102 protein-coding genes and 1 pseudogene (1 of these 103 only partly in view) are annotated in these 111936 nt (G+C 66.7%); 57 read left to right on the top strand and 46 right to left on the bottom strand.

Annotated features, from left to right (window positions below; translation table 11 throughout):
- Both ACSQ3M_RS00515 and rpe read left to right on the top strand, forming a co-directional pair.
- Window positions 1-194 carry the final stretch of a glutathione S-transferase family protein gene (locus ACSQ3M_RS00515; RefSeq protein ID WP_436148133.1) on the top strand. It extends 484 nt beyond the left edge of the window, so 194 of the gene's 678 nt are visible here — the last part of the coding sequence; its start codon lies off the left edge, out of view; the stop codon is at window positions 192-194.
- 52 nt (window positions 195-246) lie between these two features.
- A complete protein-coding gene (gene rpe / locus ACSQ3M_RS00510) occupies window positions 247-927 on the top strand; it encodes a ribulose-phosphate 3-epimerase (RefSeq protein WP_436148132.1) in 681 nt (226 codons plus the stop codon).
- A gap of 132 nt (window positions 928-1059) precedes the next feature.
- Here the strand turns inward: rpe and ACSQ3M_RS00505 are convergent, their stop codons facing one another.
- Window positions 1060-1410, bottom strand: coding sequence for a DUF1428 domain-containing protein (locus ACSQ3M_RS00505; protein ID WP_436148131.1), 351 nt, complete (start codon window positions 1408-1410; stop codon window positions 1060-1062).
- A 179-nt stretch (window positions 1411-1589) separates the two neighbouring features.
- On the opposite strand from ACSQ3M_RS00505, the gene purB reads away from it, so the two are divergent.
- Both purB and ACSQ3M_RS00495 read left to right on the top strand, forming a co-directional pair.
- Complete coding sequence (gene purB / locus ACSQ3M_RS00500; protein ID WP_436148130.1) at window positions 1590-2897, top strand: adenylosuccinate lyase; 1308 nt, start codon at window positions 1590-1592, stop codon at window positions 2895-2897.
- Between the two features lie 43 nt (window positions 2898-2940).
- Window positions 2941-3501 carry an RBBP9/YdeN family alpha/beta hydrolase gene (locus ACSQ3M_RS00495; RefSeq protein ID WP_436148129.1) on the top strand — a complete coding sequence of 187 codons (561 nt, stop codon included), beginning with the start codon at window positions 2941-2943 and terminating at the stop codon, window positions 3499-3501.
- A gap of 63 nt (window positions 3502-3564) precedes the next feature.
- Here ACSQ3M_RS00495 and ACSQ3M_RS00490 read toward each other — a convergent pair whose 3' ends face one another.
- The 8 genes from ACSQ3M_RS00490 to ACSQ3M_RS00455 all read right to left on the bottom strand — a co-directional run bounded on the left by ACSQ3M_RS00490 (window position 3565) and on the right by ACSQ3M_RS00455 (window position 12814).
- Entirely contained in the window at window positions 3565-6057 is a 2493-nt protein-coding gene (locus ACSQ3M_RS00490) for a rhomboid family intramembrane serine protease (RefSeq protein ID WP_436148128.1), read from the bottom strand.
- Window positions 6058-6195: 138 nt separating this feature from the next.
- The gene (locus ACSQ3M_RS00485) at window positions 6196-6846 is read right to left on the bottom strand and encodes a glutathione S-transferase family protein (RefSeq protein WP_436149264.1); all 651 of its coding nucleotides are present in this window, start codon (window positions 6844-6846) and stop codon (window positions 6196-6198) included.
- Between the two features lie 187 nt (window positions 6847-7033).
- A complete protein-coding gene (locus tag ACSQ3M_RS00480; RefSeq protein WP_436148127.1) occupies window positions 7034-8149 on the bottom strand; it encodes a branched-chain amino acid ABC transporter substrate-binding protein in 1116 nt (371 codons plus the stop codon).
- A gap of 259 nt (window positions 8150-8408) precedes the next feature.
- On the bottom strand, window positions 8409-8762 hold the full coding sequence (locus tag ACSQ3M_RS00475; RefSeq protein ID WP_436148126.1) for a DUF6867 family protein: 354 nt from the start codon (window positions 8760-8762) through the stop codon (window positions 8409-8411).
- A 131-nt stretch (window positions 8763-8893) separates the two neighbouring features.
- A complete protein-coding gene (locus ACSQ3M_RS00470) occupies window positions 8894-9625 on the bottom strand; it encodes an ABC transporter ATP-binding protein (protein WP_436148125.1) in 732 nt (243 codons plus the stop codon).
- The gene (locus ACSQ3M_RS00465; RefSeq protein ID WP_436149263.1) at window positions 9622-10479 is read right to left on the bottom strand and encodes an ABC transporter ATP-binding protein; all 858 of its coding nucleotides are present in this window, start codon (window positions 10477-10479) and stop codon (window positions 9622-9624) included. Before ACSQ3M_RS00465 ends, ACSQ3M_RS00470 begins: the two co-directional genes overlap by 4 nt.
- A gap of 29 nt (window positions 10480-10508) precedes the next feature.
- Entirely contained in the window at window positions 10509-11885 is a 1377-nt protein-coding gene (gene livM, locus ACSQ3M_RS00460) for a high-affinity branched-chain amino acid ABC transporter permease LivM (protein ID WP_436149262.1), read from the bottom strand.
- 11 nt (window positions 11886-11896) lie between these two features.
- Complete coding sequence (locus ACSQ3M_RS00455) at window positions 11897-12814, bottom strand: branched-chain amino acid ABC transporter permease (protein WP_126110252.1); 918 nt, start codon at window positions 12812-12814, stop codon at window positions 11897-11899.
- A gap of 400 nt (window positions 12815-13214) precedes the next feature.
- Here ACSQ3M_RS00455 and ACSQ3M_RS00450 point away from each other — a divergent pair, with 400 nt between their 5' ends.
- The 4 genes from ACSQ3M_RS00450 (at window position 13215) to ACSQ3M_RS00435 (ending at window position 20186) form a co-directional block, all read left to right on the top strand.
- The gene (locus tag ACSQ3M_RS00450) at window positions 13215-14357 is read left to right on the top strand and encodes a dipeptidase (protein WP_436148124.1); all 1143 of its coding nucleotides are present in this window, start codon (window positions 13215-13217) and stop codon (window positions 14355-14357) included.
- A gap of 138 nt (window positions 14358-14495) precedes the next feature.
- Window positions 14496-17003, top strand: a complete 2508-nt coding sequence (locus ACSQ3M_RS00445) for a methyl-accepting chemotaxis protein (RefSeq protein WP_436148123.1) — start codon at window positions 14496-14498, stop codon at window positions 17001-17003.
- Between the two features lie 125 nt (window positions 17004-17128).
- Window positions 17129-19312, top strand: a complete 2184-nt coding sequence (locus ACSQ3M_RS00440) for a methyl-accepting chemotaxis protein (protein WP_436148122.1) — start codon at window positions 17129-17131, stop codon at window positions 19310-19312.
- A 70-nt stretch (window positions 19313-19382) separates the two neighbouring features.
- Window positions 19383-20186, top strand: a complete 804-nt coding sequence (locus ACSQ3M_RS00435) for an RNA methyltransferase (protein ID WP_436148121.1) — start codon at window positions 19383-19385, stop codon at window positions 20184-20186.
- A 15-nt stretch (window positions 20187-20201) separates the two neighbouring features.
- Here the strand turns inward: ACSQ3M_RS00435 and ACSQ3M_RS00430 are convergent, their stop codons facing one another.
- Window positions 20202-24206, bottom strand: a complete 4005-nt coding sequence (locus tag ACSQ3M_RS00430) for an autotransporter domain-containing protein (protein ID WP_436148120.1) — start codon at window positions 24204-24206, stop codon at window positions 20202-20204.
- 258 nt (window positions 24207-24464) lie between these two features.
- Window positions 24465-26744 carry a TonB-dependent hemoglobin/transferrin/lactoferrin family receptor gene (locus ACSQ3M_RS00425; RefSeq protein WP_436148119.1) on the bottom strand — a complete coding sequence of 760 codons (2280 nt, stop codon included), beginning with the start codon at window positions 26742-26744 and terminating at the stop codon, window positions 24465-24467.
- A gap of 379 nt (window positions 26745-27123) precedes the next feature.
- Here ACSQ3M_RS00425 and ACSQ3M_RS00420 point away from each other — a divergent pair, with 379 nt between their 5' ends.
- From ACSQ3M_RS00420 to ACSQ3M_RS00410, 3 genes are all read left to right on the top strand, one after another.
- Complete coding sequence (locus tag ACSQ3M_RS00420) at window positions 27124-28416, top strand: flavin monoamine oxidase family protein (protein WP_436148118.1); 1293 nt, start codon at window positions 27124-27126, stop codon at window positions 28414-28416.
- A 104-nt stretch (window positions 28417-28520) separates the two neighbouring features.
- A complete protein-coding gene (locus ACSQ3M_RS00415) occupies window positions 28521-29531 on the top strand; it encodes a hypothetical protein (RefSeq protein ID WP_436148117.1) in 1011 nt (336 codons plus the stop codon).
- 8 nt (window positions 29532-29539) lie between these two features.
- Window positions 29540-30037: a DUF805 domain-containing protein gene (locus ACSQ3M_RS00410; RefSeq protein ID WP_436148116.1), complete on the top strand. Its 498-nt coding sequence runs from the start codon at window positions 29540-29542 to the stop codon at window positions 30035-30037.
- Here ACSQ3M_RS00410 and ACSQ3M_RS00405 read toward each other — a convergent pair.
- Window positions 29961-30887, bottom strand: coding sequence for a bifunctional helix-turn-helix transcriptional regulator/GNAT family N-acetyltransferase (locus ACSQ3M_RS00405; RefSeq protein ID WP_436148115.1), 927 nt, complete (start codon window positions 30885-30887; stop codon window positions 29961-29963). The two genes, ACSQ3M_RS00410 and ACSQ3M_RS00405, sit on opposite strands and share 77 nt — an antisense overlap.
- A gap of 147 nt (window positions 30888-31034) precedes the next feature.
- On the opposite strand from ACSQ3M_RS00405, the gene murI reads away from it, so the two are divergent.
- The 3 genes from murI (at window position 31035) to rpsD (ending at window position 32987) form a co-directional block, all read left to right on the top strand.
- Window positions 31035-31898 (top strand): glutamate racemase, encoded by an 864-nt coding sequence (murI, locus tag ACSQ3M_RS00400; RefSeq protein WP_436149261.1) that lies wholly within the window; start codon window positions 31035-31037, stop codon window positions 31896-31898.
- A 66-nt stretch (window positions 31899-31964) separates the two neighbouring features.
- The gene (locus ACSQ3M_RS00395) at window positions 31965-32186 is read left to right on the top strand and encodes a hypothetical protein (protein ID WP_436148114.1); all 222 of its coding nucleotides are present in this window, start codon (window positions 31965-31967) and stop codon (window positions 32184-32186) included.
- Window positions 32187-32369: 183 nt separating this feature from the next.
- Complete coding sequence (rpsD, locus tag ACSQ3M_RS00390; RefSeq protein WP_129154899.1) at window positions 32370-32987, top strand: 30S ribosomal protein S4; 618 nt, start codon at window positions 32370-32372, stop codon at window positions 32985-32987.
- A gap of 94 nt (window positions 32988-33081) precedes the next feature.
- On the opposite strand, the gene ACSQ3M_RS00385 is transcribed toward rpsD, so the two are convergent.
- Entirely contained in the window at window positions 33082-33993 is a 912-nt protein-coding gene (locus ACSQ3M_RS00385) for a heparin lyase I family protein (protein ID WP_436148113.1), read from the bottom strand.
- A gap of 335 nt (window positions 33994-34328) precedes the next feature.
- Here ACSQ3M_RS00385 and ACSQ3M_RS00380 point away from each other — a divergent pair, with 335 nt between their 5' ends.
- On the top strand, window positions 34329-35156 hold the full coding sequence (locus tag ACSQ3M_RS00380) for a hypothetical protein (protein WP_436148112.1): 828 nt from the start codon (window positions 34329-34331) through the stop codon (window positions 35154-35156).
- A 634-nt stretch (window positions 35157-35790) separates the two neighbouring features.
- On the opposite strand, the gene ACSQ3M_RS00375 is transcribed toward ACSQ3M_RS00380, so the two are convergent.
- Window positions 35791-36102 (bottom strand): hypothetical protein, encoded by a 312-nt coding sequence (locus tag ACSQ3M_RS00375; protein WP_436148111.1) that lies wholly within the window; start codon window positions 36100-36102, stop codon window positions 35791-35793.
- 144 nt (window positions 36103-36246) lie between these two features.
- A complete protein-coding gene (locus tag ACSQ3M_RS00370; protein ID WP_436148110.1) occupies window positions 36247-36507 on the bottom strand; it encodes a DUF7336 domain-containing protein in 261 nt (86 codons plus the stop codon).
- Window positions 36508-36646: 139 nt separating this feature from the next.
- Between ACSQ3M_RS00370 and ACSQ3M_RS00365 the strand changes: the two genes are divergently transcribed.
- Entirely contained in the window at window positions 36647-37042 is a 396-nt protein-coding gene (locus ACSQ3M_RS00365) for a hypothetical protein (RefSeq protein WP_436148109.1), read from the top strand.
- 55 nt (window positions 37043-37097) lie between these two features.
- Here the strand turns inward: ACSQ3M_RS00365 and ACSQ3M_RS00360 are convergent, their stop codons facing one another.
- Both ACSQ3M_RS00360 and ACSQ3M_RS00355 read right to left on the bottom strand, forming a co-directional pair.
- Window positions 37098-37814, bottom strand: a complete 717-nt coding sequence (locus ACSQ3M_RS00360) for an MgtC/SapB family protein (RefSeq protein WP_436148108.1) — start codon at window positions 37812-37814, stop codon at window positions 37098-37100.
- Window positions 37815-37945: 131 nt separating this feature from the next.
- Entirely contained in the window at window positions 37946-38590 is a 645-nt protein-coding gene (locus tag ACSQ3M_RS00355) for a Spy/CpxP family protein refolding chaperone (RefSeq protein WP_436148107.1), read from the bottom strand.
- A gap of 242 nt (window positions 38591-38832) precedes the next feature.
- On the opposite strand from ACSQ3M_RS00355, the gene ACSQ3M_RS00350 reads away from it, so the two are divergent.
- Together ACSQ3M_RS00350 and ACSQ3M_RS00345 are read left to right on the top strand one after the other, a co-directional pair.
- On the top strand, window positions 38833-39831 hold the full coding sequence (locus ACSQ3M_RS00350) for a P1 family peptidase (protein ID WP_436148106.1): 999 nt from the start codon (window positions 38833-38835) through the stop codon (window positions 39829-39831).
- A 40-nt stretch (window positions 39832-39871) separates the two neighbouring features.
- The gene (locus tag ACSQ3M_RS00345; protein WP_436148105.1) at window positions 39872-40237 is read left to right on the top strand and encodes a VOC family protein; all 366 of its coding nucleotides are present in this window, start codon (window positions 39872-39874) and stop codon (window positions 40235-40237) included.
- An 80-nt stretch (window positions 40238-40317) separates the two neighbouring features.
- Here the strand turns inward: ACSQ3M_RS00345 and ACSQ3M_RS00340 are convergent, their stop codons facing one another.
- Window positions 40318-40575 (bottom strand): YjhX family toxin, encoded by a 258-nt coding sequence (locus ACSQ3M_RS00340; RefSeq protein WP_436148104.1) that lies wholly within the window; start codon window positions 40573-40575, stop codon window positions 40318-40320.
- 274 nt (window positions 40576-40849) lie between these two features.
- Between ACSQ3M_RS00340 and ACSQ3M_RS00335 the strand changes: the two genes are divergently transcribed.
- Window positions 40850-41638, top strand: a complete 789-nt coding sequence (locus ACSQ3M_RS00335; RefSeq protein ID WP_436148103.1) for an ATP12 family chaperone protein — start codon at window positions 40850-40852, stop codon at window positions 41636-41638.
- Between the two features lie 5 nt (window positions 41639-41643).
- Window positions 41644-42033: a DUF1801 domain-containing protein gene (locus tag ACSQ3M_RS00330; protein ID WP_436148102.1), complete on the top strand. Its 390-nt coding sequence runs from the start codon at window positions 41644-41646 to the stop codon at window positions 42031-42033.
- On the opposite strand, the gene ACSQ3M_RS00325 is transcribed toward ACSQ3M_RS00330, so the two are convergent.
- The 3 genes from ACSQ3M_RS00325 to ACSQ3M_RS00315 are packed head-to-tail and all read right to left on the bottom strand — an operon-like array spanning window position 42034 to window position 43348.
- A complete protein-coding gene (locus ACSQ3M_RS00325; RefSeq protein ID WP_436148101.1) occupies window positions 42034-42639 on the bottom strand; it encodes an ATP-dependent Clp protease proteolytic subunit in 606 nt (201 codons plus the stop codon).
- Between the two features lie 59 nt (window positions 42640-42698).
- Window positions 42699-43040 carry an SRPBCC family protein gene (locus tag ACSQ3M_RS00320; RefSeq protein WP_436148100.1) on the bottom strand — a complete coding sequence of 114 codons (342 nt, stop codon included), beginning with the start codon at window positions 43038-43040 and terminating at the stop codon, window positions 42699-42701.
- Window positions 43037-43348, bottom strand: coding sequence for an ArsR/SmtB family transcription factor (locus tag ACSQ3M_RS00315; protein ID WP_436148099.1), 312 nt, complete (start codon window positions 43346-43348; stop codon window positions 43037-43039). Before ACSQ3M_RS00315 ends, ACSQ3M_RS00320 begins: the two co-directional genes overlap by 4 nt.
- 177 nt (window positions 43349-43525) lie before the next feature.
- On the opposite strand from ACSQ3M_RS00315, the gene ACSQ3M_RS00310 reads away from it, so the two are divergent.
- Window positions 43526-45055, top strand: a complete 1530-nt coding sequence (locus ACSQ3M_RS00310) for an acyl-CoA carboxylase subunit beta (protein ID WP_436148098.1) — start codon at window positions 43526-43528, stop codon at window positions 45053-45055.
- A gap of 25 nt (window positions 45056-45080) precedes the next feature.
- Here ACSQ3M_RS00310 and ACSQ3M_RS00305 read toward each other — a convergent pair whose 3' ends face one another.
- The gene (locus ACSQ3M_RS00305; protein WP_436149260.1) at window positions 45081-45977 is read right to left on the bottom strand and encodes a LysR family transcriptional regulator; all 897 of its coding nucleotides are present in this window, start codon (window positions 45975-45977) and stop codon (window positions 45081-45083) included.
- 102 nt (window positions 45978-46079) lie between these two features.
- Here ACSQ3M_RS00305 and ACSQ3M_RS00300 point away from each other — a divergent pair, with 102 nt between their 5' ends.
- Window positions 46080-47069 (top strand): zinc-dependent alcohol dehydrogenase family protein, encoded by a 990-nt coding sequence (locus ACSQ3M_RS00300; protein WP_436148097.1) that lies wholly within the window; start codon window positions 46080-46082, stop codon window positions 47067-47069.
- 6 nt (window positions 47070-47075) lie between these two features.
- Here the strand turns inward: ACSQ3M_RS00300 and fabF are convergent, their stop codons facing one another.
- The 7 genes from fabF to ACSQ3M_RS00265 form a co-directional block, all read right to left on the bottom strand.
- Entirely contained in the window at window positions 47076-48341 is a 1266-nt protein-coding gene (gene fabF, locus ACSQ3M_RS00295) for a beta-ketoacyl-ACP synthase II (protein ID WP_436148096.1), read from the bottom strand.
- Between the two features lie 9 nt (window positions 48342-48350).
- Window positions 48351-48857: a winged helix-turn-helix transcriptional regulator gene (locus tag ACSQ3M_RS00290; RefSeq protein ID WP_436148095.1), complete on the bottom strand. Its 507-nt coding sequence runs from the start codon at window positions 48855-48857 to the stop codon at window positions 48351-48353.
- Between the two features lie 63 nt (window positions 48858-48920).
- The gene (locus tag ACSQ3M_RS00285) at window positions 48921-50720 is read right to left on the bottom strand and encodes an SPFH domain-containing protein (RefSeq protein ID WP_436148094.1); all 1800 of its coding nucleotides are present in this window, start codon (window positions 50718-50720) and stop codon (window positions 48921-48923) included.
- Window positions 50721-50832: 112 nt separating this feature from the next.
- Entirely contained in the window at window positions 50833-51984 is a 1152-nt protein-coding gene (locus ACSQ3M_RS00280; RefSeq protein WP_436148093.1) for an ABC transporter permease, read from the bottom strand.
- The gene (locus tag ACSQ3M_RS00275) at window positions 51981-52880 is read right to left on the bottom strand and encodes an ATP-binding cassette domain-containing protein (RefSeq protein ID WP_436149259.1); all 900 of its coding nucleotides are present in this window, start codon (window positions 52878-52880) and stop codon (window positions 51981-51983) included. Before ACSQ3M_RS00275 ends, ACSQ3M_RS00280 begins: the two co-directional genes overlap by 4 nt.
- 29 nt (window positions 52881-52909) lie before the next feature.
- Window positions 52910-53866: an HlyD family secretion protein gene (locus tag ACSQ3M_RS00270; protein ID WP_436148092.1), complete on the bottom strand. Its 957-nt coding sequence runs from the start codon at window positions 53864-53866 to the stop codon at window positions 52910-52912.
- On the bottom strand, window positions 53863-54534 hold the full coding sequence (locus tag ACSQ3M_RS00265) for a CerR family C-terminal domain-containing protein (protein ID WP_436148091.1): 672 nt from the start codon (window positions 54532-54534) through the stop codon (window positions 53863-53865). The genes ACSQ3M_RS00270 and ACSQ3M_RS00265 overlap by 4 nt, the downstream gene beginning before the upstream one ends.
- A 174-nt stretch (window positions 54535-54708) precedes the next feature.
- On the opposite strand from ACSQ3M_RS00265, the gene ACSQ3M_RS00260 reads away from it, so the two are divergent.
- The 4 genes from ACSQ3M_RS00260 to dksA all read left to right on the top strand — a co-directional run bounded on the left by ACSQ3M_RS00260 (window position 54709) and on the right by dksA (window position 58364).
- Window positions 54709-55305, top strand: a complete 597-nt coding sequence (locus ACSQ3M_RS00260; RefSeq protein ID WP_436148090.1) for a GNAT family N-acetyltransferase — start codon at window positions 54709-54711, stop codon at window positions 55303-55305.
- Between the two features lie 136 nt (window positions 55306-55441).
- Complete coding sequence (locus ACSQ3M_RS00255; RefSeq protein WP_436148089.1) at window positions 55442-56815, top strand: MBOAT family O-acyltransferase; 1374 nt, start codon at window positions 55442-55444, stop codon at window positions 56813-56815.
- Complete coding sequence (locus tag ACSQ3M_RS00250) at window positions 56790-57794, top strand: hypothetical protein (protein WP_436148088.1); 1005 nt, start codon at window positions 56790-56792, stop codon at window positions 57792-57794. The genes ACSQ3M_RS00255 and ACSQ3M_RS00250 overlap by 26 nt, the downstream gene beginning before the upstream one ends.
- A gap of 147 nt (window positions 57795-57941) precedes the next feature.
- On the top strand, window positions 57942-58364 hold the full coding sequence (gene dksA, locus ACSQ3M_RS00245; RefSeq protein WP_436148087.1) for an RNA polymerase-binding protein DksA: 423 nt from the start codon (window positions 57942-57944) through the stop codon (window positions 58362-58364).
- A gap of 129 nt (window positions 58365-58493) precedes the next feature.
- Here dksA and katG read toward each other — a convergent pair whose 3' ends face one another.
- Entirely contained in the window at window positions 58494-60671 is a 2178-nt protein-coding gene (katG, locus tag ACSQ3M_RS00240) for a catalase/peroxidase HPI (protein WP_436148086.1), read from the bottom strand.
- A gap of 98 nt (window positions 60672-60769) precedes the next feature.
- On the opposite strand from katG, the gene ACSQ3M_RS00235 reads away from it, so the two are divergent.
- Window positions 60770-61735 carry a LysR substrate-binding domain-containing protein gene (locus ACSQ3M_RS00235; RefSeq protein ID WP_436148085.1) on the top strand — a complete coding sequence of 322 codons (966 nt, stop codon included), beginning with the start codon at window positions 60770-60772 and terminating at the stop codon, window positions 61733-61735.
- Between the two features lie 227 nt (window positions 61736-61962).
- Here ACSQ3M_RS00235 and flgH read toward each other — a convergent pair whose 3' ends face one another.
- The 4 genes from flgH to flgF are packed head-to-tail and all read right to left on the bottom strand — an operon-like array spanning window position 61963 to window position 65336.
- Complete coding sequence (gene flgH, locus ACSQ3M_RS00230; protein ID WP_436148084.1) at window positions 61963-62703, bottom strand: flagellar basal body L-ring protein FlgH; 741 nt, start codon at window positions 62701-62703, stop codon at window positions 61963-61965.
- A gap of 35 nt (window positions 62704-62738) precedes the next feature.
- Window positions 62739-63770: a flagellar basal body P-ring formation chaperone FlgA gene (gene flgA, locus ACSQ3M_RS00225; RefSeq protein ID WP_436148083.1), complete on the bottom strand. Its 1032-nt coding sequence runs from the start codon at window positions 63768-63770 to the stop codon at window positions 62739-62741.
- Between the two features lie 14 nt (window positions 63771-63784).
- Window positions 63785-64573: a flagellar basal-body rod protein FlgG gene (gene flgG, locus ACSQ3M_RS00220; RefSeq protein ID WP_436148082.1), complete on the bottom strand. Its 789-nt coding sequence runs from the start codon at window positions 64571-64573 to the stop codon at window positions 63785-63787.
- A 19-nt stretch (window positions 64574-64592) separates the two neighbouring features.
- Window positions 64593-65336, bottom strand: a complete 744-nt coding sequence (flgF, locus tag ACSQ3M_RS00215) for a flagellar basal-body rod protein FlgF (RefSeq protein WP_436148081.1) — start codon at window positions 65334-65336, stop codon at window positions 64593-64595.
- A 288-nt stretch (window positions 65337-65624) separates the two neighbouring features.
- Here flgF and fliL point away from each other — a divergent pair, with 288 nt between their 5' ends.
- From fliL to ACSQ3M_RS00195, 4 genes are read left to right on the top strand one after another with little or no spacing between them, the layout of a single operon-like run.
- Window positions 65625-66137 carry a flagellar basal body-associated protein FliL gene (fliL, locus tag ACSQ3M_RS00210; RefSeq protein ID WP_436148080.1) on the top strand — a complete coding sequence of 171 codons (513 nt, stop codon included), beginning with the start codon at window positions 65625-65627 and terminating at the stop codon, window positions 66135-66137.
- A gap of 30 nt (window positions 66138-66167) precedes the next feature.
- Complete coding sequence (gene fliM, locus ACSQ3M_RS00205; protein WP_436148079.1) at window positions 66168-67298, top strand: flagellar motor switch protein FliM; 1131 nt, start codon at window positions 66168-66170, stop codon at window positions 67296-67298.
- Window positions 67299-67316: 18 nt separating this feature from the next.
- Complete coding sequence (locus ACSQ3M_RS00200) at window positions 67317-67763, top strand: DUF6468 domain-containing protein (RefSeq protein WP_436148078.1); 447 nt, start codon at window positions 67317-67319, stop codon at window positions 67761-67763.
- Complete coding sequence (locus ACSQ3M_RS00195; RefSeq protein WP_436148077.1) at window positions 67760-68557, top strand: MotE family protein; 798 nt, start codon at window positions 67760-67762, stop codon at window positions 68555-68557. Before ACSQ3M_RS00200 ends, ACSQ3M_RS00195 begins: the two co-directional genes overlap by 4 nt.
- A 25-nt stretch (window positions 68558-68582) precedes the next feature.
- Here ACSQ3M_RS00195 and ACSQ3M_RS00190 read toward each other — a convergent pair whose 3' ends face one another.
- Window positions 68583-69422 carry a Bug family tripartite tricarboxylate transporter substrate binding protein gene (locus ACSQ3M_RS00190; protein ID WP_436148076.1) on the bottom strand — a complete coding sequence of 280 codons (840 nt, stop codon included), beginning with the start codon at window positions 69420-69422 and terminating at the stop codon, window positions 68583-68585.
- Between the two features lie 230 nt (window positions 69423-69652).
- Entirely contained in the window at window positions 69653-70411 is a 759-nt protein-coding gene (cnbZ, locus tag ACSQ3M_RS00185; RefSeq protein WP_436148075.1) for a 2-amino-5-chloromuconate deaminase CnbZ, read from the bottom strand.
- Window positions 70412-70559: 148 nt separating this feature from the next.
- Between cnbZ and ACSQ3M_RS00180 the strand changes: the two genes are divergently transcribed.
- Together ACSQ3M_RS00180 and ACSQ3M_RS00175 are read left to right on the top strand one after the other, a co-directional pair.
- Window positions 70560-71543 (top strand): LysR family transcriptional regulator, encoded by a 984-nt coding sequence (locus ACSQ3M_RS00180; RefSeq protein WP_436148074.1) that lies wholly within the window; start codon window positions 70560-70562, stop codon window positions 71541-71543.
- Between the two features lie 70 nt (window positions 71544-71613).
- The gene (locus ACSQ3M_RS00175; protein WP_436148073.1) at window positions 71614-75018 is read left to right on the top strand and encodes a hypothetical protein; all 3405 of its coding nucleotides are present in this window, start codon (window positions 71614-71616) and stop codon (window positions 75016-75018) included.
- Between the two features lie 9 nt (window positions 75019-75027).
- Here the strand turns inward: ACSQ3M_RS00175 and fliP are convergent, their stop codons facing one another.
- Together fliP and ACSQ3M_RS00165 are read right to left on the bottom strand one after the other, a co-directional pair.
- Window positions 75028-75786, bottom strand: a complete 759-nt coding sequence (gene fliP, locus ACSQ3M_RS00170) for a flagellar type III secretion system pore protein FliP (protein WP_436148072.1) — start codon at window positions 75784-75786, stop codon at window positions 75028-75030.
- Between the two features lie 117 nt (window positions 75787-75903).
- Window positions 75904-77223: a hypothetical protein gene (locus tag ACSQ3M_RS00165; protein ID WP_436148071.1), complete on the bottom strand. Its 1320-nt coding sequence runs from the start codon at window positions 77221-77223 to the stop codon at window positions 75904-75906.
- Window positions 77224-77443: 220 nt separating this feature from the next.
- Here ACSQ3M_RS00165 and flgB point away from each other — a divergent pair, with 220 nt between their 5' ends.
- The 7 genes from flgB (at window position 77444) to cckA (ending at window position 83424) form a co-directional block, all read left to right on the top strand.
- Window positions 77444-77827, top strand: a complete 384-nt coding sequence (flgB, locus tag ACSQ3M_RS00160; RefSeq protein WP_436148070.1) for a flagellar basal body rod protein FlgB — start codon at window positions 77444-77446, stop codon at window positions 77825-77827.
- Between the two features lie 11 nt (window positions 77828-77838).
- Complete coding sequence (gene flgC, locus ACSQ3M_RS00155) at window positions 77839-78249, top strand: flagellar basal body rod protein FlgC (RefSeq protein WP_436148069.1); 411 nt, start codon at window positions 77839-77841, stop codon at window positions 78247-78249.
- A gap of 28 nt (window positions 78250-78277) precedes the next feature.
- A complete protein-coding gene (locus ACSQ3M_RS00150; RefSeq protein ID WP_436148068.1) occupies window positions 78278-78610 on the top strand; it encodes a flagellar hook-basal body complex protein FliE in 333 nt (110 codons plus the stop codon).
- 40 nt (window positions 78611-78650) lie between these two features.
- A complete protein-coding gene (gene fliQ, locus ACSQ3M_RS00145; RefSeq protein ID WP_436148067.1) occupies window positions 78651-78917 on the top strand; it encodes a flagellar biosynthesis protein FliQ in 267 nt (88 codons plus the stop codon).
- 77 nt (window positions 78918-78994) lie between these two features.
- Window positions 78995-79753: a flagellar biosynthetic protein FliR gene (fliR, locus tag ACSQ3M_RS00140; RefSeq protein WP_436148066.1), complete on the top strand. Its 759-nt coding sequence runs from the start codon at window positions 78995-78997 to the stop codon at window positions 79751-79753.
- A 12-nt stretch (window positions 79754-79765) separates the two neighbouring features.
- The gene (flhB, locus tag ACSQ3M_RS00135) at window positions 79766-80833 is read left to right on the top strand and encodes a flagellar biosynthesis protein FlhB (protein ID WP_436148065.1); all 1068 of its coding nucleotides are present in this window, start codon (window positions 79766-79768) and stop codon (window positions 80831-80833) included.
- A gap of 86 nt (window positions 80834-80919) precedes the next feature.
- Window positions 80920-83424, top strand: coding sequence for a cell cycle histidine kinase CckA (cckA, locus tag ACSQ3M_RS00130; RefSeq protein ID WP_436148064.1), 2505 nt, complete (start codon window positions 80920-80922; stop codon window positions 83422-83424).
- 192 nt (window positions 83425-83616) lie between these two features.
- On the opposite strand, the gene ACSQ3M_RS00125 is transcribed toward cckA, so the two are convergent.
- Window positions 83617-84522 carry a methyltransferase domain-containing protein gene (locus ACSQ3M_RS00125; RefSeq protein ID WP_436148063.1) on the bottom strand — a complete coding sequence of 302 codons (906 nt, stop codon included), beginning with the start codon at window positions 84520-84522 and terminating at the stop codon, window positions 83617-83619.
- 112 nt (window positions 84523-84634) lie between these two features.
- Between ACSQ3M_RS00125 and ACSQ3M_RS00120 the strand changes: the two genes are divergently transcribed.
- The 3 genes from ACSQ3M_RS00120 (at window position 84635) to ACSQ3M_RS00110 (ending at window position 89516) form a co-directional block, all read left to right on the top strand.
- Window positions 84635-85780 (top strand): efflux RND transporter periplasmic adaptor subunit, encoded by a 1146-nt coding sequence (locus ACSQ3M_RS00120; protein ID WP_436148062.1) that lies wholly within the window; start codon window positions 84635-84637, stop codon window positions 85778-85780.
- A gap of 9 nt (window positions 85781-85789) precedes the next feature.
- On the top strand, window positions 85790-88906 hold the full coding sequence (locus ACSQ3M_RS00115; protein WP_436148061.1) for an efflux RND transporter permease subunit: 3117 nt from the start codon (window positions 85790-85792) through the stop codon (window positions 88904-88906).
- Between the two features lie 136 nt (window positions 88907-89042).
- Window positions 89043-89516: an ester cyclase gene (locus ACSQ3M_RS00110; RefSeq protein WP_436148060.1), complete on the top strand. Its 474-nt coding sequence runs from the start codon at window positions 89043-89045 to the stop codon at window positions 89514-89516.
- Window positions 89517-89526: 10 nt separating this feature from the next.
- Here ACSQ3M_RS00110 and ACSQ3M_RS00105 read toward each other — a convergent pair whose 3' ends face one another.
- Both ACSQ3M_RS00105 and ACSQ3M_RS00100 read right to left on the bottom strand, forming a co-directional pair.
- Entirely contained in the window at window positions 89527-89946 is a 420-nt protein-coding gene (locus ACSQ3M_RS00105; protein ID WP_436148059.1) for a DUF1330 domain-containing protein, read from the bottom strand.
- A gap of 11 nt (window positions 89947-89957) precedes the next feature.
- Window positions 89958-90779 carry a crotonase/enoyl-CoA hydratase family protein gene (locus ACSQ3M_RS00100; protein WP_436148058.1) on the bottom strand — a complete coding sequence of 274 codons (822 nt, stop codon included), beginning with the start codon at window positions 90777-90779 and terminating at the stop codon, window positions 89958-89960.
- 85 nt (window positions 90780-90864) lie between these two features.
- On the opposite strand from ACSQ3M_RS00100, the gene ACSQ3M_RS00095 reads away from it, so the two are divergent.
- Both ACSQ3M_RS00095 and ACSQ3M_RS00090 read left to right on the top strand, forming a co-directional pair.
- Window positions 90865-91443 carry a TetR/AcrR family transcriptional regulator gene (locus ACSQ3M_RS00095; protein ID WP_436148057.1) on the top strand — a complete coding sequence of 193 codons (579 nt, stop codon included), beginning with the start codon at window positions 90865-90867 and terminating at the stop codon, window positions 91441-91443.
- 39 nt (window positions 91444-91482) lie between these two features.
- Window positions 91483-91947, top strand: a complete 465-nt coding sequence (locus tag ACSQ3M_RS00090) for a hypothetical protein (RefSeq protein WP_436148056.1) — start codon at window positions 91483-91485, stop codon at window positions 91945-91947.
- Window positions 91948-91980: 33 nt separating this feature from the next.
- Here ACSQ3M_RS00090 and ACSQ3M_RS00085 read toward each other — a convergent pair whose 3' ends face one another.
- Window positions 91981-92499, bottom strand: coding sequence for a hypothetical protein (locus ACSQ3M_RS00085; RefSeq protein WP_436148055.1), 519 nt, complete (start codon window positions 92497-92499; stop codon window positions 91981-91983).
- A 167-nt stretch (window positions 92500-92666) separates the two neighbouring features.
- Between ACSQ3M_RS00085 and recA the strand changes: the two genes are divergently transcribed.
- The 4 genes from recA to ACSQ3M_RS00065 all read left to right on the top strand — a co-directional run bounded on the left by recA (window position 92667) and on the right by ACSQ3M_RS00065 (window position 98380).
- On the top strand, window positions 92667-93752 hold the full coding sequence (gene recA / locus ACSQ3M_RS00080) for a recombinase RecA (RefSeq protein WP_436148054.1): 1086 nt from the start codon (window positions 92667-92669) through the stop codon (window positions 93750-93752).
- 185 nt (window positions 93753-93937) lie between these two features.
- A complete protein-coding gene (gene alaS / locus ACSQ3M_RS00075; RefSeq protein ID WP_436148053.1) occupies window positions 93938-96589 on the top strand; it encodes an alanine--tRNA ligase in 2652 nt (883 codons plus the stop codon).
- Between the two features lie 7 nt (window positions 96590-96596).
- Window positions 96597-97754 carry a cyclic nucleotide-gated ion channel gene (locus tag ACSQ3M_RS00070; protein WP_436148052.1) on the top strand — a complete coding sequence of 386 codons (1158 nt, stop codon included), beginning with the start codon at window positions 96597-96599 and terminating at the stop codon, window positions 97752-97754.
- A complete protein-coding gene (locus ACSQ3M_RS00065) occupies window positions 97754-98380 on the top strand; it encodes a hypothetical protein (RefSeq protein ID WP_436148051.1) in 627 nt (208 codons plus the stop codon). Before ACSQ3M_RS00070 ends, ACSQ3M_RS00065 begins: the two co-directional genes overlap by 1 nt.
- Before the next feature lie 188 nt (window positions 98381-98568).
- Here ACSQ3M_RS00065 and ACSQ3M_RS00060 read toward each other — a convergent pair whose 3' ends face one another.
- Window positions 98569-99030: a GFA family protein gene (locus tag ACSQ3M_RS00060; RefSeq protein ID WP_436148050.1), complete on the bottom strand. Its 462-nt coding sequence runs from the start codon at window positions 99028-99030 to the stop codon at window positions 98569-98571.
- A 153-nt stretch (window positions 99031-99183) separates the two neighbouring features.
- Here ACSQ3M_RS00060 and ACSQ3M_RS00055 point away from each other — a divergent pair, with 153 nt between their 5' ends.
- Entirely contained in the window at window positions 99184-103458 is a 4275-nt protein-coding gene (locus ACSQ3M_RS00055) for an autotransporter domain-containing protein (RefSeq protein WP_436148049.1), read from the top strand.
- 129 nt (window positions 103459-103587) lie between these two features.
- Here the strand turns inward: ACSQ3M_RS00055 and ACSQ3M_RS00050 are convergent, their stop codons facing one another.
- Window positions 103588-104802, bottom strand: coding sequence for an NADP-dependent isocitrate dehydrogenase (locus ACSQ3M_RS00050; protein WP_436148048.1), 1215 nt, complete (start codon window positions 104800-104802; stop codon window positions 103588-103590).
- Window positions 104803-105020: 218 nt separating this feature from the next.
- Between ACSQ3M_RS00050 and ACSQ3M_RS00045 the strand changes: the two genes are divergently transcribed.
- Both ACSQ3M_RS00045 and ACSQ3M_RS00040 read left to right on the top strand, forming a co-directional pair.
- Window positions 105021-105743 carry an SDR family NAD(P)-dependent oxidoreductase gene (locus ACSQ3M_RS00045; RefSeq protein WP_436148047.1) on the top strand — a complete coding sequence of 241 codons (723 nt, stop codon included), beginning with the start codon at window positions 105021-105023 and terminating at the stop codon, window positions 105741-105743.
- Window positions 105744-105841: 98 nt separating this feature from the next.
- Complete coding sequence (locus ACSQ3M_RS00040) at window positions 105842-106387, top strand: 2,4'-dihydroxyacetophenone dioxygenase family protein (RefSeq protein ID WP_436148046.1); 546 nt, start codon at window positions 105842-105844, stop codon at window positions 106385-106387.
- 23 nt (window positions 106388-106410) lie between these two features.
- On the opposite strand, the gene ACSQ3M_RS00035 is transcribed toward ACSQ3M_RS00040, so the two are convergent.
- Together ACSQ3M_RS00035 and ACSQ3M_RS00030 are read right to left on the bottom strand one after the other, a co-directional pair.
- The gene (locus tag ACSQ3M_RS00035) at window positions 106411-107373 is read right to left on the bottom strand and encodes a hypothetical protein (protein WP_436148045.1); all 963 of its coding nucleotides are present in this window, start codon (window positions 107371-107373) and stop codon (window positions 106411-106413) included.
- A gap of 42 nt (window positions 107374-107415) precedes the next feature.
- Window positions 107416-107823 carry a flagellar assembly protein FliX gene (locus ACSQ3M_RS00030; protein ID WP_436148044.1) on the bottom strand — a complete coding sequence of 136 codons (408 nt, stop codon included), beginning with the start codon at window positions 107821-107823 and terminating at the stop codon, window positions 107416-107418.
- Window positions 107824-108055: 232 nt separating this feature from the next.
- Here ACSQ3M_RS00030 and ACSQ3M_RS00025 point away from each other — a divergent pair, with 232 nt between their 5' ends.
- The 5 genes and pseudogenes from ACSQ3M_RS00025 to ACSQ3M_RS00005 form a co-directional block, all read left to right on the top strand.
- A complete protein-coding gene (locus ACSQ3M_RS00025; protein WP_436148043.1) occupies window positions 108056-109333 on the top strand; it encodes a flagellar basal body P-ring protein FlgI in 1278 nt (425 codons plus the stop codon).
- A complete protein-coding gene (locus tag ACSQ3M_RS00020) occupies window positions 109333-109695 on the top strand; it encodes a rod-binding protein (RefSeq protein ID WP_436148042.1) in 363 nt (120 codons plus the stop codon). The genes ACSQ3M_RS00025 and ACSQ3M_RS00020 overlap by 1 nt, the downstream gene beginning before the upstream one ends.
- The gene (locus ACSQ3M_RS00015; RefSeq protein WP_436148041.1) at window positions 109688-110176 is read left to right on the top strand and encodes a hypothetical protein; all 489 of its coding nucleotides are present in this window, start codon (window positions 109688-109690) and stop codon (window positions 110174-110176) included. Before ACSQ3M_RS00020 ends, ACSQ3M_RS00015 begins: the two co-directional genes overlap by 8 nt.
- Before the next feature lie 241 nt (window positions 110177-110417).
- Window positions 110418-110888 (top strand): hypothetical protein, encoded by a 471-nt coding sequence (locus ACSQ3M_RS00010; protein WP_436148040.1) that lies wholly within the window; start codon window positions 110418-110420, stop codon window positions 110886-110888.
- 258 nt (window positions 110889-111146) lie between these two features.
- Window positions 111147-111936, top strand: a pseudogene (locus ACSQ3M_RS00005) (flagellin); the annotation flags it as partial.

Below are 111936 nucleotides of genomic sequence, written 5' to 3'. Positions count from 1 at the left end.
CCGTGTCGATCGCCGACATCGCTCTGTTCATGAGCGTGCTGTTCTCGTTGCGCCTGGGCGGTCCGTCGCTCGCGCCATTCGATGGCTTGTCGCGCTGGTTCGATCGGCTGAAGCTCCGGCCCGCCTTCACCCAGGCCGCCGTCGAGATCGCCGAGGCAGACCGGCGCCTGTCATTCCCGTTGAAGCGGGCGTGAAAGCAGCCTTTCGCGATTGCGAGAGGCGCATGGCGGCGCTAGACCACGCCGCATGAGCACGATCCGCATCGCCCCATCCATTCTCTCGGCCGATTTCGCCAAGCTCGGCGAAGAGGTCCGCGCCATCGACGAGGCCGGCGCCGACTGGATCCATTGCGACGTGATGGACGGGCATTTCGTGCCCAACATCACCTTCGGCCCGGATGTGCTGAAGGCGATCCGCCCGCATACGAAGAAGTTCTTCGACGTCCATTTGATGATCGCACCGGTCGACCCTTACATCGAGGCCTTCGCCAAGGCCGGCGCCGACCTGATCTCGTTCCATGTCGAGGCCGGGCCGCATCCGCACCGGACGATCCAGGCGATCAAGGCGCAGGGCAAGAAGGCCGGCATCGTGCTCAATCCCGGCACGCCGGCGAGCGCGGCCGAACCGCTGATCGGCGATGTCGACCTGATCCTTTTGATGACGGTGAACCCCGGCTTCGGCGGCCAGAGCTTCATCCATTCGGTGGTCGACAAGATCGCGCAAATTCGGGCCCTGATCGGCGAGCGCCCGATCGCGCTCGAGATCGACGGCGGCGCCACGCCCGAGACGGCACCGCTTGCGGTCAAGGCTGGCGCCGACGTGCTGGTCGCCGGCTCGGCGGTATTCAAGGGCGGGCCATCGGCCTATGCCGGCAACATCGCCGCCATCCGCAAGGCGGCAGAAACCGCCCGCGGCAGCTGGGTCTGAGACGCTAACTCACAAGCGTCATGCTCGGGCTCGACCCGAGCATCTCAGGCCGGAGAAGGCTCCAATCGGCGCCTCCTCGTCGGGGGATTCTCGGGCCTGCGCTTCGCTCCGCCCGAGAATGACGACACAATCTTACAGATCGATCGCGGCGAAACCGCCATAGATCAGCCGCGTGCCGTCGAAGGGCATCGGGTTGACGTCGGGGGCCATGCGCGGATCTTCCATCAGCTTCTGCCAGCCGGCATCACGTACTTCCTTGCTCGGCCATTCGACGAAGGAGAGGACCACGACCTCATCCTCCTTGGCTGCGACGGCCCGGTAGAAATCGGTCTGCTTGCCGTGCGGGACATCGTCGCCCCAGTGTTCGGCGATCCGCGTCGCGCCATACTCCTTGAACAACGGCGCGGTCTTGCGGGCGTGCTCGATATAGGCCTCGCGATTGGCGGCAGGCACGGCCGCGACGAAACCATCGACATAGGACATCGTTTTTCTCCTCCTAGGATCTGTCGGCGCTCCACGAGCAAGGAGCGTCCCACCCAGCCGGCGCGGACGCTAGTAGGACGAGGGTCCGATACTGTCAGCAGCGCCCTCCGGCATTCCGTCGCGAGCCTCTCCGTGCTAGCGAGCCCGCGAGCCTTTTATCATCACGTCGCGAGCCCGCTATGATCCCCCGTTATTCCCGCCCCGAGATGGTCGCGATCTGGGAGCCGCAGACGCGCTTCCGCATCTGGTTCGAGATCGAGGCGCACGCCACCGACAAGCTCGCCGAGCTCGGCGTCGTGCCGAAGGAGGCGGCGGCGACGATCTGGGCCAAGGCCAAGGACGCGACCTTCGATGTCGCCCGCATCGACGAGATCGAGCGCGTCACCAAGCATGACGTCATCGCCTTCCTGACCCATCTCGCCGAGATCGTCGGCCCCGAGGCGCGCTTCGTCCACCAGGGCATGACCTCCTCGGACGTGCTCGACACCACCCTCGCCGTGCAGCTCGCCCGCGCCAGCGACCTCCTGATCGCCGATGTCGACGCCCTGCTCGCCGCCATCAGGCGCCGCGCCTTCGAGCACAAGCTGACGCCGACTATCGGCCGTTCGCACGGCATTCACGCCGAGCCGGTGACCTTTGGCCTCAAGCTCGCCCAGGCCTATGCCGAGTTCGACCGCTGCCGCGCTCGCCTCATTGCCGCCCGCGCCGAGATCGCGACCTGCGCGATTTCCGGCGCCGTCGGCACCTTCGCCAATATCGACCCGCAGGTGGAGGAATACGTCGCGGAGAAGATGGGCCTGACGCCGGAGCCGGTCTCGACCCAGGTCATCCCGCGCGACCGCCACGCCATGTTCTTCGCCACGCTCGGCGTCGTCGCCTCCAGCGTCGAGCGCCTCGCCACCGAGATCCGCCATCTGCAGCGCACCGAGGTCTACGAAGCCGAGGAGTATTTCTCGCCGGGCCAGAAGGGCTCCTCGGCGATGCCGCACAAGCGCAATCCGGTGCTGACCGAGAACCTGACCGGCCTCGCCCGCCTGGTGCGCGGCATGGTCACCCCGGCGCTGGAGAACGTCGCCCTCTGGCATGAGCGCGACATCTCGCACTCCTCGGTCGAGCGCATGATCGGCCCCGATGCGACGGTGACGCTCGATTTCGCACTCGCCCGCCTGACCGGCGTCGTCGACAAGCTGCTGATCTATCCGCAGAACATGAGGAAGAACCTCGACAAGCTCGGCGGGCTGCACAACTCGCAGCGCGTCCTGCTCGCTTTGACCCAAGCCGGCGCCAGCCGCGAGGACAGCTACTCGATGGTCCAGCGCAATGCGATGCGCACCTGGGAGCACGGCGAGGATTTCCTCACCAACCTCAAGGCCGACAAGGACGTCACGGCAAAGCTCTCGGTGGCGCAATTGGAGGCGATGTTCGACGAGGGCTACCACTTCAAGCACGTCGACACGATCTTCCGCCGGGTGTTCGGGGAGGCTTGAGGCGCCCGCTGGATTTCGCAGAATTGAACGCTATCTAGCGGCCATGAAAACCTCCGACACCGACATCCTGATCGTCCCCGGCTGGTCGGGCTCCGGCCCCGACCATTGGCAGAGCCGCTGGGAAGCAAAGCTGCCCACGGCCCGCCGCGTTGAGCAGGAAGACTGGTATAAGCCGACCCGCGACGGCTGGGCGAACCGCATCGTCGCCGCCGTGCGCGCCGCGACCAGGCCGGTCGTCATCGTCGCCCATTCGGCCGGCGTCAGCGCGGTCGCGCATGCAGCCGAGCATCTGACGCCGCATGAAGTCATCGGCGCCTTCCTGGTCGCCCCGGCGTCCGAGCGTGCCAAGCGCGCCATTCCCGGCATGGCGGATGACTTCGCCGCGATCCCGCTGAGGCCCCTGCCCTTCCGCTCGGTGCTGATCGCGAGCGCGACCGATCCCTATTGCACGCAGGACGAGGCCAGGGCGCTGGCAGAGGCCTGGGGCTCCGAATTCGTCGATGCCGGCGACAGCGGCCATCTCAACACCGAATCCGGCCACGGCCCCTGGCCGGACGGACTGCTGCGCTTCGCCGGCTTCATGAAGAGCCTGACCGCGGTGTGAGCGGCGCGGGCCCGTGCCCGAGTCGACGCCACCGGCGTCATAAGCTCGCCATCCGATCACCGGTTATTGGCCGATGCGGCGCAGCTCGGCGCGAGCGGCGCCCCACTCGTAGAATGTCTTTGGACAGATCTGCCATGCATGGCTCAGCAGCGGTTCGGCATCCTTCGCCGCTCCCTGCATGAGACGCGCTTCGGCAATATAGAAGCTCGCCTCACAATCCTGCTCGTTATACTTGACCGGGTCCTGGTCCTTCGCAGCTTCGCGGAGCTCTTCGGCGCCGATCTCGCCACGGTAATATCGAATGACCGGCGCAGGCCATTGCTGCATATCGACCTTTGCAGCAGATGTCGTGATGCGCTCGCCTTGGCCGGACCGCACGGAGGCGATGTGCAAAAAAAGCGCCGCATAGGCATCGTTCGGATTGAGTTCCACGGCGCGTTCGAGGCCTCGAACTGCTTCGTCTGAGCGACCGTCAAGAAATGCGTACCAACCGCGGCTGCGAGTGGCGCTGAAGTTCTTGGGGTTGAGGAGCAGAGCTTCATCAAGCTTTTGAAGCGCCTCTGGATGACGCCCCATGTCGGATAGCGCGCCCGCTATGCTTTGGAGTATCTCCACATTGACCAGCTGCAATCGCAATTGGGCTTGCAGGTCGTCCAGCGCAGCCTCCGGACGGCCGAGCACGCGCGCAGTCGCGGCACGCGCGCCGAAGATTTCGGACCGAGCCGGCGCATTGATTGCGATGGCGCGGGTGAAGAGATCATTCGCAGCTTCCCAATCTCGAGCCTTGAATCGAGTCTGACCGACCAGGAACAGGGCATTCTGCTCGACTTTCGGGCCTTCGGTAGACACCAGAGCCCTCTGCGTCGCGCCGACCAGCGCCAGTGATTTCTCGCGTTCGACCTTGTCGTCATTGAGCGCCAGGGCCCGGGCGAGATGGCTGCGAGGATCACGAGGATAGCGCAGCACCAGTTCGGCAGAGTGCGCGACCCACTCGGCGTCCGACTTGGGCAAATGCTCGGCTGGAACGAGAAATCTCGCAAGAGATACCTCGCCAAACCCAGCGCGGGGAATCGACAGGAAGGTCAGTGCTGGAAGAAGGAGCGCGCTGGCCAGGGCGGTGCGGCGCCAGCGAGGTCGCTCGGCTTTGCGATCCCAGCTCCACCAAACGAGAAACCCGAATGCCGCGCCGCTCAGCGCTCCGGCGATGTGCGTGGCATGGTCGACGCGAATGGAACCGAACGCAGTGCTCGAAGCCGCGGCACCAAGAAAGGCCGCAAGGCAAAAACCTCTCAGCCACATGCGGCGGCCATCGTCCGGCATCCTGAAACTGAGCACCAAACCGGCCGCAACGAGCGCTAGTACCGCTCCGGACGCGCCGATACCGAGAAGAGCGGGCGGATTGAAACTGACCGAAGCGATTGAGCCGACCAATCCGCCCAGCAGGAAAATCGCGAGCAACCAGCCGATGCCGAGCACGGATTCAAGAAACCAGCCCACGGCCAGGAGCAGTATGACATTCGCTAGCAGATGGGCCGCGCTGCCATGCAGGAATATGGCGCAAACCAGCCGGTACCACTGACCTAGTTGAAAGACCAACTCACCCGACATCGCGCCGAACAGCACCAAAGTCGGGCCGGTCACGCCCATAACCCGCGCGCCCTCGACCGACATGGCGAGTTCGCCCAGGAAGACGATGACGAGGATTGCGGCCAGCGCCAACGTCGCCGATGGAGCCGGCAAAAGCAGACCTCTCACCTTGCCTGGCTGCTTCGGCGCTGGTGCAGCCAGCTGGGGAAGCTGTGCGGCCGTTTCGATCTCTTCCCGAATGTAGACGACGCTCGTTCCCGCTGCTTCGTCGTAGAAGGCGTCCCGACCATGCGCGATTGCCACGGCGGCGACGATCACCGCCGTGATTTCAGGCAATCGGGAGAGGAGCAGCAAGGCAGGCGGCAGATCGTCCGGCAACGTCAAGCCAGCCCACAAGGCCGCAAAAAGCCCGATAGAGGTCACCATCAGCACGGCAGAAGGCAGCGCGAACAAGACATAGCGGCGGCGGAGAGCAGGTCGAGCGCTGACGCCGGCGCGCGGCAGAACATAAAGACACGTCGCCTGGCGTCCGGGAGTTTGCCAGCCTCGGGCTTCCGTCAGCCAGCGCATCAGGGCGAGCAGCGGCCATTGCAGCAGGGAGAGGTCAAATGTGAGCGCGACCCGGTTCTGGGTGTCGAGCGAATAGCTGATAGATGTTGTGACGCTCGAGCCGACATCTTGCCGCGACATCGTGTAGAAGCGAGCCACCGGTTGCCCGAAGAAGCTCCTGACGCAGATCTTTTCTGCAGTCGGATCAAAGCCGGGGCGGGCCTCGACGTCTCGCGGACGCTCTTTGGCTGGCTCACACGAGATGATCACGCCTGTACTGTCGACCAGCGTGCCGTTGGACAGTGGAAACAAAAAACTCGCCAACAGCTGCGTTGCGACCATCACGACGATCAGGTCGATCAGGAAAGCGATGCCACGACGGATCAATCCGCCCGTCTTCCAGGTCGGTACTTCGTCCATCCCCAGCCCTTGGCCGCCCATCCTCCGACAGCTCACCAAAACCAATTGCAAGATGCAAGGGCTGATAGCGCCTCAACCTATACGGACAACAGAGACCACGGCATGGGCCTTCCCGAATGGCCGTTTCGACCAGGCTTGTCAGCCCGTCGATGAGGCAGTGAAGACCGCCAATTGAGCCTCGAAAGCGCGCTTGTAAGCCGGCCGTGCCTCGGCGCGGGCGACATAGGCGAAGAGGTTCGGATAGTCCTCGAGAATACCCGAGCCCTGCAATCGGCGCAGCACTGTCACCATCAAGAGATCACCGGCGCTGAATGCGCCGTCGAGCCAGTCGGCATCGCCAAGACGGCTGGAAAGGCTTCCCAGCCGTTTGCGGATGATGTTGTCGAGGGCACCCAGGCGCTGCTCATACCAGGGCTCGTCGCGCTCGAGGATCCGGACGAGGCTGCGGTCGAAGATCGGCGGCTCCAGCGTGTTCAGCGCGGCAAACATCCATGTGATCGCGCGCGCCCGGGCATTCGTATCGTCCGGCAGCAGGCCCGCATGGCGCTCCGCGATATGGAATACGATCGCCCCCGACTCGAACAAGGAAAGATCGCCGTCCTCATAAGTTGGAATCTGCCCGAAAGGTTGAAGCGCGAGATGCGCGGGCTCCTTCATCGCCTGGAACGACAGGAGACGGACCTCGTAAGGCTGGCCCACTTCTTCGAGCGCCCAGCGCAGGCGCATGTCACGCGCCAGACCATTGCCACGGTCGGGCGAGCGTTCGAAGGCGGTGATGGTGACGGTCATTGGCAGGCTCCGTGACTGCTTCGCGCGCTTTGCAGCCAGAGGACGAACAACCACCGCAGCTCCCGACAACTCTCCTCGTTTTTTGATCGCGAGGTTTCGTGATCCGGTTCTGCCGCCTCAACAAAAAACCCGCCCCGGATCGCTCCGGAGCGGGTCTGGTTTCACGCCTTTTGGCGATCAGCCGAGATCAGTTCTCGACATAGCCGATCTTGCCGTCGGCACCCTTCTTCCAGGTGTAGACGGTGTAGTCAGGGCGGGTGATGTCGCCCTTCTTGTCGAAGGCGATGTCGCCGATCACGGTCTTCACCGCCTGGCCGCCATGCAGCGCCGCCGCGATCTTCTTGGGATCGACCGAGTTCGCGCGCTTGGCGCCTTCGGCCATGATCTGGACAGCGGCGTAGCTGTACAGGGTGTAGGCTTCCGGCTTGAACTTGCGGGCCTCGAACTTCTTCAGGACGGCCGCCGCCTCCGGACGCTTCTGCGGGTCCGGCGGGAAGGTCATCAGCGTGCCCTCGACGCCCGGGCCGCCGATCGTGGCGAACTCGTCGGTGGTGATGCCGTCGCCGGAGATCAGCACGGTCTTCAGGCCCTGGTCGCGCATCTGGCGCACGATCAGGCCGCCCTCGGTGTGCAGGCCGCCCCAGTAGAGGTAGTCGGCACCCGTCGACTTCAGCTTCGAGATCAGCGCCGAGAAGTCCTTCTCGCCGGCGTTGACGCCTTCATAGAGCACGTCCTTGACACCGGCCTTGGTCAGGCCCTTGCGGGTCTCGTCGGCGAGGCCCTGGCCATAGGTCGTCTTGTCATGGACGATGGCGATCTTCTTGCCCTTGAGGTTCTTGGCGATGTACTCCGCCGCCACCGAACCCTGCTGATCGTCGCGGCCGCAGGTGCGGAACACGTTCCAAAGGCCACGCTCGGTGATCTTCGGGTTGGTCGCCGAGGGGCTGATCATCAGGATGCCGTTCTCGGCATAGACTTCCGACGCCGGCATGGTGACGCCGGAGTTGAAGTGGCCGAGCACCATCTTGACGCCGTCGCCGACGAACTTGTTGGCGACCGAGACGCCCTGCTTCGGATCCGAGACGTCGTCACCGACGACGACCTGGATCTTCTGGCCGAGAATGCCGCCGGCAGCGTTGATGTCTTCGGCGGCCTGTTCCGCCCCGTTCTTCAGCTGCGCGCCGAATGCCGCATTCGGACCCGTGATCGGGCCGCCGACGCCAAGCTTGATCTGTGCGTTCGCTACACCCGAAAAGGCGAGGACCGCGCCAAGGGCAATTCCGCCCAAGAGCAGCTTCTTCATGCGTTGTGACTCCCCTGTGAGTATATTACGGGCCGGTTTGGCCGTCCCGTCTCGGCGCGTGGTGCCACCGTGAAACGCAGTCTTGCGCTTTTTCGCAGTGGTGTCACGCGGCAAGCCCCGTGAACTTTGGTGGTGTTTTCCAGAGCCCGTTCCGATCAACTTGCACCGCAAGTTGATCGGAAAAACGGTCTCTGAACTCAAAGTAAGAGACGGATTCGCCGATCAGATTGATTCAATCTGATCGGATCCGGCTCTAGCTTTAAGTGCTCTCGCGAGCCCTCCAGGTGAAGGGTCCGGTGCGCTCGTAGAGCCAGCGATATTGCGTCGTCATCTGGCGTGCCCGGTTGTAGCGCCAACCGGCGAAGCTGAAGGCGAACAGCACGATCGTGTCGATGATGTAGTAGTGCGGCGACAACAGCGTTGCCTCGAACAGAGCAAAGTGGATGAAGCGGATCGCCAACCCGAGGATCAGAGTATAGATGACGAGTTGGACTGGCGGGCGCCAGGTGATCGCCACCGCCCGCCCAGCCATCCAGGCGGCCCAGCCGCCCATCACCACCGTCACCAGCAGAAAGAGCCAGATGGTCGGCTCCTCGTAGAGAATGCCCTGCATCGTTCAGCTCCCGGAAGCATCGGACCGAAAAGTGGAAGCCACTTTTCGGGCGAATCCGATGCGTGGACGAAGATATGGATCGCTGCAGCCTGTCCACGAGGGCGTGCGGCGAACATGGGCAGTGCCGGCGCTCAATGCCGGCCGCCTTCGAGATAGGCCGCCCGCACCTGCGGATTAGCGAGCAGCTCCTTGCCCGTGCCGCTCATGGTGATGACGCCGTTGACCATGACATAGCCGCGATGGGCGAGCTTGAGCGCATGGAAGGCGTTCTGCTCGACCAGGAACACGGTCAGCCCCTGGCTGCGGTTGAGTTCGCGGATCGCCTCGAAGATCTGCTTGACGATCAGCGGCGCGAGGCCGAGCGACGGCTCGTCGAGCATCAGCAGCTTCGGCCGTGCCATCAGCGCGCGCGCGATCGCCACCATCTGCTGCTCGCCACCCGAGAGTGTGCCGCCGCGCTGCTGCAGCCGCTCTTTCACACGCGGGAAGAGCACGCAGATCTTCTCGAGATCCTCGTCGAAATGCTGCATGCCGGCGACCGCCGCGCCCATCTGCAGGTTCTCGAACACGGTCATCCGCGGGAAGATGCGTCGCCCTTCCGGCGACTGCGCGATGCCGAGCCGCGCGATCTCATGGCTCGGCATCCGCGTGATGTCGCGCCCCTCGTAGGTGATGGTGCCTTCACGCGCCTGCGGAGTGCCGAAGATCGTCATCATCAGCGTCGACTTGCCGGCGCCGTTGGCGCCGATCATCGTCACGATCTCGCCCTGGCGGACATCGACGTCGACACCCTTCAGCGCGATGATCTTGCCGTAATAGGTCTTGACGCCGCGGACGGCGAGGAGCGGTGCTGCCTCGCTCATAGGCCGACCTCCGCTTCCACCTGCTCGACCTCTTCGTCGTCGACGCCGAGATAAGCGGCGATCACCTTCGGATCAGCTCGCACCTGCGCCGGCGTGCCGTCCGAGATCTTGGTGCCATAGTCGAGCACCACGACATGGTCCGAGATTCCCATCACCACCGACATGTCGTGTTCGATCAGGAGCAGCGCCGTGCCGTGATCCTTGCGGATCGACAGCAGGAGGTTGTTGAGGTCGAGGCTCTCGCGCGGGTTGAGGCCGGCGGCCGGCTCGTCGAGGCAGAGCAGCACCGGGTCGGTGCACATCGCCCGGGCAATTTCCAGCCGGCGCTGGTCGCCATAGGGCAGATCGGCGGCAGGATCGTCGGCGCGATGGATCAGGTTGATCTTCTCGAGCCAGACCTTGGCCTTCTCGATCGCCTCCTTCTCGCGCGCCTTGTAGCCGCCGATGCCGAGCACGCCGAGGAAGGTGAAGCCCGAGGCGATCATCAGCGGGTTGTGCTGCGCGATCAGAAGGTTCTCCAGCACCGTCATGCCGCCGAACAGGCGGATGTTCTGGAAGGTGCGGGCGACCTTGGCCTTCCACGCGATGCGGAAATCCGGCATCCGCTCGAGCAGGTAGCTGGCGCCACTCTCCTGGGTCAGCGTGATCATGCCCTCGGTCGGCTTGTAGAAGCCGGTGATGCAGTTGAACACCGTGGTCTTGCCGGCGCCGTTCGGGCCGATCAGTGCGGTGATGTCGCCCTTGCGGGCCTCGAAGGAGAGGTCGTTGACGGCGGTCAGGCCGCCGAAGCGCATCGTCAGATGCTCGACCTTGAGCAGTGGGGTCCCGGGCGGAGCGACCGTGACGGCCGTCATCGCCGAGGTGGTCTCGACCAAATTCGTCATCAGCCGTGCCCCTCCTGGACCATATCGGAGGAGATGGCCTTCTTCTCCTTGAGGAAGGCGGTCGGCTCGCGGGTCGAGATCAGCCCGCGCGGCTTCCAGATCATGATCACCACCATGGCGAAGCCGAAGATCAGCATGCGGTACTTGGTCGGGTCGAAGTCCTGGCCGAAGATCTGTTTCAGCCAGTCGAGCTCGCGCAAGAGCTCGGTACCGCCGATCATCGCGATCGCAGCGATGGCGCAGCCCCAGAGCGAGCCCATGCCGCCGAGCACGACAATGGCGAGGATCACCGCCGATTCCATGAAGACGAAGGATTCAGGCGAGATGAAGCCTTGCCGTGCCGCGAAGAAGGAGCCGGCGAAGCCGCCGAACATCGCGCCGAGCGAGAAGGCGGTCAGCTTGGTGTTGGTGGTGTTGATGCCGAGCGAGCGGCAGGCGATCTCGTCCTCGCGCAGCGCCTCCCAGGCGCGCCCGACCGGCAACCGCCGCAAGCGCAGGCTGACATAGGCGGTCAGAAGCGCCAGGCACAGGATGACGTAATAGAGGAAGATCGTGCGGTAGAGCGGCGAGAATTCGAGCCCGAATACAGCCGCGAAACCGTTATCGGCGGCCGTGAACGGTATGCCGAAGAAGGTCGGCCGTGGAATGCCGGAAATGCCGGCATAGCCGTTCGAGAAATCGGTCCAGTTGATCAGGACGAGGCGGATGATCTCGCCGAAGGCGAGCGTCACGATGGCGAGATAGTCACCGCGTAGCCGCAGCACCGGGAAGCCCAGGATGAGCCCCCAGAAGGCGGCGAGGATGCCCGACATCGGCAGCAGGATCCAGAAGGACAGGCCGAAGTTCTTGGCGAGCAACGCGTAGGAATAGGCGCCGACCGCGTAGAAGGCGACATAGCCGAGATCGAGCAGGCCGGCGAGGCCGACGACGATGTTCAGCCCCCAGCCGAGCATCACGTAGATCAGGATCTGGACGCCGAAATTATCGATCCATTTCAGCGCCCCGCCCCAGCCGGCGAGGTTGATCGCGATGATCGGGAAGGTCAGCAGGAAGCCGAGGCCGAACAGCGAGAAGATCCGCGAATGGCGCTGGAAGAAGCCGACCGTGCCATGCGGCAGGAGCCGCACGGCCGATTTGCCCTCGCCGCGCGTCTGCTGGCGCAGCGCTATCAGGAAGCGGCCGACGAAGATGATGGCGACCGCCCAGGCGACCGCGTCCCAGCGCGGGTCGAGGACGAGCTGGTTGTCGAGGTTCTGGCGCGTGCCCCAGGCGATGATTGGGATACACAGGCCGAAGGTGACGAGCGCCGCGAAGGCGGCCTCTTTCAGCGCCTTCGTCATGTCGGCTTGGCGCTTGGCCGGGGTCGATGTCTCCATGGCCATGGGCTTTAGACCTTCTCGACTTCTGGCCGGCCGAGAATGCCGGAGGGCATGAAGACGAGGACGACCGCGAGGATGCAGAAGGCGGCGACGTCCTTGTAGTCGATGGTGAAATAGGCCGACCACATCACCTCGATCAGGCCGATCAGCAGCCCGCCGAGCACCGCACCCGGCAGCGAGCCGATGCCGCCGAGTACGGCCGCGGTGAAGGCCTTGACGCCCGGCGTGAAGCCGTCGGCGAAGTTCACGACGCCGTAGAGCACGAGGTACATGACGCCCGCCACCGCAGCGAGCGCGGCGCCCATGACGAAGGTGATCGAGATTGTCCGGTCGACGTCGACGCCGAGCAGCGAGGCCATCTTGCGATCCTGCTCGCAGGCGCGCTGGGCCCGGCCCAGCGGCGTCTTCTGCACGAGGTACCAGAAGGCGGCGAGCAGCACGACCGTGGTGATGATGATGACGAGCTGCTTGTAGGAGATCGAGACCGGATAGGTCGCACTGTCGATCAGCAGGATCGACTTGTTCAGCATCGGCGGAATCGGCTTGTTGCGCGGCCCCTGCACGACCTGGACGAAGTTCATCAGGAAGATCGACATGCCGATCGCCGAGATCAACGGCGCGAGGCGGAACGAACCGCGCAGCGGCCGGTAGGCAACGCGCTCGATCGTCCAGTTCCACAGCGAGGTGAAGAACATCGCCAGGATCAAGACGAAGATCAGCGCCAGCACGATCAGACCGGCGCCAAACCAGGCCGAGATCAGCATGAAGAAGATCAGCGCGATGAAGGCCGATAGCATGAACACGTCGCCATGGGCGAAGTTCACCATGCCGATGATGCCGAAGACCATCGTGTAGCCGATGGCAATGAGGCCGTAGATTGACCCCAGGGTCAGCCCGTTGATGAGCTGCTGGACGAATACTTCCATTGAACGACGCCTAACCCCTCGAATCAGTTACCCGTTCTTTTTTGCGCGGCATGACGCCGACGCATGCGGGATGCGATTACGGCGCAGAGCTACCAACGGTCTGCGCGCTCGACAATCACCCCACGCCACATTTCTGTCAAAAGCAATCTGCGCGACATTGCATATGCAATAGGCAGCCGATGCTGCTGCTCCGCGCGCATTCCGCGCAAGATGATTGCTCGGCATGCAGTGTACGATTCGCCTCGCCAGCCCGGCTTGTCGCCGATGTCGCACCAACCTCAAGGCGAGATACCGGAATGGCGGTTCCGATCCCGTTCGGGCCATGCGCTTTTAGGCCTCGCGCACCGACCCGCCCCCTGCCACGATCATGCTTTCGCGATTCCCGTTTTCCAGGTGCGCTATGGTCCTCGCCGCTCCTCCCCTCGCCGACGCCGCCTACGATCAGGCCCTCGCTTTGCTCGACCGCGTCCCGCTGATCGACGGCCATAACGACCTGCCCTTCGTCGTGCGTCTCGACCGGGCCGCGAAAGGCGATCTCGCGGCCTACGACCTCGGCAAGGTCCATCCCGAGACCGACACCGACATCCCGCGGATGCGCGCCGGCAAGCTCGCGGCGCAGTTCTTCGCCGCCTATGTTCCGCCCAATCACCCCAAGCCCGCCGGCTTCGCACTGGCGCAGATCGCGCTCATGCGCCGGATCTGGGAACACCACGCCGACGTCTTCCGGCCCGGCCTCTCGGCCGACGATGTCGAAGCCGCGAAGAAGGAAGGCCGGATCGCCCTGTTCATGACGATCGAGAACGGCTCGGCGCTCGACAACGAGATCGAGACGCTCGACGCCTATTGGGACCTCGGCGTCAGGCTGATGACGCTCTGCCACAACGACACCCATGACTGGTGCGATTCGGCGACCGATGCGCCGCGCCATAACGGGCTCAGCGCCTTCGGCAAGCAGGTTATCGGGCGGATGAACCGGCTCGGCATGGTCGTCGACCTCGCCCATGTCGCGCCGAAGGTGATGCACGATGTGCTCGATATCAGCGAGGCGCCGGTGGTGTGGTCACACTCCAACGCCTTCTCGCTCTGCAACCACCCGCGCAACGTCCCCGACGACGTGCTTGACCGCGTCGCCGGCAAAGACGGTGTCGTGATGGCGACCTTCGTGCCCGACTTCATCAACCAGGCCTCCCGCGACTGGAACCGGCCGGCCAGGGATCAGTACGGCAAGGCGCGGGAAGGGCTCGACTTCAAGAAGGCGGAAGCCGAGATCACCCGCACCTCCGGTCCCCGGCCAAGGGCGACGCTGGCGCAGTACTGCGACCATCTCGACTATCTCGCCAAGCGGATCGGCCACGACCATCTCGGCATCGGCTCGGATTTCTTCGGCGGCCTCACGCCTGATGGGCTCGAGGATGCCTCGACCTTCCCGGCCCTGATCGCCGAGCTGATCCGCCGTGGCTGGTCGGAGGAGAACCTCGCCAAGCTCGCCAGTGGCAACATGCTGCGGGTGATGCGCTCGGTCGCAAGCGCCGCCGCGCGCTGAGCGCCGCACGCAACGGCAAGGCGGAAATAAGGCAAAGTTTTAAGGGTATGATGCCAAGCCTACCGGGCCCGCCATCGCGAGCGGGGGCGGAGCATTAGCACCCCCCTGTCCCGCGCCAGAACAGCCCGGACAGAACCCGTGAACCTCTTTCCCGCTTCCATCAGGAATTATCTCGTCGCCACCATGGCGTGTCTGTGCGTGCCGGGGCTCGGCGCGCTCGCCTTTCTTGCGGAACAGGCGGCCGAGGACGTCCTGACCAGCAGACGGCTTGTCGAGCTGGTCGCGGCCGACGAGGCCCTCCTCGTCGCCGGCAATACGATCCGCTCCAACCGTGGCCAGGCCCAGACCGCAATTCAGGTCGCGGACGATCCGGCACCGACGCTGAAGAAGATCGAGCAGGCCAACCGGGACGAACTCGGACGCGCCATCGCGCGCTTGCGCAGCACCGACCTCGCCGACCGCAACGCGCTCGCCGACGCGATCGACCAGAAGGAGAAGGCGACCGCGGCAAAGCTGCCCGAGATCTACGCCGAAGCGGCCAAGCCGAAGCCGCAGCGCAGCCTGGCGGCGACCATGCCATGGTACAATGGTGTCGGCGACATCGAGACCGTGATGACCGCGGCCTCCGATGCGACCTCGACAGGGGTCCGCCTGTCCGATCCGGCGCTCGCCGATCTGCAGAACTTCAAGGCGGCCGGCTGGCGCGTGCGGTCGAGCTACGGCACCCAGTGCTCGGTGCTGCGCCCGGTTTTCGGCAGCAACAAGCCGATGGATGCAGCACAGCTGCGCCGGCTTGGCGAGATGCGCGGCGCCTCCGACGCCGGCGTCGCGCAGTTGACGCAGCTGGCGGCCCGCCCCGGCGTCAGCCCCGAGCTGGTGCGCAAGGTCGGCGCGATGAACACCGAGGTCCTGGCAGCCAACCGGCTGATGGACGAGCAGATCGGCCGCGTCGGCCAGGGCAGCAGCCCCGTCGTCGGCGCCGAGGAATGGACGAAGCAGTGCAACGGCCCGTTCAACTCGATCCTCGCTGCTGTCGGCCAGTCCTTCGACGAGATGGAGAACGTGACGCAGGCGACGCTGTCGCGGGCCTGGACGCGGCTCTCCGTCACCGGCGGCCTGTTCCTCGCTTTGCTCGCCATCTGCGTGCTGAGCTGGCGCGGCGTGCAGCGCCGCATCGCCCGGCCGCTGGTCCAGCTGCAGACGGCGCTGGCCGGCATGCAGGCCGGTGACTTCGCCCAGAAGATCCCGGCTCCGCCCTGCCCCGACGAGATCGGCACGCTCAGCGGCGCGCTCGAGGAATACCGCCAGAACGCGCTCGCGCTCGAAACCAACCGGCGGGACCGCGAGGTCGCCATGCTCGCCGATGCCGAACAGGCCGCCAAGGTCCGCGCGCTGGTCGGCGAGGTCGCGGGGATTGTCGCGGCCGCCCGCGCCGGCGACTTCTCCGGCCGGGCCGAAGCCGGCGATGTCGAGGGGCCGCTGCGCGAGCTGGTCGAGGGCGTCAACGAGATCAACGCCGTGGTCGACGCCGCAACCACCGAGTTCGCAGGCGCGATGCAGTCGCTCGCGGCGGGCGACCTCACCCACCGGGTGACGACGGGCTATCGCGGCCGCTTCGCCGCGCTGCAGGAGGCGATCAACCAGACCGCCGAGCGGCTCTCGACGACGCTCCGCACCATCCAGGCCAATGCCTCCGATGTCGGCCTTTCCGCCCGCGAAATCTCGACCGGCGCCGACGATCTCTCCAAACGTACCGAGGAGCAGGCCTCCTCGCTCGAAGAAAGTGCTGCGACCACCGAGGAGCTCGCCGCCTCGGTCAAGGCCTCGGCCCAGGCCGCCCAGCAGGCGGTTCGCCAGGCTGGACAAGCCATGCAGGTCGCCCAGGATGGCGGAGCCATCGCCAGCGAGGCCGTCTCGGCCATGGTTCGGATCGAGCAGGCCACGAAGAAGATCTCCGACATCATCCGGGTGATCGACGACATCGCCTTCCAGACCAATCTTCTGGCCCTCAACGCGGCGGTCGAGGCCGCCCGCGCTGGCGACGCCGGCAAGGGCTTCGCGGTGGTCGCCAGCGAGGTGCGCACCCTCGCCCAGCGCTCCAGCGCGGCCGCCAAGGACATTTCCGGACTGATCTCCTCGTCGAACAGCGAGGTCGAGACCGGCGTGAAGCTGGTGCGCCAGGCCGGCGACTCGCTGACCCGCATCGTCGAGGCCTCGCGCGGCGTCCAGACCACCATCTCCGAGGTCGCGACCGCCTCGACCGAGCAGGCCAACGGCATCGAGGAGATGAGCCAGACCGTCGCGCATATGGACGAGATGACTCAGGCCAACGCGGCGCTCGCAGAGCAGAGCGCCGCCAGCGCCAATGCGCTCGCCGGCAAGATCGCCGAGCTTAATGCCCTCGTCGCGGCATTCAGGACCGGCGACGACCACCTCGCGCCGATCGCGAGATCCCCGGCCGCTGCCACCCCGTATGCCCCGCCACCCCTGCGCACCGCTGATCTGGCGGCGATCGCGCGGGGCCAGGGCGCCGAGCCGGAGCGCCTGCGCAAGCTCGCTGCAGCACTCGTCGAGCAGCAGAAGGCGCCGCCGCGCCAGGCTCCGGCCCGCAAACGCGCCAATGATGCCGGCTGGGAAGAGTTCTGAGACGCATTCCAGCGTCACGGCCGAAGAACAGCGGGCACGGCTTCAAGCCGTGCCCGCTCTGTATTTAGCGGAACATTAAGTATGAGTTGCCATGCTTTCACCCGATCTCGACAGGTGTGAGGGTCATGGCGTTGTCTACCGCAGGTTCACGCTCGGCCGCATCGCGCCTGACGATCCAGCTCAGGATCGCGCTGGTCAGCGTCGTCTTCGTCCTCGGCCTCGTGCTGATCGGCGCCGCCTCCTGGATCGGCAGCGGCCAACTCACTGCCGCCTTCGAGGATTCCAAAGCTTACTCGGCGCTCGCCGCCCGCTCGCGCGAAGTGCGTGCCGCGAGCTTTGCGCTGAAGGCCGCCAGCCGCGATGTCCGCTTTCGGCAGGAAGCCACCGATATCAAGGACTTCGGCACTGGTCTTGAATCTCTGAAGCAGGCGATCGCGCGTCTCGGCAGCGCCGCCGGAGCCGACCGCATGCGCAGCAGCATCGCTGCGCTCGACGCCCCCATGAAAGCAATCGAGGCCGACTTCACCGCGATCGGCGCCATGCAGCTTGCCTTGCGCGCCGCCGCTCCGGAAGGTCTCGCCGCCAGGCTGGAGGACGCAGCCGAAGCCCTGCAGACCAAGGTGCGCTCCCACAGCATGGGATCGGATTCGCCCGACCTCGCCCGGCTGCCCGGCATTCTCGCGGCCTTGCGCCGGATCGACGCCTCCTATCGCCTCGCCCTCGACGAGAGCCTGCTCGGCCAGTGGGAGGTCGAGCAGGGTCGTTTCGAGCGCGCGCTCGGCCGCCAGGGCATCCCGGCCGAGGCCAAGGCCGAGATCGGCCCGGCTTTCACCGCCTATGCGGAGATCGTTCCCGCCTGGACCAAGGCCGAGAAGGATTTCATGCTCGGGGCCGAAAAACTGTCCGGAGAGTTCGACCTGATCGCCCCGCCGCTGCAGGAGCTCGAAACCCGGCTCGCCGCCGAGGAGGCTGAGGCCGGCGCCCGACTCGCCGAGGCACAGGCCCGCACGCAGGCGATCATCCTCGGAACCATTGCGGCCGCGCTGGTGCTCGGCCTGATCGCCGCCTTCATCGTCGGCCGCACCACCGCCCTGCCCTTGCGCCGCCTGCGCGACGCCATGCTCAGGCTCGCCGCCGGCGACTACGAGGTCGCCGTCACCGGCCTGTCGCGCCGCGACGAGATCGGCCAGATGGCGCAGGCCGTGCAGGTCTTCAAGGAGAATGGGCTCTCTGTGCAGCGGCTTGAGGCGGAGACCAGCGAGGGCCGGGCCGAAGCCGAGCGTCAGAACCTCGCCATCACCCGCCAGCGCGAGGAGGCCGCCGCCACGCAAGGCTCCCTGCTCGCCGAACAGCGCGAGGTCGTCGGGTTGCTGGCGGAGGCGTTAGCTCGTCTCTCGCAGGGCGATCTCACCGTGCGGATCGAGGATGCGGTAGCGCTCGACTATGAGACGCTGAAGCAGGATTTCAACACCGCGATCGAGCGCCTCGCCGCCACCGTAGATGCGATCAAGGCGACCTCCGTCGAAGTCGCGACCGCCGGCCGCGAGATCACCAGCGGCGCCGACGACCTCTCCAAGCGCACCGAGGAGCAGGCCTCCTCGCTGGAGGAAAGCGCCGCAACAACTGAGGAGCTTGCCGCCTCGGTCAAGGCCGCAGCTGGCGCCTCGCGGCAGGCCGCGCAGCTCTCGCAGGACGCGAGCGGTATCGCCCGCAAGGGCGGCGCCATCGTCGATGATGCAGTCCAGGCAATGGCCCGCATCGAGGAGGCCTCCCGCAAGATCTCCGACATCACCTCGGTCATCGACGAGATCGCCTTCCAGACCAATCTGCTGGCCTTGAATGCCGCCGTGGAAGCGGCGCGCGCTGGCGATGCCGGCAGAGGCTTCGCCGTCGTCGCCTCGGAAGTGCGCACGCTCGCCCAGCGCTCCAGCGAAGCAGCCAAAAGCATATCGACTTTGATCAAGGCCTCGAATGCGCAGATCGGCGGCGGCGTCGAGCTGGTGCGTTCGGCCGGCGCCGTGCTGAGCCAGATTGTCGAGGCGTCGCAGCGCGTCGCGGCCACCGTGACCGAGGTGTCTTCGGCAGCCGCCGAGCAGGCCAGCGGCATCGACGAGATGAGCCAGACCATCGCCCATATGGACGAGATGACCCAGCAGAACGCGGCATTGGCAGAAGAAAGCGCCGCCTCCGCCACCGCGCTGGGGCAGCAGATCGAGCGGCTGAACGCGCTGGTCGCGGCCTTCCGGACGCATGACGCCGGCGTGAGCGGCCACATGGTCGATCTATCCCGCGAGCGTCGCCGCGCCTGACCAGCGAGGCGGTTGACGGAGACCGCGCAGCCGGCGCATGGCTGCGCGCTCTTTCAGGACACTGCCTCTCATGACCGGTTCCGGCACCGACCGCACCCGCCCGCCCCTCACCGGGCAAGCTCCCATCGTCATTCTCGTCGAACCGCAACTCGCCGAGAATATCGGCATGTGCGCGCGCGCCATGGCGAATTTCGGCCTGTCCGAATTGCGGCTCGTCGCGCCCCGCGACGGCTGGCCGGGTGGCGGCGGCCTGAAGAAGGGCGCGACGGCAGCCGCTTCCGGCGCCACCCATATCCTCGACAATGCCCGGCTCTTCCCTGACGCCGCCGCGGCGATCGCCGATCTCAATCATGTGCTGGCGACGACGGCGCGCGAGCGCGGCCAGATGAAGCGCGTCTTCACTCCCGCCGAGGCAATGCCGGGCCTCAGCGAACGCATCGCCTCGGACGAGCGCGTCGGCATCCTGTTCGGGCGCGAGCGCATCGGCCTGACCAACGAGGAGATCAGCTTCGCCGACGCGATCCTGACCTTCCCGGTCAACCCCGCCTTCGCCTCGCTCAACCTGGCGCAGGCGGTGCTGCTCTGCGGCTATGAATGGCTGAAGGCCAGCGGCGGCGAGCCGCCCTTCCGCGAGAACAACCTCTCGCCGCCGGCAAGCCGGGCCACCGTGCTCTCGATGTTCGACTATCTCGAGGGCGAACTCGAGCGCTGCGGCTTCTTTCCGCCCGGCAAGAAGCCGGTGATGACCGCCAATCTGCGCGACATCCTGCATCGGCTGGACATGACCGAGCAGGAAGCGCGCACCCTGCGCGGTGTCTTCAAGTCGCTGACGGAGGGACCGAAGGCCGGCCGGAGCGGCGAGCCGAAGGCTTGACGGAGCGGCGCGCGCTCAGAACCTGACCGCGAGGTTTGCCTTGAAGGCGTGGTCCTGCGTGTCCTGCGCGAGCTGGGCGGTGTAGGCCAGGCTGAGCGCGGCGCTTTTGCTGATCGCGAGCTCGAGCCCGGCCTCGACGACGGCGGCGTCCCGTGCGATCGGAAGGCCGGCGACGGTGAATGAGCTGCTGCCGGCGAAGGCAAGCGCCGCGGTCGGCGTGACGTCGCCGAAAGCATGGCGCCAGGCCAGCCCGCCGCGCAAGGTCAGGTCCATGCCCTGCAGCGCGAACGTGGTCGAGGCGCGCAGGCCCAGCGTCGAATAGCCGAGGCTGGTGTCATCGCTGCGGGCCGTCAGCGCCGCCGCCCCGCCGGTCTCGCTGAGCCCGTCCGTGTGCAGGTTGACATAGGCCAGCCCGGCGAACGGCTCCAGCGCCACCTTGCCGAGCACGGTCTGGCCGAGATCGACGCGGTAGCCGAGCTCGCCAAAGACCTGCGCCGTGCCGGCGTCGTAGTCGGCTTTCAGGCCGTCGCCGAAACCGGCGAAGGCGACGGTGCGGCGGGTCTCGATGTCGTGCCAGGTATAGCTCGCGCCGGCGCGCAGCCCGAGCGCCCCCCATTGGCCGCCGGCATAGAGACCGAGATGGTAGTTGTCGCTCTCGCCCGAAGAGAGCCTCGCGTTGACGTCGAACTCGCTCCGGCTGTAGCCGGCGACGACGCCGAAGCGCATGCTGTCGATCACCGCGACATCCGCGCCGATCAGGAAGCCGCCGGTCGAACGGGTCAGCTTGGCGGCGTTGCGGTCGCTGTCGGTCCGTCCCCAGGAACCGTAGCCCTGGCCCCAGACCGCGAAACGGTCGGTCCTGAGCCTCGGCATCGGCCCGGTCGCGCTTGGGGCAAGGTCGGCGGAAAAGCCGTAATTCAGCGTCGCCATCGGGCTAGCGCCGACCGCGCCGAAGGCTGAGCGCAGCCGGTCGTTGACCGCCGCGCGCAAGAGCCAGCTCTCGTCGACCAGCGCGCTCTTGGCGGAGGCATGGATCTCGCCCGAGAGCGCGTCGAAGGCCTGGCGGGCGCTGGGCGCATCGAGCATCAACAGGCGGTTGTAGAGCGCCAGCGTGCCGCCGGCCTGTGGCAGCGTGTCGAGCCCGCCTGCGGTGGCCAACTGGTTGCGCGTCTGCGCCACGATCTCGAACACCGACGGCGGGGGCGTCGGGCCGGAGCCGGGAGGGGTGGCGGGAGGCGCGCCCGGGTCGGGAGATGTTCCGGGAGGGGCGCCCTTGACCGCGATCACGAGGTCGACCTGGTTGGGCCGGTGATCGACCGTAAGGTCAAGGAAGGCCGAGCGCGAGACCACCCCGGCGACGGTGCCGATTACCCCGCCGGCGGCGGTGATGACCGTGTAGCGTTGGCCGTTGATGTAACTCGTCTGCGGGTCGAGCGCAGTGACGCCGATCTGGCTGCCGGTTACCGTCGCCGTTCCCAAGGCGCCACCCGTTGCGAAGGCGGCGATCCGGTCGGACGTGCCGTTGCCGCCGATCTCGACCTCGTAGAGCGAGCCCGGCGCCAGCACGAGGTTGCCGGCGACGTTCAAGGTGCCGATCGAGTTGCCGGGCGCGATGGTCGCGCCGGCCTGGATCGTGGTGGAGCCGACCGCGCCGGAACCGGCCAGCGTCGCGCCGCTGAGCACTGTGAGGGGCGAAAGCAGAAGCGTGCCGTTGACCAAGAGCTTGCCGGCCTCGACCGTCGTCGGGCCGGAGAGGATGTTGGAGCCGGTGAGGGTCAGGCTGCCGGCGCCGCGCTTGGTGAAGGAACCGCTGCCGGTGATCCGGTTGGCGAAGGTCGCGTCGGTCGGCTGATCGATGATCAGCGTGCCAAGGTTGCTGATCCGGCCGCTGCCGAAGCTCGTGGCCTGGCCGATCAGCGTGCCGGCCGCGATCTCGGTGCCGCCCGCATAGGTGTTGACGCCGGTGAGCGTCGTCGAGCCCGTGCCGCTATGAGTGACTATGCCTGTGCCCGAGATCGCGCCGCCGAAGCTGACGGCATCCGAGCGGTTGAACAACAGGTTGCCGTTGTTGACGACATCGCCGACGATCGAGCCGTTCGTGGTGCCATCGCCGAGCGTCAGAGTGCCGGCCGAGATCACCGTGCCGCCCGTATAGGTGTTCGTCCCGGTGAGGGCGAGAGTACCAAGATCGGACTTCACCAGCTGGGCGCTGCCGATGAGGTTGGAAGCGATCGTGGCCTGGGTGAAGGCACCGCTCGCGGTGCCGTCGCCGACGCGGATGACCGCCTGCGTGCCGGTCAGGGTGATGTCGCCGCCCTGGATGACGTAGGCGTTCGTGACGAACTGCATGCCTGACGCGATGACAGGGCCGAGCCCGGTATTGACTAGGACCGTGCCGGGCGTGCCCGCGAAGACGGCGAAGGAACCGGCCGCGAAGCCGCCATTTGGGACGCCGAGCTCGTTCGTCCAGTTGTTGTTGCCGGAAGCCGCCAGCCAGGTGCCGTTGCCGCCGCCGATGACGCTGTTGTTTCGTCCGTCCGTCGCGCCGTCCCAGAAGCGCAGCGTCAGCCCGGCCGTGTTGACCAGGTTGATCTGCCCGGCAACGCCAGTCTGAACGAAGAAGTCGGGCGTCGGCGCCGAGCCGACCGACAGGCCGTTATCGGTCAGCGTGCCGGTGTAGTTGAAGATGCGGTAGATGCCGGGATCGAAGCTGCCGCCCGGTGCGGTCGTGACGTTCAGGAGGCCAGCGACGGTGAGGTTGCCGTTGACATTGGTGAGGTCGTTGAGCGGGCCGCCGGGAACGCCGGCCTGGCCGAGGTTATAGTTGAGCAGCGCGCCGCTGTTCAGGGTCAGGTCGCCGTTGATCGTCAGCGTGCCCGGCGTCGCCCCGGCTGCGCCCGGCGCCAGCGTGCCGTTGGTGTCGATCGTGACGTTGCCGTTGATGGTGCCGGTGCCGCCGAGCGTCGCGCCGGTGAGCACGCCCACGTTGCCGAGCGACGAGCCGTTGACCAGCAGCGTGCCCTGCTCGACCGACAAGGGTATCGCGGTGGTCGCTGTGCCGGTCAGGGTCCAGGTGCTGGTGCCGGTCTTTATGAAGGCGTCGAAGTTCTGGTACTGCGCCGCCGGGCCGATGGCCGAGACGTCGAAACTGGCGTCGGCACTGCCGCCGAGGCGCAGGGTGTCGAGAAGCCCGGTCGGATTCGCGACGACATTGCCGATGATCTGCGAGCCCGCCCGCAGCTCCAGGTCGATGCGGCCCGTCGTCGGCGTGACGTTGCTCGACCACTGGATCGCATTGGCTTGGCCGACACCGGCGCGGATCGTGCCGCTGTTGATCAGGCTGTAAGCTGCGGTGGCTGAGTTCAGCACGATCGCTGCCGCCCCGGCGCCGCCCTCGATCGTGCCGGTATTGACGACCGGCGTCGTGGTTGCGCTCCGAATCCAGATTCCAGCGCCGGCCGCGCCTGTGCCGTTGGCCGGACCAGTTCCGCCGCGGACAGTCCCGTTGTTGACGAATGTATTCGCTCCAGAAGCGGTTCCTAATTCCACGCCGTGCCCGCCGGCCGCTGTCTGGCTGTTTCCGCCCTGGATGACGCCCATATTGGTCGCTGATGCGCCGGACAGGAGCGCGACACCGCGGCCGGCCGACGCCACCGCGTCTCCGCCCACGAAGCTGCCTACCAGCGTAAACTGCCCGCTGCTTTGGAGGGCAAGGGCGTTGCCGCCGCTCGGGCCGGTAACGGTAAAACCTTGAGTGTCAATCGTGATAGGTTTGGCGGTTGCAACCGTACTGGTCGTTGTTGCCATCGAAATATTGCCGGTCAGCACGATCGTCGCGCTGGCATCGCCGTCCGCGTTCGCCGCGATAACGGCGTTGCGCAGTTCCGTCTCGGTGCTTACCAGATAAGTCCCGGCCGAGGCGGGTGAAGAAGCACAGGCCGCGAGCGTCAGCGTGGTGATGCTGACGCTGCGGAGCAAAGCCCCGAGATGGGCAGAGGAACGGCGTGGTGCGGCGGTCATCTGCTCATCCCATGCATAGCCAGTGCCGCCTTTCGGCGGCATGCAACTATGGCTAGAGTCGGGCCGCTAAGGGAATATTAAGACCTGCCTATGCCACCGCATTGGGGGCATGCTTGCAGCGCAGAGGCAGAAGGAATCGCTCGCTGGAATCAGGCGCCCGCTTCCGACATGAAGCCGGTATTCACAGCGCTCCGCGGGCTCGGGCACAAAAAAGCCGGCCCCGAAGGGCCGGCTGAAGTGGGTCTCGAAACAATACGCTCAGAACTGGTACTTGAGTGTCGCCTTCACCGTGCGGCCGGGCTCGCTGTAGTAGTCGCGTCCCTGCGGGCGCGAGAGCGGCACGTTGACCGCATCGAAATACTTGCGGTCGAAGATGTTGTAGACGCCGACCTGCAGTTCGAGGTCCGCGATCTCGGGCATCGGCCGCCACCAGGCCGTCGCATTGAAGATCGCATAGCCGGGAGCCTTGAAGCCGGTGGTCGGCGGGGTCGTCGCGGTGGTCGAGACGTCGTCGCGCTTGCCCGCCATCTTGGCCGAGACCTCGGCGCCCCAGCGATCCGTGCCGTAGGCGACGGCGACGATGCCCTGCACCGGCGGGATCGAGTTCAGGAAGGTGTTGTCGTCCTTGTTCTGACCCCGGGTATAGGCGAACGAGCCGCGCACCAGCCAGTTCGGCGCGAAGGCGTATTGCCCGTTGATCTCGACGCCCTGGATCTCGGCGCGGCGGACGTTCTGATAGCCCTGGATGCCGCCCTGCAGATACAGCCCTCCGACGCCCGCAGCCTGAACCTGATAGCTCTCGATGAAGTTGCGGTAATTGGTGTGGAAATAGGTGATCGAGCCACCGAGCTGCTTGTCGCCCAAGCGCAGGCCGACATCGATGCCGTTGCCGACCTCCGGCCGCAACTGCGGGTTGCCGGTACGCAGATAGGTGGCGGGCCCGCCGAAGCGGCCATAGAGCTCGTCCGCCGTCGGCGCCCTGAAGGTCTTGGCCCATTGCGCGAAGACGGTGACGTCCTTCACGAAAGGCGCGTTCTTCAAGATGTCGTATTCGAGCCGGATGCGCGGCGACCAGCCGGAATCGCTCGATGACGGCGGCAGGCCGACAGGACGCGAGCCGCCCAGCGTATAGGCCGGTGTCTGCTGCGGCTTCTCCTCATACCAGTCGAAGCGGACGCCCGGCGTGACGCGCAGGCGGTTATCGAGCAGGCCGATCTCGTCATGCACGTAGAGACCGACGAGCCGCCCATCGATCTTGGGCTGGTCCGCCTGGTTGGTGTGAAGGTTGTTACAGGTCGCGAGCGCCCCGGCAAACACGCCAGAGGCCGGCCGCGCCGGGCAGTTGTCGACACCGGACGAGTACTGCTCCAGCGAGGACATGCGCAGTTCGGTGCCGAAGGTCAGGCGATGCGAAGCCGGACCCGTCTGGAAGTTCTTCACGCCATAGCCGTTGAAGCCGTAGGCGTTTTCTTCGTTCTCGTTGTCACGGGCATAGGGCCCGATGATGCTGGTGTAGCGCCAGGCGTTGGTGAGGTCGTTGCGCTTCAGGCGCTGCCAGTAGAGCGTCGCATGCGCCTCGTCGAGGAAGCCTCCCGGCTGCTTGTAATCATAGGTCAGCGAGACGCGATTGCGCTCGACATCCTCACCCTGCTGGTAGGCGCCGGGGCGGAAGTTACCGGTCAGCGAGACCGTGTTGTTGCGGGTCTGGATGCGATCGGCGCGCTTGAACAGCTCGGCGGTGAGGCCGAAGCGATGCGCCTCGCCGACCTGCTGATAGACCTTGCCGAGGAAGCTGTACTGGTTGAATTCGGCCGGGTTCGGCGCGGTGCGGGTCGCACCGATCGTCTTGAGGTTGCCCTTGCTGTCGATCTCGTGCCCGTCGCGGAAACCGCCCTGCAACAGCACGGAGGTGCCGCCCATGCGCGCCGCGACCGCCGCGCTGCCAAACCAGGCCCGGTCCGTGCTGTCATAACCGGTCTTGGCGAGCGCGCCGTAGGACCGGCCGTTCCGGATGATGTCCTCCGGGTCGAGCGTGCGAACCGCGAGCGCGCCGCCGAGTGCGCCGCCACCCAGCGTGGCGGCACCGCTGCCGCCGCGCAGCAGATCGAGCGAGGACAGCGAGTCAAAGTCGAAGGCGTTGGCACCGGCGCGACCGATGCGCGTGTCGATCAGGAAGGGCTGGCGGATGCCGTCCACCGTCGTCAGCACGCGCGCGCCATCCAGGCCACGGATGTTGAGCGTGCCATTCTGGCGGTTGAAGGTGATGCCGGCTTCGACGCGGTTAGACAGGTCCGTCAGGCTCTGGACCTGCTGCCGGTCGAGCTCCGCGCGCGTCGTGGTCGTCGTCGTCGGCCCTTGCAGCAGTGGCGATGCCTGCCCCTCACCCTGCACGTTGATCTGGTCGAGCACGAGCTGATCGGGCGTCACAGGCGGGCGCACAGGGCCTCGTTGCTGCTGCGCGAGCGCCGGCGCTGCCATCGCCAGCATCAAGGCCCCAAGCGCCACGCCTTGGCGTAGCCCGCTGTAATTCGTCCCCATCGCCCATATCCTGTCGCTGAGAAGCAATTCGCTCTTGCCAAATTGACTTGCCAAGTCGAATTGCTTTTTATAATGCCTGAAAACTAAGCTTGACGCCTTATTTTCACCATCAGCGGTTATTTAAGTGCAGTTTAACTGTCAATAGACTCGCAATCACATGATGCATTACTTATTTATTGGAATTCCAGACTAAGATTATCATTCATCTAAACTGAAAGACGCTCGCTCCCAGGGCGAGTGCACCGGCAGCCTCGCAAAGCTGTGATGGCCCTGCTCCCGCCGCACTCGTCCTCGTGTATTGCAGCGCGAAAAGCGGCTGCCATCATGGACCCGTCGCAGGAACGGACTACGCTTCATGCTCGACCGCCGGAGATGGCTGATGGGTTCAGGTGCGCTGGCAGCAAGCCTCGCCGGCCGGCCCTTCCCCGCGCGCGCCGCCGAACCCGATGTCGTCGTGATCGGCGCCGGAGCCGCCGGGATCGCCGCGGCGAAGCAACTTCAGGCGGCAGGCCGTCAGGCCATCGTGCTCGAGGCGCGTGACCGCCTCGGCGGGCGCACCTTCACCGATTCGTCGCTGGGTCCGGCCTACGACGCCGGGGCGATGTTCATCCACTGGGCCGAGCGCAATCCCTGGACCGAGATCGCCCGCGACCTCGGCGTCGCGACCCCGAACGAAAGCTGGGGTGGCGGCTTCCAGCTCTTCCAGAGCGGCAAGCCGATGCCGGCGGGCGACCGGGCCCGGCGCCGCGGCGCCTTCGGTGAGATCGACAGGCGCCTGGAGACCACCGATTTGCAGGCGCGCGATCTCTCGGTCGCCGAATTGTTGAGCGACCTCGGGCCCGACCTCGCGCCCGTCGCCTCCTCCGGCCTGCTGCTCTCGATCGGCGAGGAATCGGCGCGCATCTCGGCGCGCGACTATCAGCGGCTCTGGTCCGGCGAGGACTATGTCGTGCCGAGCGGCTACGGCAATCTCGTAGCCCGCTACGGCGCCGGTCTCGACATCCGCCTGAACCAGCCCGTCACGGCGATCGACTGGAGCGGCTCGCGAGTCGCCGTCACCACCGCCGCGGGCACGCTCAAGGCGCGCGCCTGCATCGTCACCGTCCCGGTCGGCGTGCTGAAGGCCGGTGGGATCCGCTTCACGCCGGAGCTGCCGACGCGCACCCGCGACGCGCTCGCTGGCATCGGCATGGGCGCGCTCACCAAGATCGCGCTCAAGGTCGAGGGCGAACGCTTCGGCATCTCGCCAGGCACGACCTATTTTGAGGCCGGCGCGGCCGGGCGGCTGATCAGCTTCGAGCTCTTTCCGGACGACCGCGATCTCGTCATCGGCTATTGCGGCGGCGATTTCGCCCGCGACCTCTCGACCGCCGGTCCGGGCGCCGCCCGCGAGCAGGTCGTCGACCTTCTCGCTACAATGGTCGGCGGTGAATTCCGCAAGGCAGCCGGCCCCGTTTCCTTCCCGGCCTGGTGGACCGACCCGTTCTCGCACGGCTCCTATTCGGTCTGCCTGCCGGGCCACGCCAATGCACGCGACATCCTCGCCGAACCGATCGGCGGCAAGCTCTGGCTCGCCGGCGAAGCGACCGCCGGCGGCGGCGCGATGACCGCGGGCGGCGCAACCCTCGCCGGCCGCACCGCCGCGGCGGCTGTGGCGCGCCTCAAGGCCTGAAGGACTCCCTCGATCCGAGACCAGCTCTGGCTCGCACAAGGCTTGCCCGAACCGGCCAGTCTTTGCCACCATGGCGGTGCTGGGGATCGAAGCGGAGCCTGATGATGCGTCTGTCGCTCATTCTGGCCGGCGCCCTGCTGGCCTCCCCGGCGCTTGCCGCTGGGCCGTACGCGAAATTCTCGGTCGGCAACTGGGCCGGCGGCGCCTTCACCAACAACCAGACCGGTGCGTTTTCGCACTGCGCCGTTTCGGCGAGCTACAAGAGCGGCGTCACCATGCACGCCTCGCTCAACGGCAATTACGGCTGGAACCTCGGCTTCTCCAACCGGGCCTGGGGTCTGCAGCCGAACGCCGACGTGCCGATGGAACTGGTCTTCGACCGCAACGACACGGTCCGCATCAACGCGAAGGCAGTGCAGCCGCAGCTCGTCGTCGTCACCATGCCGGCGAATTCCGACATCGTCCGCGCCTTCCGGGGCGCCGAGTTCCTCGAAGCCAGCATGCTCGGGGCGCGCTATACCTTTCGCCTCACAGCAACCGCCGAGATCATGCCGGCGCTGCTCGACTGCGTGAAGACCAATGCCGGCCTGAAGGTTGCGCCCGGGAGCCCGGCGCCGGCACAAGGCGGCGGCACGACCACGGCCGCCGCGGCCGATCCGGCGCTCCAGCTCGAAGCGGTGACGCTCGCGACCAATTTCCTGCTCAAGACGCAATTGCCCGAGCCGAAGGTGCTGAGCGGAGCGGAGGCGCCTTCCGGCATCGGCAACAATGGCGCCGGCTGGCAGGCCAAGAACGCGACCGGCCTCGTGCGCGTCCTGACCGGCGCGAACCTGAAGGATGTCGATGTCGCGGCCGCGGTCTCCGCGGCCGATGCGCGCGGCTGCCAGGGCAGGTTCGCCTCGGGCCGGACGACCGACACGGTCGAGGGCAGCTCCGTGCTGCGCGGTTTCTCCTCCTGCGAGAATGGCGGCGATGCCCGCTATTCCGAGTTCTACGTGCTGCCGCGCAAGCAGGGCGGCTTCGTGATGTTCTCGGTGGTGACGACGGGAGACGGTTCGCTGCACCAGCAGCGCCGCGCCGATTTCCAGCGGGCGGCGCTGACCTCGGTGCAATGACGCCCGCGGTGACGGCCTTCCTCGCCAGCTTCTGGCGCTTCGACGGACGCCTCGCCAGGCTCGCCTATGCGCTGCGCTGCGTCGTGGCCATCGCCTTCTTCCTGGTCCTGCTGATACTGGGCGCAGATGCCTTCGGCCTGACCGTGGCCGAAGAATCCGGCGCGTTCTTCTTCGTCGAACCAATCCCCAACACCGTCCTGACAGTGCTATTCTGCTGGGTGATGTTCGCACTCCCCGCGCAGCGCGTGCGAGACATGGGCCTTCCAGTCCTGCCGATCATCGCAGCATTGATCGCGCTCGAGCTGCGCGAGAACTTCGTCCTGCCCGGCATGACCGATGCGCGTCTGCCGGCCCCGCTTGAGGCCATGACGCCGCTCGGCGGCATTCTCTCGATCGCTGCGCTGCTTTGGTTGTTCGCCTGGCCGAGCGCTAGAGATCGCGCTCCCAATTCTGCCCGACCAGATCCTTCCCGAAGGAATGGTGCTTCTCCTCCGCCACCAGCCTGAAGCCCTCGGCGATATAGATGGCGCGGGCGGCGTGCAGGATGTCGTTGGTCCATAGCACCATGCGGCGATAGCCGGCAGCGCGGGCGAAGGCGAGCGCCTCGCGCACCAGGCGCTTGCCCAGGCCGAGCCCCTGCGCCCGCGTCTCGACCAGCACGAGCCGGAGCTTCGCCACCTCGTCGCTCTCGCGCACGACGAAGGCCGACCCAACCGCCGCGCCGTCGAGCTCGGCGATGAAGCAGCGTTCCTGTTCCGGCCGGAACTCGCGCAGGAACTTCGCCGCGATCTCGGCGACGAGTGCCTCGAAGCTGATGTCCCAGCCATAGACCTCCGCATAGAGCCGGGCGTGGGCCGAGATCACCCAGCCGATATCGCCGGGGCGGTGCTCGCGGATCGTCACCGCAGGCTGCGGGCTGGCGGCGCCCGACAGCAGCGCCTGCGCACGATCGAGCGCGGTGACGAGCACCGCCTGCTCGCCCCTTCCCAGGCGGGACAGGATCGTGTTGGCCTGATGGTGCGAAGCCTCGTCCAGCGGCGCGAAGGCCGTCCGCCCGGCTTCGGTCAGCGCGAGCTCATAGGCCCGGCCATCGCCATCCGCCTTCGCCCGCTCCAGCCAGCCCAAGTCAATGAAGCGCTTCAGCAGGCGCGAGAGATAGGCCGGGTCGAGCCCGAGTTCGCGCGCCAGCTCGCCGGCGCGCCAGCCGTCGCGCTGCGCCAGCTCGTAGAGTACCCGCCCCTCGGTCAGCCCGAAGCCAGAGCCGTGCAGATCGCCGCTAAGCGCGCCGACGAAGCGGGTATGGAAGCGGCCGAAGCGGCGGATCGTCGCGATGGCGGGTGTGTCGACGGCGGACATGGCTGGCCTCCTCATCCGGGGTGAGAAGCGCTAGTTAATGGACAGAGTCAACTAAATTATCATACCCCTCGAAGCGCCCCATTCACCACCCCTTAACTCGAGAAGCGCCCAATCAAGGGCTCGGCAGACGTGATGAGTTCCAGTGCGATGCAGGTCGATCTTCTGGCCGGAGCCGGCTATGCCGCGCCGATGCTGCCCTTGCGAATCCCGACTATCCTCGTCTTCGATTCCGGCCTCGGTGGATTGACCGTGCTGCGCGAGGTCATGCGCCAGCGTCCTGACGCCGACATCGTCTACGCCGCCGACGACGCCGCCTTCCCCTATGGCCGCCTCGACGAGCCCGCGCTGGTCGCACGCGTCCTCGCCGTGATGGAGCGCCTCGTCGACCGTTTCCATCCCGATCTCGTCGTCATCGCCTGCAACACCGCCTCGACGCTGGTGCTGCCGGCCCTGCGCGCCCGCTTCGCCATTCCCTTCGTCGGCACCGTCCCGGCGGTGAAGCCGGCAGCGGAGCGCACCCGCAGCCGCCTGATCTCAGTCCTGGCGACGCCAGGCACCGTCGCCCGCGATTACACCCGCGACCTGATCGAGCACTATGCCGCCGGCTGCGAGGTCACCCTGGTGGGGGCCAGCCACCTCGCCGGCCTGGCGGAAGCTGCGCTGAAGGGCGAGCCGGTCAGCGACACGGACATCGCCGCCGAGATCGCGCCTTGCTTCGTCAGCCGCGACGGTCGCCGCACCGACGTGGTAACGCTCGCCTGCACCCACTACCCCCTGCTGCTGGCGCGCCTGCAGCGCCTGGCGCCCTGGCCGGTCGAGTGGATCGACCCCGCCCCGGCGATCGCGCGGCGCACGGCGCAACTGCTCGGCCCGGCACAGATCCGTCCGGACCCCGCGATGACCGTCGCCGTTTTCACGGACGGCTCGCGCCTTTCCGGCCCGGCCCATATCGCGCTGGCCGGCTTCGGCCTGGCACGGATCGAGACCGAGCCGCTGCCGCTCGCAATCTGACCATATTTTGGAACTGTTCTGATCTGGGAGCGTTCACGACGCCACCGGTCATAATGGGAGAGTGCCATGAAGAAGCTGGTCCTGGCCGCCGTCCTCGGGCTCGGCGCCATGCTGTTCGGGTTCGGCGGCATCGACGATGCACAGGCCAAGCCGAAGGGCTGGCACAAGCACAAGGGTCACCATTACGGCCACAGCTACGGCCCACGCCGTCACCATGGCTGGAATCGTGGCCGCCATCTCGGCTGGTACAAGCATCCGCACCATCGGCGCGCCTACTGGCGTTATTGACGCCGGCTCATTGACTTCCAGCGCCGCATCCCTCATAGGCACCGGCGTCGCGCGGCTCCTCACGGGGCCGCGTGGCTTTTTCCGCACCCGTGATCCGCTCGTCTTCTCGAGCCGGATCTGTCGCCCCGGAGACGGGGACAGGAGGGCGCGGTCCTCAACTCGCGAACCTAGAGGACACGCGATATGTCGAAGCGCCATGAGGCAAAGTACAAGATTGACCGCCGCCTCGGTCAGAACATCTGGGGCCGTCCGAAGTCCCCGGTCAACCGCCGCGAATACGGCCCCGGCCAGCACGGCCAGCGCCGCAAGGGCAAGCCGTCCGACTTCGGCACCCAGCTGCGCGCCAAGCAGAAGCTGAAGGGCTATTACGGCTCGATCTCCGAGAAGCAGTTCCGCCGCTATTACGCCGAGGCGATCCGCCTCAAGGGCGATTCGGGCGAGAACCTGGTCGGCCTGCTCGAGCGTCGTCTCGACGCGGTGATCTACCGCGCCAAGTTTGTCGCGACCGTCTTCGCCGCCCGCCAGTTCGTCAACCATGGCCATGTCACGGTCAACGGCAAGCGCGTCAACATCGCGTCCTACCAGGTCAAGCCGGGCGACGTGATCGCGGTCAAGGAGAGCTCGCGCCAGCTCGCCATCGTGATCGAGGCCGCCACCCTCGCCGAGCGTGACGTGCCCGACTACATCGACGCCGACCACAACAAGTCGACCGCCACCTTCACCCGCACGCCCACCCTGACGGACGTGCCCTATGCGGTGCAGATGGAACCGAACCTGGTCATCGAGTTCTACTCGCGCTGATCAGGACAGCTGGGGTGGTTTCCACCCTGTCTTCCGAAGAGTTTTGAGGAGAGGGCTTTGCCCTCTCCTTTTTTGTTTGTGCCCGGCACCGGCCTCAGCGATCGGCGCTCCCGACGCCACCCCAGGCCGGGTGGCCAGCAGGATCCTGGGCCCAGAAGGCGATGTCGTCGAACAGGATCGTCTGGCTGACGCCGGGCAGCGCATCGCGATAGATGCCGAAGCGCGGCTGCGTGTCGATAAACGGCTTGCCGTCCTTCTTCGTGCCATAGCGCGGATAGCCGAGCACGCCGCGGAACTCCGGGCAGGCTCGCCCGTCGAGCCAGAGCCGCAGGCGGCTCTCGCCAGCCTGCTGGCTCGGCCGGATCATGACGTTGACGCGATGCCAACGATCCGGCGCGACCGGCCAGTCACCGCAGAACTGGGCCTGGCCGACGCTGTCGCCACAGCTTTCAGTTCCCGCCGTCTTGGCCCGGAACACCGGCCTGCCGCCATCGGAATCGACCTCGATCTTGAACAGCGGGTTGCCGGCGTCGCAGATTTCCTCGCCGCCCCGGCCCTTCTCGTAGCGCAGGTCGATGTTCTGCTTGATCTGCTGGATCACGGTCCGGTTGCGCCGCGGCGACCACGGGCTCTCGACACGAAAGCGAAAGCTGTACCAGCTCGTAGCGTCGAAACGGATCAGCTCGGCTGTCATCTGGACCTCCGACCGTTCGGTCGGCGTCGAACCGGGATTGGGGTCGTAGGCGTCGCCGGGCTTCACCGTGATGGCCAGCGCCGGTTTCTCCTGCCCGGCGCGCTCCGCATCGACGCAACGGATGCGATCGGCCCGGACCGCCTTGTCGAGCTGGCCCGAAATCTTCCAGTCCCGGGAATCCAGGCATCCGGCCGAAAAGCTCGCCTGGAAGGCGGGCGCCGGGCCATCTGCGAGACCGCTGGCTGGAGCAAGCGCCAATCCGAAGAGAAACGCCGCAGCTGCGAGACTGCGGCCTTGCGCGATTGGCTTCATCCGTCATCGCCCATCATGATCCGAAGCGACTTTACCCGTATTACCGCGACGGCCAATCCCCTTAACGTCAATGTCGCGTTCGAGCCGAACGCACAAAATTCTTAGCCGCCTGCACCCGCACTGCGACCCTGTCGGATATGCCCTACACGGTGCAGATGGAACCGAACCTGGTCATCGAGTTCCACTCGCGCTGATTCACGATCACAGCCGGAGCGCGCAAGCCTCTGGCGGGATTCATGGAAAGGGCGGTCCGCAAGGGCCGCCTTTTTTGCTGAGCGCACACGCTTGCATTCTGGCTGTTGAGCCTTCGCTCCGGCCCGCCTACGCTCCCTGGCGTGACCTCTATCCCTCCCGCCTGGACGCATCTTCAGCCCGGCTCTCTCAAGGCGCTCCTGGAGCCGCCCGGCAGGGTCCCGCAGGCGCTCCGCCTCACGCCCTATAACGTCCGCATCGAGGCCGCCCTTCAGGTCCCGATGGTCCACGCCGCGAGGCTCCTGCTGGAGCTTGCCGTGGAGAAAGGCGGGCTTGTCCTCACGCCTGCCGGTGCTTTGAAGCGTGCCGATGTCTGGCACGTCTTCGACCGCACGGAATGGCCGGGCTACGACAAGGCCACCACGCTCGCGATGAACAAGGTCATCAACGAAGATGACGCCTACGGGGTCCTTTTCACGAGGATCGTGCTGCAGGCTGCGGGGCTCTTGAGAAAGCGCCTGGGAGTCCTGAAGGCGACCAAGCGGGGCAAGGCGATGCTTCCTCCTGAAGCGGCCCCTGCCCTGCTGGCTGAACTGTTCGAGGCGGTGTTCTGGAAGGTGAACCTTCAGGACTTCGACAGGAATCCCATCGAGTTCTGGCCGCAGCACCACATGGGCGTGATCCTCTGGAGCCTGTCGGTGACGGCGCATGGCTGGTCGAACGCGGAGAGCCTGATGGAGTCCTGCACGATCATGGACACGCTCGACAAGGTGCCGAGGCCCGACCTCCCCGAGTTCGCCATGATGTCACGCGTTCTGCGCCCCCTGACATGGCTGGGGGTCTTCGAAAGCCGAAAGCAGGCAAGGCACTCCGGCCGCGGGTTCGATGAGGATTTCCGGAAAGTGCCGCTGTTCGGGCAGTTGCTGGAGTTCGAGGTGGAGATGCAGGGGGCGGAGGGGGCGCGGCATTGAGTGCTGACGTGGCCCGCACGACAAGCATAACTCGCCAAGAACCGCCGTTTCCCAATCACCCGTAAGACCCCGGACGGTTTCGACCATGAGGCACCAGCTAACCGGCAACGCAGGGCTTTATCACGTCGCACGAGAACTCTCGCGGCGTGGCTGGCACGTCATGCCGACCGTGCGAAACGCAAGAGGCGCTGACCTCTATGCGGCGAGCGCTGATGAGTCCCGCGTTCTGGCTATCCAATCAAAGGCGCTGTCAAAACGAGTTCCCGTCCCGCTAGGGGGCTCTCTCGATACCCTACGCTCACCCTGGTGGGTCATCACGATCAACGCCAACTCCGACTTGCCGACGTGTTTTGTCCTCACTTTGGAGGAGGTAAAGGCCGCTGCGCACGAGGGCGTGAACTCAAACGGCAAGCTGTCGTACTGGCTCCAGCCGAAAGTCTACGCAGTGGACATCTACCGGGAAGCATGGAACCGGCTAGGAAGCCCGTAGCTCGCCCGTTAAATCCCGTGACTGACTTTCGCGATGGTTCTTGGCAAAAAATATCAGAACCTTCCCCTCTCCGGCAGATTCCCGATTTGCCCCATGGCCCTCGCATTTCCTGTAGGCAGACATCGCGCACGCTGCCGGAGGGGGTCAGACGGTTTGTTGAGCGGCACCAAGCCTTCTCAGCTCCTCGATGCAGCTATCAAGCTCTGCCCTCAGCTTCTCGGCTGCCTGGAGGTCGAAGTTGATGAAGTTGTTCGGCCGACCCTCTTCTCCGGCATAGGCATCAGCTTTGATTTTCGCGCCGACATAGAGGCGACCGTCCAGCCCCCGTTTGACACGCCATTGCAGATGGCCATCAGCGGTCTGTCCCCGCACCTGCTGGGCCTCGACTAAAACATCGCCCATCGCGGCGTTTAGCGATGGCGACTTGGAAACCGCTCTCTTCATCCAATCGAACACTGTGTTTCCCCAACAGCCAATGCAGGCCACAACCTACTGTAGCCCGTAGGTTCCCTGAAGAGCCTCTTGCCGCTACAGGTCGGGAGCGCACAGGGCATTGTCGGAAGGCCGGCACTGGCCCAGCCCGAAGGATTGCTAGCCGTTCTAGCCGCTCGCCTCGTCATCCTTTTGAATACCATCGGCAGTGTAGGTGCACGTGAAGTAGCCCTCCTCCCAATGATCTCGTCCGACCGTGTAGCGGTCTATGATGAACCCCTCCGGCGCATCACGGAAACCCGGAAGGACAATCGCACGTTGCCGCGCCAGCTCCGCGTCCGCCTCGGTCGCGTAGATACCAATGAGCTTCTGGTCCTCCTCATCGTCTCCGAGGTCGTGCGTATGCCAAAGCAGGTAGACGGTGGTCATGGTCGTTGTCCCTATCAGCGGTGAGCCTGCCGCTCGGTTGTGCTACGGCCACACCACTCCTTGGGTCCAACAGGTCGAGCGGTATCGACCTAGCCAGAGCGAGCTTGCGGCAGTCCTTATAGGCAGACATGTTGCCCTCATGGCGCATTTCGTACCGACAGAAGCGCAGCGAGCCGACATTCTGAAGAGCTTCACGCGGGTCGGGCCTGACAAGGCGATAGGTTATCTGCCAATGTCCACGGTCCTGAAAATCCTCCAACTAACCATTCCCGCTGTTGAGCGTGATTTCGCAAGCAGCGACCGCGTTGTGCTCGCGCTCAGCCCCAACGAATGCTGCATCGACGGCGGGGCTGTGTACGTCTTCGACCAGCGGGCGCTTGCTGAGCTGTTACGCAACTCGGGTGCTTTGCTAGCCAGCCTTGGGTGGCCAGCCGAGAACGAGGGGTTCGTCCGCAAGATCGCCGCTGTGTGGCTGACGGCGGATCACCCGCTGATCAGTCTAGTGCGTGAAGCCTTTGGCGACGCGCGCGCTTGATAGCGTCACATCAGGATTCCCCCAGAGTGACGCACTCGTGGTGCCAGCGCGTCCTTTAATCGCTCGTACTACTCTCCCAGGTCGCATGGGTGACGCCAGGCAGGCGCTCGATGCGCTCGACCACGGCGTCGAGTTCCTTGCGCTCGACGGCCGTGCTGATCAGCGTCGCGACGATCTCGATCGCCTCTTCGCCACGCTCGACCGTCTTGACGTCGCCGACCGGATAATTCGCCTGCTCGAGCAGCTCGACCATCGCCTCGCGCACGGCGGGCAGCGCCTCGGGATCGGTGGTGACCACGACCTCATAGGTCGCCTCGGACGCCTTCTCGTTGATCGGGCTGCGGTTGATCGCGTTGACCAGCGGCCGCAGCAAGGTGTTGCCGGCGATGACGAAGACGGTGACCAGAGCGCCCTCCGCCACCATGTCGGCGCCGGTGCAGGCGCCGACCGCAGCGGCGCACCAGAGCGTCGCGGCGGTGTTGAGGCCGCGGACGTTCATGCCCTCCTTCATGATCACGCCGGCGCCCAAAAAACCGATGCCGGAGACCACATAGGAAACGACGCGCACCGCCTCATGTGCGCCTGCCATGCGCATGGCGAGATCGACGAAAGCGGCCGAGCCGACAGCGACCAGCACAGTGGTGCGCAGGCCCGCCGTGCGCTGCCGATACTGGCGCTCGGCCCCGATCAGCGCGCCGAGCACGAAGGCGGCCAGCAGGCTGATGACCGAATCGAGGAACGGGTAGAGATCGAAGGTCTGGATGAAGCGCATGCGCCTGCCCCCGTAACGGCAGCGCGCTTCCAACCGCCGCAGCCCGCCCGGCTATAGCGAGCGGGATGTGACGGTTCAATGAAAACGGCCGGACTTGCGTCCGGCCGTCCGAGATATCGCTGTCCTGGGGCTCAGCCGCGATCGTCGTCGTCATGCCCGCGGTCTCGCCAGCGGCGCTGTCCGCGGTCGTCGTCGCGATCGCGATCGCCGCCGCGGCCATGCCATTCCATCCCGCGGCCGCGCATCTCGCGCATCCGCTCGCGCCCTTCGGACATCGTCTGGCGCACGGCCCGGCGCGCCACGGTCTTCTGCTCGTCCGAGAGCGTCGACCAGAGCGGGCGCACCGCGTCTGCCATCTCCTTGCTGCGGATTGCCCGCTCGGCCTGGCGGTTCGCCATCATGTCGAGCCGCTCCATGATGTCGGCGTCGCGGAAGCTCTCGCGCTGGTCGCGCATCTTGGCAAAGCTTTCGCGGCGCTGCTCGGCATTGCGCTTGATCAGCGCCTCGACCTTCTCGAAGGCCGGCACCTGCTCAGGCTTCAGCTTGAGGTCGGTGCGCAACTGGGCGAGGCGCTCGTTCATCCGGGCAGTGGCGCGCTCGGCCTGGCGCTGACGCCATTCCTCGCCCCGCTCGGCGCGGTCGCCGCGTGGCTCGCTCTGCTGCTGCGCCGGCGGAGTGCTGCCCGGTGCGGGCGGGATCGGTTGCGGTTGGGCGATCGCCAGCGTCGCCGCGACGGCCGCGGCGCTGGAGGCGACGATGAGGGCGATGCGTTTCATGCGAGGTCTCCGAAGTGTGGTCTTAAACAACGGGTCGCTTTGCGGGTCTCGAAGCCGGGTCGCGATATCGCCACGGTGCCGGAACCGGCCTGACCCGGCCATGGCGCGCGCATGACAAGATCGTAATGTCGGCATGACGCGCCGGCGAGCGCGAAGTTCCGACCAGATCGCCGCACAGCGCCGAATCGGCGCACCATGCGACCGAGCGGTTTGCTCATCCCCAACCGGCAGCGAGTTCCACCGTGCGCAATCTCATCACCGATGTTCGTGGCGTTCTCGTGGGCAACGCTGAGGATGCCGCTGCCGCGACCGGCGTCACCGTCGCGCTGTTCGAGCGGCCGAGCATCGCCTCCGTCGCCGTGCTCGGCGGCGCGCCCGGCACGCGCGACACCGCGCTGCTCGAACCGGGCATGACGGTCGAGCATGTCGACGGCATCGTCTTGTCCGGCGGCTCGATCTGGGGCCTGGCCGCCGCCGATGGCGCACTGAGCTGGCTCGCCCGGGAGGGGCGAGGCTTCCCGATCGGTGGCTACCGCGTGCCGATCGTGCCGCAGGCGATCCTGTTCGATCTCGCCAATGGCGGCGACAAACCCTTCGCCCGCGGCGACGGCGAGGCGCCCTATCGCGCGCTCGCCACGAAGGCCTGTACCGCCGCGGCAGCCGAGTTCGCGCTCGGCAGCGTCGGTGCCGGCCACGGCGCGACCACGGTCAATCTCAAGGGCGGGCTCGGCTCGGCCAGCGCGGTTGCCGCGACCGGCCAGATCGTCGGCGCGCTGGTCGCGGTCAACGCCGTCGGCTCGGCGACGATCGGCGATAGCCCGCATTTCTGGGCGAGCCCTTACGAGCACGGCGGCGAATTCGGCGGCCGCGGCTGGCCGGCGACAATTTCGCCCGAGGATCTCGCTTTGCGCTTCAAGGGCGGCCCCGGTGCCAACACCACCATCGCCCTCGTCGCGACCGACGCCGTGCTGACCAAGGCCCAGGCCAAGCGCATGGCACTCTGCGCCCATGACGGGCTCGCCCGGGCGCTTCGGCCCGTGCACGCCCCATTGGACGGTGATGTCGTCTTCGCCGCCGCGACCGGCCATAGCGGCGCCCCGTCCGACGCCTATGCCCTGACCGAGCTCTGCGCGACCGCCGCCGACGTGCTGGCGCGCGCGGTGGCGCGGGCGGTATATTGCGCCAGCGCCCTGCCCTTTCCGGGTGCACGGCCGGCCTGGCGCGACAGGTTCGGTGCATAGGCCGGCCGCTTGAGCCGCCACGACGCGAGGGAGCGAGCCGATGGCCAGCGTCCGCTATTTCGTGACTGATGTCGACGAAGCCGTGCGCTTCTATGTCGACCGGCTCGGCTTTGCGCTGAGACAGCAATTCGGCCCGGCGATGGCGATCCTCGAACGTAGCGATCTGACGCTCTGGCTCGCGGGTCCCGGGGCATCCGCTTCACGGCCGATGCCGGACGGGCACAAGCCTATTCCCGGCGGCTGGAACCGCTTCGTCATCGAGGTGGAAGATCTCGCAGGGCTCGTGGAGACCCTACACCGCAAGAGCGTACCTTTCCGCAACGAGATCGTGGTTGGGCCTGGCGGCAAGCAGATCCTGTGCGAGGATCCGTCGGGCAATGTGATCGAGCTCTTCGAGCCAGCCTGATCATTGCGGCGCGCGACTGAGCGGCAGCGCCGCTCGCACCGACCCCAGGAAGCGGGAGGGCTCGCGCCCTCCCGCCATCGTCATCGGTTGTCGGTCTGCGCGCGGACGGCGAGCCGCCCCTGCCGCGAGATCCGATAAGGGCCGCCCTGGCGCGACTCGATCAGGTGTTTTCGTCTGAGCCCGCCGAAGATGGCGAGCGTGCAATCGCTCAGGATGTAGCCTTCATGGGTGAAGCAGTCGATGTGATGGATGCGGCCGTTCTCGCCGCGAAGATGGCGGATTTGTCCGCCACGGGCCAGCACGTGCAGCACGCGCTGCTCGCCCCGCGAAATGTTCATGTTGGTAGAGCCTGTGCATGGAACCATGACAAGCGCAGCGGTGAAGGGGCCTCGCAGGCCTCATTTCACCTCGCGCTGGGTCTGGTCTCGCCTCAGCGAAACCTCACCGGGTTCCCACAGTCTCCAACATAAAACCCTCATGCACCTCGCGCGGACGCATCGCGTCCGGGGTGGAGGCGTTTAAGCGAGCCCCCGCCCCGCGTCAATGATCGGAGGAGGCGTGTTCAGTCGAAGCCGGTTTCGCAGCCGCCCCCGGATGCGCTATGCAGCCGGCATGTCGACCGATGATTTCCTCGCCCGCTTCGGCGCCGCCGGCCAGCGCCAGCCCGATCCCGTCGCCGCCGCCCAGCAGGCGATGCGTAACCCGCTGCCCAAGCGCTTCTACGAGAAGGCCGAGGCGCTGGAGCGCGACGGGCTGTTCCATGTCGCGCTCGACGGTCGCACCGCCCGCACCCCGGCCCGCAAGCCGCTGGCCGTCGCCTCCCGTGCCGTCGCCGATGCGCTCGCGGACGAATGGCAGGCGCAGCAAGGGCAGATCGATCCGGCCCGCATGCCGCTGACCCGGCTGGTCAACTCGGCGCTCGACGGCGTCGCCGATCAGGGCGAAGCCGTCCGCGCCGAGATCGTCCGCTATGCCGGCAGCGATGCGCTCTGCTACCGCGCCGGCGAGCCGGAAGCGCTGGTCGAGCGGCAGGATGAGGTCTGGAACCCGCTCATCGCAGCACTGGAAGAGCGCCTCGGCGGCCGTTTCATGATGGCGCAGGGCGTGGTCTTCGCCGAGCAGCCGCAGGCCGTGCTCGACGCGGTGGCCAGGCGTGTCGCCGCGATCCACTCCTCGGTCGCGCTCGCCGGCGCCCACAACGTCATGACCCTGACCGGCTCGACCATCCTGATGCTCGCCCTCACTGAGCGGCTGATCGATGCCGAGGCCGCCTGGACCGCCGCCCATCTCGACGAGGACTACCAGATCGGCATCTGGGGCCAGGACGAGGAAGCGGCCGAGCGCCGCGTCATCCGCCGCAAAGAATATGACGCCGCCGTCATGCTGCTGATGAAAGGCTAGCCGCCATGTTTCCCGGCGCGCCCAAGGCCGACAACCCGTCCGACTATGTCGCTCAGCTCGACGGCTGGCGGCTGGCGGCGGTCGAGGCTTTGCGCATGGCGGTGAAGGCCGCCGCCCCGCTCGAAGAGCGGATCAAGTGGACGCATCTGGTCTACTTCTCGAACGGTCCGGTGCTGCTGATCCGAGCCGAGGCCGAGCGCGTGCTCTTCGGCTTCTGGCGCGGCAAGCGGCTGCGCCAGATCGAGCCGAAGCTGAAGCCGGGCGGCAAGTTCGAGCTCGCCACCATGGTGCTACGCGAGGGCGACGCGGTCGATCCGGCCGTCGCAGCCGAGCTGGTGCGCGCCGCGGTCGCGCTCAACCGCGAGCTCGGCGACCCGAGCAAGCCGAGCGTGTGATTACGCTGCCGGCGGCGGCTCGGTCATGATCCGGTCGATCAGCCCCCATTCCAGCGCTTCCTCCGCCGTCATGAAGCGATCCCGGTCGAGTGCGCGCTCGACCTCTTCCTCGCTCCGCCCGCAATGCTCGGCATAGAGCCGGATCATGCGGAGCTTCGTCTTCTGGATCTCCTCGGCATGGATCAGGATGTCCGAGGCTTGGCCCTGAGCCCCACCGAGCGGCTGATGAACATGCAGGCTGGCATTGGGCAGCGCCGCGCGCTCGCCCGGCTCGCCCGCCATCAGCAGGAATGAGCCCATCGAGCGCGCCGTGCCCATGCAGAGCGTGTGCACCGGTGAGCGGATGTAGCGCATCGTGTCGTAGATCGCGAAGCCGCTGGTGACCACGCCGCCCGGCGAGTTGATGTAGAAATGGATCGGCCGTTTCGGGTTCTCGGCCTCGAGGAAGAGCAGCTGGGCACAGATCAGCGACGCCGACCCGTCATTGACCTCCCCGCTGAGGAAGACGATCCGCTCGCGCAGCAAGCGCGAATAGATGTCGAAGGATCGTTCTCCGCGAGTCGACTGTTCGACGACCATAGGGACGAGCTGCATCGTGCCGTGCATCGACGACCTCCTCTGTTCGGGAATGTTGGTGACTAGGCTTGTGGGCTTGGCCCGCGCCGTCAGGCGGCGCGCAGCATGAGCGGCTGGTTGCTGTTCGCAGGCGACGGCAGCTGACCCAGCCTTGCATCGGTCAACTGGTGGATGATGCGCAGCTCGGTCCCATCTGCATTGGGCGTGAGCTGGAAGGTCACGACGCTTTCGAGGAAAGGCGGCTCCTCGTCCCTCAGCCGGTAGCGCACCTCCTCCCCAGGTACGGAAGAGAGCGCTTCGACCTCGGCCGGCAGCCATCTCTCGCGGAATGCGGGAATGCTGAGCGCCCGCCAGACCTTCTCGGGAGGAGCATCGAGCTGATACGCGAAGACCAGCTGCTTCGTCCGATCCTGTGTCTCGATCTCGCTCATTGGTCCATGTCCCGCAGCAGATCCTTGAGAGCATCGACGCGCGCTGGCCAGTAGGCCCGGTATTTCGTCAGCCATTGCGCGATCAAGGCGAGTCCGTCCGGGTCGACCTCGTAATTCACGAAGCGCCCCTGCCGTTCCTCCCGCACCAGCCGCGCCGTGCGCAGCACCGCAAGGTGCTGCGACATCGCCGGCTGGCTGATCGCAATGCCATCCCGCAGCGCGCTGGCGTTCATGCCGCCGGCCGCGAGCTTCTCGAAGATCGCCCGGCGGGTCGGATCGGCCAGCGCTTTGAAGATGTCCTGCTCCATGCACAACACATAAGCATACACTTATTTGACTCGCAAGCCCGTACAGCAGGCGCCGTGAGCAGGCCGCGCACGCGGTCGCACCCGGCCTTGCACCAAAGCGGGAGGCGCGCCCGATGGACAGCCACGCCTTCCGCCCTTAAGCCGGATAGCGGATTTTGACAGGCTTCCGGGGGCTCCATGAAGGACATTCTCGAACAGCTCGAAGACCGCCGCGCTGGCGCGCGCCAAGGCGGCGGCGAGCGTCGCATCGAGGCGCAGCACAAGCGCGGCAAACTCACTGCCCGCGAGCGCGTCGAACTCCTGCTCGATCGCGACTCCTTCGAGGAGTTCGACATGTTCGTGCAGCATCGCTGCGTCGATTTCGGCATGGAGAAGGGCGAGAAGATCCCCGGCGACGGCGTCGTCACCGGCTGGGGCACGGTCAACGGCCGCACCGTCTTCGTCTTCTCCAAGGACTTCACCGTCTTCGGCGGCTCGCTCTCCGAGACGCACGCCCAGAAGATCACCAAGATTCAGGACATGGCACTGAAGATGCGTGCCCCGATCGTCGGCATCTTCGACGCCGGCGGCGCCCGCATCCAGGAAGGCGTCGCGGCGCTCGGCGGCTATGGCGAGGTCTTCAAGCGGAACGTCCAAGCCTCCGGCGTCATCCCGCAGATCTCGGTGATCATGGGCCCCTGCGCCGGCGGCGACGTCTATTCGCCGGCGATGACCGACTTCATCTTCATGGTCCGCGACACCAGCTACATGTTCGTGACCGGCCCGGAGGTGGTGAAGACCGTCACCAATGAGACCGTGACCTCCGAGGAGCTCGGCGGCGCCAAGGTCCATACCAGCAAGTCCTCGGTCGCCGACGGCTCGTTCGAGAACGATGTCGAGGCGCTGCTGCAGGTCCGCCGGCTGATCGACTTCCTGCCCGCCAACAACACCGTCGGCGTGCCGGAATGGCCCTCATTCGACGTGCCCGATCGCGTCGACATGAGCCTCGACACGCTGGTGCCGGACAATCCGAACAAGCCCTACGACATCAAGGAATTGATCCTGAAGATCGTCGACGAGGGCGATTTCTTCGAGATCCAGCAGGCCTATGCCGGCAACATCGTCACCGGCTTCGCCCGCATCGAGGGCCGCACCGTCGGCATCGTCGCCAACCAGCCGATGGTGCTGGCCGGCGTGCTCGACTCGGACGCCAGCCGCAAGGGCGCGCGTTTCGTGCGCTATTGCGACGCCTTCGAGATCCCGATCGTCACCTTGGTCGACGTTCCCGGCTTCCTGCCGGGCACGGCGCAGGAATATGGCGGCCTGATCAAGCACGGCGCCAAGCTGCTCTTCGCCTATAGCGAATGCACCGTGCCGCTGGTCACGGTGATCACCCGAAAGGCCTTCGGCGGCGCCTATGACGTGATGGCCTCCAAGCATATCGGCGCCGACGTCAACTACGCCTGGCCAACGGCGCAGATTGCGGTGATGGGCGCCAAGGGCGCGGTCGAGATCATCTTCCGCGGCATGGACGCGGATGGCATCGCCGCCAAGACGAAGGAATACGAGGACCGCTTCATGTCCCCCTTCGTCGCGGCCGAACGCGGCTATGTCGACGAGGTGATCATGCCGCATTCGACGAGGCGGCGGGTCGCGCGTGCGTTGGCGATGCTGCGCACCAAGAGCGTCGAGCGGCCCTGGCGCAAGCACGACAACATCCCGCTCTGAGCGGGATTTCGACGCCGGGGCCGCATCACATCAGCCCCGGCAGTTCCGCCGCCAGCGCGTCGATCGCGACGCGGATTTTCGGCGGCAGATGTGGCGTCTGCAGCCAGAGCGCATGTACGTCATAGGGTAGCCGCCCCTCGCCCTCTAGCAATTCGACGAGCGCGCCGGCTTGCAGGCGCTCGCGCACGAGCCATGATGGCAACCAGGCGAGGCCCATGCCGAGCGCGGCCGCATCCGCGATCGCCTCGAGATCGTCGAGCCGCAGCCTGTGACGCGGCATAACTTCGGTTGGTGGCTCGCCCTCGCGCGGGAACAGCCAGGGGCGCACGCGTCCGGAGCGGCGATAGACCACCGCGTCATGGCCCGTGAGATCGGCAAGCTGCGTCGGCGTTCCGTGGCGCGCGAGATAGGACGGCGCGGCGCAGATGATCATGCGCTGGCGGGCGACGCGGCGCGTCACGAGGTTCGTCGCATCCTGGAGTTCGCCGGTGCGGATGGCGAGGTCGTGGCCGCCTTCCGCGAGATCGACGAAGCTGTCGCCGAAGGCGAGGTCGAGCTCCAGTTGCGGATGGCGGCGTGCGAGGCCCAGCAGGATTGGCATGACACAGCGCCGGCCGAACAGCACCGGCAGCGCCACCCGGAGCTTGCCGCGCGGCTCCCCCAATTGGTCGGCGGCGAGCGCATCAGCCGCCTCGGCCTCGGCGAGAACAGTCCGGCAGCGTTCGTAATAGGCACGCCCGAACTCGGTCAGGCTCTGCCGCCGCGTCGTGCGATTGAGCAAACGCATGCCAAGGCGCTCCTCCAGGAAGCGGACATGCTTGCCGACCATCGGCGCTGAGAGGTCGAGCGCCGCCGCGGCCGCGGCGAAGGAGCCGAGATCGACCGCCCTGACGAACACGGCCATGCTGGTGAGGCGATCTATCATTCGAAATCAATGGTTCTGATTGTCGATCATGAGCCACAATTTATCGCAAGCGACGCGACATCCATAGCTCATTCACTCACACTGATTTGGATTTAGAGCATGGCACGCATCGTCCGCTTTCACCGCCATGGCGGCCCCGAGGTCCTGACCATCGAGGAGGTCGCGGTCGCGCCTCCCGGCCCCGGCCAAGTCCAGATCCGGACCAGGGCACTCGGCCTCAACCGGGCCGAAGCCTTGTTCCGCTCGGGGAATTATATCGAGCAGGCGCACTTTCCCTCGGGACTCGGTCTCGAAGCCGCCGGCCTGATCGAGAGCCTCGGCGACGGCGTCGAAGGTCTCTCGCCCGGCGACGCCGTCAGCCTGGTGCCGCCGCGCTCGATGGTGCGCTGGCCGGTCCATGGCGAACTCGTCACCGTCCCCGCCGAGCTCGTGGTCAAGCACCCGCCGACACTCGGCTGGGTGGCGGCGGCGGCCAGCTGGATGCAGTATCTGACGGCTTATGGCGCGCTGATCGACGTCGCCCGCCTCAGCCGCGGCAAGTTCGTCGTCATCACGGCGGCGTCGAGCAGTGTCGGCCTCGCGGCGATCCAGATCGCCAACCGGATCGGCGCGATCCCGGTCGCGGTGACCCGGACTAGGCGCAAGGCTCAGGCGCTGCGCGGGGCCGGCGCCGCCCATGTCGTCGCATCGAGCGAAGAAGACGTCCAAGCCCGCCTGAAGGAGATCGCCGGCGAGGACGGCATCAGGGTGGTGCTCGACGCCGTCGGCGGCCCAACCTTCCTGGCGCTGACCGCGTCGATGATGCGCGGCGGCATCCTGATCAACTATGGCGGCCAGAGCACGGAGGCGACGCCCTTCCCGCTCTTCAACGTGCTGAGCAAGAACCTGACGCTGCGCGGCTACCTCGTCCACGAGATCACCGGCGATACAGAACGCCTCGCCGCCGCCAAGACCTTCATTCTCGACGGGCTGAGCGATGGCTCGTTGAAGCCGATCATCGCCCGCACCTTCCCGTTCGAGGAGATCGTCGAGGCACATCGCTACCTCGAATCGAACGAGCAGTTCGGCAAGGTCGTGCTGACGCTCTGAGGGCGCTCAGGCCCAGCGCCTGAACACCGCGCTCGCATTCACGCCGCCGAAGCCGAAGCCGTTCGAGATGGCGTGCTCCATCGCGAGCGGCCGCGCCACCTTCGCGACGAGATCGAGCCCCGCCGCCTCCTCGTCCGGGTTTTCGAGATTGAGTGTCGGCGGCGCGATCTGGTCGCGCAAAGCGAGGATGGTGAAGACCGCTTCGAGGCCGCCGGCCGCGCCGAGCAGATGGCCGGTCGCCGATTTCGTCGCGCTGATCGCGATGCCACCGTCACTGCCGAACAGGGCTTTCACCGCCGCCAGCTCGCCGCGATCACCGACCGGTGTCGAGGTCGAATGGGCGTTGAGATGGCGGACATCACCGGGCTTCAGGCCTGCCTGCTTCAGCGCCGTCTCCATCGCCCGGCGCGCGCCCGAGCCGTCCTCGGGGCCGGAGGTGATGTGATAGGCGTCGGCGCTGGTGCCGTAGCCGGTCAGCTCAGCCAGAATTGTCGCGCCGCGCGCCTGCGCATGCTCCAGCGCCTCGATCACCAGCAGTCCCGCGCCCTCGCCCATGACGAAGCCGTCGCGGTCGCGGTCGAACGGACGCGAGGCCTTCTCCGGCTCGTCGTTGAAGCCGGTCGAGAGCGCACGCGCCGCGGCGAAGCCGCCGAGCGCGACGAGATCGACGCAGGCCTCGCTGCCGCCGCAGAGCGCGATGTCGGCCTCTCCAGCCCGGATCATGCGCGCCGCGTCGCCGATCGCCTGCACGCCGGCGGCGCAGGCCGTGACCGGCGCGCCCATCGGCCCCTTGAGGCCATGCTCGATCGAGACCTGGCCGGCAGCGAGATTGACCAGGAAGGAGGGGATCGTGAACGGCGAGAGCCGGCGCACGCCGCGCTGGTCGGTGATCCGCACCGCCTCGGCGATCGCCGGGAAGCCGCCGATGCCCGACGCGATCACCGTCGCGGTCCGCTCGCGCTCAGCCTCGCTCTGCGGCCGCCAGCCGGCCTGGGCCAGCGCCTCCTTGGCGGCAACCAGCGCGAACTGGATGAAGCGATCCATCTTGCGCTGGTCCTTCGGCGCAATCGCGACATCCGGATCGAAGCCGCCCTCATTGTCCTCTGCCTTGCTCGGAACGACGCCTGCGACCTTGGCCGGCAAGGTCTCGGCGATCGCGTCGGGCAGGCGGCGCAGGCCCGAGCGGCCGGCGAGCAGGCGCTGCCAGGCGAGTTCGGCCCCGCAGCCCAAGGGCGAGACGACTCCCAGTCCGGTGACGACGATGCGACGCATGGAAAGCTCCTAGTTCGATCTGGCTCGGGTGGCTGCATGGCGCGCAGCGAGGCGCTCGCGCAGGTCGGTACTCGCGCGCGGCCCGGCGACGACGCTGGCGCTTTCTGCTGTGACCGGCTGCAAGGTTGCCGCATCGACAACGATCGGCAGAATCGGCCGCCCCGTCCCGCGCTCCGCCAGCAGCAGCGAGGCGCCCTCGGGCGCGAGATGCCGGTTCGCGAAGCCGATCAGTGCCACCACGACCGGAAAGAAATCCCGCCCCTTCTCGGTCAGGATGTACTCGTAGCGCTTCGGCCGCTCGCTGTAGAGCAGCCGCTCGAACAGCCCGCTCTCGGTGAGATGCTTCAGCCGACGCGCCAGCATGTTCGGCGCGATCCCGAGACTGCGCTCGAAATCATCGAAGCGGGTCAGCCCCTGCAGCGCATCGCGCAGGATCAATATGCTCCACCACTCGCCGACGGTTTCGACCGCGCGGGCGCATGGGCATTCGGCAAGCGGGGCGAGCTTGGGCTGCATGGCCTCTGCCCGCTACCGCAGTTACTATCTTTTTGCAAGCAACTACCGGGCGACGGCCAGCCTTCACCGCGTGCCGCTAGTGTTTCTCGCAGGCGTACCCGCGCCGGTCAGAGCCCCCGACAACAGCGCTGCCGCCCCGGCGAGCCCATCGCCACCGCCGGTCACCACCGTATTCGGCACGAGACGGCCGACGAGGGCTACCAGCTCCGGCTTCTTCTCCAGCGTCGCCAAGACCTTCTCCAGCGCCTGCAGGTAAGCGACGCGGTCCTGGCCGAGGACATTGGCCTGCGCGTTCTGGCCCTTGGCCAGTTCTTCCAGATAGCCGCGCTCGGCCTGGCCCAGGAGCTGGCGCTCCTTCTGGCGCTGTTCGGCGACCTGGACGCCGATCTGCGCAGCGACGAACTCGCGCTGCTGGTCGGCGCGGGCACGGGCCGCCTCGGTGTCGAGGCGGACCTTCTGCGCCTCGGTCTCGCGGGAATAGGCGCGAGAGAGCTGCTCGGCGAGTTGCTCGCGCAGGCGCGAGACCAGCAATTCGGGCGGAATCGACGGCTCGCCCATCCGGACTTCCTTGATCTCGATGCCCGCCTTGCGCCCTTCGATGCGGATCTGCTGCTCGATCGTGCTCTCCAGCGCATCGCGATTGTCGATCAGGTCGAGCACGCGGGTTGGCCGCGTCTGAAATTGGCCGGGCGCAAGTTCGCCGGTGGCATTGCGGACCGGAACCCGGATCGAGGAGCCCGCGACATTGCGCACGATCGAGCGGATCGTCGGCGTCAGGATGCGGTCCTCGATCTGCTCGAGGCCGCCGACGCCACCGACCACGACCGGCGCATTCTCCGGCGGCACCTGGACGACGACGCGCAGTTCGACCGGGATGTCCCAGCCCTCGATCTTGACGAAGATCGCCTGGTCGGCCGCTTCCTTCGGCGTGGGTTGTTCGACGAAGCGCTCGACCTGGCGGATGCGGCCTTGGTCGTCGACAGAGAGATCGATGATGCGCTTGCGGAAGCCGCCCTTGTACTCCCAGGTCTGCACGCGGGTGTCGACCTGCGTCATCTCATAGGCCTGATGATTGAGATAATAGGCGCCCGGCAGGAGCACGGACCGCCAGATGCCGACGCAACCCGAGGGCACCACCGGCACGACGATGGCGTCGGACGTATCGGCCGTCTGCACCTTCTCCTCGCGGCAGGCGACGCCCGGCGCCGCAACGTTCGACTTGATCACCCCGACGAAGCCGGCCGGTACGATGCTGGCCACGGTCCGGTTGTTGATCTCGACATCGAAGAGATAGCGGTTGAGCCGGTAGACGCCGGGCTTCAGCACGGTCTCCTGCGCGCCGCGAAAGCCGCCGGTGGTCAGGAAAGTGCGCCCGTCGAGCATGCCCGCGACCTTGTCGTCGGGAATCGCCGGCGCCATGAACACGCCCGATGGCAAAGCCAGCCCGTCCTTGGCGACGAGCCGGCCATAGCTGCCGTTCGGCACCGTGACCAAATCGAGCTGCTCTGCCTGATAGAGCACGTTGACGAAGGGGATGAAGTGGAAGCCAGGGCCGAGCACATCGGCCTGCGGCCCCTTCTGGCCGTCGATCGCGATGATCTTGCCGGTCGGCAGGTCCGAGCCGCCATAGATGCGCCTGAGATGACCCGTGTCGTTCGGCCCGACCACGACATAGGAGGTCGAGGCGAACAGGAAGAGCGCGACCAGCACAGCACCGATAGCGGCGGCATTGAAGCCGGTCCCACGTTTCAGCGCCTGCCCCTCCCGCCCGGCGATGACCGCGTTCGGATCTCCGCTCCGCGCGAGAAAAGCGAAGACAATGGCGAGCAGCACTGCCAGGAGCGTCAGGATCAGGATCAGCATGGGCGCGATCGCTTCCTTACGAAGGGATCGGCAAGGGATCGCTGCCCTGACGCTTAGTCAAGTGGATTCGCGTGCTTAGCCAGCGCTGGCCGATACTTCCGCTGGAGCGAGGTTAATCCAGCGTGCTCCTGAACCGCATCAGCGCGATGCCGGCATAGAGCGGCACGAAGACCGAAAGGTAGAACGCTTCCGTGCCGATATCGCCGAGGCCGGCGCCCTTCAGCATGATCGCGCGGACCACGCGCAGGAAATGCGTCAGCGGGAAGATCTCGCCGAGCCACTGCGCCCAGAGCGGCATGCCGGCATAGGGGAACATGAAGCCCGACAGAAGCAGCGAGGGCAGGAAGAAGAAAAAGGTCAGCTGCATCGCCTGCAGCTGGGTGCGCGCCATGGTCGAGATCGTGTAGCCGAGCAGAACCAGCGCCAGCACGAAGATGGTCACGCAGGTCAGGAGCAGCGCCAGGCTGCCGAGGAACGGCACACCGAACAGCAGCTTCGCCGCCGAGAGCACCACCGCGACCTGGACGCTGCCGACGGCAAGATATGGCAAGACCTTGCCGAGCATGATCTCGCCCGGCGTCGCCGGCATGGCGAGCAGGTTCTCCATGGTGCCGCGTTCGATCTCGCGGGTCAGCGCCATCGCCGTCATCATCACCATGGTCATCTGCAGGATGACGCCGAGCAGGCCGGGCACGATGTTGTACTGGGTGACGCCCTCCGGATTGTAGCGCCGGTGCACCACGAAGGAGAGCGCACTATCGCTCTGCTCGCGCTTCAGCTCGTCAGTGCCGAGCGCCCGCGTCAGCGCCCGGCTGGCGATGGTCTGCAGCGCGCCGACCGCGTTGCTGGAGGCGGCCGGGTCGGTCGCGTCGGCCTCGACCAGGATGCGCGGCTCGTCGCCGCGCTCGACGCGCATGCCGAAATCGCTGGGAATGGTGACGAGGAAGGAGATCGCGCCGCGCGCCATCAGGCTCTCGGCTTCGGCCACGCTCTCAGGGCGCTTGCCGAAGCGGTAATAGCCGGAGACTTCGAGCGCCGCGACGACGGAACGGGTGTAGCGATCCTGCCCCAGCGCCAGAACCGCCGCCGGCAAGCCCTTGGGATCGTTGTTGATCGCATAGCCGAACAGCAGCAGCTGGACGATCGGCACCACCAGCATCATCGCGAAGGTGATGCGGTCGCGCCGCATCTGCACGAACTCCTTGGCCAGCACGGCGCCAAGCCGGCCGGGCGAGAAGCGAGCTGCCAAAGCCGTCGCGCTCATGCTGCCCTCCCTTCCGCCTGCGCCTTCGCCATGAACTGGATGAAGACGTCCTCCAGGCTGGTCGCGTCCGGCTCGATACGGATGCCGGGGCGATCCTTCAGATGTGCCAGCGCCGCTTGCAGCTTCTCCTTGTCGGTGCCGACGACATGCAGCGTCGTCCCGAAAGGCGCGACCTGTTCGACGCCATTGGTCTTCGCGAGCTCGGCGATCTCGGCCGGCTTCAGTGCGCCATGGACGACATAGGTCGAGAGGCCCGAGCCCTTCACCACCTCGTCGACCGTCCCGGTCGCCAGCATCCTGCCATAGGCGATGTAGCCGATGCGGTGGCAGCGCTCGGCCTCGTCCATGTAATGGGTCGAGACCAGCACGGTCAGCCCGTCGCCGGCGAGCCGATGGATCTCGTCCCAGAACTCGCGCCGCGCCTTGGGGTCGACGCCGGCGGTCGGCTCGTCGAGCAAAAGCAGCTTCGGCTGGTGCATGATGCAGGCGGCGAGCGCCAGCCGCTGCTTCCAGCCGCCCGAGAGCGTGCCGGCGAGCTGGTCCTTGCGCGAGGTCAGGCCGAGATTGTCGAGCGTGCGCGCCACCGCCTCGTCGACCGGCTTCAGCGCATAGAGCCTAGCGACGAAAGTCAGGTTCTCCTCAATCGTCAAATCCTCGTAGAACGAGAATTTCTGGGTCATGTAGCCGACCTGGAGCTTGATCTGCGCACTCTGCGTGCGGACATCCAAGCCCAGCACGGTACCCTCGCCGGCATCAGGGGTGAGCAAACCGCAGATCAGCCGGATTGTCGTGGTCTTGCCGGAACCGTTGGGCCCAAGGAAGCCGACGATCTCGCCCTGCCGGACGGTCAAGTCGACATTGTCGACAACGGTGCGCTTGCCGAAGCGCTTGGTCATCCCGCGGACGTCGATGACGTTGCCGTCGCTCACCGCCGCCCCCGCAGCATGACGTCGACGATCTGGCCGGGCTGGAGCCGCGCTGCCGGAACGCCTTCGGGTCGTGCCTCGACGAGATAGACCAGCTTCTGGCGGGTCTCGGTCGAATAGATCACCGGCGGGGTGAACTCCGGCTCCTGCGAGACATAGGACACGGTCGCCGCCAGCCCCTGCGGACAGCCCGAGCAGCGCACATCGAGCCGTGTGCCGACGGTGGTGCCGAAGAGCAGCGCCTCCGGCACGTAGAGCATCAGCTTGACCGCGCCGTCGGGCAGGATCGTCAGCGCCGGCGCCGATGGTCCGGCGAGTTCGCCGGGATGACGGATCAGATCAGTGACGATCCCGGCCGCCGGCGCCATCAGCTTGCGCTGCCCGAGCCGCCACTTGGCCTGGTCGAGCGCCGCCTGCGCCTGCGCCACCTGGTTGCGCATCGCCCTGATCTCCGCCTCGCGCGCCGCCAACCGGGCGACCTCGAGATTGGCGGCAGTCTCGCGCACCCGTGACGTGGCGACGTCGCGCGCCGTCTGGGCCTGGTCGAGATCGGCCTGGGTCGAGACGCCGCGGCGGAACAGGTCCTGCCGGCGCTCCAGCGACCGCTCCGCCTCGCGCTCCTGCGCCTTGGCCGAGACCGCCGTCGCCTCGATCACGGCGATCTCTTCCGGCCGCTTGCCGCTGAGCAGATTGGCGAGCTGCGCCTGTGCTTGCACGAGCCGCGCCTCGCTCTCGGCCACGGCGTTGCGGGCATCGTCCGCCTGCAATTCGGCGAGCAGCGCGCCGGGCGCGACGCGCTCACCGCGGCGGACCGCGACACTCTCGATCCGCGCCGTGTCGATCGGCCCGATCCGGACATACTCGCCCTCGACATAGCCGACGACGCGGGTCGAGGGCGGCGCGCAGACGCCGAGCGAGGCGGCGATGGCGAAGGAGCAGATGAAGTCGAGGATCATGACGCCTCTCCCCTGCAGGCGAGGATGCTGGCGCGAACCGAGCGCCTGATGGTTTCAGCGATGGCGCGCGCTTGATCGGGGCCGATCCCGTCCCAGCCCATGCGCCGGGTGACTGCCGGACGCGCGATGCGGAAATAGACGAGCTGGCCTATCGCAGCGAAGACGGCGAGCCGAGTTTCCGGCGCCTCGGGCGCCATCCCGGTTGCCGCTGCCCAGACCTGGCAGACCCGTCGATGCACCGGCTCGAACAGCCCGCCATAGATCGTGTCGAAGGCCGGGCTCGGCGTGAACATCTCGCGCACGACGAAGCGGGCTATCATCTCGCTCTCGGGCGCCGTCGTCAGGAAGGCGATCATGCGCTCGATCAAGGAGAGCAGCTGCTCGGCCGCGGCGTCGCGATCGATGGCATCGGCCGCAATCGAGGCCGCCGGCGCCCCGCCCATCAGCACCGCTTGCATCCGGGCGATGATCGCTTCGGCACAGGCCTTTCTTAGCCCGTCCTTGCCGCCGAAATGATAGGCGATACCGGCGCTGTTGACCTTCGCCACCTGGGCGATCTCGCGTGTCGAGGTCGCATCGAAGCCGTTGCGGCCGAACAGGTCTAGCCCGGCGCGGATCAGCGCCTGCCGCGTGCCTTCGGCGTCCTTGAGGATGGATGTACGTGCCATGCTTCAGGCCATAGCACGTCGTCATGTTTCAATCAATCGATTGATTGAAACATGACGACTCCATTCCAACCCACCCTTCGAGCGCACCCGCTGCTGATGTATGCGGCGTGATGGCGCGGACGAACCGACTACCCCATATACCCTGCTGCCGACCGCAAACATCCGGACCATCCCATGACGTCCAGCGCTGTCCGTTCCGCATCCCGCAACGAAGAGGGCGCCGTTTCGGCGGTTATCGTCCTCGCCTTCGCGACCGATCCGATGACGCGCTGGTCATTGGGAGAGGCGCAGACCTATCTCGCCGTGATGCCCGACCTGATCCGCGCATTCGGCGCCGCCGCCTACGATAGCGACAGCGCTTATGTGAGCGACGATTTCGGCGGCGCCGCGCTGTGGCTGCCGCCCGGCGTGGAGCCCGACATCGAGACGCTAGGGCACCTCATTCGGAAGAACGCCGACCCAGCGATCATGCCCGATGTCGACGCGATATTCGAAGCGATGGAGCGATATCATCCAAAGGTCCCACACTGGTACCTGCCGCTGATCGGCGCCGACCCAGCGCGGCAGGGCCAGGGAATTGGCAGCGCGCTCATGCGTCATGCGCTCGCACGCTGCGACCGCGAGGGCGTCGCAGCCTATCTGGAATCGTCGAATCCGCGGAATATCCCGCTTTATCAGAGACACGGGTTCGAAGTTCTCGGAACTATCCAGATCGGATCGTCGCCAGTCCTGACGCCGATGCTGAGACCGCCGCAGCCTGCCACAAGCTGATCGGAGCAGGCTTGGACGTTAGTCTCGTGGCGATGACCATCATTGGCCCGAAGGATGAAGCCCAAACACCAACGCTCATGACATCGGGCGCGTAATCGTCTAAGGCGGCCCTCTCCTGCCGCCCTCACCCCGCCCGATGCTGTTCAACTCCTTCGCCTTCCTGCTCGGCTTCCTGCCGCTGGCACTCGCCCTGCACTGGCTGGTCGAGCGCTTCGCGCCGGCCTGGCGGCTGCCGCTGCTCGCGATGCTCTCCTTTGCCTTTTATGGCTGGTGGGACTGGCGCTTTGTGCCGCTGCTCGCCTTCTCGATCCTGCTCAACTGGCTGATCGCGGAAGCCTTCCAGAAGACCAAGGCCGGCGGCCTGATCACGCTCGCCATCGCGATCAACCTCGCCATCCTGGCGCTGTTCAAGTACTTCAACTTCTTCGCCGATCTTACTGCAATGATTCCAGGATTGCCGACGGCGAAGCTCGATCTGGCGCTGCCGCTCGGCATCTCCTTCTTCACCTTCCACCATGTGATGTACCTGACCGATCTGCGCCGGGGCGAAGCGCCGCGCTACGATCTCGTCCGCTACGCGCTCTACATCGCCTTCTTCCCGCAGGTGCTGGCTGGGCCGCTGGTGCGCTGGCGCGAGATCATGCACCAGCTCGACGAGCGGCCTTACCTCAGGCCCGACGCAGCCGAGCGCATCGCCCGCGGCATCATGCTGCTGACCATCGGCCTGGCGAAGAAGGTGCTGCTCGGCGATCCCCTGGCCGAATACGCCAATCCGGTCTTCGCTGCGGCGGCTGCCGGCGAGGCCCTGAGCATGGCGCAGGCCTGGCAAGGCACCCTCGCCTTCACCTTCCAGATCTATTTCGACTTCTCCGGCTACACCGACATGGCGCTCGGCCTGGCGCTGCTTTTCGGCATCATGCTGCCGCAGAACTTCGACGTGCCCTATCGCGCCGTCAGCCTGCAGGATTTCTGGCGGCGCTGGCACATGACGCTGTCGCGCTTCCTGCGCGACTATCTCTACATCCCGCTCGGCGGCTCGCGGCATGGCCTGCCGCTGCAGCTCTGGGCGCTGTTCGCCACCATGGCGCTCGGCGGCCTCTGGCATGGCGCCGGCCTCAACTTTGTCGCCTGGGGCGTGGCGCATGGCGTCGTGCTCACGATCGGCGTGCTCTGGCGCCGCGCCGGGCTACCGATGCCGAAGCTGCTCGGCTGGGCGTTGACCTTCCTCTTCGTCGCCTTCTGCTGGGTGCTGTTCCGCGCCGCCTCGTTCGACGCGGCGCTCGCGATCTATAAGGGGCTGTTCGGCTTCGGCCCGGTCGGCACCGGCTTCAAATGGCGCGCTTTGCTGCCGGCTGTCGCGGTCGCAATGATCGGCCCGACCGCCTGGGCAGCCGTCCACAAGGCGCCCCCGGCACGCTGGCTCGCCGTACTCACCGCCATCCTTTTCGTGCTGGTCCTGTTCAAGATCGGCGACGACGCCAATTATGAGTTCATCTACTTCCAGTTCTGAGGCGCGTTGGGGCGGCTTCGGCCGCACCTTCCTCATCGCCGCGGCGGGCCTCGCCGCCGCGCTGCTGGCGCTCGCCTTCCTGGTCGACCCCTATGACAGCGGCCGCTCGCCGCTCAAGCTCAAGACCGGCGTCAGCCCGCAGGGGCCGCGCACCGCCGCCGCCAGCCGCGGCCGCGACCCGCACTTCTCCGGCGCGATCTTCGGCAACTCGCATATCCAGCTCGTCTCGCCGGAGCTCCTCGCGCAGAAGACCGGCATCCCCTTCGTCTCGTTGATCGCCCCTGCGACTGGCCCACGCGAGGCCCTCGTCCTGCTCGACTGGTTCCTGCGTCACCGCAAGGAACCGGCGAAGGCGCTGGTGATCGGCCTCGACGTGCGCTGGTGCACGCCCGACCCGACTTTGGCGATCGAGAAGCCCTTCCCGTTCTGGTTGTTCGAGCGTTCGAGCTCGCGCTATCTCGCCGGGCTGATCCGCTTCGACGTGATCGAGGAGACCCTGCGCCGGTTGCGCTATCTCACGGCGAAAGCGCCTGAGCGCGCCCGGCCGAACGGCTATTGGGACTATGAGGCCGGCTACGAGGTCCAGGGCTTCCACAGTGACCCAGCCCGTCGCGCCAAGTTGCTCGAACCGCTCGACACCAGCGGCGGCAACATCACCGGCCCCTTCCCGGCCGAGGCGGCGCTGCGCGAGCTGCTGGGCCGGATGGCTCCGGATATGCCGGTCGTCCTGGTGCGGCCGCCCAACTTCGTCAGCGCCCTGCCCGCCCCCGGCAGCGCCGGCGCCCGCGCCGATGCCGCCTGCCGCGATACCTATGCCAAACTCACCGCGAGCCGTCCGAAGACCGTGCTGGTCGACTGGCGCATCGACCGGCCTGAGAATCGAGAGCCGGACAACTATTTCGACCATACCCACTACCGGCAGAAGATCGCCGGGCCGCTCGCCGCCGACATCGCTGCGGCGATCATCGGATTGCGTTGATTTTCCAGCACTTTGCCAGCTTGTTCACGGCTACGCGAAAGCGATTGTTCCTTATGTGACCAGTCGCTATAAGGGCGCCAAATCGGCGGCCTCGACACGGCGAAGCCGGCGGGGCCCTCGAGCGGACGTTCATGCAGAAGGCCTCTCATGTCGAAGCAGATCAGTCTCGAGCCCGACTACAAACCCTCCGACAAGGAGCCGTTCATGAATGAGCGGCAGCGCGAATATTTCCGCGGCAAGCTGCAGGCGTGGAAGGAGGAGATCCTCAAGGAGGCCAGAGAGACGCTGGTCACCCTGCAGAGCGAGAGCGAGAACCATCCCGACATCGCCGACCGCGCCTCTTCGGAGACCGATCGCGCCATCGAGCTGCGCGCCCGCGACCGCCAGCGCAAGCTGATCTCCAAGATCGACAGCGCCCTCTCCCGCATCGAAGACGGCTCCTATGGCTTTTGCGAGGAGACCGGCGAGCCGATCTCGCTCAAGCGCCTGGAAGCCCGCCCGATCGCGACGCTCTCGCTCGAAGCCCAGGAACGTCACGAGCGCAACGAGCGCGTCTTCCGCGACGACTGAGATACTGCGATCACATCGCTCCCAACAGAAAGGCCCCGCAGTTTCGCTGCGGGGCCTTTTTTTTTATCGAAGACCAAGACTAGACAGCCCGGCCACCGCTGAGCGCGGCGGCCGGGCCAAGTCATCGGATCAGGCGACGTCGAAGCGGTCGAGGTTCATCACCTTGGTCCAGGCCGCGACGAAGTCCTTGACGAACTTCTCCTTCGCGTCCTGGCTGGCATAGACCTCGGCCAGGGCGCGCAGGATCGAGTTCGAGCCGAAGACGAGGTCCGTGCGGGTGCCGGTCCATTTCGTAGCGCCGGTCTTGCGATCCGTGCCTTCGAACACGTCCTTGGCCTCGGACGCAGCCTTCCACTGCGTGCCCATGTCGAGCAGGTTGACGAAATAGTCGTTCGTCAGCACGCCCGGCCGGTCGGTCAGGATGCCGTTCTTCGTACCGTCGACGTTGATGTCGATGGCGCGCAGGCCGCCGACCAACACCGTCAGCTCGGGCGCGGTCAGGGTCAAAAGCTGCGCCTTGTCGATCAGCGCGACCTCGCCGGCCACCTTGGCCCCGGCCTTCTGGTAGTTGCGGAAGCCGTCAGCTGCCGGCTCCATCACATCGAAGGAGTGCGTGTCGGTCTGCTCCTGCCTGGCGTCAGTGCGGCCCGGGGTGAACGGCACGCTCACCTCATGACCGGCCGCCTTCGCCGCCTGCTCGACGCCGACATTGCCGGCCAGCACGATGAGGTCGGCCAGCGAGACCTTCTGGTCGCCATCCGCCTCCTTGTTGAACTGGCGCCGGATGCCATCCAGCACCTCGATCACCCTGGCGAGCTGCGCCGGCTGGTTGACCTCCCAATCCTTCTGGGGCGAGAGGCGGATGCGCGCGCCATTGGCTCCGCCGCGCTTGTCGCCGCCGCGGAAGGTCGAGGCCGAGGCCCAGGCCGTGCCGACCAGCTCGGAAACGCTGAGGCTGGAGGCCCTGATCTTCTCCTTGAGCGCGGCGACATCCGCCGCGTTGACCAGCGGATGGTCGGCCGCCGGCACGACATCCTGCCAGATCAGCTCTTCCTTCGGCACTTCCGGACCGAGATAGCGCGAGCGCGGGCCGAGATCGCGATGGGTCAGCTTGAACCAGGCGCGGGCGAAGGCCTCGGCGAAGGCCTGCGGGTTCTCGAGGAAGCGGCGCGAGATCTTCTCATAGGCCGGGTCGACGCGCAGCGACAGGTCGGTCGTCAGCATCGTCGGCTTGTGCTTCTTCGACGGATCGAAGGCGTCGGGGATGAGAGCCTCTGCATCCTTCGCCTCCCACTGGATCGCGCCGCCCGGGCTGCGGGTCTGCACCCATTCGTATTTGAACAGATTCTCGAAGAAGAAGTTGCTCCACTGGGCCGGCGTCTGCGTCCACGTGACCTCAATGCCGCTGCCAACCGCGTCGGCACCGTGGCCGGTGCCGTAGTTGCTGGCCCAGCCAAGGCCCTGCGCCTCCAGTTCAGCCCCCTCGGGATCCGGCCCCTTATGCGACTCGGGCGCGGCGCCATGGGTCTTGCCGAAGGTGTGGCCGCCGCCGATCAGAGCCACGGTCTCCTCGTCATCCATCGCCATGCGGGCGAAGGTCTCGCGGATGAAATGCGCGGCCGAGAGCGGATCGCCATTGGCGCCCGGCCCTTCTGGATTGACGTAAATCAGGCCCATCTCGGTGGCGCTGAGCGGCGCGTCGAACTTGTCGAGCGGACGGTGGGTCAGCCAGGCGGTCTCGGTCCCCCAGCTCACATCGTGATCGGGCTCCCAGCTATCTTCGCGGCCACCGGCGAAGCCGAAGGTGCGGAAACCCATGGTCTCAAGCGCGACGTTACCGGTCAGAATCAGGAGGTCGGCCCAGGAGATCTGCTGGCCGTATTTCTGCTTGATCGGCCAGAGCAGGCGACGCGACTTGTCGATGTTGACGTTGTCCGGCCAGCTGTTGAGCGGAGCAAAGCGCTGCTGGCCACGTCCGCCGCCGCCACGGCCGTCGGCGAGGCGATAGGTGCCGGCGGCGTGCCAGGACATGCGGACGAATTGCGGGCCATAATGGCCGAAATCTGCAGGCCACCAGTCCTGCGAATCGGTCATCAGCTTGCGCAGGTCGTTCTTCAGCGCCTCGTAGTCGAGCTTCTTGAACGCCTCGCGATAGCTGAACGCCCCGCCCAGCGGATCGGACTTGGCCGAGTGCTGGTTCAGGAGGTCGACAGGCAGCTGGCTCGGCCACCAGTCGCGGTTCTGCCGGGTGCCGCCACCATGGGCGACGGGGCATTTGCCCGTGCTGTCCTCAGTCTTCGCGTTCATGTCATTCTCCGAGCTCAGCTGGCTGCTGGGTTGCGTCTTAGCAAAAGGATTTCATTATTTTAATTCCGATTTTCTGATCACGCCGATAAGCTGCGATTATGACAAACCTGACCTTCAAGCAGCTTCGCTATCTGGAGGCGCTGGCACGGCATGGCCATTTCGGGCGGGCGGCCGAAGCTTGCGGCATCTCGCAGCCGGCCTTGTCCATGCAGATCAAGGCGCTTGAGGAAGATCTCGGCGCCGAACTGTTCGAGCGGAACAGGCGCCAGATACGCCTGACCAGCTTCGGCGAGGAAATTGCTCAGCGGGGAAAGGACATCCTGCGCGCGCTCGACGAGCTGGAAGGCTACGCCCGCGCGTCCCGGAGCGGCCTCGTCGCCAAGCTGCGCATCGGCGTGATCCCGACGGTCGCGCCCTATTTGCTGCCGAGCCTCATCGGCGATCTCACGCGCCTGCATGGCGGCCTCGACCTGCATGTGCGCGAGACATTGACGCCGAAGCTGGTCCAGGAGCTGAACGAAGGCAGGCTCGACATGGCGATCGTCGCCTTGCCGGTGTCGGAACCATCACTGACCGAGATCGCCCTCTTCACCGAAAGCTTCGTCCTGGTTCGGCCGCGCGAAGATGAAGGCAAGCCCGCGCCCAATCGCGAGGCTCTGCGCGAGATGCGGCTGCTGCTGCTGGAAGAGGGCCACTGCTTTCGCGACCAGGCCCTTTCCTTCTGCAACACCAAGCCGCGCACCGTGCAGTCGCGCGACCTCCTGGACGCAAGTTCGCTCTCGACGCTGGTGCAGATGGTCGATGCGGGGCTCGGGGTCACCCTGATCCCGGAAATGGCCGTGGCCGTCGAGACACGCTCTGCCTCAGTCTCGGTCGTGCGCTTCGGGCAGCCCGAACCGTCCCGGACCATCGGCATGGTCTGGCGCAAGACCAGCCCGCTGGCCAGGCAATTGCTCGAGATATCCGACATGGTCCGCCAGTCGGCCGGCGTGCTGCGGCAGACCCACGACGCCTCCTCGTCCGGTTCTTACCCCGTGAATTCAGGGACTGTTACAGCTTCGTGAAAGCAAAGCCCCGCGCGGGAGGCGCGGGGCTTCTGGCCGCCAGCCGTGGATAGCTGGGGAGCGTGGCGGGCGGCCGGGAGGAAAGGCGGCTCGGGAGAGACCGCCAGCCCGGCGCGAAGGCATGGAACGTGGGGAGCGTTGCCGTCGCGCCGGAAGCTTTGGGATCGGAGTTATCCTTGAGGCATGTCCTGTCTCGGAAAACCGGTTTCCACTTTTCCGGGACCTACCTAGAACGGCAGCAGGATATCCATCACCTGCTGGCCGTAGCGTGGCTGCTGCACGTCGGTGATCTGGCCGCGGCCGCCATAGGCGATGCGGGCCTGGGCGATCTTGGCCGACTCGATCGTGTTGTCGGATTCGATGTCCTCCGGCCGGATCACGCCGGCGACGATCAATTCGCGCACCTCGAAATTCACCCGGATCTCCTGCTTGCCCTCGATCACCAGATTGCCGTTCGGCAGGGTCTGGGTGACGGCGGCGGCGACATTGGTGGCGAGCTGTTCGGCCCGGCGGACGGAGCCGGTTCCCTCACTCGAGGAATCCGAATCCATCTTCAGCAGCGAGCTGGGATCTGCCTTCTTGCTCCACTTGCTCTCGGAGCCGAAGAAATTCTCGGCACCGAAATCCTCGCCGTTCTTGCGGCTGCGCTTGGTGGTGTTGTCGAGCTGGGCCCGGTCGGTGACCTTGACCTTGACGGTGACGAGATCGCCGACCTGGCGGGCGCGCTGGTCCTTGAAGAAGGCGCGCGAGCCGGTGCGCCAGAGCGAGTTCGGCGCGAAGGAGGCGTGCTCGATCGGCGGCATCGGCATCTGCACAGGCTTGTAGCCCTTGGCGGCAGTCGGATCCTCGATCGGCGAGAGCGCCGGCGCCTGGCCGACATTGGCGAGCCTGTCGGCGGCGCCGCAAGCGCCCAGCATGAGGCTGAGGCTGAGGGCGGCAGGAATGGCGAGAGGGTTGGTCCGGGTCATGGGAATGGTCCGCAACTGGAGCAATGGGGTCATCTTCAGCGGGCAGCGGCGATCTGGCCGCCGCCCTGCGGGCTGACGTTGACGCGCCCGGGACCGCTGACCGTTCCCTGCAGCACGCGCTTCGATTGTGGATTGGTGATCGAGATGACATCGCCGATCGCGCCGGCCTCGTTGGCGCGGCCGCGCATGCTGATCGCGATGCCGCGCCCCTCGTAGAAGAGGGTGACGATGTCTCCGCGCCCAACGATCTCCTCGCGCTGGACATCGCCGCTGCGCAGTACCGAGCCCGCCACCAGCATCCGCTTGGCGACCTTGCCGACTGCAGCTTTCGCCTCGCCGATCACGTCGTTGAACTGCGCATCGCGCGGCCGGCGCTCGATGGTGACGTCGGATGCCTTGAGCGTCTCGCCACGGGCGATCGTGCGCAGCGACACCACAGCCTCCGTCGTCTCGACCAGCTGGCCTGAGACGCGCACCGGCTTCAACCGGGTCGCGGCGCTGCCCGGCATGGTCAGGCGGCCCGTGATGCGGCGGCTGCGCGCGTCGTAGTTCAGGTCGAGCGCAGCAAGGTCGCCTGTCAGCTCCGGCTCGACCACGACCGAGGGCGCGCCGCCATCGAGCAGCAGCGCGAAGGCGCGCCCGTCGAAGCCGAAGCGTTCGAGCAGCGCCGACTTCACGGCGGCCTCGACATCGAGCCCGGTAATCCGGCGCGCCGCCCGGGTCACCACGACCTGGGCGACGCCCTGGCTGTCGAGCTCCTGCGCATCGCGCAGGATACCGTGCTTCACCGCGGCCTCGACGATGCGGTTGACCTGGATCGTGCCGGTCTCGCCGAGCGCCGGCGCGCGGAAGGCCGGAAGCGCCGCATCCTGCGGCGACAAGCCGGCGATCAGGTCGCCGAAGCCGACGATATCGCGCGAGAGCGTGAGGTCGGTCTTCAGCTTGAGCTTGCTGGCTGCCGCCGGTGCGGCTGCGGGCGTACGCTCGCCGGTCGGAGCCGCTGCCTGTGCAAGCGCCATGGCGGGAATCGCGGTCATCGTCGCGATCAGGAGAATGGAGCGGATCATCTGGCTCATCCCTCTCAGCGCATGATCTGCGTGGTGGACTGCATCATCTGGTCGGCGGCTGAGATCACCTTGGAGTTCATCTCGTAGGCGCGCTGCGCCGCGATCAGCGAGGAGAGCTCGGTAACCGCCTGGACGTTGCCTTCTTCCAGGTAGTTCTGCTGCATCGTGCCGAAGCCCTCTTCGCCGCCGAGCCCGTCGATCGCCGGGCCGGAGCCGGCCGTCTCGAGGAACAGGTTGTCACCGATCGATTCGAGGCCGACCTTGTTGATGAAGCGGGTGAGCTGGATCTGGCCGAGCTGCTGCGGAGCGGTCTGGCCGGGAAGATTGACCTCGACCGTGCCCTGCGCGTTGATGTTGACGCTGGTCGCGTTGTTCGGGACGGTGATGCCCGGCTGGACCTGGTAGCCGTCGCGCGTCACCAGCCGGCCCTGGCTGTCGAGGTCGAAGGAGCCGTCACGCGAATAGGCGGTGCGGCCGTCCGGCATCTGGATGCGGAAGAAGCCCTCGCCGCGGATCGCGATGTCGTACTGCTTCTCCGTCGGCGTCAGGTTGCCCTGGCTCATCACCCGCCCGGTCGAGGCGGTCTTGACGCCCGAGCCGACGAAGGTGCCGGCCGGAACCTGCGTGTTCTGATCCGAGGTCTGCGTGCCGGCGCGACGGAAGTGCTCGTAGAGCAAGTCCTGGAAATGAACGCGCTGGCGCTTGTAGCCGGTGGTGCGGACGTTCGCGATGTTGTTCGAGATGACCTGGACGTTGAGTTCCTGGGCCATCATGCCGGTGGCGGCAGTGTAAAGCGCGCGCATCGTTTGGCTCCTTTCCGCGTCAGGCTTGCTGATCGGCCAGGCGGGTGATCGCCTTGGCACGTAGTTCGTCGGTCTTGGCCATCATCGCCGAGAGGCTCTGATAGGCGCGCTGGACCTCGACCAGCCGGGTCATCTCGACCACGGCCTTGACGTTGGAGCGCTCGATCGCCCCGGTCTCGAGCCGCGCCAGCGGGCCTGCGGCCTGGGCAGCGGTGGTCGAGGAGAACAGGTTGCTGCCGTCGCTGGCGAGCGCGGCGGGATTATCGAAGCGCACGATCCGGAGCTTGCCGCGCTGGCCCTGGTCCGACGTGACCGTGCCGTCGGCGGCGATCCGGGGGTTGCTCTCGGTCGAGCCGAAGACGATCGGCCCGCCATCGCCCATGACCGGCTGGCCGGCCTGGGTCACGAGTTGGCCGCGGCCATTGATCTCCAGTGAGCCGGCGCGGGTGTAGCGCTCGCCCTGGGGGGTCTGGACGACGAGGTAGTTGTCGCCCTGAACCGCGACATCGAGCGGGTTGCCGGTGCGCTCGATCGCCCCCAGCGAGAGGTCGATCGGCGTGCCCTTGTCGATGACATAGGAGAGCCGGCGATCCTGCGTCTGGAAGGTGTCGGCCCGCGCCGTCGGCGAGACGTACTCGGCAAAGCGCGCCGAACGCGCCTTGAAGCCGTTCGTGCCGACATTGGCGACGTTATTGGCGATGACGTCGAGCTCGCGCGCCAGAGCCATCTGGCGCGACAGGCTGACGAGAAGCGCGTTTTCCACGGCTCCTGCTCCCGATCTGTCCCGTGATCGCCCCGACGCTCCCCAGCGCGGTGACCACGCCAATCAGGTGGCAAGCGACGTGCCAACATGGTTAATTCCAGCAAGCCTTTGATAAGGCTATAGATACCCTTATCGATCGCCTCCAATCGTGCTGGTCCGAACCCGCCCGCACGGCAGAAACGACCCGGCAAAAATTGCCCGCCTTAACGGGCCGTTAACCGTAATTGGGCAGGGTCGGCGACAGGGAGACGGGCCAGGGCGGCGCCCGTCCCGGGCGGGCAAGCCAAGATGGCGAAGAAGACGAGCAAGGACGACGAGACCGCCGAGGACGGCGCCGACGCGGCGTCGAAGCCCGGCAAGAAGAAGCTCGTCATGATCGGCGGCGCTTTGGCGCTCGTCGCCGTGCTCGGTGGCGGCTGGTTCTTCTTCCTGAAGAAGAAGCCCGTCGAGGAAGTCAGCGCCGAAGCGGCGGCCGCGGCAGCCAAGAAGCAGATCACCTTCGTCGAGATGAAGGACATGATGATCGGCATCTCCGCCGGGCCGCAGCAGGACCGCCAGCCGATCGTCAAGATCAAGGTCGCGCTCGAGATCGCCGACGCCAAGACCGCGGACCAGGTCAAGCCGCTGCTGCCGCGCGTCGAGGACGCCTTCCAGGTCTTCATGCGCGAGCTGCGTCCCTCCGACCTTGACGGCTCGGCCGGCATGTACCGGCTGAAGGAAGAGCTGCTGCGCCGGGTCAACGTCACTGTTTACCCGGCCAAGGTCGACGCCGTCCTCTTCAAGGAACTGCTGCTGCAATAGCGGCAGCCTCACACGTTCGAGCAAGACCACATGGCCAGCAGCGACCTCGAAGCCCAGGACAAGGACAAGCTGCCGCTGACGCCGGAAGGCATGGCGGCGGAGTGGGCTGCCATGCCCGACATCGTCGACGAGGACGGTGGCGAGGCGGAAGCCAATATCGATCGCCTGATGAATCAGGACGAGATCGATACGATGCTCGGCTTCTCCGCCGGGGACGACGGCAAGGGCGGCCGCAACGGCATTCAGGCGATCGTCGATTCCGGCTCGGTGACCTATGAACGCCTGCCGATGCTCGAAATCATCTTCGAGCGCCTGGTCCGCCTCCTCTCCACCAGCCTGCGCAACCTGTTCAGCGACAATGTCGAGGTGACGCTGGAGGGCATCCGCTCGGTGCGCTTCGGCGACTACATGAACTCGATCTCGCTGCCGGCGATGCTCGCGGTGTTCAAGGCCGAGGAATGGGACAATTTCGGCCTCATCACCATCGAGTCCGCCCTCACCTATTCGGTGCTCGACACCATGCTCGGCGGCAAGCGGGGCCAGTCGGCGGCGCGTGTCGACGGGCGCCCCTTCACCTCGATCGAGATGAACCTGCTGCGCCGCGTCATCGGCGTCGTGCTCGGCGATGCCGAGGCCGCCTTCAGGCCGCTCTCGCCGGTGAACTTCAGGATCGACCGGATCGAATCCAATCCGCGCTTCGTCTCGATCTCGCGCCCGGCCAACGCCGCCATCCGGGTCGAATTACGCTTCGACATGGAGGGCCGCGGCGGCTCGCTCCATCTGCTCCTGCCCTACGCCACCATCGAGCCGATCCGGGAATTGCTGCTCGAAAGCTTCATGGGTGAGAAGCTCGGGCGCGACCCGATCTGGGAGAACCACCTCGCCACCGAGGTCTGGCAGGCGGATGTCGCGGTGAAATGCGTGCTGCACGAATGCACCATGCCGTTGAAGCGGGTGATGAAGCTCGAGATCGGCGACACGCTGATGTTCGATGCGCGCCCCGACTCGGTGGCCTCGCTGCGCTGCGGCGAGTTCATCGTCAGCGAGGGCCGGATCGGGCGCGTCGACGACAAGATCGCCGTCCAGGTCGTCAGCCCGTTGCGACGCTCGAAGACGACCATGGCCGCCTTCGACACCAGCCATCCCAATCCGGCGTCCTGACCAGGGAGTCCCTGCCCCATGACCATCACCCTGATCGCCGATGCGCTGGTGGGCTGCCTGCTGGTTGCCACCATCATCACCTGTTTCGTGCTCTCCAAGCGCATCGAGCGGCTGAAGGCCGATGAGAGCGCGATGCGCCAGACCATCGGCGCCCTGATCTCCGCCACCGATACGGCCGAGCGCGCGATCGCAGGTCTGAAGCTGACGCTCGGCGACTGCGACCGCACGCTCGGCGAACGCCTGCGCACCGCCGAGCGTTACGCCGCCGACCTCGCCCAGCAGATCGAGGCCGGCCAGGGCGTGATGGAGCGCATCGGCCAGATCGTCAGCGCCGCCAGCATGGTCGCGCCCAAGCCGGAACCCGTCGCCGAGAAGCCGGCCCTTTCCCGCATGGCGAGCGCTGCCGACGCCGCCGCCGCCATCCGCGCCCGCGCCGCCCGCAGGCTCGAGGGCCAGGCTGCGTGATCCAGTCGCCCCGCCTCATCCCGGCCGTCATCCTCGGCGCCATGGGTCTCCTGGCGCTGAAGCTGCTTGCCTGGTCGGCGGAGCCCTCTCCGGTCAAGGCGCCCGCCAGCGCCCAGGTCGTCGCCGCGAAGCCTGAGAAGGAAGTCTGGGGCCTGGCCAAGATCATTGCCAAAGCCCATCAGCCCGACATCTTCATGGATCCCGAGACCACGGGCACGATCGATCCGCCTGCCCCCAAGGTCGTGCCCGAGGAGCAAGCCAAGCGCGACTCCAGCCCGAACAACAAGGCCGGCCTGATGAATGGCACGGCCCAGCCGGTCTCGCCGGCGGAGAAAGCCCTGCTCGAACGCCTCGGCCAGCGCCGCGATGAGATCGAGACGCGCATGCGCGAACTCGACATGCGCGAGAAATTGCTCGATTCGGCCGAGAAGAAGCTCGGCGGCCGTGTCGACGATCTCAAGGCGCTGGAAGAGAAGGTCGAAGGCCCGCGCAAGCAGGAGGCCGAGGCCAATCAGGCCGTCAAGAACCTGGTGATCATGTACGAGACGATGAAGCCGAAGGACGCCGCCCGTGTCTTCGACCGGCTGGCGCTCGACATCCTGGTTCCCGTCGTCCAGCAGATGAGCCCGCGCAAGATGTCGGACGTGCTCGCCGCCATGTCGCCGGAGGCGGCGGAACGCCTTACCGTCGCGCTCTCGCTGCGCGGACGTCCTATGGTCGCCGTCGATCGCGCACCGGCCGCCACGCCCGCGGGCACCGAGCTGCAGGCGATCGAGTCCGCGCCGCGCCGCTGAGCGCCCTGCCGGTTTGGCTAGCCTGTCACTGCTGAACCGAGATCCCGCTCTCCTTGATGATCGTCGCATAGGTCGAAACGTAGCGGTCGATCACTGTCTCGAACTCCGCACCCGGCCGGGCCAGCACCGTGAAGCTCAGGCCCTGGAGACGCTCACGCACATCCGGGCGCGTCAGCGCCGCGAGCCAGGCACGCTCCAGTGCATTGCGGGCGGCCGCTGGCGTATCACGGCGCACCATGATGCCGAACCAGCTGTCCGAGAGAAGATCCGGCAGGCCGAGCTCGGTGAATGTCGGGACATTGGGCAGCTCCCGTACGCGCCGGTCGGCGGTGACCGCAAGCGCGAGGAGCTTGCCCTCCTCGATCGACTGGACGACGTCCGGGAGATTGCTGAGCGCAAAATCGATCCGGCCGGCGAACAGGTCGACGAAGAGCTGTGAGGTGCCGTTATAGGGCGCATGGACGGCTTTGCCGCCGATCAGGCGCAGGAAATGCTCGGAACCGAGATGCGGCGAGGTCCCGATCCCCGGGCTCCCATAAGTCACCGAGTCGCCGCTCTCGCGCAGGCGCTTGACGAAGCCTGCCCAGTCGGTCTTGAGCGACGGCGCGACGACGAGGACATGAGGCACCACGGTCGCCTGCACGACCGGGGCGAAGGCGCGTTGCCAATCCGCAGTCCGTGCCCGCAGCGTGATGTTCGCCGCAAAACTGTTGGCGATCATCAGCATGGTATGCCCGTCGGCCGGCGACTTCAGCGTCTCGGCTCCGGCGATAACGGTGGCGGCACCGGCGATGTTCTCGACGACCACGGTCTGGCCGAGCGTGTCCTTGAGGCTTTCCTGGGCCAGCCGGGCGACTGGATCCATCGATGTCCCGGCCGTGAACGGGAGGATCAGCCGCAGCGGCCTCGTCGGGCGCCACTCGGATTGCGCTCTTGCCAGGTCCGCTCTTGCAAGAGCAGGGGCGGTCAATCCCGCCAGGAGCAACGCGCGTCGGTCAAGCAACATCGGGGCTCTCCAAGCATGAGATCGTCAAAGCTGTGGCCGGCTGCACTGCGTTCCCGTTCCGGCAACGCGCGCAGCCAGATCTCTTCTGGTCAGGGCTGCTCGATCACGATCTCTCGCGGCAGGCCCCTCACATCCATCTCGTAGTCGAGCACTGCCACAGGAGGCCGCGAGAAGTGCCAGGTCAGGCCGCGGCCGAGGCTGGTGATGGGCAGGAGGACGTCCGCCAGGAGCGGATGGATGTCGCGAACCGTGTAGATGTTCGCGACCGTGGCATCCGCCCAGCCATAGCCGAGCCCCGCCAGGCGGTGCTCCATCTCGCCCATGACCCATTCCGCCTTGGCGCGCACGCCACTTGGGGAGGCATCGCCCGGTCGGATCGTTCCCTGCGCGTAGCTTGCGCCGCCTTCCGGCGCCTCGCCGCTGCCCGCCACCACGAAGCTCGTCCGCGCCGAAGCGTCGGGAACGGTATAGCTGAAGGCATGGAGCGACACGGTGTCGGGCTTGCCGATCTCGGGGCAGATGTTCGTCCGGGCGACCGGGTTAACCTTGCCCTGCAGGACCCCCCATTGATCGAGTCGGGAGGCATAGAGCCGGTTGAAGGCGTCGAACCCCCCTTCCGAAAACGGCTCGGGCGAGCGCAGTTCGCAAGAGCAGAACGCGGTCAACGGCCTGCCGACCTGCTTCAGATGCGCTTCGATGATCGCAAGGCCCTGGTCCAGCGCGACCGGGGTCGCCAGTTGCGCACGCTCGATCCGGAAGCCGGGCTGCGCCGCAACGCCACCGGAATACTGGTAGACGGCGGGGATGAACCTGTAGCTGCCGTCCTGGCTCGGTTGGGTCGAATACATCAGATCGGCTCCCCGCAATGTTCTGATCATTTCTAGATCGAGCGAAGATCGACCAGCCAGAGCGGAATCGCGGAGAGACCGTTGCCGATCCGGCAACGGTTTCCTACTGTTTCGCCAACAGGTTCGCTTGCGCCGAAAGGCTCCTTGCATGTCGCTCACCCGCTACCGGTATTTCGCGCTCGTGGCCGATCTCGGCTCCGTCCGCGAAGCGGCGGATGCGCTGCGCGTCGCCCCCTCGGCGATCAGCCGCCAGGTCGCCAGTCTCGAAGAGGAATACGGCACTGCACTGTTCGAGCGCCGGGCGCGCGGCATGAGGCTGACAACGGCGGGAACGGCGGTGCTCGATACCGCCCGCACCATCCTCGATAGCGTGCAGAACGCGCGCGCGACGATCGAAGAGCTTCAGGGGATGAAGCGCGGCCACGTCCGCGTCTGGGCGGTCGAAGGCGCGCTCGATGATTTTCTCTACCCTGCCCTTGCCGAATTCTCGACGGCGCATCCGTCGGTGAGCTTCGAGGTCATGGTCGCAAGTTCCGACCAGCTCGTGCAGCGCCTGCTCGACGACGAGGCCGATATCGTGGCCGCGTTCAACCCGATCCTCCACCGGAGCGTCCTGTCGCTCGCCGAGATCGCCGACCCACTCGTCGTCGCCGCGCACCCCGACGACGCCTTCGCGCAGCGCCAGTCGACGACCATCGCCGAAATCGGCGAGGCGCGTCTGGCGCTCCCCGACCGAACCTTCGGCTTGCGGCGGCTGGTCGATGATGTTGCGACGGCGACCGGCATCGCACTCAAGCCGGCTGTGGTCACGAACTCGATCGAATCGCTGCGCTCCTTCGCGCGGGCCGGCATGGGCGTCAGCATCCTGACGCGGTGTGCGACAAGGCGCGACGTCTCCGAGGGACGCCTGGTCGCCGTTCCAATACGCGGGCGCAATCTGCGCAAGGCCTGCGTCAAGATCTGCGTGAGGAACGGCCGAACCTTGTCTCCGGCAGCGCGGGCGCTCGCGCGACACTTGGCCCGCAGTGCCCGCACCTACGCTGCCAGTCATACACAGCTCTCTCTCGTCGGCGATATGAATCCGAGATCAGACTCCCTCGGGAGTCGCCCCTTAACCCGCCGTTATCCTTGACGCACTAGCCTCCGCGCAGGTTGGAGCGGCCTGTCGCGGCTCCGCCATCGCGTCGAGTTGAGTAGCGGTCGTGCGTATCCTGCGGTCCCTGAGCTTCGGCATTGGCCTGGCGGCGCTGAGCCTCGCTGCCGGCTTCGTCGCGCCGGTGGCGGCGGCCACCGCGACCTTGCGCGGCGAGGCCATGCGCGCCGGCTTCGGCCGCCTCGCCTTCACCTTCGACGAACCGGTGACCACGCGGGTACGGGTCTCGAACGGCGTCGTCGTCATCGGTTTCAGCCAGCCGGTGAAGCTCGATCCGGGTCGGCTCGCCGCCGAGCTGCCGAATTATGTTTCAGTCGTGCGGATCGATCCCGACGGCCGCGGCCTGCGCCTCGCGCTCGCCCGTCCCTATCGCGCCAATTTGCTCGAAGCGGGCGACCGGGCCTTCGTCGACCTCTTGCCCGAGAACTGGACCGGCCAGCTGCCGGGCCTGCCACCCGAGATTCTCGCCGAACTCACCCAACGCTTACGCCTCGCCGAGGCGCGCGCGCGCGAAATCGCCCGCGCGCCGGCTCCGGTGCCAAAGCCGCTCGGCTTCCGCAGCGCCCGGCTGCCGACGCTCGACCGGCTGATGTTCTCGGCGCCGCCGGAAGCCATGCTCACTCCCATTATGGGTGACGGCAAGCTGACGCTGAGTTTCGACCAGCCGCTGGCGGTTACGCCATCGCAGATCCGCAGTCTGCTCCCGGCCGACTTTACGCTCGAGCAGGCGACGATCGGGGATGACCGGACGCAGCTGGTCTTCTCCGTGCCCAAGGATCGCCAGCTTCGCAGCTTCCGCGACGAGGCGGGATGGACCGTAGACCTGCCGCATTCCGGCGCCGCCATCCCGCTCTCGCTGGCCGATCTGCAAGCCCCCTCTCCCACTCCGGCAAAGGAGGCAGAGACCAGGACCTCGGATCCGAAGCCTGGAGTCGCGGCGACCTCCGATCCCGCCTCGAGGACCGAAGCGCCGCAGGCCCAGCCCAAGCCGGTAGCTGCAGTCGCCGCTGACGCACCGCCTCGGGATGTCGAGATCGGCTCCGCCGCCGATGGCGATGGTGGCCGCATCGACTTCCGCTTCTCGCGGCCGACCGGCGCCGCCGCCTTCGCCGAGCCGGGACGGGTCACCCTGGTCTTCGACACGCGCGACACGCTCGATCCTGACAGGCTCAAGGGCGCGCTGCCTGCGCTGGTTCAGGATGTCACCGTCACGCGCGAGGCCAAGGTCACCATCATCAGGCTGAAGACGCGCCGCCAGCAGATCGTGCGGCTCTCCGACGATGGCCCGCAATGGTCGCTGACCTTCGGCGACAAGGCCGGCAAGCCGGCCGGCGCGCTCAGCCCCCGCCGCGGCGCCGACGAGCGCGGCCAGACCATCGTCAACGTGCCGGTGCCGGGCCTGACCGGCGTGCACTGGCTCGAGAACAGCGAGGGCGGCCCGGCGCTCGCGGTCGCGACCGCGATGGGACCGACGCGAGCCGTGTCGAAGCCCTATCGTTTTGTAGAATTCGGACTGCCGCAAAGCGCCCATGGCGTCGTTGTCAGCGCCATCGCCGACGATCTGGCGGTGCGCGCCGACACCAACGAGGTGCGGATCGGCCGTAGCAACGGCCTGATCGTCAGCCTCGACGCCGAAAAACCGAGCGAGGCAGATAAGAAGAGCGCTGCGGCAGCCACCCAGCCATTGCTCGACAGCGAGGCCTGGTCCGCCCTGCACACTGCCGATGTCCGCGATCGCGCGGCAGCCTTGCTGCGCGAGGTCGCCGGAGCCTCGCGTGGACGCAAATCCGAGACCCGGCTGGCGCTGGCCCGGTTCCTGGCAGCCAACGGCATGATGTCGGAAGCGGCCGGACCGCTGAACGCGCTCCTCGCCGATGACGCCGCGATGCGCGGCAACCGCGATGCGCTCTTCCTGCGCGGCCTGATCGCGACCCGCATGCACCGCAGTGCCGCGGCGCTAAAGGCTTTCGAGGCCGCGCCGATCCGCGACGAAGCCGAGGCCGGGCTCTGGCGCGCCCTCTCGGAGCAGCGGCTCGGCCGAAACGGTCAGGCGCTCGCCGGCTTCCGCCGGGCAGAAGATGCCCTCGACCGCTACCCCGTCGATCTCCAGGCCGAGTTCCGGCCGGCGATGGCGCGGGCCGCACTCGCCGCAGGCGAGGCGACAGTGGCGGAAAAGCAGATCGGACGCCTCGCCGAGATGCCCGAGGAGCTGATGAATCCCGACGAGTTGGCGCTGCTGCGCGCCATGCTCGACGACGTCAGCGGCCGACCGGAGGCGGCGCTCAACGGCTATCGCCCGCTTTTCGAGGCGAAAACCCGGCCGGTTGCAGCCGAGGCGCAGTTGCGCGCAGTCAAGCTCGCCCGGGCCGAGAAGCGCACCGACCTGCCCGTCAACGAGGCCATCGCCCGGCTCGAGACCGTCTCGGCAATCTGGCGCGGCGGCGAGGTCGAGATCGAGGCGTTGGCCGAGCTCGGCCGCCTCTATGCCGAGCAGCAGCGCTGGCGCGACGCTTTCCAGACGGCGCGGCGCGCCAACGAGATCTTCCCGGAGCATCCGGCGACGCGGCTCCTGCACGACGAGACCGCCCAGCGCTTCGAAGCGCTGTTCAGCGATCCCAATCTCGAAAAGCTGCCGCGGCTCGATGCGCTCGCACTGTTCTACGACTTCAAGGAGTTCCTGCCGATCGGCCGGCGCGGCGACGAGATCACCCGCCTGCTCGCCGACCGGCTGGTCGAGCTCGATTTGCTCGACCAGGCCAGCGACATCCTGCAATACCAGATGGATCGGCGCCTGACCGGCGCGGCGCGCTCCACCGTGGCGACGCGGCTCGCCATGATTCGGCTGATGAACAGCAAGCCGGCCGAGGCCCTGCAGGCGATCGTCTCGACCCGGCTCGCCGAACTGCCGGCCGACGTCAAGCGCGCCCGCCTGCTGCTCGAGGCCAAGGCGCTGTCGGACCTCTCGCGTACCGATCAGGCGCTCGACCTGATGGAAGGCGAAAGCGGCCCCGAAGTCGATCGGCTCAACGCCGACATCCTCTGGAGCGGGCGGCGCTGGCGCGAGGCCGGCGAGGCGCTCGAACGCATCCTCGGCGAGAGCTGGCGCGGACAGGCGCCGCTCGGTGACGGCGAGCGCGGCGACGTCATGCGCGCCGCGATTGGCTATGTCATGTCGGACGAGGCGCTTTCGCTCGACCGACTGCGCACCAAGTTCGCCGGCAAGATGGCGCAAGGCGCCGATGCGCGGCTGTTCGGTTTTGTCACCGGCGCGAGCCGGGCCAGCGCCGCCGATATCCGCGAGGCCGCGCGCTCGGCCTCCGGCTCCGACACCATGACCGACTTCCTCAAGGAATACCGCAAGCGCTACCCGGCCTATTCCAGTTCCGTGCGCGAGAGGCGGAAGGCTGGAGAGGCCGACGCCGCCAATGCCGGCCCCAAGCCCGGCCAGGGCTGAGCCTTCGTTCTAGCTGCCGTAACTCTTGACCAGGGAGCCGGCGACCAGCCCCCAGCCATCGACCAGCACGAAGAAGATCAGCTTGAACGGCAACGCCACCGTCACCGGTGGCAGCATCATCATGCCGACCGACATCAGGATCGAGGCGACCACCAGGTCAATGATCAGGAACGGTACGAACAAGAGGAAGCCGATCTCGAAAGCGCGCCTGAGCTCCGAGATCATGAAGGCTGGCACCAGCACCTGAATCTGGACCAGATCGGGACGCTCCGGCGCGGGCTCGCGCGACATCTCGATGAACAGCGCCAGATCCTTCTCGCGCACATGCTTCAGCATGAACTCACGGAACGGCACGATGCCGCGCTCGAACGCCTCCTGCGGCTGCATTTGCCCGGCAATCAAGGGCGCACCAGCGACGCGATAGGCCTCCTTCAGGGTCGGCGCCATCACGAAGCCGGTCAGGAACAGCGAAAGCCCGATGATCACGGCGTTGGGCGGCGCGGTCTGGGTGCCGATCGCCGAACGCAACAGCGACAGCACCACCGCGATTCGGGTGAACGAGGTCACCATGATCAGGATCGACGGCGCCAGCGACAGCACCGTGATCGCGGCGATCACCTGCAGCGCCCGCTCGGTGACGCCGCCCTGGCCGAGATCGAGCGAGAGCGTCTGGGCCTGCGCCGCGGCGATGGTTCCCAGCGCACCCAGCACGACGGCGAACACCGCCAGCCAGCGCAATCTCCGTCCCGTGGGTATCCGCCTGCCCATCATCCGTCCCCACCCGAATCAAGGCGCGGGTTCGGGGAACGCTAGAGCAAGCCTCAGGGACGGACGAAGAGGATTTCCCGCGCTATCCCCTGCCGCCTTGACGGCAGGGAGGCTGGCTCAGCCTTTCGGCTTGGGATCGCGCCCGAGCAGGCGGGCGAACTCCGCTTCGATAGCATCGACGGAGAACGGATCGTCCTCAGCCGGCTTGGCCGCGGGCTTCAATTCGGCCGGCTTGGCCTCCGCCTCTGGTTTGGTTTCAGCAGGCTTGGCTTCGGCAGATTTGGGCTCCGCGGGCTTCGCCTCGTTCGGCTTGTCCCCGCTCTTGGCCGGCGCCTCAGGCGCATCCGCCTTGGCGGAGTCCAGCTCATCGTCGAGCATGTCATCGAAGACGGGCGCGAACTTGACGGGCTTAGGCTGATCGGCAACCGGAGCCGGCGGCGCCTGCTCCTTCGCCGGTGCGGGCTTCTTCTCCTCAGCCTTGACGGGCTCAGCCGCCGGCGGCTTCGGCGGAGCAAAGACCGGGGGGGCGACCAGCGGCGCTTCGGCCGCGATGGACCGGGCCGGGGCGGGCTTCAGCCCCAGCGCCATTTCAAGCTCGGCCTCCATGTCCAGCGCCGGCCGGATGGGCGCAGGCGTCGGAGCCAGCGGCTTAGCAGCGGAAACTGGCGGAGCCGGCGGCACCGGAGGCGTCGGCAGCGGAGCAGCAGGGGTTGGCGCCGGCGCTTCCGGTTCCATGCGCGGGGCGGCCGCGCCCGGTCGCACGGCGGAGAACGGCCGCTTCAGGGCCTCTTCGAGCTGGCGCGCCATGTCGCCGAGCTCGCTGGCGCTGGCAGCCGGAGCCGGGTCGCGGGTCAGGGCAGCGCTGATGCCGGCAGCCCCCGCGGCAACCGCGGGAGCAAGCGGAGCTGGCGCAGGACGCGGCGGCTGAGGCGGCGGGCTCGGACGAACGAGAGGCGCCGGAGCGACTAGCGGCTGCGGGCGCGGCGGCGGAACAGGATCGACTGGGACAGCCGGAGCCGGCACCGGTGAAGGCGGCAACGGGCGCGGCTCCTCGGTGATATGCGGACGCGAATCGGGCTCGAAGGCCAGCGGCCGCTCGGCCAGGCCTTCGGTCGGCGCCGGCATCGCGACGCGTCCGCCGCTGCGTACGATATTGGTCTCGACCACCACGTCGGAGGCGCCGCCGATCATCACGAGATGCTCGACATTGTCGCGCCGCACCAGGATCAGCTGGCGCTGCCGGTCGAGATCGTAGACATCGACCACGCCGAGGCGCGGCTGGCGAGCGCGTCCTCCGCCCTGGCCCTTGAACTTCAGCCGGCCACCGCTCATCCGTCGCAAGAAGAAGCCGAGCAGCGCGACCAAGAGTAGCACCACTGCGAAGGCGATGATCCAACGCAGGCCGGAGGAAAGTTCGAAGCCAAACAAAGTCTGCAAGGTCTGCCTCATGAAGCGACGCGACAGCCGCCGACCGCTCTTTGTAAGGGCGATCAGACGGATAGACGGAGTTGGCTATACCATAAGCGCCGCCAGTTCGAGAAACATGGTTAGCAGATGGTTAACATGAACCTGCAGATCGAGCTGGATTAACCGCGCGTTAACCATGCACCCGGCAATAATTTCCCACTTCGGCAAGAGCCGACGGGAGATTGGCAGCATGGCGAACAACGGCCTTGGCCTGATGGGAGCTCTGAAGACGCGCATGCAATGGCATCAGGCGCGCCAGAAGCTGCTCGCCGAGAACGTCTCCAACGCCGATACCCCGCGCTTCAAGCCGCATGATCTGCGCGCGCCCTCCCCGGCCGGCGGCGGCACGACGTTGGCGCAGACCTCCCCGATGCATCTCGGCCTCTCCGGTCAGCGAGGCGGCTTCGATCCGCGCGATCCCAAGCGCTTCGAGACGACACCGAGCGCCAACAGCGTCAACCTCGAGGACGAGATGATGAAGGTCGCGCAGAACCAGTCGGACTATCAGCTCGCAGCCTCGCTCTACAGCAAGAGCCTTGGGCTGATGAAGATCGCGATCGGCAAGGGGCGCTAAGGAGCCACATCATGGATCTGCTCAAGAGTCTTGCCGTCGCCGCGTCCGGCCTGAAGGGCCAGGCGGGACGCATGCGCGTCATCGCCGAGAACCTCGCAAACGCCGATTCCTCGCCCGAGCGCGCCGGCGTCGACCCCTATCGCCGCAAGATCGTGAGCTTCCAGGGCAAGCTCGACCGCGAGCTCGATGCCCAGGTCGTCGATCTCGGCAAGGTCAACCGCGACCGCAGCGACTTCAAGACGAAATACGACCCCGGCCATCCCGCCGCCGACGCCAACGGCCAGGTCAAGATGCCCAACGTCAATTCGCTGATCGAGACGATGGACATGCGCGAGGCCCAGCGCAGCTACGAGGCCAACCTCAACGTCATCTCGTCCACGCGCCGGATGATCCAGCGCACCATCGACATCCTGCGCGCCTGACGCGACCGGCTGAAGCGGAGTTACTCTCATGACCACGTCGAGTTTCGCCGCCGGCGCCTACGCCTCGATGCAGGGCATGGGCACGAGTGCCCTGCTGAAGAAGCCGGCCTCGGTCGGCGGCCTCGACGGAGCCGGCGCTGGCCTGCCCGACTTCTCGTCGCTCGTCGGCAAGGCGCTGGAATCGACGGCGCAGAGCGCTCGTCAGGCCGATATTCAGACCGGCAATGTCGCCGCCGGCCGCTCCAATGTCGTCGATGTCGTCACCGCGGTCGCCGAGAGCGAAGCAGCGATCGAGACGCTGGTGGCGGTGCGCGACCGCGTCATCGCCGCCTATGAGGAAATCATGCGGATGCCGGTCTGACGACCGCCCTTCCATCCAACGCCGACCGGACCAGAGCTCCATGACTTCCGCAGCCATCCTCGACGTCGCCCGCGACGGTATCGTCGTCTTCCTCAAGGCCGGCGCGCCGCTGATGCTGATCGCGCTCGTCGTCGGCCTCGTCGTCTCGCTGATCCAGGCGCTGACCCAGATCCAGGAACAGACCCTGGTCTATGTTCCCAAGATCATCGCGGTCTTCGCAGCCATGCTGCTGTTTTTGCCGTTCATGGGCGACGCCCTGGCGGGTTATATGGGCAGGGTCGCCATCCGAATCGCCACGGGCGAATGAACCTCGCGCCGGCCAGCGCCTCCTTCCTGCGGAGTCCGGCCGGCGCGCCTCACTGGCGCGGGAGCCGGGTCCGCCCGATGCAGATCGCCATCCTGCCCGAGCTCAGCGCACTGTTCGTGCTGGTCTTCGCGCGCGTCGGCACCCTGGTGATGCTGATGCCGGGCATCGGCGAGCGCTTGATCTTGTCGCGCGCCCGGCTTTCGCTCGCCTTCTTCGTCGTTCTCGTCATCCTGCCGATGGCGCGTGGCACGATCACCGTCCCGCAGGATCCAGCCGGGCTCGGTGGACTGCTGATCAGCGAGATCCTGGTCGGGCTCGTCATCGGCGCGACCGTGCGCCTTTTGATGGGCGCCCTGCAGACCGCCGGCTTCATCATCGCCCAGACGCTCGGCCTCGGCTTTGCCGTCACCGTCGACCCGACCGGCGGCCTGCAGAACCCCTCGCTCGCCAACTTCCTCGCCATGCTCGGCATCACGCTGATCCTGGCGGCCGACCTGCACCATATCGCGCTCGCCGCCATCCATGAGAGCTACCGGCTGTTGCCGCCCGGCGGTTTTCCCGAGATCGGCGACGTGATGACGCTCGCGGTCAAGGCGATGGCGCAGGGCTTTTCGCTTGCGGTGCAGATCTCGGCACCCTTCATCGTCTTCGGTCTGCTGTTCAATCTCGGCCTCGGCGTGCTCGCGCGCCTGATGCCGCAGATGCAGGTCTTCTTCCTCGCCGTACCGGCTTCCATCCTCGGCGGCATGCTGGTGCTTCTCGCCACGGTCGGCGTGATGATGGGCGTCTTCCTCGACGATCTCGGCGCCTTCCTGCGCCAGTTCATCGGTCTTTGAGGAGGCGCGACGATGTCTGAAGGCGCCGAGAACGAAGACCGCACAGAAGAACCGACCCAGCGAAAGCTCGAGCAGGCGATCGAAAAGGGCGACGTCGCGCGATCGCAGGAGATCGGCACCTTCTTCGTGCTCTGCGGCTTCACACTGGCGCTCATGGTCGCCGCGGGCTCGGCCGCCCGCGACGCTGCGCTCTCGCTGCGCTCCTTCCTGATGAACGCCCATCAGGTCTCCGACGACCCGGCCGCCCTCTTCCATGTCACCAGTAAGGGAGTGATGACGGGCTTCGCCGCACTCGCCTTGCCGCTCGGCTTCATCCTCGTCGCCGCTCTTGCAGGCGCCCTGATCCAGCACAAGCCGCTCTGGACCACCGAGCCGATGATGCCGAAATTCGACCGGATCTCGCCGATGGCCGGGGCCAAGCGCATCTTCGGCAAGGAGGCCTGGGTCAATTTCGCCAAGGGCCTCGCCAAGATCCTGGTGGTCGGCGTCGGCGTCTGGATCGTGCTCTGGGGCGAGCGCGACCGCCTGCAGGGCTTCGCCCAGATGGATGTGCACGCTTTGTTGCCGGCCGTGCTCGTGCTGACGATCAAGCTGATGGCCGGCGTGCTCTCGATCTTCGCGGTCATCGCCATCGGCGATTTCGGCTACCAGCGCTTCACCTGGTATCAGCGCCAGCGCATGACCAAGCAGGAGCTAAAGGACGAATACAAGAACAGCGAAGGCAATCCCGAGGTGAAGGCCAAGCTGCGGCAGCTGCGCGCCCAGCGCGCCCGCTCGCGCATGATGGCCCAAGTGCCGAAGGCAACGGTGATCATCACCAACCCGACCCACTACGCGGTCGCCCTGCAATATGACCAGGGCCGGGGCGCACCGGTCTGCCTCGCCAAAGGGGTCGACGCGATCGCGCTGAAGATCCGCGAGGTCGCCGGCGAGCACAGCATCCCGATCGTCGAGAACCCGCCTCTGGCCCGCGCGCTCTACGCCACCGTCCAGATCGATGACGAAATTCCTGTCGAACACTATCAGGCAGTGGCGGAAGTCATCGGATACGTCTTGCGCCTGAAGCGTCGGCGCGCCTAACTCGCTGGCCGGGCAGGCGACGATATCCTGGCGCCCTGCCCCGACCCATCACCGACGGGCGACTGAAGGAAAACGGACCCGCTGCAATGAGTGCAAGCACGGCATCGACCGCGATCGACCGGTCCGACCGGCCCGGCCATGTCGGGATCATCCTGCTGATCGCGGGCCTCCTGGTCGGCGCGGCGATCGCGCTCGGCTTCATCGCCAATGAATGGGCGCAGCCGCTGATCCTCGGCCTGCTCGCCTTGCTTTCGGTCGTCGGCGTGTTCTGCCTGTTCGCCTTTGCGATCGGGCTGATCCAGTTCGCCGGCCGCTCAGCCCGCAACGACCTGACCAAGGCGATCGTCGACAGTGCCGATGACGGCGTCGTCGTCACCGAGGGCGACAATCGCATCGTTTACGCCAACGAGGCCTATCTCGCCTTTGCCGGCGCCCGCAACGCCAGCGAGATCGCCCCGGTCGAGCGCCTGTTCAAGGGCCGCGCCGAAGTCTCGGAGGCGATCTATCGCCTCGCCACCGCCGCGCGCGCCGGCCGTCGGCTCTCCGAGGAAATCAGGCTAGAGCCGGCCCTGAACGAGCGCGGCGCCGTCGGCTGGTATCGCGTGCGCGTCTCGCCGATTACCCGCGCCGGCCGCCCGGCCTGCCTGTGGAGCGTCGCCGACGTCACCCCCGAGCGCGAGCGCCAGGAGAACGCCTTCCAGGAGCTGCAGCACGCGATCGACTATCTCGACCATGCCCCGGCCGGCTTCCTCTCGATCGATGCCGACAGTGAGGTGCCCTATCTCAACGCCACGCTGGCCGGCTGGCTCGACTACGACCTTGCCCGCTTCGGCTCCGGCGGCCTGCAGCTCGACGACATCGCCTCGCCAAATGCCGCGGCGCTGATCCAGGCCATTCGCGGCCAGCCCGGCGATGTCCGCATCGAGGTGCTCGACGTCGACCTGCGCCGCCGCAACGGCCAGTCCCTGCCGGTGCGCCTGCATCATCAGGTCGCCTTCGGCCAGGACGGGCGCGCCGGGGCCTCGCGCACGCTGGTCCTGAATCGCGCCGCCGGCGAAGCCGGGGCCGACCGCCATACCGATGCCGAGGCGCGCTTCGCCCGCTTCTTCCACGCGACGCCTATGGCGATCGCGACCGTCGACCGCACCGGCGCGATCCTGCGCTCGAACGCCTCTTTCGCTCGCCTGACGCAAGGAGGCGCCCAGCCAGCGACGATCCAGGAGCTGGTCAACGGCAACGGCGCCCTCACCCAGGCCTTCGACGCTGCGCTCGCCGGCAAGGGCGAGATCGCCCCGCTCGACGTCGCGCTCATCGGCGAGGAAGGTCGCTCCGCCAGGCTCTATCTCTCGCCCGTCCCGGCCAGCGAGGACACCGATGGCGAGCGCGCCATCGTCTACGCGCTCGAGACCACCGCCGAGCGCAAGCTCAAGGACAATATGGACCAGGCCGGCAAGATGCAGGCGGTCGGCCAGCTCGCCGGCGGCATCGCGCACGACTTCAACAACGTGCTGCAGGTCATCATCAACGCCTCGGAATTCCTGCTCGCCAGCCACAAGCCGACCGATCCGTCCTTCCCGGACATCATGCAGATCAAGCAGAACGCCTACCGGGCGGCCTCGCTGGTCCGGCAACTGCTCGCCTTCTCGCGCCGGCAGACGCTGCGCCCGCAGGTGCTGGCGCTCGGCGATGTACTCTCCGACCTGTCGCTGATGCTGAAGCGCGTCGTCGCCGACAAGATCGCGCTCGATGTCCGCCAGGGTCGCGACCTCTGGCCGGTCAAGGCCGATCTCGGCCAGCTCGAGCAGGTCGTGGTCAACCTCGCCGTCAACGCCCGAGACGCCATGACGGGCGGCGGCAAGCTCCAGGTGCGCACCCGCAACGTGCCGGCGGCCGAGGTCGGCGAGCTCGGCTACGAGGCCCTCCCTGCCACCGATTACGTCCTGCTCGAGGTCGAAGACAGCGGCACCGGCATCGCGCAGGAGCATCTGGAAAAGATCTTCGAGCCCTTCTTCACCACCAAGGAGGTCGGCAAGGGCACGGGCCTCGGCCTCTCCATGGTCTATGGCATCGTCAAGCAGACCGGCGGCTTCGTCTTCTGCGATTCCGTCGTCGGGCGCGGCACCAATTTCCGCATCTTCCTGCCGCGCTACATCCCGACCGAAGAGGACATCGCCGCCGAGGCGGCCGCCAGGGAGGCGCCGAAGAAAGTCGCCGCCGATCATACCGGTGCCGGCATGATCCTGCTGGTCGAGGACGAGGACGCGGTGCGCGCTCTCAACGCCCGCATGCTGGTCTCGCGCGGCTACACCGTCCACGAGGCCGCTTCCGGTGTCGAGGCGCTCGAGCTGTTCATGCAGCACGAAGGCAAGATCGACCTCGTTATCTCCGACGTCGTCATGCCCGAGATGGATGGCCCGACCCTGCTCGGCGAATTGCGCAAGCGCAGCCCCACCACCAAGGTCGTCTTCGTCTCCGGCTATGCCGAGGAAGCCTTCCGCAAGAATCTGCCGGAGGGCGAGGAGTTCCTTTTCCTGCCCAAGCCCTTCACGATGAAGCAGCTCGTCGAGACGGTGAAGGCGGCGATGAGCTGAGCGGCTGATTTCGTGCAGAATCACGCCGTCTTTCCGGGACTTCGCGCAGCGAAGGGCCCGGAACCCAGAACCGATGCCGGTCTTGATGATGGCGCTGCGGCCGCTCCGCTTCTTCGGGAACGCCATCGGTTCTGGGTTCCGGGCTCAGGCCTTCGGCCTGCCCCGGAATGACGGCCAGCCTGATCGGAAAGCCTAGGCCTTTTGCGCCCGGATCAGCATATGCGGGCGAAAGCGCGGGAACAGGTATTCGAAGGTCCGGAACGGCAGCTTCTTCAGGCTTTCCGACGGACTCTGCCAGAGCATTTCGATCTCGACGAGCTTCAGCCCCGCATCGGCCAGGCAGGCTTCCAGCTCGGGGCGGGTATATTCGCGCCGGTGGACATATTCGTGCTCGAAATCGACATCGGCGAACAGGTCCTTCGGCAAGGCGACGATCGAGCGGTTGAAGATCAGCTTCAGGATGTTCCGCAGCCGCGCGAAATTATCGGTGGTTATGAAGATCTGCCCGGTCTCTGACAGCGCCGAACGCAGCTTGCGCAGGATCCCTGTCGGGTCCGTACGCAAATGCTCGATATTGTCGAACCAGAAGACGGCATCGACGGCATCGAGCGGCGAGACCCATTCCGGAGCGGAGATGTCGCCGGCGAACATGCCGGCGAAGTTCCCGTAAAGTTCCCCCTCGATTTTCAGGGTTTCGGCGAAATCGACGACGAAGACCGAAGCATCCAGATGTTTCTGGACGATTTCCTCGACGAAAGCTCCGCCAGCTCCCAATGACAGGACGCGAGGACGCTGTCCCAGACTGCCCAGAGCCATGCTCGCCGCGCGATACTGCCGGTAGAAACTGCTCTCGAAATAGGACTTCATGTGGAATTTGCGTTTTTCGAGATCGATCGACGATCTGAATTCGTTCGGCGACAGCGCACTCATGCAGAGCGACCTTCTGAGCAATGACCGCCAAGCCAATAGCGCAGACACCTTAAATAATTGCGTCCGGCTTCGTAGAATTGGCGCCCATCCGATCAAGGGTTTTGCCTCCTTGTCAGGCACCTGACCCAACACCTCCCCCGGCCCTTTCCTGCTTCGGAATGACGGCACAGGGCATCCCGCCATCGATCAGCATTACCAAGAGTTCATGCTGCGGACAGGCGCTCTCGGGCGGCCGGCTGTAAGGTGGCTCGTCGTCGACAGCGCTGCGCCGGGACCTTCGATGAAACGTTACGCGATCATAGCCCTTCTGGTGGCCGTCGCCGCCTTTGCCGCCTATCGCGTGATCAGGCCGCAGGACGGCCCGGAGCAAGCCCATGCCGAGCGCCGCGAAGGGCCGCCATCGACACCGGTCACAACCGTGCTCGCCAGCCGCGCCGACGTGCCCGTGACACGCCGCTCGATCGGTTTCGCCGAGCCGGTCGCGATCGTCGCGGTCAAGTCCCGCCTCGATGGCGTCATCGCCGACCAGCATGTCAAGGAAGGTGAGGAGGTCAAGCAGGGCGACCTGCTCTTCACCCTGGATGATCGCGAGCTCAAGGCGCAGGTCGCCCGCGACGAAGCGAATGTAGAGCGCGACAAGGCGACGGTGGCGCAGAAGCGCGCCGATCTCGCCCGCCAGAAGAGCCTGGTCGACAAGGGCGCCGGCACGCAGCAGGCGCTCGATCAGGCGACGGCCGACGAGGCCGTCGCCAACGCCGTCGTCAAGGCCGACGAGGCGACATTGGCGCTCGACCGCGTCCGGCTCGGCTACACCACGATCACCGCCCCGATCTCGGGCCGGCTTGGTGCCATCACAGCGACGCCGGGCAATGCCGTGCGGGTCAATGATGCCAACAGCAATCTCGTGACGGTGACGCAGCTCGCCCCGATCCGCGTCACCTTCACCCTGCCCGAGCGCGACCTGACCCTGGTGCAGACTGCAGCGAAGGCGCAGACCCCTGCGAAAGTCACCGCCTTCGCCTCCGGTACGCGCGAGGAACTCGCCACCGGCGATCTCTCCTTCATCGATTCCGCCGTCGACATCCCCTCCGGCACGGTCAGCGTCAAGGCGCTGTTCACGAACGAGCCGCACCGGCTCTGGCCGGGGCAATATGTCGATGTCGTCGTCCAGCTCGGCATGCTGCCCGGCGCCGTCACCGTGCCCTCGGTTGCCCTGCAGGAGGGGCAGAAGGGCCCCTTCGTCTACGTCGCCAAATCCGACGACACGGTCGAGGCGAGATCGGTCAAGGTCGCCTCCAACGAGAACGGCGTCGCGGCGCTCGCATCGGGACTGTCGCAGGAGGAGAAGGTCGTCACCGAGGGCCAGTCGCGGCTGGCGCCCGGCGCCCGGATCAGGCTGTCCGCCCCGCAAACCACCAAGCCTTAAGGGCGCGCCATGTCGGTCTCGGCCTTCTGCATCCGCCATCCGGTCGCGACGATTTTGATGTCGTGCGCGCTCATCCTCGGCGGCCTGTTCGCCTGGCGCTCACTGCCGGTCGCGGCGCTGCCACGGGCTGAATTCCCGGTCGTCAACGTTTCCGCGCAATTGCCCGGCGCCTCGCCCGAGATCATGGCGACTTCGGTGGCGACGCCACTGATCAAGCAGTTCGCCACCATCGCCGGCATCGACTCGATCGCCACCACCAACGCGCTCGGCACCACCTCGATCGCGATCCAGTTCGCGCTCGATCGCGACATCGACGCCGCTGCCGCCGACGTCCAGGCCGCGATCGCCCGCACCCAGCGCCAGCTCCCGGTCGACATGACGACGCCGCCGAGCTACCGCAAGTTCAATCCTGCCGACGCCCCGATCCTGCTGCTGGCGCTGAAGAGCGAGGTCACCCCGCTCTCCAAGATCGACGCCTTCGTCCAGCAGGTGCTGTCGCCGACGCTCTCCACCGTCGAGGGCGTGGCGCAGGTCCAGATCTTCGGCAGCCAGAAATATGCCGTACGCATCCAGGTCGACCCGACGGCGCTCGCCGCTCGCGGCATCGGCATCAACGACCTGCAGACAGCGATCACCGCCGCCAACGTCAATACCCCGGTCGGCACCATGCAGTCCGGTCCGCAGCAATTGACGATCGAAGCTGAGACCCAGCTCGCCGACGCCGCGCACTTTGCCGACATCATCATCGCCACCCGCGACGGCCGCCCGGTCCGGCTCAGCGACGTCGCCAAGGTGATCGACTCGGTCGAGAACCTCCAGCTCGCCAGCTGGTATGACGGTTCGCGCGCACTCGTCGTCGCGGTCTTCCGCCAGCCCGACGCCAACACCGTCGAGGTCGTCGACCGCGTCAGGACAGCGATCGGCCAGATGCAGTCGCTGCTGCCGCCGGCGACCACGCTCGGCCTGCTCAACGACCGTTCCGCCTCGATCCGCCAGGCGGTAGAAGACGTGCAGTTCACGCTCGGATTGACGATCGTGCTCGTCGTCGCGGTGATCTTCCTCTTCCTGCGCCGCTTCACCGCGACGCTAATCCCGGCGGTCGCCGTGCCGATCTCGCTGATCGCGACGCTGGGCGCGATGTACCTGTTCGACTTCTCGATCGACAACATCTCGCTGCTCGGCCTGACGCTCGCGGTCGGCCTCGTCGTCGACGACGCCATCGTCATGCTCGAGAACATCGTCCGCCACATGGAGGAGGACGGGCTCTCGGCCTTCGACGCGGCGCTGAAGGGGTCGAGCGAGATCGGCTTCACCATCATCTCGATCTCGCTCTCGCTGGTTGCGGTCTTCATCCCTGTGCTGCTGATGGGCGGCGTGATCGGGCGCGTTTTCAACGAGTTTGCCGTCGTCGTCACCGTCGCCATCCTCGCCTCGGCCTTCGTCTCGCTGACGCTGACCCCGATGATGTGCGCCCGGCTCGGTGCCAGCGCGGCCGGCCACGGTGAGGGCAAGGACCGGCTCGCCTTCCTCGAACGCGGCTTCGACGCCGTGCTCGGGGCTTATCGCGCCGGCCTCGACCTCAGCCTGAAATACCGGCGCGTCGTGTTGATGATCTTCGTCGCCAGCGTCGCTGCCAGCGCCTGGCTGGTGATGACCATTCCCAAGGGCTTCTTCCCGCAGGAGGATATCGGCCAGCTCCAGGTCGCGACCGAGGCGCGCCAGGATATCTCCTTCGACGCCATGTCGGGCCTGCAGCAGAAGGTCGAGGAGGTCTTCCGGCGCTCGCCCTATGTCGCCCATGTCGCCTCGACCATCGGCTCCGGCGGCTCGTCCGGCAGCCTCAATGCCGGGCGGCTCTTCGTCGAGCTGAAGCCGAAGTCCGAGCGCCCACCCTTGCAGCAGATGCTCGCGGATCTCCGCCGCCAGCTCGCCGCCATCCCCGGCATCGCGGCCTATATGTCGCCGGTGCAGAACCTCAACATCGGCGCGCGCGCCTCGAAGAGCCAATACCAGTTCGTGATGCAGGCGATCGACCAGGCGGCGCTGTCAGACTGGTCGGGCAAGATGCTGGAGGCGCTGCAGCATGATCCGCTCTTCGTCGACGTCACCACCGACCTGCAGAACAAGGCCCTGCTCGCCAACCTCGTCGTCGACCGGGCCAAGGCGCAGTCGCTGGGCATCACCGCCGACGTGCTGCGCTCCAGCCTCTATTCCGGCTTCGGCGTGCGCCAGATCTCGACGATCTACACCACGAGCGACAGCTATCAGGTCATCATCGAGTTCAACCCCGACATCCAATGGTCGAACGACCGGCTCGACCAGGTCCGCTTCCGCTCTTCCTCCGGCGCGCTCGTCCCGCTCGGCACCTTCGCCAGGATCGAGCGCAAGGCCGGCCCGCTGACCGTCAACCAGCTCGGCCAGCTCCCTGCCGTCACCCTTTCCTTCAACCTGCCTGCCGGCCGCGCGCTCGGCGAAGCCGTGCAGCGCATCGATGCGATCAAGGCCAGCCTCAACCTGCCGCCGCAGATCGGCACCAGCTTCGCCGGCGTCGCCAAGACCTTCGAGCAATCGCTCGGCAACCAAGGCCTGCTGGTCGCCGGTGCGGTGCTGACGATCTACATCGTGCTCGGCATTCTCTATGAGAGTTTCATCCACCCGCTGACCATCCTGACCGGCCTGCCGGCGGCGGCGCTCGGCGCGCTCATGACGCTGAAGCTCTTCGGCCTAGACCTATCCGTCATCGCCGTGATCGGGCTGCTGATGCTGATCGGCATCGTCAAGAAGAACGCGATCATGATGATCGACGTCGCGCTTGAACTGCAGCGGGCGGGCGAGCCACCGGAGGTCGCGATCCGCGAAGCCTGCCTGCGTCGCTTCCGGCCGATCATCATGACGACCCTGGCGGCGATCCTCGGCGCGCTGCCGATCGCGATCGGCGCCGGCGCGAGCGCTGAATTGCGCCAGCCGCTCGGCCTCGCCGTCGTCGGCGGGCTGATCGTCTCGCAGGTGCTGACGCTGTTCATCACGCCGGTGATCTTCCTTGCCATGGAGGGTCTCTCACGCCGGCTCGGCGGCTCGAAAACAGCCGCACCCGCCATGGCGGAACCACCGCGCGCCGCAGGTTGATCAGACGCCGCCCGCAGGCGGGTGGAGGCCCCAACGCCTGCCCGGCATGCGCGGTTTCCCAATGGAGCTTTGCGACATTTGATGTCTCATCCGGCGCGTTTTCAGCGGAGCTTGCGACATCGAAGGAGAGCCGAGCATGACTGAGATGCCGAAAGGGCGGGACGCACCGCAGGACGAGCCTGCGCTCAGCTTCGAGGGTGTCACGCTCTCGCCGCAGAAGGAGATCGTCCGGGTCTTCTACAAGGAGATGTGGGACCATGCCGACAAGTCGCTGATCCCGCGGATATTCCATGAGGATTTCACCTTTCGCGGATCCCTCGGCCCGGTCCTGCGCGGCCATCACGAGTTCGCGGGCTATGTCGACTGGGTCACCGGCTCGCTCGGCGGGTACACCTCCGACATTCTCGCGCTGGTCGAAGAAGGCAACCGCGTCTTCGGGCGCTTGCGCTTCCACGGCGTCCACCGCCGCGAGATGTTCGAGGTGCCGCCAACAGGCCGCCATGTCTGGTGGCATGGCGCACCGGCCTTCACCTTCGAGGACGGCCTCGTCCGCGACCTCTTCGTGCTCGGCGACATCCATGGGCTGATCGGGCGCCTGCGGCAGGGCTGAGCGACCTGCCCTATCCGGCGAAGGTCACGCCCGCTTCCCGCGATTCCAGTCGGATCAGGCGGCAATCTTTCACGGCCGCCTGCCGGTGCACCGTCGCCTCGCGATAAATCGGATCGCGCAACATCGCAGCGAAGGCGTCGACGCTGGGATATTCGGCGATGAAGCAGATGTCCCAGCGCTCGCCCCTCGGACCAATCAGCATCTGCTCGAAGCCGCCGCGCCAGAGAATGCGCCCGCCGAGCCGCGTCAGCACCGGCGCGCTGATCCGGCCATAGGCCGCGAAGGCTTCTCTGCCGCCGCCATGCGGGCCGTCCGGATACTGGGCCTCCACATTGAGCCGGATCAGGTTCAGCATCTGCACCGGGCCCGGCCGGTCGTCGGCACGGAAGGCGGCGAAGGTCTCGCGGCTGAAGCTCGTATGGTCGCTCATCCCCGCCTCCCTCAGCCGGCCTTGGCGACCAGCGACCAGTCGCCGGAATAGATCGGCTGGCGCCGCTTCATCCAGGCGTCGAGGCCCTCGCGCAGATCAGCCGTCGGCACGACGCGGGCGAACTGCTCGCTCTCGATCAGCAGCCCCTCGGCGATGCTGGCGTTGATGCCACGCGTCACCGCGGTGAGGATGCTCGCCGCCGCCAGCGGCGAGTGCCGCAGGATGCGCTGCGCCAGCGCATGCGCCGCCGGCAGCAATTCCTCATGCGGCACGACCGCGTTGATCAACCCCAGCTCGAGCGCCCGCTGCGGCGTGAACGGATCGCCGGTCAAGAGCAGCTCCAGCGCGCGCTTGCGGCCGGCGAGCCGCGGCAGGCGCTGCGTCCCGCCGAAGGTCGGCGGCATGCCGAGATTGATCTCGGGCTTGGCGAACATCGCCCGCTCGCTGGCGATGGCGAGCGGCACGGCTTCCGTCACCTCGCAGCCGCCGCCATAGGCGAGCCCGTTCACCGCCGCGATCACCGGCTTGCCGAAGGCCTCCAGGCGCGCCGTCAGTGCCTGGCCGCGACGAACGAAATCGCGCACCGCCTGCTCCGGCCCGGCCGCGACGCTCTGCGAGAACTCGTGGATGTCGCCGCCGGCCGAGAAGGCGCGCTCACCGGCGCCGGTCAGGATCACCGCGCGGACGGACGGGTCGACCTCGATCCGGTCGAGGATTTCGAGCAGGTGGTCGATCAGCCCGTAGTTCAGCGCGTTGAGCTTGTCGGGGCGGTTCAGCGTCAGCGTCGCGATCGCTTCGCTTTGCTGAATCAGGACGGGATCATTCTCGGGCATGGCCTTGGCCTTCTTCCGGTTTCGACCGGTCGAAGCTGCGCCCCAGGCTTGACGATGTATACTACCTGTACGGTATACATGAACCATGATCAAACCTGACAGCCCGACCCGCAAGCGCATCATCGACGCCGCCAGCAAGCTCTTCTATGGCGAGGGCATCCGCGCCGTCAGCGTCGATGCGGTCGCGCAGAAGGCGGGCCTGACCAAGCGCACGCTCTACTACCATTTCGAGAGCAAGGACGAGCTCGTCGCCGCCTATCTCGAGGCGCGCGACCAGCCCAATCTCAAGCTGATGGCCGGCTGGTTCGACAAGGCCGAAGGCGGGCTGCCGCAGAAGATCGAGTCGATCTTCCAGAACCTCGCGCGCTCGGCCCGCCATCCGCGCTGGAAGGGCTGCGGCTTCCTGCGTACCGCGGCCGAGCTCGCCAACCTACCCGGCCACCCCGCCATCAAGATCGGCGCGCGCCACAAGGCCGGCTTCGAGCGCTGGCTTGCCGGCGCCTGTGCCGATCACGGCGCTGCCGCGCCAGACGAACTCGCCCGCCAGGTCGTCCTGCTGATGGACGGCGCCTTCTCGGTCATGCTCGTCCATCGCGATCCCGCCTATGTCGAGGCCGCTGGGCGCGCTGCCGCGACGCTCGCTGCCGGTTCCTGTCGAGGCTAGTTCGTTGATCGCCGCCGGGCCGCCCTCTATTCTGGACCCATGACGCGACGGCCCGCCCTCGCCTACACGCTGCTGCTGCTCGCGCAGACCGTCTGCGCGCTGGTGATCCTCTTTCACATCCACATCGCCTTCCGCGTCCTGATCGAACGAATCGGCCAGCAGCAGACGTTGCCAACCGAGATTCTGGCGCAAATCTGCGTGGCGGCGCTGCTCGGCCAGTGCTGCTACTGGACCCGCCTATATTGGCTGCCGGTGCCGCAAGGCTTCCGCAGCCTGCCTCTCGGGCATCTCCTGGCTTTCGCCGCGCGCCTCGGTGCGATCGTCGGCGGCGCGCTGGCCTCGATCTACTTCCTGCGTCACCTGCCGGAGCTGACGAAACTCGCCGATAGCTTCACCCTGGTCTGGCGTTCCGGCCTGCTCTTGGCGATCGTGTTCGCGCTGTATTGCTACACGCTGGAGCTGGAGCGGCTTGCCGCCGCCTGGCAGGCCGAGCCCGAGGAGTGACCTCCTTCTGCCGGCGCCGAGAACCCAGATTCGTCAGGCGCGCAGGCTGGCGAGCCAGAGCCTGAAGCTCCGCAAGCGTTCTCGCGCCGCCTGCCCGAGCGCAACCGCCCGCCGCCAGGCCGCGCTCGCCTTGATCCGCCCGATCACCGCCTGCCGGATCGCGTCGATCCAGCCCATGATCCGCGCGAACCAGGGGATGGTGAGGAGCTGCGCGCGCCCGGCATGGTAGACGCGCTCGACCAAGAGGAAGCCCGCGAGATGGCCGATCGCCGTCGTGATGATACCTGCCGTGAACGCTCCGCGCGCCAGGAACAGCAGGCCAAGCAGCTTCAGCGGCTCGACGATGGCGAAGGGAATCGCCAGCGCGACCAGCGCGCCATAGGGCGGCAGCCGCCCGATCGCTTCTTCGCACCGCGCCACCAGCCGCAGCGAGGCGAACCAGGCGACAAGCGGTCGATAGAGTGGCCGTACCAATTCGTCGAGCAGGATGACGAGCCCGACAACGAGGTCGAGCGGGATGAGGAGTAGGCGGATCAGGGATTTTCGCATCACGCTTCGCGCCTCGTGGACAGGTCACTTTCGCTCTGTTGGGGCACAACCGGTGCGTGCCGAAACAAGAACAAAAAAAGAACTTGCGAGAGAGAACAAACCATGACCATAGTCATCTCCATGGCGCGGATTGAGATGTGGTCGCGCCCCTGCCATAAGGAGCGCACGTCGTGAATCAGGCGAATCTCAGGCTCGTGGAAGGCTCTTCGATGGACAAGGCCAAGGCGCTCGATGCAGCGCTCTCGCAGATCGAACGCGCCTTCGGCAAGGGCTCGATCATGCGCCTGGGCAAGAACCAGCAGGCGATCGAGATCGAGACGATCTCGACCGGTTCGCTCGGTCTCGATATCGCGCTCGGCGTCGGTGGCCTGCCTCGGGGCCGCGTCATCGAGATCTATGGGCCTGAATCCTCCGGCAAGACCACGCTTGCGCTCCACACCATCGCCGAAGCGCAGAAGAAGGGCGGCGTCTGCGCCTTCGTCGATGCCGAGCATGCGCTCGACCCGGTCTATGCCCGCAAGCTCGGCGTCAATCTCGACGATCTCCTGATCTCCCAGCCTGACACCGGCGAGCAAGCGCTCGAGATCACCGACACGCTGGTCCGCTCCGGCGCGATCGATGTGCTCGTCATCGACTCCGTCGCGGCGCTGACGCCGCGCGCCGAGATCGAAGGCGAGATGGGCGATGTCCAGCCCGGCCTGCAGGCCCGCCTGATGAGCCAGGCGCTGCGCAAGCTGACCGCCTCGATCTCGCGCTCGAACTGCATGGTCATCTTCATCAACCAGATCCGCATGAAGATCGGCGTGATGTACGGTTCGCCCGAGACCACCACCGGCGGCAATGCGTTGAAGTTCTACGCCTCGGTGCGCCTCGACATCCGCCGCGTCTCGACGCTGAAGGAGCGCGACGAGGCGACCGGCAACCAGGTCCGCGTCAAGGTCGTCAAGAACAAGGTCGCGCCGCCGTTCAAGCAGGTCGAGTTCGACATCATGTTCGGCGAGGGCATCTCGAAATCCGGCGAATTGATCGATCTCGGCGTCAAGGCCGGCATGGTCGAGAAGTCGGGCTCCTGGTTCTCCTTCGACAGCCAGCGCCTCGGCCAGGGCCGCGAGAATGCCAAGGCCTTCCTCAAGGCCAACCCGGACGTGGCAGCAAAGATCGAAGCCACCATCCGGCAGAATTCCGGCCTCGTCGCCGAGCGTATCCTCGACAATGCCGATCCGAGCGTCGAGGATCTCGACGAGGGTGAGGCCTGAGCCTTCAAACTAGGGCACGGAATCATTAAATCGACGGGCGGCCTTCGGGCCGCCCGTTTCCGTTTTGCGGTCAGCGGCTTGCCGGCCCTGCATCCTTGCGGGCGCTTTCTGGACAGGCGTCAGCGCGCTGACTAGAACCACTGCGCCGGGCCGGCCGGCCCCACCAGAACAGAGCCAAGATTGCGATGAGCGGCGTCAACGAGATCAGGTCGACCTTCCTCGATTACTTCAAGAAGAACGGCCACGAGGTGGTGCCGTCGAGCCCGCTCGTGCCGCGCAATGACCCGACCTTGATGTTCGCCAATTCCGGCATGGTGCAGTTCAAGAACGTCTTCACCGGCCAGGAGAAACGGCTCTATTCGCGCGCCACCACGGCGCAGAAATGCGTGCGCGCCGGTGGCAAGCACAACGATCTCGACAATGTCGGCTACACCGCCCGCCACCACACCTTCTTCGAGATGCTGGGGAACTTCTCCTTCGGCGACTATTTCAAGGAACAGGCGATCACCCATGCTTGGACCTTGGTCACGCGCGAGTTCGGCCTGCCCAAGGAGAAGCTGACCGTCACGGTCTACTCCGAGGATGATGATGCGCACGCGCTCTGGAAGAAGATCGCCGGCCTGCCGGATTCGCGCATCATCCGCATTTCGACCTCGGACAATTTCTGGCGCATGGGCGACGTCGGCCCCTGCGGTCCGTGTTCCGAAATCTTCTACGACCATGGCGACCATATCCCCGGCGGCCCTCCAGGCTCGCCCGACGAGGATGGCGACCGCTTCATCGAGATCTGGAACCTCGTCTTCATGCAGTATGAAGAGGCTGCGGGCGGCATAAGGACCAATCTGCCCCGCCCCTCGATCGACACCGGCATGGGGCTGGAGCGCGTCGCCGCCGTGCTCCAGGGCACGCATGACAACTATTCGATCGACCTGTTCGCGACGCTGATCCGCACCATCGCCGATCTGACCAACGTCCCCTCCGATGGGCCGATGAGCGCGAGCCACCGCGTCATCGCCGACCATCTGCGCTGCTCCGCCTTCCTGATCGCCGACGGCGTGCTGCCCTCGAACGAGGGCCGCGGCTATGTGCTGCGCCGGATCATGCGCCGCGGCATGCGCCACGCGCAGCTGCTCGGCGCCAAGGATCCGCTGATGCACAAGCTGGTGCCGGCGCTGGTGCGCGAGATGGGCCAGGCTTATCCCGAGCTGATCCGGGCCGAGGCGTTGATCAGCGAGACGCTGAAGCTGGAGGAGAGCCGCTTCCGCACCACGCTGGCGCGCGGCCTGTCGATTCTCGATCAGGAAACGCAGGCGCTGGGTTCCGGCGACAAGCTCAAGGGCGATGTCGCCTTCACCCTCTACGACACCTACGGCTTCCCGCTCGACCTGACCCAGGATGCGCTGCGCGCCCGTGGCGTCGGCGTCGACCTCGAAGGCTTCGACGCGGCGATGGCGCAGCAGAAGGCCAAGGCGCGCGCCGCCTGGGCCGGCACCGGCGAGGCCGCGACCGAAAAGCTCTGGTTCCCGCTGCGCGAGCGCGTCGGCGCGACCGAATTCCTCGGCTACGATACCGAGAGCGCCGAGGGCGTGGTCACCGCTTTGGTCAAGGACAATGCCGAGGTCGCGACGCTGAAGGAAGGCGAGAGCGGTATCGTCATCCTCAATCAGACGCCGTTCTACGGCGAATCCGGCGGTCAGGTCGGCGATACCGGCACCATCACCGGCAATGGCTTCAAGGCCGAGGTGACCGATGTCCTGAAGAAGCTCGGCGATGTCTTCGCCCATCAGGTCAAGGTCGTCTCCGGCGAGATCGACCTCGGCAAGCCGGCCGAGCTGACAGTCGATCATGGCCGGCGCAGCGGCATCCGGGCCAACCATTCGGCCACCCATCTGCTGCACGAGGCGCTGCGGCGTGTTCTCGGCGACCATGTCGCGCAGAAGGGTTCGCTGGTGCAGCCCGAGCGCCTGCGCTTCGACTTCAGCCATCCCAAGCCGATCAGCCGCGCGGAGCTGGCGCGGGTCGAGGAGATGGCGAACCGCCTGGTGCTGCAGAACGAGCCCGTCGTCACCAAGCTGATGTCAGTCGACGACGCCATCGCCTCCGGCGCGCGCGCCCTCTTCGGCGAGAAATATGGCGACGAGGTCCGTGTCGTCTCGATGGGCACGGATCGCGATGCCGACACGCCGAAGACCTTCTCGGTCGAGCTCTGCGGCGGCACCCATGCCAGCCGGACCGGCGATATCGGTCTCGTCACCGTCCTGTCGGAGTCCGGTGTCGCGGCCGGCGTGCGCCGGCTCGAGGCGCTGACCGGCGAGGCGGCGCGCCGTCACCTGCGCGAGGAGAGCGTCGCGCTCGACGAAATGGCCGGGCTGCTGAAGGCCTCGGTCGCCGAACTGCCGGCGCGCGTTGCGACGCTGGTCGAGGAGCGCCGCAAGCTCGAGCGCGAGCTCAGCGAAGCGCGCAAAAAGCTCGCCATGGGCGGCGGCGGCGAAGCCAGCGACCCGATCCGCGAGGTCGCCGGCGCCAGGCTGCTGGCGCGCGCCGTCACCGGCGTCGAGATGAAGGATCTGAAGAGCCTGGTCGATGAGGCAAAGGCCCGCGTCGGCTCCGGCGTCGTCGCCATCGTCGGCGTCGCCGAGGACGGCAAGGCCGGCGTCGTCGTCGGCGTCACGCCGGACCTGACCGAGCGCTTCGACGCAGTCGCTTTGGTGCGCGCCGCCTCCGAGCGTCTCGGCGGCAAGGGCGGCGGCGGCCGCCGCGACATGGCCCAGGCCGGTGGCCCCGATGGCGCCCAGGCGCAGGCGGCGCTTGACGCCGTCGCCGACGCGATGGGCTGAGGCGATCATGGCGCCCGCCCCGCAGCCTGGCATGAGCTGGCGGCGGCGGGCGCATCTGGTCATCGACCGCGGCGCCGGCGACGATCTTTCGGTCAGGCTCGTCCATGGCGGGCTGGTCGCCCTGATCATCATCAATGTCGCCGCACTGGTGCTGGAATCGGTACCGAGCCTCGCCGCCGCCTATGGCCGGGCGTTCTACTGGATCGAGCTCGTCTCGGCCGCGCTGTTCACGCTCGAATATGCCGTCCGGCTCTGGGTTGCGCCCGAACATGCACGCTATCGCGACCTGAGCGATGGAGCGGCGCGGCGCGCCTATGCGCTGTCGCCACCGGCGCTGCTCGATTTCCTCGCCACGGTGCCGCTCTACACTGCCCTGCTCGGCTATGGCGACCTCAAGATCCTGCTGCTCTTCCGCCTGCTGCGCTTCTTCAAGCTCGGCCGCTATTCGCCCGGCATGGCCTCGCTCGGCGCGGCGCTGCATGCCGAGCGCAAGGCGCTTCTCGCCTGCATCGTTATCCTGATCGGCGTCATGCTGCTCTCGGCGACCGCGATGCACTTCGTCGAGCACGACGTCCAGCCCGAGAAATTCGGCACCATTCCCGATGCGATGTGGTGGGCGATCATCACGCTGACGACGGTCGGCTATGGCGATGTCTATCCTGTGAGCGCCGCCGGCAAACTCGTCGCCTCACTCACCGCGGTGATGGGGCTCGTCATGCTGGCGCTGCCGGTCGGCATCATCGCCACCGCCTTCGCCCAGGAGATCCACCGCCGCGAATTCGTGGTGACCTGGAGCATGCTGGCGCGAGTACCCCTGTTCAGCGGCCTCAACGCCTCCGAGATCGCCGAGATCATGCATGCGCTGCGCGCCCGCACCGTGCGTGGTGGCGGCATCGTGCTCCGCCCGCACGAGCCGGCCCACTCTCTCTATTTCGTCGCCAGCGGCGAGGTCGAGCTCGTCGCGGCCGATGGCAGCCGCTGCCTCGACGAAGGCTGCTATTTCGGCGAGCTCAGCCTCACCGAGATCGCCGCCGCCGAAGGAGGCATTGCAGCGCGCGCGACCGTCGCGACCAAGCTCCTCGTCCTTGATCCTGCCGATTTTCGCCTGCTCATGCTGCGCCACCCTGAACTGGCCGCCCATCTCCACCGACTTGCAGCAGCATGATGCCGACCCGCCGCACAGCCCTCGTCCTGCTCTTCTCGGCAGGCACCCCTGCCATGGCTCAGCAGCCGCGGCCGCAGCGCCCGCCGCAGGGGCCGAGCCTGTCGGCCCCCCGGACGCTGATGGCCGGGTCGATGGCGACCGCTTTCGTCAGCCGCCCCCCGGCCACTGCCCGCCTCGCCATCAGCAGGCCGACCGATCCGCCGGAGGCGGCGATCGTCGCCGCGCCGCTCGGCCAGGTTACGGTGCTGTCGCTGCCGGCGCCCGGCGAGGTCGGCACCTTCGAACTGCGCCTGCTCGGCGAGAGCGATGGCAAGCCGGTCATCCTGCTACGCCAGCCGCTCCTGACGACGACGCCAAGCGCGACGCTCGCCGCCCCCACCCGCGTCGCGCGCGGCAATCCCCTGCCCGCCCGCGGCATCGGCCCCAATGGCGATCGCGACCGCGTCGTCCTGGTGAAGCCTGATGCACCGCCTGACGCAGCGGGTCCGAACTTCTTTCCGGCCGAGAATGTCGAGAGCACGCTGGAGGCGCCGGCCGAGCCCGGCACCTACGAATTGCGCTATGTGATGGACGCCCCGCTCACCGGCCCGCGCGTGCTGGCCCGGCGGGAAGTGATAGTGGAATAACCACCCAGATGTCGTCTTTCCGGGGCGCCGCGCAGCGGCGAGCCCGGAACCCATATCCGCAAGTCGCTTAGGATAGGGTGTAGCGAGCAGTGCGCCCTTTCTCCAAGGTTCGGTGTTCATGGATTCCGGGCTCTTCGCTGCGCGAAGCCCCGGAAAGACGGAATGGTTCCGAGCAAGATCAGCCCGCGCTAGTCATAGTCCGGGTGCTGGCGCGAGCGATAGGCCGGCAGTTCCTCGGCGGGGATATCGTCCTCGGTCCGCGTGCCCTCGAGCCGGCAGAGTTCGTCGAACCAGGGCGCCCTGCCCTCGATGCCATAGGCATGGCTCGGCGGGAAGGCAGCGGGATCGTCCAAGCTGCCGACCGCGAGCGAGAGCGTGCCCATGCCGGGATAGCTGAAGCTCAGCGGCGTGCCGCAATCGCGGCAGAAGCCACGCTCGGCGACTTCCGACGAACGGAAGACGGACGGCGTCCCGCGCGTCCAGACCACGTCGGCGACACGCGAGGAGGCGAAGGCGCCGAAATAGTTGCCGACCGCCTTCTGGCACATCCGGCAAAAGCACATCGAGACCTTGTGCGGCGGCTTCAAGAGCCGATAGCGCACCGTGCCGCACTGGCAGCCGCCGGTGAGAGGGGTTGTCGTCTCGCTCATATCGGCTCCCGGCCCCATGGCTGCCGCTGGCTCTGCCAGGCAGACACGGCAAATCTGCCACACCGTATCGATTTGGCGAGCTGTGAACGGCTGTTCATTGCCTCGCGCACGAACAGGCCTAAGCCTGCCGCTACGGTAAGGCTGGGCAATCTCATGATATCCGTCATCATTCCCGCGAACAGCGGGACATCTCGTACGCGGCTCGCGGCGCACCTGCTCGCGGGCACGGCGCTCGTGCTGCTCCTGTCCGCCGGACAGGTGCTCGCGAATGGCGGCCGCGGCGGCGACCGCAGCGGCAATGCCGGTTCCGGCGGCGCGGGCGGCATCGACAACCCGACGGGCGCCGGTGGTGCAGGCGTCAGGGGCCAAATAGCCCCAGGAGGCAACGCGGGCGGTGGCGGCGGTGGCGCCGGCGCTGTCACCGGTGGAGCCGGCGGGCTCACCGGCAGCGGAAACGCCGGTGATGGCCAGGGTGGCACGGGCGGCGTGCATGGTAGCGTCAGCTCTGCCCTACCAATTGGCTCCAAGACCGGCAGCGACGGCAGCAATGGCAATTCCGGCGGCAACGTTTACGGCGGCGGCGGCGGCGGAGCCGGCGGCTATGGCGCCGTCGTCACGGGCACGGGCACGCTGGGAGCGATCGGCGACACACTCACCGGCGGCAATGGCGGCCATGGCGGCGGCAGCTTCTATGACCAGGGCGGTTCCGGCGGCTCCGGCGGCATCGGCCTCCTCTTCACCGATGGCAGTGCGGCGCAGACCCTGACCATCGACGGCACGATCCAGGGCGGCAAGGGCGGAAACGGCGGCTCGCATGTGGCGGACATCGGCGGCGTCGGTGCCGGCGGAACCGGCGGCAATGGCCTGGTCTTCATCAATGGCGGCGCGACGACGACGCTGAACGTCAATGGCACGATCCGTGGTGGCGATGGCGGGCGCGGCGGCTCGAATTTGCCGACTGCTTTTGGTCGTACCCCTAATCCCGGTGAGGGCTCCATGGGCGCCGGCGCTGCCGGCGGCGAGGCCATCATCGGTGCCGACCTGACGATAACCAACAACGGCACGATCGAGGGCGGTCTGTCGGGCGATGGCACGACACGGGCCGCAGCGATCCACTTCACCGGTGGCAGCAACACGCTGAGCTTCGGCAACGCCACCTCCGGCCTGATCGGCGGCATCATCATCGACACCGGCACGCTGACCTTCAATCAGTCCAGCGCCGTCACGGTCGACAGCGTCATCAGCGGCGGTGGCAGCGTGGTCAAGGATGGGGCGGGCACGCTGACGCTGACGGGCGCCAACACCTATACCGGCGGCACAACGCTCAACCAGGGCACGCTCTCGGTTTCGTCCGACGGCAATCTCGGTGCGGCTTCGGGCGGGCTCACTTTCGGCGGCGCCAGCACCTTGCAGGTGACCGCAACCTTCTCGACGGCGCGAGCGGTGACGCTCAATGCCAACGCCACGGTCGAGGTAAGCGCCAGCCAGAACTTCACCATGGATGGCACGATCACTGGGGCTGGTGGCCTCATCAAAGCCGGCGCCGGCACGGTGACGCTGACAGGCACAAACACCTATACTGGTGGCACGACGATCTCCGCCGGCATGCTCTCGGTCTCGTCCAACGCCAATCTCGGTGCTGCGGGTATTGCGATCACGCTCGCCAATACGACCGTCGTCGGCGGGGCTGGTACCGGAGCCGATGCGGTGCTGCAAACGACAGCGACGTTCTCGAGCAGCCGAAACATCGCCTTCACCAGCGGCGGCGGGCGTATCGAGACCGCTTCGGGGACGGAACTGACCCTGAGCGGGGCAATCACCACCACCGGCAGCGCCAGCTTCATCAAGCAGGGCGCCGGCACGCTGGTGCTGACGGGCGACAGCTCGGCCGGCTACAATGGACGCACTTGGGTCAACGAGGGCACGCTGCGCATCGAGGCCGGCGGCAGGCTCGGCAGCGCGGCTGCTGGCGGACAGGCCTATATCAGCAACGGCGCGACCGCGATCGTCACCGGCGCCGGATCGAGCTGGGAGACCTTCGGCCAGATGCGGGTCGGCGAGCTCGGATCTGGCACGCTGCGGATCGAGAACGGCGGGTCCGTGAAGACCGGCGGCGGCGCGGGCAATGTCGGCATCGTCGGCGGTGGTGGCGCGAGCTCGGTCACCATCACTGGCAGCGGCTCGCAATGGCTCGGCAACGGGACCGAACTCTATGTCGGACATTTTAATGCCGGCACCCTGACAGTCGCGGATGGGGGCAACCTGCAACTCACCGGTGTCAACTCGACGCTCCATGCCGGCCTCGTCGGCGGCAGCGCTGGCGGCACGATCAATATCGGCGCTGACGAGGGCAGTGCCGCCGTGGCGGCGGGCGACCTTCTCGTCGGCAAGGTCGCGCTGAACACGAGCGCGAGCAAGCTGGTCTTCAACCACACCGAAGTCGGCTACAGCTTCTCGCCTTCGATCACCGGCGCCGGCTCGGTTCGCCAGATCGCCGGCACGACGATCCTGAAGAGTACGCAGAGCTACTCCGGCGCGACGAGCGTTTCGGGCGGCGTGCTGCAGGCTGGCGTCGTCGGCGCGTTCTCGGCGAACTCGGCCTTCACGGTGGCATCAGGCGCGCGGCTCGACCTCGCCGGCTTCAGCCAGACGATCAGGTCGTTTTCAGGCGCTGGCACGATCACGCTCGGCTCGGCTACGCTGACGGCGGGTTCGGACAATACGTCGACGAGCTTCTCGGGCACGATCAGCGGCACGGGCGGATTGACCAAGACCGGCACCGGCACGCTGACCCTGTCTGGCGCGAACGCCTACGCCGGCAGCACCAAGGTCTCGGGCGGCAAGCTCGTGGTGAACGGCTCGCTGGCGAGCATGGTGACACTCGATGGTGGCACGCTCGGCGGCTCGGGCACGACCGGCGGGGTCAGCGTCGCCAGCGGCGCGACGGTCGCGCCCGGCAACTCGATCGGCACATTGACCATCACCGGCAACGTCGCCTTCGCGGCGGGCTCGACCTATCAGGTCGAGATCAACGCCGCCGGGTTGAGCGACAAGATCGTCGCCTCGGGTTCGGCAACGCTTTCGGGTGGGACGGTGCAGGTGCTGGCCGAGGCCGGTCACTACGCTGCGTCGACCAGCTACACCATCCTGACCGCCGCGGGTGGGGTCAGCGGCCGCTTCGCCGACGTGACCTCGGACCTCGTCTTCCTGACGCCGTCGCTGGCCTATGACAGCAACAATGTCACCCTGACGATGAGCCGCACCGCCACGACCTTCCCGGAGGTTGCGGGAACCCGCAACCAGGCCTTGATCGGGCGTGCGGCCGAGGCGCTCGGCGTCGGCAACCCGATCTACGACACGCTGCTCTCGGGCACGGCGGCCGAGGCGCGCGCCGGCTTCGACCTGCTCTCGGGCGAGGCGCATGCTCAAGGCGTCGCCGTGATGATTGACGAGAGCCGGCTGGTGCGCGACACGATCCTGTCGCGCCTGCGCGGCCCGCTGCTGACGCAAGCTCCGGGGCAAGTCGCTGCCGCCTTCAGCGCCGATTTGCCCGGCCGCAAGGGCGCGACGATCATGACCGCGCCGGTCGCGCAGCCGCGCTACGCCCTCTGGGGCGAGGCTTTCGGCGGCGCCGGCAACACCAATGCCGACGGCAACGCGGCCGGCCTCAGCCGCCGCAGCGGTGGCGCGCTGCTCGGCGCCGATCTGATGCTCTACGACAACCCCGGCTCGTCGCTCAGGGTCGGCATCGCCGGCGGCTACAGCCAGTCGCGCTTCGACCTCGATGCCCGCCTCTCCACCGGCAAGCTCGAGAGCGGCCATGCGGCGCTTTACGCCGGCGCCCGCTTCGGCAACCTGCGGCTCGACGCGGGTCTGGCCTACACCTGGTCCGAGAGCGACATTCGCCGCCAGGTCCAGATCCGCGGCTTTGGCGACAGCTTGCGGCTGCAGCGTCCGGGCGCGGTCGCGCAAGGCTTCGCCGAGCTCGGCTACGGCTTTGCCTTCAGCGGCTTTGCGCTCGAGCCCTTCGCTCAGCTCGCTTTGATCCGGGTCAGTACCGAGGCCGGCACCGAGCAGGGTGGCGCCGCGGCGCTGCGCGTCCTCTCCTCCGACCAGACACTCGGCTTCACCACGCTCGGCCTGCGGGCCGAGGCGCAACTCGGCTCGGCGCCGCTGTTCGCCCGCGCCATGCTCGGCTGGCGCCACGGCTTCGGCGAGCTCACCCCGCAGGCGAAGACCGCCTTCGCGCTCGGCACCACCCCGGCCCGCGTGTTCGCCGCTAAGATCGATCGCGAGGCGCTCGTCGCCGAAGCCGGCCTCGACTGGCGCATCTCGTCTGCCACCGCGCTCGGCCTGACCTACTCCGCCGCCATCGGCGAGCGCTCGCGCGACCACGCCCTAAAGGGCAGGGTCGAAATGAAGTTCTGAGGGACATAGCGAAAGTCAGCCGCCCACCCAAGGCGGAACCCGCCAACCTAAGCGTCCGGCGGACACTACATAAAAAAGCCCGGCCAGATCGGCCGGGCTTCTCTTTTTTGCGGACGAGGCTGTCGGCGCTTACGCGGCCATCGCCTTGCGCAGGTTGTCGCTGACCTTGTCGAGGAAGCCGGTGGTCGAGAGGAACTTCTGGTCGGGGCCGACCAGCAGCGCCAGGTCCTTGGTCATGTCGCCGGCCTCGACGGTGTCGACCGTGACCTTCTCCAGCAGGCTGGCGAACTTGGCGAGCTCGGCATTGTTGTCGAGCTTGGCGCGGTGGCTGAGGCCGCGCGACCAGGCGAAGATCGAGGCGATCGAGTTGGTCGAGGTCTCCTTGCCCTTCTGGTGCTCGCGATAATGGCGGGTCACCGTGCCGTGGGCGGCCTCGGCCTCGACGGTCTTGCCGTCCGGCGTCATCAGCACCGAGGTCATCAGGCCGAGCGAGCCGAAGCCCTGCGCCACCGTGTCGGATTGCACGTCGCCATCGTAGTTCTTGCAGGCCCAGACATAGCCGCCGGACCACTTCATCGCCGACGCGACCATGTCGTCGATCAGACGGTGCTCATAGGTGATGCCGAGCTTGTCGAATTCCGCCTTGAACTCGGCCTCGTAGATCTCCTGGAAGATGTCCTTGAAGCGCCCGTCATAGGTCTTGAGGATGGTGTTCTTGGTCGAGAGATAGACCGGGTACTTGCGCAGCAGGCCGTAGTTCAGCGATGCCCGAGCGAAATCGCGGATCGAGTCGTCGAGATTGTACATCGCCATGGCGACGCCGGCGTCCGGGGCCTTGAAGACCTCCTTCTCGATGACATTGCCGTCCTCGCCGACGAACTTGATCGAGAGCGTGCCCTTGCCCGGGAACTTGAAGTCGGTGGCGCGATACTGGTCGCCATAGGCATGGCGGCCGATGACGATCGGCTGCGTCCAGCCCGGCACCAGGCGCGGGACGTTCTTGCAGATAATCGGCTCGCGGAAGATCACGCCGCCGAGGATGTTGCGGATCGTGCCGTTCGGGCTCTTCCACATCGACTTGAGGTTGAATTCCTTCACGCGCGCTTCGTCCGGCGTGATCGTGGCGCACTTCACCGCGACGCCATGCTTCTTGGTGGCGTTGGCGGCGTCGATCGTGACCTGGTCGTCGGTCGCGTCGCGGTTCTCGACCGAGAGGTCGTAATAGTCGAGTTCGAGGTCGAGATAGGGGAAGATCAGGGTGTCCTTGATCTTCTGCCAGATGATGCGGGTCATCTCGTCGCCGTCCATGTCGACGACCGGGTTGGCGACCTTGATCTTGCTCATGTGATACGACCCCTGCTCTGGTCAGTCTGGAACGATTGCAGGCAACAGCATAACCGCGGCTGCCGGCCCGCGCGCTTCCTAGCGGGTTCGAGGCGCAGGGGGAAGCCGGCCTTTTGGGCAACGGTCCGCGAGCAGCCGACGCCGCCCGCCGTGCCAACGCAGGGCGCCCCGTCTTCCGGCGCAGTTGGCAAGTCTGCGAACCGATTTAGATTGGAGCCATGACAGTCTCCTCCTCATCCCCCCTCGCCCTCGTCACCGGTGGCACCCGCGGCATCGGCGCCGGCGCCGCACTCGCGCTCGCTCAGGCCGGCTACCAGGTTCTCGCAACCGGTCTCACCGATGACGAGGTTGCGGCCCCGCCCGCCCATGCCGCGATCCGCCATGCCAGGCTCGATGTCACCAGCGATGCCGAGGTCGCGGCGATCGTCGCCGACTGCGAGCGCATCGATGCTCTGGTCAACTGCGCCGGCATGATCCAGCGCGGCGGCAAGGAGTTCGAAATCGAGGCCTTCCGGCTGACGATCGAGGTCAACCTCACCGGCACGATGCGCATGTGCCTCGCCGCGAAGGAGAAGCTCGCGCTTGCCAAGGGCGCGATCGTCAACACCGCCTCGATGCTGACTTTCCACGGCTCGGCCTATGCGCCGGGCTATTCCGCCTCGAAGGGCGGCGTCGGGCAATTGACCAAGTCGCTCGCCGCCGCCTGGGCGCAGGACGGCATCCGCGTCAACGCGGTTGCCCCCGGCTGGATCGCAACCGAACTGACCAAGCCCCTCGTCGAGGATGCGGCGCGCTCCGCGCCAATCCTGTCGCGCACCCCGATGAACCGCTGGGGCGAGCCGAGCGATGTCGGCGGCGCGGTCCTGTTTCTGCTTTCTGACGCCGCCCGCTTCGTCACCGGCGCGATCCTGCCGGTCGACGGCGGCTATCTCGCCGTCTGACGGCACGCAGAAAAGATTCGAAACACCAGCGGCATGGCCGCGTTTCCTGAATCAGCCGCCCAGCCAGCTGAATCAGGAACTCAACCGGAGGAATAGCGATGAACAAGGTCAGCCCGGTCCCCGTCCAGGTCAGCACCGAAGAGCGCTGGACCCCCTATCGGCACCCGCAGCCAAAGGATTCGCCGCCCGAACTGATCGTGCCAAACGTCATCCCCGAGGATGAGCGCGTCTGGGTGCCGGTCGACGACAATGTCTGGTTCCGCCCCTTATGCCTCTCGGTGACGCGCGGCTACTGGATGAACCTGCTGCGCGTACGCCGCGCCGGCGTGCTCTCGCGCCACCGCCATCCCCAGCCGGTGCACGGCTATGTGCTGAAGGGAAAGTGGCGCTATCTCGAGCATGACTGGGTCGCGACGGAAGGCTCCTACGTCTACGAGGCGCCGGGCGAGACCCATACGCTGGTGGTCGATCCCGATGTCGAGGAGATGATCACCATGTTCCAGGTCAACGGCGCCATGATCTATGTCGATCCGGACGGCAAATGCCTCGGCTATGACGACGTCTTCACCCGGCTCGACAAATGCCGGGCGCATTACGCGACCAACGGGCTCGGGGCAGAGTACGCCGATCAGTTCATCCGCTAGGGGGCTGCTGAGATCAGCCGACATTAGCGGGCAATCACCGCATCGATCAGATGCGGGTCGCGGGTGAATGGCGCATCCCTTCCGGTGAAGACCGCGGCTGCAGCCTTGTCCGCGGCAAGCTGCCAGCGCAGCCATGCGGTCACATAGGGCAGGAAGGCGCCGATGCCGCTCCGGCAGCCGATGGCGAAGGTTTGGCAGGCCGGCTGCCCCTGAATGTCGTTGTGGTCGGCGCCGGCCACAGCGGCCTTGGCGCGCAGGCGTCCGGCCGGAACCTGGCTGAAATAACTGTCGACCATCTCGGGTGACGACAGCGGGTCCTTCTCGCCGGACAGGAGCAGAACCGACTGCTTCGCGCGCAAGCCCGTCGGAATGAGCGCGCAGTGCTCCCTGTTGCACAAGCGGCGACCGGGCAGGTCGATCAGCACGGTGGTACCGATCCCGGAGGATTGGGCTGCCGCTGCGTTGAACGCACCCGAAGCCCCTTGCGAGTGTCCGATCGCAGCGACCCGCCGACGATCCGCCAGCGAAGCCAGTTCGCTTCTCGTCAGCAGAGCGAGGGCGTCGAGTAGGGTCTCGCCGGTACCGACGCTGGAATCCCGCGTCGCGACGACAATCATCCCCCAGGATGCCAAATGCCGCAGCAGGAAGGCATACTTCTCCGGTTTCGCCCACGTTCCGTTGCCCCAGGTCACGATGGGAAAGGTCTCGCCGGCACGCCTTGCGCGCGGCAGATAGACTTCAACGGCATTGCCCTTGCCGTCGCAGCACAGGGATTTCTCGACCGTGCCGACCTCATAAGGGCCGGCATTCTCGAAGCGCTCTGCACCTCGCCCCTGCGCCAAAGCCGGAGCGAACGTCAAAGCCACCAGAAGCGGTGCCAGCCACCCTGCCACTGCGAGACGGGCTCCGCGCCGGCCGATCCGGGCAATATCCATAGGCTGCAACTCCGGCTTGCCGGAACCGCCCGGCAAAACGCGAAGATGCATGGCTGAGTTTCGGCCTTTTTGAAGGCGGAGCGGATTTCGGATTCAGCGCCCGAGCTTCGCCAGCTCGACCGCGGCGCGCAGCTCGATATGGGCCAGCACCTCGTCCAGGCGCGGATCGTCGGTCGCCTCACGCCGCGCCGACAGCATCGCTTTCAGCCGCTCGAGCTCGGAGACCTGCACACGCCCTGCCAGCAAGGCCGCCTTGAGCTGGTCGAGTCCGTCGAGCAAATCGTGGCCGCGGCGAGCCTGACGTCGCTTGCGCTCCTGCCCGTCCTCATCGGCCTGGACCGCGAGGAGCCCATCGAGCGAGCCGGCCGGGCTGACGGACGTGCCTTGTGCCGTCGCCGCGCTTTCGCGCGCCGGAAGGCGGAAGCTCGACCCGCCGGTCGAGCCGCTGCGGCTTGTCGGGCTGGTCGACGTGACAGGGCTGCGCTGGTCGATGCGGATCATCACGCTCTCGCAAGGTCGGCCCAAAGGCGCTGAACGGACGCTGCACGACCCACTTCCTTGTGCCGGCAACGTGGTTAACGATCGGTAAATCACCCGGCAGGATTTGCCGAGGCGGCAGCTTTGCGCCGGTGACCGCTCCCTGTCCGATCAGGCCACCCATCTCTAAAATCCTGATTAAAAAGCGTTTTCACTTTCTCTCGAACTGGCACGTTCCTCGCAATGAGCTGGCGACATGAGATTCACCCGGTGCGCCATGCCTCGCCTCTTTCGCCTCCGCCATTTGCTGACGCCGCTTGCAGCACTGCTGCTGGCCGGCGTGGCCATGGCCGCCGATCTCGCCCCGGCGGGACCTGTGGGCCCGGCTGGTCGCGGCGGCAGCCCCACCAATAACGGCCCGGCACGCAGCGGCGCGGCCGATGCCGGTGTCTCGCGAACCGCCTTCGCCGGCAGCGGCGGCATGGGAACCGCGCTCTCGCGTATCAAGGATCTCGCCTCGATCGAGGGCGTCCGTAGCAACCAGATCCTCGGCTACGGCATCGTCGTCGGCCTCAACGGCACCGGCGACACGCTCAACAACGCCCCCTTCACCAAGCAGTCCCTGACCGCAATGCTGGAGCGCCTTGGCGTCAACACCCGCGGCGCCACCATGCGCACCGCCAACGTCGCGGCGGTGATGATCACCGCCAATCTGCCGCCCTTTGCCGTCCAGGGCACGCGGCTCGACGTCACGGTCTCGGCACTGGGCGACGCCAAGTCGCTGCAGGGCGGCACCTTGCTCGCCACCCCGCTGCTCGGCGCCGATGGCGAGGTCTACGCCGTCTCGCAGGGTCCCGTGGCGATCTCCGGCTTTTCGGCCGAAGCCGAAGCCGCCAAGATCACCCGCGGCGTCCCGACCGTCGGGCGCATCGCCAATGGTGGCCTGATCGAGCGTGAGATCGATTTTGCCCTCAACAAGCTGAAGACGTTGCGCCTGTCGCTACGCAATCCCGACCTGACCACGGCGAGGCGCGTTGCCGCCGCGATCAACGACTTCGTCGGCGGCGACTCGGCCGAGCCGACCGACCCCTCAACGGTCGTGCTGCAGATCCCGCCGCGCTTCCAGGGCAATATGATCCGGCTGCTCACCGACATCGAGCAGCTCCGGATCGAGCCCGACCAGGGCGCCCGCGTCGTCATCGACGAGCGCTCCGGCATCATCGTAATGGGCAAGGACGTGCGCGTCTCCACCGTCGCGGTCGCCCAGGGCAACCTGACGGTGACGATCTCCGAGGAGCCGCAGGTCAGCCAGCCGAACGAGTTCGGTCAGGGCCGGACGGTCGTCGTCCCGCGCAGCAACGTCAAGGTCGACACCGAGGGCACCAACAAGCTCGCTCTGGTCAAGGAGAGCGTGACGCTGCGCGAACTCGTCGACGGGCTCAACGCGCTTGGCCTCGGCCCGCGCGACCTGCTTTCCATCCTGCAAGCCATCAAGGCAGCCGGCGCGCTGCAAGCCGACATCGAGGTGATGTAATGACTGCCATCCTCGCCGCCCCTGCCGCCAAGCTCGCCATCGGCGCCGCCGTCAATCTCGCTGGCGGCATCGCCGACGCGCTGAGCTCGCAGAACAGCAAGGCGAAGAAGACCGCCGCCGATTTCGAGACCGTCTTTCTCGAGAACTTCACGCAGACCATGATGAATTCGAGCGGGACCGAAGGTCCTCTCGGCGAGAACGGCGTCGGCGGCGACGTCTGGCGCTCCATGCTGACGCAGGAATACGCCAAGCAGATGCAGCGGGCCGGCGGCGTCGGCCTGTCCGACCAGATCATGCGCGACCTGATCCAGGTCCAGGCGGGCGCATCGGCCACCGGACCGGCGGGAGCCGGCAATGGTTGAGCGCCTGCGCGTCGTCGACGAGCGCCCGCGCGTCTCGAATGCCGTGGAAGCCGAGACATTGATCGAAGCCGTGATGGAGACGCTCGGCGCCCTCTCCCATGTCGTCGGCGAGGAGACCGGCCTGGTCAAGGCCGGCCGCCTCAAGGACGCGATGGAGCGCGAGACGCGCAAGGCCGAACTCGCCGGCGTCTATATGAAGGGCGTCGAGCAGATCAAGCTGAACGCCGTCGCGCTCGCACGCTTCTCACCCGAGAAGGTCAAGCGCCTGAAGAACGCGCACCTGGCCTTCCAGGATCTGATCGATCTCAACCAGACCGTGCTGGCGACGGCGCGCGCGATCTCAGAGTCGATCATGCGCGACCTCGCGAGCGACACCAACCGGCAGAACAAGGTGCCTGGCTACGGGCCGACCGCGACCGTGGGCGCTGGAGTCTTCGCCCGCCCCAATGCCGGCCCGCTGGTGATTTCGAAGAGCCTGTAGGGGCGCTGCCGGCTAATCGACTGGGCGGGCGGCTGACTTAGACTGTCGCCGGGCCCGGAAGGACTCGCACAGATCATATCGGAGCAGCGACATCGACTCGCGCGACTTCGACCAAAACTACGCGCACGGACGCCCTGCGCCGGATGCATTGCAATTTACCAATTTCCCTAACGGCAGATTCAACTCTCTGCTGCATGGTCTCACGCTTGGAAGAAGTCCGCCCTTGCGAGAGGAGTCCAGAATGGATTTCGGCGCGACACCAAAGACGTTCGCGACCGGTGCCGTCCAGGCGACGGTCCGTACCGATATTTCCGTCCAGAACGGCGCAACGCCGGTCGAGCTCCCACCGGAGAAGACCGTTCGCTCGGTCGCGGCCGGCGAGCCGGTTCAGCTCGATATCCGGGCCCGAGCCGAGGAGCGTCGCCATGATGCGCAGCGGCAGCAGAGCGCGCAGGACGATACGGCCCAGCAGCGCCGCTTCGACGAACAGCGTCGCCAGCAGGATCTGCGCGATGTGATCGAGCGACGCCTCGATATCGATCCGAAGACGCGCAGCATCATCCTGCGCAAGACCAACCGCGACACCGGCGAAGTGGTCGAGCAATTGCCCGACGAGACGCTGCTGAAGATGCGCATCTGGTCGCGCGAGATCCTTGAGCGCAGCCGCGAGGCGGAAGCACCCCGCAACCATGAGGTCGAGCGCCTCGCCTGAGGTTGCCGATCTCTCTCCACTTTAACGCCGCCGGCACTCGCCGGCGGCGTTTTCGTTCGTATGCCGATCCTCGGCATGCGCAGGCTTTGGCCTACCGGGCCGTTTCACACTCATTAACCATGCCGCGGCTTCGCCCGGATTTTGGGCAATTCGCGGGTTCGGATTTACGCCTCGTTACGAGATCGGCGGCATGGTCCATCGGTCGCGGCCAGAAAGGTTGCGACGCCAGAAGGCACCATACCAGAAGGGTATTCTATCATGGCCGTTTCTCTTTCTGCCGGCGTCCGTAACAACCTGACGACGCTGCAGTCGACCTCCGCCCAGTCCTCGCAGATCCAGAACCGCCTTGCCACCGGCAAGAAGGTCAACAGCGCGATCGACAGCCCGGTCAACTTCTTCACCGCCGCTTCGCTGAATGATCGTTCGAGCCAGCTCACCGGCCTGCTCGACGGCATCTCGAACGGCATCCAGACCATCCAGGCTGCTTCCAAGGGCATCGACGGCATCACCAAGCTGGTCGGCTCGCTGCAGTCGACGATCAAGCAGGCCCAGGCCGACGCGGCTCAGAACCGCCCGACCAAGGCCGGCACGGCGCGCGCCACCCAGGCCGAAGTCTCCGCCACCAGCAAGAGCCTCAAGGACATCGCCCTCGACAAGAAACTGGTCGGTGCGGACGCGGTTGCGGACGCTGCGACAGCGACAAGCGCTGGCGACCTCGGCATCATCGATACAAACACTTTCATCGGCATTTCGCTGACGGCGGGCTCCACCACCTATGAGGCGTCGTTCTCCTCGGTGAACGCCACGGTCCGCGACCTCGTCAACGAGATCAACAAGTCGGGCATCGCCACCGCCTTCGTCGACGAAAAGGGCCAGCTCAACGTCAAGGGCACCGGCTCCGAGGATCTCGAGTTCGGCGTCGGCGTCGGCACGACCGGTGCTGCCTCCGGCGCGGGCAGTGCGATCGTCGATGCTCAGACCGGTCTCGCCAACGCGGCAGTCGGCTTCGTCGCCGGTGACGCGCTTGCGGCGTCTGCGATCAAGGGGC

Origin of the sequence: Allobosea sp. LjRoot90 (assembly GCF_964254315.1) — a bacterium.
In the GTDB taxonomy this organism is placed as follows: Bacteria; Pseudomonadota; Alphaproteobacteria; order Rhizobiales; family Beijerinckiaceae; genus Allobosea.
This window is presented reverse-complemented; position numbering and strand designations above follow the sequence as displayed.

Bases quoted from the DNA above. Each gene is read 5' to 3' on its own strand.
- cnbZ (WP_436148075.1), bottom strand. From the start codon at position 70,411: ATGTATTCGACCCAACCGAGCCAGGACGGCAGCTACAGGTTCATCCCC.
- ACSQ3M_RS00320 (WP_436148100.1), bottom strand. From the start codon at position 43,040: ATGAGCGAGATCGAGACACAGGATCGGACGAAGCAGCTGGTCTTCGCG.
- ACSQ3M_RS00465 (WP_436149263.1), bottom strand. From the start codon at position 10,479: ATGACGGCCGTCACGGTCGCTCCGCCCGGGACCCCACTGCTCAAGGTC.
- fliP (WP_436148072.1), bottom strand. From the start codon at position 75,786: ATGGGCAGGCGGATACCCACGGGACGGAGATTGCGCTGGCTGGCGGTG.
- ACSQ3M_RS00365 (WP_436148109.1), top strand. From the start codon at position 36,647: ATGGCGCATTTCGTACCGACAGAAGCGCAGCGAGCCGACATTCTGAAG.
- ACSQ3M_RS00260 (WP_436148090.1), top strand. From the start codon at position 54,709: ATGACGTCCAGCGCTGTCCGTTCCGCATCCCGCAACGAAGAGGGCGCC.
- ACSQ3M_RS00070 (WP_436148052.1), top strand. From the start codon at position 96,597: ATGGCGCCCGCCCCGCAGCCTGGCATGAGCTGGCGGCGGCGGGCGCAT.
- fliR (WP_436148066.1), top strand. From the start codon at position 78,995: ATGCAGATCGCCATCCTGCCCGAGCTCAGCGCACTGTTCGTGCTGGTC.
- ACSQ3M_RS00180 (WP_436148074.1), top strand. From the start codon at position 70,560: ATGTCGCTCACCCGCTACCGGTATTTCGCGCTCGTGGCCGATCTCGGC.
- flgB (WP_436148070.1), top strand. From the start codon at position 77,444: ATGGCGAACAACGGCCTTGGCCTGATGGGAGCTCTGAAGACGCGCATG.
- ACSQ3M_RS00030 (WP_436148044.1), bottom strand. From the start codon at position 107,823: ATGATCCGCATCGACCAGCGCAGCCCTGTCACGTCGACCAGCCCGACA.
- ACSQ3M_RS00395 (WP_436148114.1), top strand. From the start codon at position 31,965: ATGAAGAAGCTGGTCCTGGCCGCCGTCCTCGGGCTCGGCGCCATGCTG.
- ACSQ3M_RS00435 (WP_436148121.1), top strand. From the start codon at position 19,383: ATGACCGGTTCCGGCACCGACCGCACCCGCCCGCCCCTCACCGGGCAA.
- ACSQ3M_RS00285 (WP_436148094.1), bottom strand. From the start codon at position 50,720: ATGCTGATCCTGATCCTGACGCTCCTGGCAGTGCTGCTCGCCATTGTC.
- ACSQ3M_RS00090 (WP_436148056.1), top strand. From the start codon at position 91,483: ATGACGCGACGGCCCGCCCTCGCCTACACGCTGCTGCTGCTCGCGCAG.
- fabF (WP_436148096.1), bottom strand. From the start codon at position 48,341: ATGCGTCGCATCGTCGTCACCGGACTGGGAGTCGTCTCGCCCTTGGGC.
- ACSQ3M_RS00040 (WP_436148046.1), top strand. From the start codon at position 105,842: ATGAACAAGGTCAGCCCGGTCCCCGTCCAGGTCAGCACCGAAGAGCGC.
- ACSQ3M_RS00250 (WP_436148088.1), top strand. From the start codon at position 56,790: ATGAGTTCATCTACTTCCAGTTCTGAGGCGCGTTGGGGCGGCTTCGGC.
- ACSQ3M_RS00280 (WP_436148093.1), bottom strand. From the start codon at position 51,984: ATGAGCGCGACGGCTTTGGCAGCTCGCTTCTCGCCCGGCCGGCTTGGC.
- ACSQ3M_RS00420 (WP_436148118.1), top strand. From the start codon at position 27,124: ATGGGTTCAGGTGCGCTGGCAGCAAGCCTCGCCGGCCGGCCCTTCCCC.
- ACSQ3M_RS00120 (WP_436148062.1), top strand. From the start codon at position 84,635: ATGAAACGTTACGCGATCATAGCCCTTCTGGTGGCCGTCGCCGCCTTT.
- ACSQ3M_RS00110 (WP_436148060.1), top strand. From the start codon at position 89,043: ATGACTGAGATGCCGAAAGGGCGGGACGCACCGCAGGACGAGCCTGCG.
- flgH (WP_436148084.1), bottom strand. From the start codon at position 62,703: ATGACCCGGACCAACCCTCTCGCCATTCCTGCCGCCCTCAGCCTCAGC.
- ACSQ3M_RS00340 (WP_436148104.1), bottom strand. From the start codon at position 40,575: ATGAACATTTCGCGGGGCGAGCAGCGCGTGCTGCACGTGCTGGCCCGT.
- flgC (WP_436148069.1), top strand. From the start codon at position 77,839: ATGGATCTGCTCAAGAGTCTTGCCGTCGCCGCGTCCGGCCTGAAGGGC.
- ACSQ3M_RS00035 (WP_436148045.1), bottom strand. From the start codon at position 107,373: ATGCATCTTCGCGTTTTGCCGGGCGGTTCCGGCAAGCCGGAGTTGCAG.
- fliQ (WP_436148067.1), top strand. From the start codon at position 78,651: ATGACTTCCGCAGCCATCCTCGACGTCGCCCGCGACGGTATCGTCGTC.
- ACSQ3M_RS00425 (WP_436148119.1), bottom strand. From the start codon at position 26,744: ATGGGGACGAATTACAGCGGGCTACGCCAAGGCGTGGCGCTTGGGGCC.
- ACSQ3M_RS00010 (WP_436148040.1), top strand. From the start codon at position 110,418: ATGGATTTCGGCGCGACACCAAAGACGTTCGCGACCGGTGCCGTCCAG.
- fliM (WP_436148079.1), top strand. From the start codon at position 66,168: ATGGCCAGCAGCGACCTCGAAGCCCAGGACAAGGACAAGCTGCCGCTG.
- ACSQ3M_RS00315 (WP_436148099.1), bottom strand. From the start codon at position 43,348: ATGGAGCAGGACATCTTCAAAGCGCTGGCCGATCCGACCCGCCGGGCG.
- ACSQ3M_RS00045 (WP_436148047.1), top strand. From the start codon at position 105,021: ATGACAGTCTCCTCCTCATCCCCCCTCGCCCTCGTCACCGGTGGCACC.
- ACSQ3M_RS00200 (WP_436148078.1), top strand. From the start codon at position 67,317: ATGACCATCACCCTGATCGCCGATGCGCTGGTGGGCTGCCTGCTGGTT.
- ACSQ3M_RS00190 (WP_436148076.1), bottom strand. From the start codon at position 69,422: ATGGATCCAGTCGCCCGGCTGGCCCAGGAAAGCCTCAAGGACACGCTC.
- murI (WP_436149261.1), top strand. From the start codon at position 31,035: ATGCAGGTCGATCTTCTGGCCGGAGCCGGCTATGCCGCGCCGATGCTG.
- ACSQ3M_RS00495 (WP_436148129.1), top strand. From the start codon at position 2,941: ATGAAAACCTCCGACACCGACATCCTGATCGTCCCCGGCTGGTCGGGC.
- ACSQ3M_RS00385 (WP_436148113.1), bottom strand. From the start codon at position 33,993: ATGAAGCCAATCGCGCAAGGCCGCAGTCTCGCAGCTGCGGCGTTTCTC.
- ACSQ3M_RS00025 (WP_436148043.1), top strand. From the start codon at position 108,056: ATGAGATTCACCCGGTGCGCCATGCCTCGCCTCTTTCGCCTCCGCCAT.
- ACSQ3M_RS00310 (WP_436148098.1), top strand. From the start codon at position 43,526: ATGAAGGACATTCTCGAACAGCTCGAAGACCGCCGCGCTGGCGCGCGC.
- ACSQ3M_RS00480 (WP_436148127.1), bottom strand. From the start codon at position 8,149: ATGAAGAAGCTGCTCTTGGGCGGAATTGCCCTTGGCGCGGTCCTCGCC.
- ACSQ3M_RS00430 (WP_436148120.1), bottom strand. From the start codon at position 24,206: ATGACCGCCGCACCACGCCGTTCCTCTGCCCATCTCGGGGCTTTGCTC.
- purB (WP_436148130.1), top strand. From the start codon at position 1,590: ATGATCCCCCGTTATTCCCGCCCCGAGATGGTCGCGATCTGGGAGCCG.
- ACSQ3M_RS00355 (WP_436148107.1), bottom strand. From the start codon at position 38,590: ATGAAACGCATCGCCCTCATCGTCGCCTCCAGCGCCGCGGCCGTCGCG.
- ACSQ3M_RS00050 (WP_436148048.1), bottom strand. From the start codon at position 104,802: ATGAGCAAGATCAAGGTCGCCAACCCGGTCGTCGACATGGACGGCGAC.
- ACSQ3M_RS00300 (WP_436148097.1), top strand. From the start codon at position 46,080: ATGGCACGCATCGTCCGCTTTCACCGCCATGGCGGCCCCGAGGTCCTG.
- ACSQ3M_RS00450 (WP_436148124.1), top strand. From the start codon at position 13,215: ATGGTCCTCGCCGCTCCTCCCCTCGCCGACGCCGCCTACGATCAGGCC.
- ACSQ3M_RS00475 (WP_436148126.1), bottom strand. From the start codon at position 8,762: ATGCAGGGCATTCTCTACGAGGAGCCGACCATCTGGCTCTTTCTGCTG.
- ACSQ3M_RS00415 (WP_436148117.1), top strand. From the start codon at position 28,521: ATGCGTCTGTCGCTCATTCTGGCCGGCGCCCTGCTGGCCTCCCCGGCG.
- dksA (WP_436148087.1), top strand. From the start codon at position 57,942: ATGTCGAAGCAGATCAGTCTCGAGCCCGACTACAAACCCTCCGACAAG.
- ACSQ3M_RS00470 (WP_436148125.1), bottom strand. From the start codon at position 9,625: ATGAGCGAGGCAGCACCGCTCCTCGCCGTCCGCGGCGTCAAGACCTAT.
- ACSQ3M_RS00505 (WP_436148131.1), bottom strand. From the start codon at position 1,410: ATGTCCTATGTCGATGGTTTCGTCGCGGCCGTGCCTGCCGCCAATCGC.
- ACSQ3M_RS00060 (WP_436148050.1), bottom strand. From the start codon at position 99,030: ATGAGCGAGACGACAACCCCTCTCACCGGCGGCTGCCAGTGCGGCACG.
- flhB (WP_436148065.1), top strand. From the start codon at position 79,766: ATGTCTGAAGGCGCCGAGAACGAAGACCGCACAGAAGAACCGACCCAG.
- ACSQ3M_RS00370 (WP_436148110.1), bottom strand. From the start codon at position 36,507: ATGACCACCGTCTACCTGCTTTGGCATACGCACGACCTCGGAGACGAT.
- ACSQ3M_RS00065 (WP_436148051.1), top strand. From the start codon at position 97,754: ATGCCGACCCGCCGCACAGCCCTCGTCCTGCTCTTCTCGGCAGGCACC.
- ACSQ3M_RS00150 (WP_436148068.1), top strand. From the start codon at position 78,278: ATGACCACGTCGAGTTTCGCCGCCGGCGCCTACGCCTCGATGCAGGGC.
- ACSQ3M_RS00115 (WP_436148061.1), top strand. From the start codon at position 85,790: ATGTCGGTCTCGGCCTTCTGCATCCGCCATCCGGTCGCGACGATTTTG.
- ACSQ3M_RS00020 (WP_436148042.1), top strand. From the start codon at position 109,333: ATGACTGCCATCCTCGCCGCCCCTGCCGCCAAGCTCGCCATCGGCGCC.
- ACSQ3M_RS00330 (WP_436148102.1), top strand. From the start codon at position 41,644: ATGTTTCCCGGCGCGCCCAAGGCCGACAACCCGTCCGACTATGTCGCT.
- fliL (WP_436148080.1), top strand. From the start codon at position 65,625: ATGGCGAAGAAGACGAGCAAGGACGACGAGACCGCCGAGGACGGCGCC.
- ACSQ3M_RS00255 (WP_436148089.1), top strand. From the start codon at position 55,442: ATGCTGTTCAACTCCTTCGCCTTCCTGCTCGGCTTCCTGCCGCTGGCA.
- ACSQ3M_RS00360 (WP_436148108.1), bottom strand. From the start codon at position 37,814: ATGCGCTTCATCCAGACCTTCGATCTCTACCCGTTCCTCGATTCGGTC.
- ACSQ3M_RS00490 (WP_436148128.1), bottom strand. From the start codon at position 6,057: ATGGACGAAGTACCGACCTGGAAGACGGGCGGATTGATCCGTCGTGGC.
- ACSQ3M_RS00345 (WP_436148105.1), top strand. From the start codon at position 39,872: ATGGCCAGCGTCCGCTATTTCGTGACTGATGTCGACGAAGCCGTGCGC.
- flgG (WP_436148082.1), bottom strand. From the start codon at position 64,573: ATGCGCGCGCTTTACACTGCCGCCACCGGCATGATGGCCCAGGAACTC.
- ACSQ3M_RS00055 (WP_436148049.1), top strand. From the start codon at position 99,184: ATGATATCCGTCATCATTCCCGCGAACAGCGGGACATCTCGTACGCGG.
- ACSQ3M_RS00440 (WP_436148122.1), top strand. From the start codon at position 17,129: ATGGCGTTGTCTACCGCAGGTTCACGCTCGGCCGCATCGCGCCTGACG.
- ACSQ3M_RS00485 (WP_436149264.1), bottom strand. From the start codon at position 6,846: ATGACCGTCACCATCACCGCCTTCGAACGCTCGCCCGACCGTGGCAAT.
- ACSQ3M_RS00270 (WP_436148092.1), bottom strand. From the start codon at position 53,866: ATGATCCTCGACTTCATCTGCTCCTTCGCCATCGCCGCCTCGCTCGGC.
- ACSQ3M_RS00275 (WP_436149259.1), bottom strand. From the start codon at position 52,880: ATGACCAAGCGCTTCGGCAAGCGCACCGTTGTCGACAATGTCGACTTG.
- alaS (WP_436148053.1), top strand. From the start codon at position 93,938: ATGAGCGGCGTCAACGAGATCAGGTCGACCTTCCTCGATTACTTCAAG.
- livM (WP_436149262.1), bottom strand. From the start codon at position 11,885: ATGGAGACATCGACCCCGGCCAAGCGCCAAGCCGACATGACGAAGGCG.
- ACSQ3M_RS00100 (WP_436148058.1), bottom strand. From the start codon at position 90,779: ATGCCCGAGAATGATCCCGTCCTGATTCAGCAAAGCGAAGCGATCGCG.
- rpe (WP_436148132.1), top strand. From the start codon at position 247: ATGAGCACGATCCGCATCGCCCCATCCATTCTCTCGGCCGATTTCGCC.
- ACSQ3M_RS00335 (WP_436148103.1), top strand. From the start codon at position 40,850: ATGTCGACCGATGATTTCCTCGCCCGCTTCGGCGCCGCCGGCCAGCGC.
- ACSQ3M_RS00015 (WP_436148041.1), top strand. From the start codon at position 109,688: ATGGTTGAGCGCCTGCGCGTCGTCGACGAGCGCCCGCGCGTCTCGAAT.
- rpsD (WP_129154899.1), top strand. From the start codon at position 32,370: ATGTCGAAGCGCCATGAGGCAAAGTACAAGATTGACCGCCGCCTCGGT.
- katG (WP_436148086.1), bottom strand. From the start codon at position 60,671: ATGAACGCGAAGACTGAGGACAGCACGGGCAAATGCCCCGTCGCCCAT.
- ACSQ3M_RS00265 (WP_436148091.1), bottom strand. From the start codon at position 54,534: ATGGCACGTACATCCATCCTCAAGGACGCCGAAGGCACGCGGCAGGCG.
- ACSQ3M_RS00290 (WP_436148095.1), bottom strand. From the start codon at position 48,857: ATGCAGCCCAAGCTCGCCCCGCTTGCCGAATGCCCATGCGCCCGCGCG.
- ACSQ3M_RS00235 (WP_436148085.1), top strand. From the start codon at position 60,770: ATGACAAACCTGACCTTCAAGCAGCTTCGCTATCTGGAGGCGCTGGCA.
- cckA (WP_436148064.1), top strand. From the start codon at position 80,920: ATGAGTGCAAGCACGGCATCGACCGCGATCGACCGGTCCGACCGGCCC.
- ACSQ3M_RS00405 (WP_436148115.1), bottom strand. From the start codon at position 30,887: ATGTCCGCCGTCGACACACCCGCCATCGCGACGATCCGCCGCTTCGGC.
- ACSQ3M_RS00095 (WP_436148057.1), top strand. From the start codon at position 90,865: ATGATCAAACCTGACAGCCCGACCCGCAAGCGCATCATCGACGCCGCC.
- ACSQ3M_RS00455 (WP_126110252.1), bottom strand. From the start codon at position 12,814: ATGGAAGTATTCGTCCAGCAGCTCATCAACGGGCTGACCCTGGGGTCA.
- ACSQ3M_RS00325 (WP_436148101.1), bottom strand. From the start codon at position 42,639: ATGCACGGCACGATGCAGCTCGTCCCTATGGTCGTCGAACAGTCGACT.
- ACSQ3M_RS00105 (WP_436148059.1), bottom strand. From the start codon at position 89,946: ATGAGCGACCATACGAGCTTCAGCCGCGAGACCTTCGCCGCCTTCCGT.
- flgA (WP_436148083.1), bottom strand. From the start codon at position 63,770: ATGATCCGCTCCATTCTCCTGATCGCGACGATGACCGCGATTCCCGCC.